108 protein-coding genes, 2 tRNA genes and 2 pseudogenes are annotated in these 110,886 nt (G+C 72.2%); 85 read left to right on the top strand and 27 right to left on the bottom strand.

The window, feature by feature from the left end; translation table 11 throughout:
• Positions 1 to 238: 238 nt before the first annotated feature.
• Positions 239 to 868 (top strand): TetR/AcrR family transcriptional regulator, encoded by a 630-nt coding sequence (locus tag AB4880_RS19125; RefSeq protein ID WP_367920812.1) that lies wholly within the window; start codon positions 239 to 241, stop codon positions 866 to 868.
• On the opposite strand, the gene AB4880_RS19120 is transcribed toward AB4880_RS19125, so the two are convergent.
• Positions 855 to 2,387 (bottom strand): purine-cytosine permease family protein, encoded by a 1,533-nt coding sequence (locus AB4880_RS19120; protein ID WP_367920811.1) that lies wholly within the window; start codon positions 2,385 to 2,387, stop codon positions 855 to 857. The genes AB4880_RS19125 and AB4880_RS19120 overlap by 14 nt on opposite strands.
• A complete protein-coding gene (locus AB4880_RS19115; protein WP_367920810.1) occupies positions 2,384 to 2,839 on the bottom strand; it encodes a YybH family protein in 456 nt (151 codons plus the stop codon). Before AB4880_RS19115 ends, AB4880_RS19120 begins: the two co-directional genes overlap by 4 nt.
• A 195-nt stretch (positions 2,840 to 3,034) precedes the next feature.
• Between AB4880_RS19115 and AB4880_RS19110 the strand changes: the two genes are divergently transcribed.
• Positions 3,035 to 3,940: an Lrp/AsnC family transcriptional regulator gene (locus AB4880_RS19110; RefSeq protein WP_367920809.1), complete on the top strand. Its 906-nt coding sequence runs from the start codon at positions 3,035 to 3,037 to the stop codon at positions 3,938 to 3,940.
• A gap of 34 nt (positions 3,941 to 3,974) precedes the next feature.
• Here the strand turns inward: AB4880_RS19110 and AB4880_RS19105 are convergent, their stop codons facing one another.
• Positions 3,975 to 5,033: an HNH endonuclease signature motif containing protein gene (locus AB4880_RS19105; RefSeq protein WP_367920974.1), complete on the bottom strand. Its 1,059-nt coding sequence runs from the start codon at positions 5,031 to 5,033 to the stop codon at positions 3,975 to 3,977.
• Between AB4880_RS19105 and AB4880_RS19100 the strand changes: the two genes are divergently transcribed.
• Complete coding sequence (locus AB4880_RS19100) at positions 4,920 to 5,426, top strand: hypothetical protein (RefSeq protein WP_367920980.1); 507 nt, start codon at positions 4,920 to 4,922, stop codon at positions 5,424 to 5,426. The two genes, AB4880_RS19105 and AB4880_RS19100, sit on opposite strands and share 114 nt — an antisense overlap.
• A 6-nt stretch (positions 5,427 to 5,432) precedes the next feature.
• Here the strand turns inward: AB4880_RS19100 and AB4880_RS19095 are convergent, their stop codons facing one another.
• Positions 5,433 to 6,323: a 3-methyladenine DNA glycosylase gene (locus AB4880_RS19095; RefSeq protein WP_367920808.1), complete on the bottom strand. Its 891-nt coding sequence runs from the start codon at positions 6,321 to 6,323 to the stop codon at positions 5,433 to 5,435.
• A 67-nt stretch (positions 6,324 to 6,390) separates the two neighbouring features.
• On the opposite strand from AB4880_RS19095, the gene AB4880_RS19090 reads away from it, so the two are divergent.
• The 6 genes from AB4880_RS19090 to AB4880_RS19065 all read left to right on the top strand — a co-directional run bounded on the left by AB4880_RS19090 (position 6,391) and on the right by AB4880_RS19065 (position 12,316).
• The gene (locus AB4880_RS19090; RefSeq protein WP_367920807.1) at positions 6,391 to 8,742 is read left to right on the top strand and encodes a CARDB domain-containing protein; all 2,352 of its coding nucleotides are present in this window, start codon (positions 6,391 to 6,393) and stop codon (positions 8,740 to 8,742) included.
• Between the two features lie 31 nt (positions 8,743 to 8,773).
• Entirely contained in the window at positions 8,774 to 9,601 is an 828-nt protein-coding gene (locus tag AB4880_RS19085) for a fumarylacetoacetate hydrolase family protein (protein WP_367920806.1), read from the top strand.
• Positions 9,598 to 11,067: a glutamate--tRNA ligase gene (gltX, locus tag AB4880_RS19080; RefSeq protein WP_367920805.1), complete on the top strand. Its 1,470-nt coding sequence runs from the start codon at positions 9,598 to 9,600 to the stop codon at positions 11,065 to 11,067. The genes AB4880_RS19085 and gltX overlap by 4 nt, the downstream gene beginning before the upstream one ends.
• The gene (locus tag AB4880_RS19075; RefSeq protein ID WP_367920804.1) at positions 11,054 to 12,025 is read left to right on the top strand and encodes a CPBP family intramembrane glutamic endopeptidase; all 972 of its coding nucleotides are present in this window, start codon (positions 11,054 to 11,056) and stop codon (positions 12,023 to 12,025) included. Before gltX ends, AB4880_RS19075 begins: the two co-directional genes overlap by 14 nt.
• A 44-nt stretch (positions 12,026 to 12,069) precedes the next feature.
• Positions 12,070 to 12,141: transfer RNA gene (locus AB4880_RS19070), tRNA-Gln, on the top strand.
• 102 nt (positions 12,142 to 12,243) lie between these two features.
• Positions 12,244 to 12,316: transfer RNA gene (locus AB4880_RS19065), tRNA-Glu, on the top strand.
• A gap of 49 nt (positions 12,317 to 12,365) precedes the next feature.
• Here AB4880_RS19065 and AB4880_RS19060 read toward each other — a convergent pair.
• From AB4880_RS19060 to AB4880_RS19050, 3 genes are all read right to left on the bottom strand, one after another.
• Positions 12,366 to 12,653: a hypothetical protein gene (locus AB4880_RS19060; RefSeq protein WP_367920803.1), complete on the bottom strand. Its 288-nt coding sequence runs from the start codon at positions 12,651 to 12,653 to the stop codon at positions 12,366 to 12,368.
• A gap of 62 nt (positions 12,654 to 12,715) precedes the next feature.
• Complete coding sequence (locus AB4880_RS19055) at positions 12,716 to 13,234, bottom strand: XRE family transcriptional regulator (RefSeq protein WP_367920802.1); 519 nt, start codon at positions 13,232 to 13,234, stop codon at positions 12,716 to 12,718.
• A 66-nt stretch (positions 13,235 to 13,300) separates the two neighbouring features.
• Positions 13,301 to 13,717 (bottom strand): hypothetical protein, encoded by a 417-nt coding sequence (locus AB4880_RS19050; RefSeq protein ID WP_367920801.1) that lies wholly within the window; start codon positions 13,715 to 13,717, stop codon positions 13,301 to 13,303.
• Between the two features lie 117 nt (positions 13,718 to 13,834).
• On the opposite strand from AB4880_RS19050, the gene AB4880_RS19045 reads away from it, so the two are divergent.
• The gene (locus AB4880_RS19045) at positions 13,835 to 15,316 is read left to right on the top strand and encodes an AlkA N-terminal domain-containing protein (protein ID WP_367920800.1); all 1,482 of its coding nucleotides are present in this window, start codon (positions 13,835 to 13,837) and stop codon (positions 15,314 to 15,316) included.
• Positions 15,313 to 15,813, top strand: a complete 501-nt coding sequence (locus AB4880_RS19040; RefSeq protein WP_367920799.1) for a methylated-DNA--[protein]-cysteine S-methyltransferase — start codon at positions 15,313 to 15,315, stop codon at positions 15,811 to 15,813. Before AB4880_RS19045 ends, AB4880_RS19040 begins: the two co-directional genes overlap by 4 nt.
• Before the next feature lie 23 nt (positions 15,814 to 15,836).
• On the opposite strand, the gene AB4880_RS19035 is transcribed toward AB4880_RS19040, so the two are convergent.
• Positions 15,837 to 16,559 carry an IclR family transcriptional regulator gene (locus tag AB4880_RS19035; RefSeq protein WP_038680330.1) on the bottom strand — a complete coding sequence of 241 codons (723 nt, stop codon included), beginning with the start codon at positions 16,557 to 16,559 and terminating at the stop codon, positions 15,837 to 15,839.
• 100 nt (positions 16,560 to 16,659) lie between these two features.
• On the opposite strand from AB4880_RS19035, the gene leuC reads away from it, so the two are divergent.
• The 3 genes from leuC to AB4880_RS19020 all read left to right on the top strand — a co-directional run bounded on the left by leuC (position 16,660) and on the right by AB4880_RS19020 (position 19,599).
• The gene (leuC, locus tag AB4880_RS19030) at positions 16,660 to 18,072 is read left to right on the top strand and encodes a 3-isopropylmalate dehydratase large subunit (protein WP_367920798.1); all 1,413 of its coding nucleotides are present in this window, start codon (positions 16,660 to 16,662) and stop codon (positions 18,070 to 18,072) included.
• 14 nt (positions 18,073 to 18,086) lie between these two features.
• Entirely contained in the window at positions 18,087 to 18,680 is a 594-nt protein-coding gene (gene leuD, locus AB4880_RS19025) for a 3-isopropylmalate dehydratase small subunit (protein WP_367920797.1), read from the top strand.
• A 298-nt stretch (positions 18,681 to 18,978) separates the two neighbouring features.
• The gene (locus AB4880_RS19020) at positions 18,979 to 19,599 is read left to right on the top strand and encodes an HU family DNA-binding protein (RefSeq protein WP_367920796.1); all 621 of its coding nucleotides are present in this window, start codon (positions 18,979 to 18,981) and stop codon (positions 19,597 to 19,599) included.
• A 13-nt stretch (positions 19,600 to 19,612) separates the two neighbouring features.
• Here the strand turns inward: AB4880_RS19020 and cofC are convergent, their stop codons facing one another.
• On the bottom strand, positions 19,613 to 20,281 hold the full coding sequence (gene cofC / locus AB4880_RS19015; protein ID WP_367920795.1) for a 2-phospho-L-lactate guanylyltransferase: 669 nt from the start codon (positions 20,279 to 20,281) through the stop codon (positions 19,613 to 19,615).
• Positions 20,282 to 20,354: 73 nt separating this feature from the next.
• Here cofC and AB4880_RS19010 point away from each other — a divergent pair, with 73 nt between their 5' ends.
• Both AB4880_RS19010 and AB4880_RS19005 read left to right on the top strand, forming a co-directional pair.
• The gene (locus AB4880_RS19010; RefSeq protein ID WP_367920794.1) at positions 20,355 to 21,101 is read left to right on the top strand and encodes a lysophospholipid acyltransferase family protein; all 747 of its coding nucleotides are present in this window, start codon (positions 20,355 to 20,357) and stop codon (positions 21,099 to 21,101) included.
• On the top strand, positions 21,102 to 22,106 hold the full coding sequence (locus tag AB4880_RS19005) for an NAD(P)H-dependent glycerol-3-phosphate dehydrogenase (protein WP_367920793.1): 1,005 nt from the start codon (positions 21,102 to 21,104) through the stop codon (positions 22,104 to 22,106).
• A 16-nt stretch (positions 22,107 to 22,122) separates the two neighbouring features.
• Here the strand turns inward: AB4880_RS19005 and AB4880_RS19000 are convergent, their stop codons facing one another.
• On the bottom strand, positions 22,123 to 23,217 hold the full coding sequence (locus tag AB4880_RS19000) for a trans-sulfuration enzyme family protein (RefSeq protein ID WP_367920792.1): 1,095 nt from the start codon (positions 23,215 to 23,217) through the stop codon (positions 22,123 to 22,125).
• A 24-nt stretch (positions 23,218 to 23,241) separates the two neighbouring features.
• Here AB4880_RS19000 and AB4880_RS18995 point away from each other — a divergent pair, with 24 nt between their 5' ends.
• The gene (locus tag AB4880_RS18995; protein WP_367920791.1) at positions 23,242 to 24,366 is read left to right on the top strand and encodes a D-alanine--D-alanine ligase family protein; all 1,125 of its coding nucleotides are present in this window, start codon (positions 23,242 to 23,244) and stop codon (positions 24,364 to 24,366) included.
• 26 nt (positions 24,367 to 24,392) lie between these two features.
• Here AB4880_RS18995 and AB4880_RS18990 read toward each other — a convergent pair whose 3' ends face one another.
• Both AB4880_RS18990 and AB4880_RS18985 read right to left on the bottom strand, forming a co-directional pair.
• Complete coding sequence (locus AB4880_RS18990; RefSeq protein ID WP_367920790.1) at positions 24,393 to 24,887, bottom strand: DUF3515 domain-containing protein; 495 nt, start codon at positions 24,885 to 24,887, stop codon at positions 24,393 to 24,395.
• Positions 24,888 to 24,889: 2 nt separating this feature from the next.
• The gene (locus AB4880_RS18985) at positions 24,890 to 25,126 is read right to left on the bottom strand and encodes an Lrp/AsnC family transcriptional regulator (RefSeq protein WP_437440509.1); all 237 of its coding nucleotides are present in this window, start codon (positions 25,124 to 25,126) and stop codon (positions 24,890 to 24,892) included.
• Positions 25,127 to 25,250: 124 nt separating this feature from the next.
• Here AB4880_RS18985 and AB4880_RS18980 point away from each other — a divergent pair, with 124 nt between their 5' ends.
• Positions 25,251 to 26,222 (top strand): thiamine-phosphate kinase, encoded by a 972-nt coding sequence (locus tag AB4880_RS18980; protein ID WP_367920789.1) that lies wholly within the window; start codon positions 25,251 to 25,253, stop codon positions 26,220 to 26,222.
• Between the two features lie 66 nt (positions 26,223 to 26,288).
• On the opposite strand, the gene rpmB is transcribed toward AB4880_RS18980, so the two are convergent.
• Positions 26,289 to 26,474: a 50S ribosomal protein L28 gene (rpmB, locus tag AB4880_RS18975; protein ID WP_038680308.1), complete on the bottom strand. Its 186-nt coding sequence runs from the start codon at positions 26,472 to 26,474 to the stop codon at positions 26,289 to 26,291.
• Between the two features lie 139 nt (positions 26,475 to 26,613).
• On the opposite strand from rpmB, the gene AB4880_RS18970 reads away from it, so the two are divergent.
• The 13 genes from AB4880_RS18970 to AB4880_RS18910 all read left to right on the top strand — a co-directional run bounded on the left by AB4880_RS18970 (position 26,614) and on the right by AB4880_RS18910 (position 40,612).
• Positions 26,614 to 28,299: a DAK2 domain-containing protein gene (locus AB4880_RS18970; protein ID WP_367920788.1), complete on the top strand. Its 1,686-nt coding sequence runs from the start codon at positions 26,614 to 26,616 to the stop codon at positions 28,297 to 28,299.
• 7 nt (positions 28,300 to 28,306) lie between these two features.
• Positions 28,307 to 30,556, top strand: coding sequence for an ATP-dependent DNA helicase RecG (locus tag AB4880_RS18965; protein WP_367920787.1), 2,250 nt, complete (start codon positions 28,307 to 28,309; stop codon positions 30,554 to 30,556).
• Positions 30,553 to 31,146 (top strand): 16S rRNA (guanine(966)-N(2))-methyltransferase RsmD, encoded by a 594-nt coding sequence (gene rsmD / locus AB4880_RS18960; RefSeq protein WP_367920786.1) that lies wholly within the window; start codon positions 30,553 to 30,555, stop codon positions 31,144 to 31,146. The genes AB4880_RS18965 and rsmD overlap by 4 nt, the downstream gene beginning before the upstream one ends.
• Positions 31,143 to 31,625, top strand: coding sequence for a pantetheine-phosphate adenylyltransferase (gene coaD, locus AB4880_RS18955; RefSeq protein ID WP_367920785.1), 483 nt, complete (start codon positions 31,143 to 31,145; stop codon positions 31,623 to 31,625). The genes rsmD and coaD overlap by 4 nt, the downstream gene beginning before the upstream one ends.
• A gap of 120 nt (positions 31,626 to 31,745) precedes the next feature.
• Positions 31,746 to 32,270 carry a YceD family protein gene (locus AB4880_RS18950; protein ID WP_367920784.1) on the top strand — a complete coding sequence of 175 codons (525 nt, stop codon included), beginning with the start codon at positions 31,746 to 31,748 and terminating at the stop codon, positions 32,268 to 32,270.
• Between the two features lie 40 nt (positions 32,271 to 32,310).
• On the top strand, positions 32,311 to 32,496 hold the full coding sequence (gene rpmF, locus AB4880_RS18945; protein WP_141006753.1) for a 50S ribosomal protein L32: 186 nt from the start codon (positions 32,311 to 32,313) through the stop codon (positions 32,494 to 32,496).
• Positions 32,417 to 33,256 carry a ribonuclease III gene (gene rnc, locus AB4880_RS18940; protein WP_379228329.1) on the top strand — a complete coding sequence of 280 codons (840 nt, stop codon included), beginning with the start codon at positions 32,417 to 32,419 and terminating at the stop codon, positions 33,254 to 33,256. The genes rpmF and rnc overlap by 80 nt, the downstream gene beginning before the upstream one ends.
• Positions 33,256 to 34,125 (top strand): bifunctional DNA-formamidopyrimidine glycosylase/DNA-(apurinic or apyrimidinic site) lyase, encoded by an 870-nt coding sequence (mutM, locus tag AB4880_RS18935; protein WP_367920783.1) that lies wholly within the window; start codon positions 33,256 to 33,258, stop codon positions 34,123 to 34,125. The genes rnc and mutM overlap by 1 nt, the downstream gene beginning before the upstream one ends.
• 78 nt (positions 34,126 to 34,203) lie before the next feature.
• Positions 34,204 to 34,401, top strand: coding sequence for a hypothetical protein (locus tag AB4880_RS18930; RefSeq protein ID WP_367920782.1), 198 nt, complete (start codon positions 34,204 to 34,206; stop codon positions 34,399 to 34,401).
• A gap of 285 nt (positions 34,402 to 34,686) precedes the next feature.
• Positions 34,687 to 35,196, top strand: coding sequence for a Uma2 family endonuclease (locus AB4880_RS18925; RefSeq protein ID WP_367920781.1), 510 nt, complete (start codon positions 34,687 to 34,689; stop codon positions 35,194 to 35,196).
• A 50-nt stretch (positions 35,197 to 35,246) separates the two neighbouring features.
• Positions 35,247 to 36,509 (top strand): MFS transporter, encoded by a 1,263-nt coding sequence (locus tag AB4880_RS18920; protein WP_367920780.1) that lies wholly within the window; start codon positions 35,247 to 35,249, stop codon positions 36,507 to 36,509.
• Positions 36,510 to 36,572: 63 nt separating this feature from the next.
• On the top strand, positions 36,573 to 40,154 hold the full coding sequence (smc, locus tag AB4880_RS18915) for a chromosome segregation protein SMC (RefSeq protein WP_367920779.1): 3,582 nt from the start codon (positions 36,573 to 36,575) through the stop codon (positions 40,152 to 40,154).
• Complete coding sequence (locus AB4880_RS18910) at positions 40,151 to 40,612, top strand: acyl-CoA thioesterase (RefSeq protein ID WP_367920778.1); 462 nt, start codon at positions 40,151 to 40,153, stop codon at positions 40,610 to 40,612. Before smc ends, AB4880_RS18910 begins: the two co-directional genes overlap by 4 nt.
• Positions 40,613 to 40,628: 16 nt before the next feature.
• Here AB4880_RS18910 and AB4880_RS18905 read toward each other — a convergent pair whose 3' ends face one another.
• Positions 40,629 to 42,254 (bottom strand): glycosyltransferase family 39 protein, encoded by a 1,626-nt coding sequence (locus AB4880_RS18905; protein ID WP_367920777.1) that lies wholly within the window; start codon positions 42,252 to 42,254, stop codon positions 40,629 to 40,631.
• Positions 42,255 to 42,358: 104 nt separating this feature from the next.
• Here AB4880_RS18905 and AB4880_RS18900 point away from each other — a divergent pair, with 104 nt between their 5' ends.
• Positions 42,359 to 44,338 carry a DUF6077 domain-containing protein gene (locus AB4880_RS18900; protein WP_367920776.1) on the top strand — a complete coding sequence of 660 codons (1,980 nt, stop codon included), beginning with the start codon at positions 42,359 to 42,361 and terminating at the stop codon, positions 44,336 to 44,338.
• Here the strand turns inward: AB4880_RS18900 and AB4880_RS18895 are convergent.
• The 3 genes from AB4880_RS18895 to AB4880_RS18885 are packed head-to-tail and all read right to left on the bottom strand — an operon-like array spanning position 44,301 to position 49,920.
• On the bottom strand, positions 44,301 to 46,898 hold the full coding sequence (locus AB4880_RS18895; protein ID WP_367920775.1) for a CDP-glycerol glycerophosphotransferase family protein: 2,598 nt from the start codon (positions 46,896 to 46,898) through the stop codon (positions 44,301 to 44,303). The two genes, AB4880_RS18900 and AB4880_RS18895, sit on opposite strands and share 38 nt — an antisense overlap.
• Positions 46,895 to 49,420, bottom strand: a complete 2,526-nt coding sequence (locus AB4880_RS18890; RefSeq protein ID WP_367920774.1) for a CDP-glycerol glycerophosphotransferase family protein — start codon at positions 49,418 to 49,420, stop codon at positions 46,895 to 46,897. Before AB4880_RS18890 ends, AB4880_RS18895 begins: the two co-directional genes overlap by 4 nt.
• Complete coding sequence (locus tag AB4880_RS18885; protein WP_367920773.1) at positions 49,417 to 49,920, bottom strand: hypothetical protein; 504 nt, start codon at positions 49,918 to 49,920, stop codon at positions 49,417 to 49,419. Before AB4880_RS18885 ends, AB4880_RS18890 begins: the two co-directional genes overlap by 4 nt.
• 157 nt (positions 49,921 to 50,077) lie before the next feature.
• On the opposite strand from AB4880_RS18885, the gene AB4880_RS18880 reads away from it, so the two are divergent.
• The 7 genes from AB4880_RS18880 (at position 50,078) to AB4880_RS18850 (ending at position 57,297) form a co-directional block, all read left to right on the top strand.
• Positions 50,078 to 50,290: a hypothetical protein gene (locus AB4880_RS18880; RefSeq protein WP_367920772.1), complete on the top strand. Its 213-nt coding sequence runs from the start codon at positions 50,078 to 50,080 to the stop codon at positions 50,288 to 50,290.
• A 51-nt stretch (positions 50,291 to 50,341) separates the two neighbouring features.
• Positions 50,342 to 51,484, top strand: a complete 1,143-nt coding sequence (gene ftsY, locus AB4880_RS18875; RefSeq protein ID WP_367920771.1) for a signal recognition particle-docking protein FtsY — start codon at positions 50,342 to 50,344, stop codon at positions 51,482 to 51,484.
• 105 nt (positions 51,485 to 51,589) lie between these two features.
• The gene (locus tag AB4880_RS18870; protein WP_367920770.1) at positions 51,590 to 52,948 is read left to right on the top strand and encodes an ammonium transporter; all 1,359 of its coding nucleotides are present in this window, start codon (positions 51,590 to 51,592) and stop codon (positions 52,946 to 52,948) included.
• Positions 52,945 to 53,283, top strand: a complete 339-nt coding sequence (locus AB4880_RS18865; RefSeq protein WP_367920769.1) for a P-II family nitrogen regulator — start codon at positions 52,945 to 52,947, stop codon at positions 53,281 to 53,283. Before AB4880_RS18870 ends, AB4880_RS18865 begins: the two co-directional genes overlap by 4 nt.
• Before the next feature lie 114 nt (positions 53,284 to 53,397).
• Positions 53,398 to 54,714 (top strand): ammonium transporter, encoded by a 1,317-nt coding sequence (locus AB4880_RS18860; protein WP_367920768.1) that lies wholly within the window; start codon positions 53,398 to 53,400, stop codon positions 54,712 to 54,714.
• Complete coding sequence (locus AB4880_RS18855) at positions 54,711 to 55,049, top strand: P-II family nitrogen regulator (protein ID WP_367920767.1); 339 nt, start codon at positions 54,711 to 54,713, stop codon at positions 55,047 to 55,049. Before AB4880_RS18860 ends, AB4880_RS18855 begins: the two co-directional genes overlap by 4 nt.
• A 19-nt stretch (positions 55,050 to 55,068) precedes the next feature.
• Complete coding sequence (locus tag AB4880_RS18850; RefSeq protein WP_367920766.1) at positions 55,069 to 57,297, top strand: [protein-PII] uridylyltransferase; 2,229 nt, start codon at positions 55,069 to 55,071, stop codon at positions 57,295 to 57,297.
• A 13-nt stretch (positions 57,298 to 57,310) separates the two neighbouring features.
• Here the strand turns inward: AB4880_RS18850 and AB4880_RS18845 are convergent, their stop codons facing one another.
• Positions 57,311 to 57,496 carry a YbdD/YjiX family protein gene (locus AB4880_RS18845; protein ID WP_367920765.1) on the bottom strand — a complete coding sequence of 62 codons (186 nt, stop codon included), beginning with the start codon at positions 57,494 to 57,496 and terminating at the stop codon, positions 57,311 to 57,313.
• Positions 57,493 to 59,682 carry a carbon starvation CstA family protein gene (locus AB4880_RS18840; protein ID WP_367920764.1) on the bottom strand — a complete coding sequence of 730 codons (2,190 nt, stop codon included), beginning with the start codon at positions 59,680 to 59,682 and terminating at the stop codon, positions 57,493 to 57,495. Before AB4880_RS18840 ends, AB4880_RS18845 begins: the two co-directional genes overlap by 4 nt.
• A 184-nt stretch (positions 59,683 to 59,866) precedes the next feature.
• On the opposite strand from AB4880_RS18840, the gene ffh reads away from it, so the two are divergent.
• The 23 genes and pseudogenes from ffh (at position 59,867) to AB4880_RS18725 (ending at position 80,370) form a co-directional block, all read left to right on the top strand.
• A complete protein-coding gene (gene ffh, locus AB4880_RS18835) occupies positions 59,867 to 61,441 on the top strand; it encodes a signal recognition particle protein (protein ID WP_367920763.1) in 1,575 nt (524 codons plus the stop codon).
• Positions 61,442 to 61,505: 64 nt separating this feature from the next.
• Positions 61,506 to 61,907 (top strand): PIN domain-containing protein, encoded by a 402-nt coding sequence (locus AB4880_RS18830; RefSeq protein ID WP_367920762.1) that lies wholly within the window; start codon positions 61,506 to 61,508, stop codon positions 61,905 to 61,907.
• A gap of 10 nt (positions 61,908 to 61,917) precedes the next feature.
• Positions 61,918 to 62,991 carry an amidohydrolase family protein gene (locus AB4880_RS18825; protein WP_367920761.1) on the top strand — a complete coding sequence of 358 codons (1,074 nt, stop codon included), beginning with the start codon at positions 61,918 to 61,920 and terminating at the stop codon, positions 62,989 to 62,991.
• A gap of 95 nt (positions 62,992 to 63,086) precedes the next feature.
• Positions 63,087 to 64,988, top strand: coding sequence for a S8 family serine peptidase (locus tag AB4880_RS18820; protein ID WP_367920760.1), 1,902 nt, complete (start codon positions 63,087 to 63,089; stop codon positions 64,986 to 64,988).
• Entirely contained in the window at positions 64,985 to 65,662 is a 678-nt protein-coding gene (locus AB4880_RS18815) for a hypothetical protein (RefSeq protein ID WP_367920759.1), read from the top strand. Before AB4880_RS18820 ends, AB4880_RS18815 begins: the two co-directional genes overlap by 4 nt.
• The gene (locus AB4880_RS18810) at positions 65,659 to 66,528 is read left to right on the top strand and encodes an ATP-grasp domain-containing protein (RefSeq protein ID WP_367920758.1); all 870 of its coding nucleotides are present in this window, start codon (positions 65,659 to 65,661) and stop codon (positions 66,526 to 66,528) included. The genes AB4880_RS18815 and AB4880_RS18810 overlap by 4 nt, the downstream gene beginning before the upstream one ends.
• Positions 66,529 to 66,723: 195 nt before the next feature.
• Entirely contained in the window at positions 66,724 to 67,230 is a 507-nt protein-coding gene (rpsP, locus tag AB4880_RS18805) for a 30S ribosomal protein S16 (RefSeq protein WP_367920757.1), read from the top strand.
• A 4-nt stretch (positions 67,231 to 67,234) separates the two neighbouring features.
• Entirely contained in the window at positions 67,235 to 67,474 is a 240-nt protein-coding gene (locus tag AB4880_RS18800) for an RNA-binding protein (protein ID WP_038680265.1), read from the top strand.
• Between the two features lie 87 nt (positions 67,475 to 67,561).
• Positions 67,562 to 68,128, top strand: coding sequence for a ribosome maturation factor RimM (rimM, locus tag AB4880_RS18795; protein WP_367920756.1), 567 nt, complete (start codon positions 67,562 to 67,564; stop codon positions 68,126 to 68,128).
• Positions 68,125 to 69,285, top strand: coding sequence for a tRNA (guanosine(37)-N1)-methyltransferase TrmD (trmD, locus tag AB4880_RS18790; protein ID WP_367920755.1), 1,161 nt, complete (start codon positions 68,125 to 68,127; stop codon positions 69,283 to 69,285). The genes rimM and trmD overlap by 4 nt, the downstream gene beginning before the upstream one ends.
• A 144-nt stretch (positions 69,286 to 69,429) precedes the next feature.
• Complete coding sequence (rplS, locus tag AB4880_RS18785) at positions 69,430 to 69,792, top strand: 50S ribosomal protein L19 (protein WP_367920754.1); 363 nt, start codon at positions 69,430 to 69,432, stop codon at positions 69,790 to 69,792.
• Between the two features lie 102 nt (positions 69,793 to 69,894).
• The gene (gene lepB / locus AB4880_RS18780) at positions 69,895 to 70,746 is read left to right on the top strand and encodes a signal peptidase I (protein WP_367920753.1); all 852 of its coding nucleotides are present in this window, start codon (positions 69,895 to 69,897) and stop codon (positions 70,744 to 70,746) included.
• A gap of 10 nt (positions 70,747 to 70,756) precedes the next feature.
• Positions 70,757 to 71,434 carry a ribonuclease HII gene (locus AB4880_RS18775; RefSeq protein WP_367920752.1) on the top strand — a complete coding sequence of 226 codons (678 nt, stop codon included), beginning with the start codon at positions 70,757 to 70,759 and terminating at the stop codon, positions 71,432 to 71,434.
• A 10-nt stretch (positions 71,435 to 71,444) separates the two neighbouring features.
• On the top strand, positions 71,445 to 71,753 hold the full coding sequence (locus AB4880_RS18770; RefSeq protein WP_367920751.1) for a DUF2469 domain-containing protein: 309 nt from the start codon (positions 71,445 to 71,447) through the stop codon (positions 71,751 to 71,753).
• A gap of 134 nt (positions 71,754 to 71,887) precedes the next feature.
• Positions 71,888 to 73,648, top strand: coding sequence for a Tad domain-containing protein (locus tag AB4880_RS18765; RefSeq protein WP_367920750.1), 1,761 nt, complete (start codon positions 71,888 to 71,890; stop codon positions 73,646 to 73,648).
• A 150-nt stretch (positions 73,649 to 73,798) separates the two neighbouring features.
• Entirely contained in the window at positions 73,799 to 74,224 is a 426-nt protein-coding gene (locus AB4880_RS18760; protein ID WP_367920749.1) for a TadE/TadG family type IV pilus assembly protein, read from the top strand.
• A 1-nt stretch (position 74,225) separates the two neighbouring features.
• Positions 74,226 to 76,001: a Tad domain-containing protein gene (locus tag AB4880_RS18755; protein ID WP_367920748.1), complete on the top strand. Its 1,776-nt coding sequence runs from the start codon at positions 74,226 to 74,228 to the stop codon at positions 75,999 to 76,001.
• 130 nt (positions 76,002 to 76,131) lie between these two features.
• Positions 76,132 to 76,497: a YraN family protein gene (locus AB4880_RS18750; RefSeq protein ID WP_367920747.1), complete on the top strand. Its 366-nt coding sequence runs from the start codon at positions 76,132 to 76,134 to the stop codon at positions 76,495 to 76,497.
• Positions 76,497 to 77,471 (top strand): annotated as a pseudogene (locus tag AB4880_RS18745) (ATP-binding protein); the annotation flags it as partial. The gene AB4880_RS18750 and the pseudogene AB4880_RS18745, both read left to right, overlap by 1 nt.
• Positions 77,472 to 77,553: 82 nt before the next feature.
• Positions 77,554 to 77,655: pseudogene (locus AB4880_RS18740) on the top strand (ATP-binding protein); the annotation flags it as partial.
• Between the two features lie 6 nt (positions 77,656 to 77,661).
• Positions 77,662 to 78,123 carry a magnesium chelatase subunit ChlI family protein gene (locus AB4880_RS18735; protein WP_367920971.1) on the top strand — a complete coding sequence of 154 codons (462 nt, stop codon included), beginning with the start codon at positions 77,662 to 77,664 and terminating at the stop codon, positions 78,121 to 78,123.
• The gene (gene dprA, locus AB4880_RS18730; protein WP_367920746.1) at positions 78,120 to 79,334 is read left to right on the top strand and encodes a DNA-processing protein DprA; all 1,215 of its coding nucleotides are present in this window, start codon (positions 78,120 to 78,122) and stop codon (positions 79,332 to 79,334) included. Before AB4880_RS18735 ends, dprA begins: the two co-directional genes overlap by 4 nt.
• Before the next feature lie 52 nt (positions 79,335 to 79,386).
• Positions 79,387 to 80,370 (top strand): tyrosine recombinase XerC, encoded by a 984-nt coding sequence (locus tag AB4880_RS18725; RefSeq protein WP_379228317.1) that lies wholly within the window; start codon positions 79,387 to 79,389, stop codon positions 80,368 to 80,370.
• Here the strand turns inward: AB4880_RS18725 and AB4880_RS18720 are convergent.
• A complete protein-coding gene (locus AB4880_RS18720) occupies positions 80,318 to 80,989 on the bottom strand; it encodes a peptidoglycan DD-metalloendopeptidase family protein (protein ID WP_367920745.1) in 672 nt (223 codons plus the stop codon). The genes AB4880_RS18725 and AB4880_RS18720 overlap by 53 nt on opposite strands.
• A gap of 342 nt (positions 80,990 to 81,331) precedes the next feature.
• Here AB4880_RS18720 and rpsB point away from each other — a divergent pair, with 342 nt between their 5' ends.
• From rpsB to AB4880_RS18685, 7 genes are all read left to right on the top strand, one after another.
• Positions 81,332 to 82,240, top strand: coding sequence for a 30S ribosomal protein S2 (gene rpsB / locus AB4880_RS18715; protein WP_367920744.1), 909 nt, complete (start codon positions 81,332 to 81,334; stop codon positions 82,238 to 82,240).
• A gap of 44 nt (positions 82,241 to 82,284) precedes the next feature.
• Positions 82,285 to 83,094: a translation elongation factor Ts gene (gene tsf, locus AB4880_RS18710; protein WP_367920743.1), complete on the top strand. Its 810-nt coding sequence runs from the start codon at positions 82,285 to 82,287 to the stop codon at positions 83,092 to 83,094.
• Positions 83,095 to 83,294: 200 nt separating this feature from the next.
• The gene (locus tag AB4880_RS18705) at positions 83,295 to 84,464 is read left to right on the top strand and encodes an SPFH domain-containing protein (RefSeq protein ID WP_367920742.1); all 1,170 of its coding nucleotides are present in this window, start codon (positions 83,295 to 83,297) and stop codon (positions 84,462 to 84,464) included.
• Between the two features lies 1 nt (position 84,465).
• Positions 84,466 to 85,689, top strand: a complete 1,224-nt coding sequence (locus AB4880_RS18700; protein ID WP_367920741.1) for a hypothetical protein — start codon at positions 84,466 to 84,468, stop codon at positions 85,687 to 85,689.
• Positions 85,690 to 85,791: 102 nt separating this feature from the next.
• Complete coding sequence (pyrH, locus tag AB4880_RS18695; RefSeq protein ID WP_367920740.1) at positions 85,792 to 86,505, top strand: UMP kinase; 714 nt, start codon at positions 85,792 to 85,794, stop codon at positions 86,503 to 86,505.
• Between the two features lie 62 nt (positions 86,506 to 86,567).
• Positions 86,568 to 87,122 (top strand): ribosome recycling factor, encoded by a 555-nt coding sequence (gene frr / locus AB4880_RS18690; protein WP_367920969.1) that lies wholly within the window; start codon positions 86,568 to 86,570, stop codon positions 87,120 to 87,122.
• A gap of 23 nt (positions 87,123 to 87,145) precedes the next feature.
• Positions 87,146 to 88,021 (top strand): phosphatidate cytidylyltransferase, encoded by an 876-nt coding sequence (locus tag AB4880_RS18685; protein ID WP_367920739.1) that lies wholly within the window; start codon positions 87,146 to 87,148, stop codon positions 88,019 to 88,021.
• A gap of 9 nt (positions 88,022 to 88,030) precedes the next feature.
• On the opposite strand, the gene AB4880_RS18680 is transcribed toward AB4880_RS18685, so the two are convergent.
• Positions 88,031 to 88,840, bottom strand: a complete 810-nt coding sequence (locus AB4880_RS18680) for a tryptophan 2,3-dioxygenase (RefSeq protein ID WP_367920738.1) — start codon at positions 88,838 to 88,840, stop codon at positions 88,031 to 88,033.
• 96 nt (positions 88,841 to 88,936) lie between these two features.
• Between AB4880_RS18680 and AB4880_RS18675 the strand changes: the two genes are divergently transcribed.
• Both AB4880_RS18675 and rlmN read left to right on the top strand, forming a co-directional pair.
• Positions 88,937 to 89,308: a hypothetical protein gene (locus AB4880_RS18675; protein WP_367920737.1), complete on the top strand. Its 372-nt coding sequence runs from the start codon at positions 88,937 to 88,939 to the stop codon at positions 89,306 to 89,308.
• A 76-nt stretch (positions 89,309 to 89,384) separates the two neighbouring features.
• Positions 89,385 to 90,536: a dual-specificity RNA methyltransferase RlmN gene (gene rlmN, locus AB4880_RS18670; protein WP_367920736.1), complete on the top strand. Its 1,152-nt coding sequence runs from the start codon at positions 89,385 to 89,387 to the stop codon at positions 90,534 to 90,536.
• Between the two features lie 95 nt (positions 90,537 to 90,631).
• Here the strand turns inward: rlmN and AB4880_RS18665 are convergent, their stop codons facing one another.
• Entirely contained in the window at positions 90,632 to 92,368 is a 1,737-nt protein-coding gene (locus AB4880_RS18665; protein WP_367920735.1) for a TIGR03767 family metallophosphoesterase, read from the bottom strand.
• 131 nt (positions 92,369 to 92,499) lie between these two features.
• Here AB4880_RS18665 and AB4880_RS18660 point away from each other — a divergent pair, with 131 nt between their 5' ends.
• Positions 92,500 to 93,630 carry a glycosyltransferase family 4 protein gene (locus tag AB4880_RS18660; RefSeq protein WP_367920734.1) on the top strand — a complete coding sequence of 377 codons (1,131 nt, stop codon included), beginning with the start codon at positions 92,500 to 92,502 and terminating at the stop codon, positions 93,628 to 93,630.
• A gap of 1 nt (position 93,631) precedes the next feature.
• Here AB4880_RS18660 and AB4880_RS18655 read toward each other — a convergent pair whose 3' ends face one another.
• Positions 93,632 to 94,714 carry an LOG family protein gene (locus tag AB4880_RS18655; RefSeq protein ID WP_367920733.1) on the bottom strand — a complete coding sequence of 361 codons (1,083 nt, stop codon included), beginning with the start codon at positions 94,712 to 94,714 and terminating at the stop codon, positions 93,632 to 93,634.
• A 116-nt stretch (positions 94,715 to 94,830) separates the two neighbouring features.
• Between AB4880_RS18655 and AB4880_RS18650 the strand changes: the two genes are divergently transcribed.
• The 7 genes from AB4880_RS18650 to AB4880_RS18620 all read left to right on the top strand — a co-directional run bounded on the left by AB4880_RS18650 (position 94,831) and on the right by AB4880_RS18620 (position 102,907).
• Complete coding sequence (locus tag AB4880_RS18650) at positions 94,831 to 96,117, top strand: O-acetylhomoserine aminocarboxypropyltransferase/cysteine synthase family protein (RefSeq protein WP_367920732.1); 1,287 nt, start codon at positions 94,831 to 94,833, stop codon at positions 96,115 to 96,117.
• Positions 96,118 to 96,127: 10 nt separating this feature from the next.
• On the top strand, positions 96,128 to 97,231 hold the full coding sequence (gene metX / locus AB4880_RS18645) for a homoserine O-acetyltransferase MetX (RefSeq protein ID WP_367920731.1): 1,104 nt from the start codon (positions 96,128 to 96,130) through the stop codon (positions 97,229 to 97,231).
• A gap of 44 nt (positions 97,232 to 97,275) precedes the next feature.
• Positions 97,276 to 98,280, top strand: a complete 1,005-nt coding sequence (locus AB4880_RS18640; protein WP_367920730.1) for a helix-turn-helix transcriptional regulator — start codon at positions 97,276 to 97,278, stop codon at positions 98,278 to 98,280.
• A gap of 85 nt (positions 98,281 to 98,365) precedes the next feature.
• Entirely contained in the window at positions 98,366 to 99,928 is a 1,563-nt protein-coding gene (gene mhpA, locus AB4880_RS18635) for a bifunctional 3-(3-hydroxy-phenyl)propionate/3-hydroxycinnamic acid hydroxylase MhpA (protein WP_367920729.1), read from the top strand.
• Positions 99,925 to 100,992, top strand: coding sequence for an alpha/beta hydrolase family protein (locus AB4880_RS18630; protein WP_367920728.1), 1,068 nt, complete (start codon positions 99,925 to 99,927; stop codon positions 100,990 to 100,992). Before mhpA ends, AB4880_RS18630 begins: the two co-directional genes overlap by 4 nt.
• Before the next feature lie 2 nt (positions 100,993 to 100,994).
• Positions 100,995 to 101,858 (top strand): dioxygenase family protein, encoded by an 864-nt coding sequence (locus tag AB4880_RS18625; RefSeq protein ID WP_367920727.1) that lies wholly within the window; start codon positions 100,995 to 100,997, stop codon positions 101,856 to 101,858.
• Complete coding sequence (locus AB4880_RS18620; RefSeq protein ID WP_367920726.1) at positions 101,855 to 102,907, top strand: maleylacetate reductase; 1,053 nt, start codon at positions 101,855 to 101,857, stop codon at positions 102,905 to 102,907. Before AB4880_RS18625 ends, AB4880_RS18620 begins: the two co-directional genes overlap by 4 nt.
• Here the strand turns inward: AB4880_RS18620 and AB4880_RS18615 are convergent.
• On the bottom strand, positions 102,904 to 103,761 hold the full coding sequence (locus tag AB4880_RS18615; protein ID WP_367920725.1) for a serine protein kinase RIO: 858 nt from the start codon (positions 103,759 to 103,761) through the stop codon (positions 102,904 to 102,906). The genes AB4880_RS18620 and AB4880_RS18615 overlap by 4 nt on opposite strands.
• Before the next feature lie 174 nt (positions 103,762 to 103,935).
• Here AB4880_RS18615 and AB4880_RS18610 point away from each other — a divergent pair, with 174 nt between their 5' ends.
• The 5 genes from AB4880_RS18610 (at position 103,936) to AB4880_RS18590 (ending at position 107,938) form a co-directional block, all read left to right on the top strand.
• Positions 103,936 to 105,375, top strand: coding sequence for a M1 family metallopeptidase (locus AB4880_RS18610; RefSeq protein WP_367920724.1), 1,440 nt, complete (start codon positions 103,936 to 103,938; stop codon positions 105,373 to 105,375).
• Positions 105,376 to 105,489: 114 nt separating this feature from the next.
• Positions 105,490 to 105,660: a hypothetical protein gene (locus AB4880_RS18605; protein WP_367920723.1), complete on the top strand. Its 171-nt coding sequence runs from the start codon at positions 105,490 to 105,492 to the stop codon at positions 105,658 to 105,660.
• Between the two features lie 10 nt (positions 105,661 to 105,670).
• Entirely contained in the window at positions 105,671 to 106,207 is a 537-nt protein-coding gene (locus tag AB4880_RS18600) for a PH domain-containing protein (protein ID WP_367920722.1), read from the top strand.
• Positions 106,208 to 106,232: 25 nt separating this feature from the next.
• Complete coding sequence (locus tag AB4880_RS18595) at positions 106,233 to 107,192, top strand: co-chaperone YbbN (protein ID WP_367920721.1); 960 nt, start codon at positions 106,233 to 106,235, stop codon at positions 107,190 to 107,192.
• 11 nt (positions 107,193 to 107,203) lie between these two features.
• Complete coding sequence (locus AB4880_RS18590) at positions 107,204 to 107,938, top strand: EI24 domain-containing protein (RefSeq protein ID WP_367920720.1); 735 nt, start codon at positions 107,204 to 107,206, stop codon at positions 107,936 to 107,938.
• Here the strand turns inward: AB4880_RS18590 and AB4880_RS18585 are convergent.
• Genes AB4880_RS18585 through AB4880_RS18575 form a run of 3 tightly spaced genes read right to left on the bottom strand, consistent with a single transcriptional unit; the run spans position 107,922 to position 109,851 of the window.
• Complete coding sequence (locus AB4880_RS18585; protein ID WP_367920719.1) at positions 107,922 to 108,506, bottom strand: TetR/AcrR family transcriptional regulator; 585 nt, start codon at positions 108,504 to 108,506, stop codon at positions 107,922 to 107,924. The genes AB4880_RS18590 and AB4880_RS18585 overlap by 17 nt on opposite strands.
• Complete coding sequence (locus tag AB4880_RS18580; protein WP_367920718.1) at positions 108,503 to 108,997, bottom strand: nuclear transport factor 2 family protein; 495 nt, start codon at positions 108,995 to 108,997, stop codon at positions 108,503 to 108,505. Before AB4880_RS18580 ends, AB4880_RS18585 begins: the two co-directional genes overlap by 4 nt.
• On the bottom strand, positions 108,994 to 109,851 hold the full coding sequence (locus AB4880_RS18575; protein WP_367920717.1) for an LLM class F420-dependent oxidoreductase: 858 nt from the start codon (positions 109,849 to 109,851) through the stop codon (positions 108,994 to 108,996). The genes AB4880_RS18580 and AB4880_RS18575 overlap by 4 nt, the downstream gene beginning before the upstream one ends.
• Positions 109,852 to 110,029: 178 nt before the next feature.
• Here AB4880_RS18575 and AB4880_RS18570 point away from each other — a divergent pair.
• On the top strand, positions 110,030 to 110,886 hold an 857-nt coding region (locus AB4880_RS18570), incomplete at its 3' end, for an IclR family transcriptional regulator (RefSeq protein WP_367920716.1).

Raw genomic sequence — 110,886 nt, 5'->3', positions numbered from 1 at the left:
GGCGGGCGAGCAGCTCGGCGCCGGCCGACGTACCGACGAGCACGTCGGCGTTGCCGGGGCTCCAGCCCTGTCGGTCGAGCTCGGTGAGGACGGCGGCGGTCCAGGCGAAGCCCAGCGTGCCGCCGCATCCGATGACGAGTGCGCGCCCCATGCGGCCCTCCTGCTTCCGAAAGCGGAATGAGATGTCAGAAACGGAACGTATCGTCAGATCCGGGGATCTGCAATAGGCTTCGATGTCATGACAGCGGTGACCGACGGGCTCTCCCGGGTCGAGCGGCGCAAGGCCGAGACCCGGCGCGAGATCATCGACGCGGCGTTCACGTGCTTCGCGGAGCAGGGCTACCACGCGACCGGCATCGCCGACATCGCCGCGCGGCTGGGCATCGGCCACGGCACGTTCTACCGCTACTTCGCGAACAAGCGCGACATCGTCGAGCACGTCATCACCGACCTGATCGACCGGATCGTCGCGGCGCTCGGCGCCGAGAACGCCCCCGACGCGGTCAGCACGCTCGAGGCCTACCGGGCGCAGACCGAGCGGATCGGCAACGCGCTGGCGCAGATCTTCACCGAGGACCCACGGATGCCTCAGCTGCTGATCTCGGCGGCCGGCATCGACGACGCGATGCGCGAGCGGATGCTCGAGCTGTTCGAGATGACCACGCCACTGACGGCGGCGTACCTCGAGCACGGGGTGCGCGAGGGCTATCTGCGTGCCGACCTCGACATCGAGCCGACCGCGCAGTCGATCAACGGGATGATCCTGGGATCGCTGCTCGTCGGGATGCGGGATCCGTCACCGCAGCGGCAGGCGCGGCTCAGCGCGGCGATCCGCGCCGTGATGTACGACGGGATCAGTCGCCGATGATCGGGTGGTTGGCGGCGGGGCCGGTCGGCACCAGCGCGGGACCCTCGGGGCCGTAGGCGTCCTCAGGCTCGGGGAAGACGAAGAGCGCGCCCAGGTAGAGGATCGCGGCCAGGCCGAGGCTGATCGGGATGCTCAGGTCGATGCCGTTGGCGTGGTTGCCGAGCCAGCCGACGAACTGGCCGGGCAGGTTGACGAACATCAGGCCGACGCCGGCCGAGATCAGCCAGGCACCCATCGCACGCCAGTTCCAGCCGTGCGCGAACCAGTACCGGCCGCCGTGCTGGCGGCGGTTGAAGACCTGGAGCGACTCGGAGTCGTACCAGCCGCGGCGGGTGTACCAGCCGATCATCATGACGACCATCCACGGCGCCGTGCAGACCACGATGAGGACGGCGAAGGTGCTGATGCTGGTGACCACGTCGATCGCGAACCGGCCGACGAAGATGAACGCGATCGCCCAGAAGCCGATGAACGCGGTGGCCTGGACCCGGCTGAACCGGGGGAAGACGCTGGAGAAGTCGAGGCCGGTGCCGTAGAGCGACGTCGTACCGGTCGACAGGCCGCCGATCACCGCGATCGCGCAGACGGGAAGCATGAACCAGCCGGGCGAGATGGCGAGCAGGCCGCCCGCGTAGTTGCCGGCCGCGAACAGCTCGGGCTGCCGGGTGGCGACGATGGTCGCGGTGGTGAGGCCGAAGAGGAACGGGATCAGGGTCGCGAGCTGGGCGCCGAAGGCGGCGAGCATCAGGTGGCTGCGCGGGGTCTCACGCGGGATGTAGCGCGACCAGTCGCCGAGGAAGGCGCCGAAGGAGACCGGGTTGGACATCACGATGAGGACGGCGCCGACGAAGGCCGGCCAGAACAGCGCGCCGGTGGCGGTGCCGGCGTAGCCCGAGTCGAAGTCGCCCGCGAAGGCCGCGATGCCGAGCACGAAGAGCACCGTCGTGGCGACGACCGCGACCTTGTTGACGAGCAGCATGAAGCGGAAGCCGTAGATGCACACGACGAGCACCAGGACGGCGAACAGGCCGTAGCCGAACGCCAGGCTGATGTCATTCTCGGGGATCTCGATCGCGCGGTGCGCGGCGCCGATGAGCATGTCGCCCGACGACCACACCGAGATCGAGAAGAACGCGAGCGCGGTCAGCAGCGACAGGAAGGAGCCGACGACCCGGCCGTGCACGCCGAGGTGGGCCGACGACGACACGGCGTTGTTGGTGCCGTTGCGGGCGCCGAAGAGCGCCATCGGGGCGAGCAGCGCGGCGCCGACGAGCAGGCCGATCACGATCGACGCGGCGCCCTGCCAGAACGACAGGCCGAACACGATCGGGAAGGTGCCGAGCACGACGGTCGCGAAGGTGTTGGCGCCGCCGAAGATCAGCCGGAACAGGTCGAGCGGGGACGCCGAGCGCTCGTCGTCCGGGATCGGCGCGATGCCGTTGACCTCGATCGTGGTCGCGGACGGCGGCGCCGCGTGCTGGCTCGCCGTGGCCGCGGTCATCGGGATCTCGGTGGTCATCGGGCGCTCTCCTGGGGGATCGGGGAGAGGTGCTCGTGGACGGCGCGGAGGCCGTCGGCGCCGGCGGCGGCGAAGACGATCGTCTCGCGCTCGGAGTAGGTCTCCTCGGGGGCGTCGGTCTCGGGGCGGACCGTCGTCCGGACGGTGTGGGTGAAGATCGCCGTGTCGCCGAGGAGCTGGACCTTGCGGTCGGTGCTCGCGCACGCGACGACCCGCCAGCCGTCGGCGAGCCAGGACTTCCACAGCGCCTCGTAGGCCGCGCGGTCGTCGAGGCGGGCCGCCTCGGTGTGGAAGCAGAAGGTCGCGTCGGGCGCGAAGGCGGCGAAGTAGGCCTCGGTGTCGGTCGCCGCGAAGGCTGCGACCAGGTCGTCGGCCGCCGCCAGGACGGCGCGCTCGGTCAGCTCGGTCACGTCGATTCCCCCTGCTGGTGTGCCGAGGATCGGCGTGATCATCGGTCGATCGACGGTAAGCCCGGCGGCGGAGCATGACAAGCACAACCATCGCTGCCTGACCGCCGTCGAGTCGTGTTCTGCCGGTGCGGTGGGCAGATGTGGCGGAATCTGCGAGTCTGAGACCCTGAATCGTGCCGATCCGCCGGTGGCGGGTGGATAAAAGATGATCCTGCGAATTCGTGCAAGGAGGGGACCGTGGACGACGTCGACGCGCAGATCGTCGTGCTCCTCGCCGCCGACGGCCGGCTGACCCACCGCGAGATCGCTGCTCGGACGGGGCTCTCCCGCTCCGCCGCGGGCGCCCGGCTGAGCCGGCTGCTCGGCGACGAGACCGTCGTCGTCCGCGGCGCCGTCAACCCCGAGCTGATCGGCCAGCGTGAGCTCGGCTTCCTCGCCCTCGGCATCGACGGCCCCGTCCTCCCCGTCGCTCGCGCCGCCGCCGAGCGCACCGACGCCACCCTCGTCTCCGTCACCACCGGCGACCGGCCCGTCGTCGTCGAGGTCCGCGAGCCGGACGCCGCCGGCTTCGCCGACGCCGTCGCCGAGGTCCGCGCCATCCCCGGCGTCATCGCCGTCGACACGCTCGTCTACGCCGCCGTCCACCGCGACGTCCTCGGTCCCGTCGGTCCCGTCACCTGCGACGTCGACGAGCTCGACCTCGACCTGCTGCGCCTGCTGCAGACGGACGGGCGCGCCTCGTACGTCGCGCTCGCGGAGGCGGTCGGCCTCACCCCGGCCGCCGTACGACGCCGGGTGCAGCGACTGATCGCCTCCTCCGCCGTACGGGTCGGCGGGCTGGCCCGCCGGACCCGCGCGGCAGGGCAGCACGTCACCGGCGTCGCCGTACGCGTGGCGGGCGCGGTCGACCCCGTCGTCGCCGCCGTCCTCGACCTCCCCGAGGTCCTCTTCCTCGCCGCCACCTACGGCCGCGCCGACCTGCTGATCACCCTCGCTGACGGCCACGCCCGCCCGGCACTGGACGTCGTAGAGACCATCCGCGCGCTGCCCGACGTACGGGATGTGGTGACGTGGCAGCACCTGGCGGTGGTGAAGGAGTCGTACGACGCGGTCACGATCTCGCCGCGGAGGAGCGGGCGATGAGGCGATCGGACCGGGAGCGGGCGGTCGACCGGAGTCACGCCGCGATGTGATCGCGCAGCGTCCGGGAGAACCCGAGCTCTGAGGGCGTGACTGCCTGCTCACCGGCGTTGCCGGTGATGCGACGGGTTCCGGTCGGGTCGACCAGGTAGAAGGCCCCGTAGGGATCGCGCCAGATGACGATCCCGGGGAACGGTTGTCGGACCTCCCAGCCTGCGTGGGTCTTGATCCGGTGGTGGGTGCGCGTCAACGGGCCGAGGTTGCCGATGGCGGTCGGCCCGCCCTCGCTGTAGGGCACGGCGTGATCGAGGTCGACGTTGCGTGAGACGTTCGCCGCGAACGGGAACACGTCCCCGGGATGGATCAGGTGCACGGCCTCGCGCAGCCGGGCCGGAATCTCATAGGCATCCACCGGCGCCTGGCCGTTGAGGTCGATCACCGGCGTCACCCGGATCCTGCTCGCCGTGTCGGCTCCGACCATCTGGCTCAGGATCGAGGTGACCCACGACCGCGTGACCGGGCCGTGGCCTTCCATCCGGGCGATCGAGGAGTCGGCGTACAGGTGCAGGTAGATCTGCACCTTCGGCGTCACCTGGGTCGCGGAACTGGCTTGGTGAGCCAGCAGTGCGAACGCGGCGACCCGGCGGTCGTTGCGCCCCGCGTCGGGCATCTGCTCGGTCAGTCGGTCGGCAAGTGCGGTGACGGCGGCGTCGATGCCGGCGACGGTCAGCGCGTCGGCGTGGACGACGAAGGTGGCCATGCCGTGCTTGTTGACCCGCGACATCCGCGCGCAGCGCTCCCTCGCCGCCGCCTCCTCCTTGGCGCGGGCGAGCTCGGGTGCCGCGGCGGCGACCTTGCCCTCGACCAGGGCCTCGAATCGGGCCCAGGCGAGTCGCCCATCTGCCGACCCGGCGACCTCGGAGTCGACCCAGGCCGCCTCGTCCGCGCTCAGCTCGCGGGTCGCGGCGGCGACGTGCCGCGCGTGCGAGACCCGCACGGTGCCGGCCTCGATTCCGGCCTGGAGCCGCGGCAGCCGCTGAGCCAGATCGACCGCATCGGCGATCATTCGGCGCGCGCCGAACGGGCTGGTCTGGATCCGGGCGCCGAACGCCGCCGCCGCATGTTCGGTGATGAGCGGCGTGTCAGCCGCTCCCGCCGGACGCGCTCGCTCGCGGCCCCGCCGATCGGCGGGGGGCAGCGAGTCAGGATGGTGGTGCAGCGCCCACTGGCGGGCGGCTCGCAGGATGTTGCGCTCAGCCGCGAGCCGTGCGGCGTGCTGCTGCTCGACGAAGGCCAGGACGTCGCTCGCGGACATATCTGCGAGCTCGACCTGATCGACTTCGATCCCCCTGACCATGTGATCAGCACATCACAGGGGTCCGACACAAACCCGGTGTTCTTCATCCCGACCGCCGGCGATGACCGGGGCCGCCCGCACCCGGCATTCCGGTCCGGTTTTCGCCGATTCTGCGACCGATTTGCCGGGTGAGACCGCTCAGCCGCGCAGCCGCTCGCACTCCGCGATGAGGCGCTCGCGGATCGGCGCCGCCCGCTCCGCGAACCGCCGCTGCGCCTCGACGTACGTCGCCTTGCCCTCGGCCGTCTCGATCCGCACCGGCTCGAACCCCAGGTCCGCGAGGTCGTACGGCGCCGCGCGCATGTCGAGGACGCGGATGTCCCACGCGAGCTCGAAGGCGTCGGCGACCAGGTCGGAGGAGACGAGCGGCGAGAGCCGGAAGGCGTGCTTGTAGAGGTCCATGCCGGCGTGGAGGCAGGCCGGCTGCTCGAAGGCGGCGCGGTCGTCGCGCCCGGGGGAGAGGGTGTTGAGGCCGCGGGCAGGCGGGGTGAAGAAGCGGAACGCGTCGAAGTGGGAGCAGGCGATCCGGTGGCCCTCGACGACCGCGTCGGTGCCGGCGGGGCCGAGGCGGAGCGGCCAGTTCGCGTGGCGGGTCTCGTCGTCGGCGAGGCGATAGACCATCGCCCACTCGTGCAGGCCGAAGCACCCGAAGTGAGGGGTGCGGCGGGCGGTCGCGGTCAGCAGCGCGTGCAGGGACGACACCAGCGGGAGCCGCGACGAAAGAAACTCCGACGACAGTGCAACCAACCCGTCCTGCCGGGCGTATGCACGGTGGCCGACGAGCTCGGTGAGCTCGTCGTCCCCGGACGGCGCGCCCGCCAGCGCGGTGCCCAGCCCCGGGTGCCAGCGCCGCAGCTGGGCCGGCCGGAAGGAGTAGTAGGTGAACAGGAAGTCGAAGACCGGGTGCTTCACGTGCGCCTCGCGGCGTGCGAGGTGCGGCGCCAGGTACGCGTCGACCCGCTCGGCGTGGGCGGCGGAGCGCTCGACCCACTCCTCGCGGGTGAGGACGACGGTCGGCGGCTGGTGCACGCAGCCAGGGTGCCGCGCCGCCTGACTCCTGCCCAAACTCCGGCGAGACCCCCAACGAAGGAGAAGCATGCAGTCCCGCATCCGCGCGTGCGTCGTGACGAGTCTGTCGGCCCTGGTGGCCGGCGGGATCCTCGTCGCGCCGGACGCCGACGCAGCCGCCGCCCGCCGCCCCGACCTCAAGGTCGTCACGGCGTCGGTGAGCACGACCCGCGTCGTCGAGAACGCGACGCTCACGATCAAGCACACCGTCAAGAACGTCGGCAAGGCGAAGGCCAAGGCGTCGACCACCCAGGCGTACCTGACGCGCGACCCGGCGGCGAGCCTGGCCGAGCGCAAGGCGAGCCGCACCAACCCGCGCAGCGGCCTCGCGGACATCCCGCTCCAGGGCGCGGCGGGCGTCAAGACGATGGCGCCCCGGGGCAAGGTCGCTGTGGGGGCGACCTCGTTCCGGGTGCCGGTCGGCACGCCCGCCGGCTCGTACGCCGTCCTGGTGTGCGCCGACGACCGCGGTGTCGTGACCGAGTCCAACGAGGCGAACAACTGCGCCGCCGCCGGCGGGCGGGTGGCCGTGTCCGCCGCACCCGGCACGGAGAAGCTGACGCTGCAGTCCTTCGCCGACGCCTACACCTGGCCGGACGACGAGAGCGGGACCGTCGACGACATCCGGCTGTTCTGCAAGAGCCTCTACCCGGCCCGCGCGCTCAGCCTGACCGCCGCGATCGCCGGCGCCGAGCAGTCCCTGAAGAGCCAGGCCGGCGCGGGCGTCCTCGACCAGCTGGCCCGCTCGGGCAAGGCCAACACGGTCGAGGCCGCACAGGAGCTCGCCGCCACGGCGACCCTCGCCGGTCGTCCCGGCCTGGCGCTCGCATCCCTGCTCCGCGCCTACCGGCTCGAGCCCGCCAACGGCACCCACCTCGTCAACGCCGCCGCGGTCGCGACCGCGATCGGGCTACCCAACGAGGCGCTCGCCTTCCTCGACGCCGCCGCGACCCGCGGCCACCGCCGCACGCCGCTCGCCATCCCGCAGCAGGCCAGCGCGCTCGTCGTCCGTGGCCAGGCGCTGCTCATGACCGGTCGTACGGCGGCCGCCGAGTCGGCGTACCGGACGGCGAAGGCGCTCGCGCCGATCCTCTCCGAGGCCGACGCGGGTCTGGCCACGGTCAAGGCCTGCGCCGGTGACCGAGCGACGGCCGGCCGGTTCGCGCGGCGCGCGCGCCAGCGCTCGGACAAGCAGGTCCCCGTGACCCCGCCGCCGGGCGAGCAGGTACGGCCGGCGCCGTCCGTCGACCTCGGCCAGGGCCGGGCGACGCCGCTGCGCCAGCTGATCCTGCCCGAGACCCCGGCCCAGGGCGTGCGGCTCAACGGCGTCTACCAGGGCATCCAGGACGGCTTCGGCGCCGAGATCGACGAGCGCAACGCCGAGGAGGACGACCTCCGTGCCCGCCTCCGTGACGGCGACGCCGACCGCACCCGCGCCGAGATCGACCGCCGCGACGGGATCTTCGACCTCGCCTACGGCGTCGGCGACAGCGGTCCGATCAAGGCCGCCGCCGACGCGTACGACGACGCGCAGGACGAGCTGGTCGCGATGAGGGAGGCGTTCTTCGGTGGCGGCACGGGGGAGGTGCCGTACACCTACGGCGAGCTCTCCGACGCCGCCTTCAGCGCGTGCGCCGGCTCGCCCGACCGGGACTGCGTGCTCAAGGAGATGAACCGGACCTGCCGGCCGGCGCTCACCCACGCGCACACCGCCTACCGCACGAAGCTGGCCGAGGCCCAGACCCTCGCGAACACCTACTTCCAGCTGTACTCGACGAAGGTCAGCGCCTACGCGGCCAACCTGTCCGACCCCGACGCCTACCGATTCCTGCTGCTGCAGATCCCGGGCGTCGAGCTCGGCACCTACGAGGGACTCGTCAACGAGGCGCAGGCGTGGACGCACTTCGAGAACCTCTACCGCACCGAGTGCGTCGAGCCGCTTCCCGACGTGGTCACCACGCCCGTCCCGGACCCGTCGGCCCCGGCCGGCGCGGGCGGCTGCCCCGACCTGGTGAAGCGGATCTCGTTCAAGTTCGCGCTCGGCCCGTCGTCGGTCAAGGTCAACTGCGAGAGCGTCCAGCAGTCGTACTCGACCGAGGTGCTGCCGCTGCTCAACGCCTTCGTGGAGGTGAAGTACAGCTTCCGCAGCGGTGGGCTCACCGTCGTCGCCGGCGTCAAGGGCGGCGGCAAGATCGGCAATGTCGTCGACGCCGGCTTCAAGTCCGGCATCTACGTCACGTCCAACGGCCGCGGTGAGATCAGCGACGCCGGGTGGCGCGTGGGACCGAGCGTCAGCGCGATCCACCAGGAGCTCGAGGTCAGCGCCTACAAGGACGAGATCGACATCTCGTTCCTGCCGGTGCTCTCGACCGCACTGTGACCGGATGCGCACCCGCCGATAGGCTCGGCGGGTGCGCATCGTCCGATTCACCACGAGCCAAGAAGTCGGGCAGGGGGAGCCGTCGTACGGCGTCCTGACCGGCGACCTCGACGACTACGGCCAGCCCGCGGACGACGCCGTCGTCGTCGGCCTCGCCGGCGACCCGATGTACGTCGGCATCAAGCTGCTCGAGCAGGAGTACAAGCTCGACGACATCCGCCTCCTCGCGCCGGTCCTGCCGCGCAGCAAGGTCATCGGCATCGGCAAGAACTACGCCGCCCACGCCGCCGAGATGGGCGGCGAGGTGCCGACCGAGCCGCTGTTCTTCCTCAAGCCGAACACCAGTGTGGTCGGCCCCGGCGACGCGATCCTCTACCCGCGCCAGTCCCAGAACGTCCACTACGAGGGCGAGCTCGCCGTCGTCATCGGCCGGATCTGCCGCGACGTCCCGGCCGAGCAGGCCACCGACGTCATCCACGGCTACACGATCGCCAACGACGTGACCGCGCGCGACCTGCAGAGCTCCGACGTCCAGTTCACCCGGGCCAAGGGGTTCGACTCCTTCTGCCCGCTCGGGCCGTGGATCGAGACCGACCTCGACCCGCACGACTTCACGCAGGGCCGGCGGGTGCAGACCTTCCTCAACGGAGAGGTCGTCCAGGACGGCTCGACGGCCGACATGGTCTTCGACATCCCCGCCCTGGTCGCCCACGTCTCCAGCGTGATGACGCTGCTGCCCGGCGACGTCATCCTCACCGGCACCCCCGAGGGTGTCGGCCCGATGCAGGTCGGCGACGAGGTGGAGATCTCCATCGACGGCCTCGGAACCCTCACGAACAAGGTGGAAGCACGCCCATGAGCACCAAGAACGTCCGCGTCCGGATGGCGCCGTCCCCGACCGGCAGCCCGCACGTCGGCATGATCCGCACCGCCCTCTTCAACTGGGCGTTCGCCAAGCACCACGGCGGCACCTTCGTCTTCCGCATCGAGGACACCGACAAGGAGCGCAGCACCGACGAGTCGCTGCGCTCGATCATCGACCTGATGCGCTGGCTCGGCCTCGACTGGGACGAGGGCCCCGAGGTCGGCGGCCCCTACGCGCCGTACCAGCAGAGCGAGCGCAGCGAGCTGTACGTCGACGCGCTGGCCCGGCTCAAGGACAGCAGCCACACCTACGACTGCTACTGCACCAACGAGGAGGCCGCCGCGCGTCGCAAGGCCGCCGGCTCCAAGGTCCAGGGCTACGACGGCTTCTGCCGCGAGCTCACCCAGGACCAGGTCGACGCCTTCGTCGCCGACGGCCGGAAGCCCGTCGTCCGGTTCCGGATGCCCGAGGGCTCGATCACCTGGAACGACCTGGTTCGCGGCGAGGTGAGCTTCGAGACCGAGTTCGTGCCCGACTTCGCGCTGGCCCGCGCCAACGGCGACCCGCTGTACACGCTCGTCAACCCGGTCGACGACGCGCTGATGGAGATCACCCACGTCCTGCGCGGCGAGGACCTGCTCTCGTCGACCCCCCGCCAGATCGCCCTGTACGAGGCGCTCAAGGAGGTCGGGATCGCCAAGGCGACGCCCGCGTTCGGGCACCTGCCGTACGTCATGGGCGAGGGCAACAAGAAGCTCTCCAAGCGCGACCCCGAGGCGCACGCGCTGGCCTACCGCGACCAGGGCTACCTCCCGGAAGGCCTGCTCAACTACCTGGCGCTGCTGGGCTGGGCGATCGCGGCCGACCGCGACGTGTTCAGCCTGGAGGAGATGGTCGAGGCGTTCGACGTCGTCGACGTCGTCCCCAACCCGGCGCGCTTCGACCTGAAGAAGTGCGACGCGATCAACGCCGCCCACATGCGGCTGCTGTCGGTCGAGGAGATCACCCACCGGGTGCTGCCCTTCCTCAAGCGCGACGGCGTCGTCAGCGACCCGGTCACCGACGCCGACGCCCAGCTGCTCGAGCTCGCCATGCCGCTCGTCGCGGAGCGGATCAACAAGCTGACGGAGGCGAGCGCGCTGCTCGGCTTCCTGTTCGTCGACGAGGACGCCTTCGAGGTCGACCCCGAGGACGCCGCCAAGCAGCTCGGCGACGACGGCCGGCCCGTCGTCCAGGCCGCCCACGACGCGCTCGCGGCGCTGTCGACCTGGTCGACCGACGCGATCCAGACCGCGCTGCAGGACGCGCTCGTCGAGGGCCTCGGGCTCAAGCCGCGCAACGCCTTCGGGCCGGTCCGCGTGGCCGTGACCGGGCGGAGGATCTCGCCGCCGCTGTTCGAGTCGCTCGAGCTGCTCGGGCGCGACCGCAGCCTCGGGCGGCTGCAGCGTGCCCTCGGCTGAGCTCCGGTACGACGAGCTGCACCGACTCGGGCGCCCCGGCGCCTGGCGGGTGTTCGCCGGGATCCCCGCCCTGGTGGTGCTCTTCTTCGCCGGGCAGGTGCTCCTCGGCGTCGTCGTCACGGTCGCGCTGGCCGCGACCGGGGCGTCGTCCCACGAGATCACCGAGCGGCTGAGCGGTGACCCCGCGACGCCGTCCTTCCTGGCGCTGGTCAACCTCGGCTGGGCCGCCGCGATCCCGTTCGTGCTCGCGGTGGCCCTGCTCGTGCACGGGCTCGCCCCCGGGTACGTCGCGTCGGTCGTCGGCCGGCTGCGCTGGCGCTGGCTGCTCGTGTGCCTCGGCCTCGCCGTCGTCGCCCTGGCGATCACCGTCGCCGTCTCGAGCGTGCTCCCGGACCAGGGCGCCGGCACCGTCGAGCTCGGCGGACACCTCAACCCCTGGACGTCCGCGACCCGCGACTTCCTGCTCGTCGTCCTGCTCCTCACGCCGCTGCAGGCGGCGGGGGAGGAGTTCGTCTTCCGCGGCTACCTGGCGCAGGCCTTCGGCGGACTCGCCGCCCGGTACGGCGCCCGCGCGGGCGCCGCGGTGGCGGTCGTCGTCCCGGCGCTGCTGTTCGCGCTCGCCCACGGCCTCGGCCAGGACCTGCCGATCTTCTTCGACCGGTTCGCCTTCGGCCTCGTCGCGGGGCTGCTCGTGATCCTCACCGGGGGACTCGAGGCGGGCATCGCGATGCACGTGCTCAACAACTTCCTCGCGTTCGGCATGGCGCTCGCCTATGGCGACATGACGTCGGCCCTGACCCCCACCGGCGGCACCTGGTGGGCCATCCCGGTGACCCTCACCCAGTCGGTCGCCTATCTGCTCCTGGCGGTCTGTGCGGCCCGCCGGCTGGGCGTCGCGAACCGCTCCGGAGAAGCCGGAGGCGGGGCCATTTTGGAGCCGCGGCGCGGCCGCGTGTAATGTTCCTGGTCGGCCCGGCTTCCCCGGAAGCAGGGCCGTAGCAGTGGTCTATGGTGTAATTGGCAGCACGACTGATTCTGGTTCAGTTAGTCTAGGTTCGAGTCCTAGTAGACCAGCGAGTTCTCGCGAGAAAGCCGGAACAGACGCCGATTTGGAGTCTGGGAGGCCGATCGCTAGAGTTCCGCAGGTCGCAGTGAGACGAAGTCTCCGAGCGACATGCCCCCGTTGTGTAGCGGCCTAGCACGCCTGCCTCTCACGTAGGTAGCGCCGGTTCGAATCCGGTCGGGGGTACAGATTCAGGCCCGGTCCTCTGGACCGGGCCTGAATGCGTTTTTCCGGCCTAGGTCGCGCCGAGCCAGCCGAGCGCGCGGGCAGCCTGCACCGGGTGTGACGCTTGCAATATGCGCAGGCGCGCGGCGATGAGGTCGAACGGCGAGAACTCCCCGGCGACGCCCTCGATGAGATCTGCCAGGCGATCGGTCTCCTCATCGGAGTCGGCGATCGGCAGGATGTCGACCTCGATCGACCTCGATCGACCTCGATCGACCTCGATCGACATCGTCGCCGCGGCCGGAAGCTCGGACTCGTCGTAGGTGCCGAGGATGGACTGCGACCCGACGACGATCACCTCGGTCCGCTGGATGATCTGACATGCCGCGCGGATCGCGTGCTCGAGCTGGTCGCGCCGCATCAGCTCGCCTGTCGCAGTGCCTCGCGCCGCTGCTCGTCGGAGAGCAGCCCGGACAGTGGCGAGACCTCGCGCATCTCGATCGCGTCGAGGTCGAGTCCGGTGAGCACGCGGTGCAGGCCGGGCAGGTTGCCGTCGTCGATGAGCGCCTGCCACCGCGCCAGGTTCCGCTCATGCGGCTGGCCGGTCGTCCGTCGGCCGAGGTGCTCGAGGTTGCGCCGGATCGTCGGCGTCCACGCGGTGAGGCTCTCGCGGTCGAGGAGTGTCGACAGCCGGCGGTGCAGTTGCCACGAGCGGCGCTCGGACCGGGTCAGGCGGGGTGCTACGGCGCGTCGTACGATCTCGAGCCGGAAGCCCATGCAGGACAGGAGGCGGTCGAGCTGGTCGTCGCTCAGGTCGACCCTGCCGGAGAGGAAGCCGCTGATGCTCGGTTGGTGGACGCCGCTGAGTCGAGCCAGGTCGGACTGCGTGGTGCCCGTCCCGGTCATCACGTCGCGCAACACGTCGGAGCGCCTCGTCATGTTGCCAGCATAGCAAATTCTGCTATGGTGACGGCGGCGTCACGAGCCGTACCGCGCCGCCGCCGACTACTTCGCCGCCCGCGTCTTCGGCGCCGTCGGCTCCGTCCCCACGATCGCGAACACCGGCGCGGTCACCTTCTCCAGCGCCGCGACCGCGTCCGCGTGCCGCTCGGCGAGCTTGGCGACGACGCCGGCGAGCTCGGCCTGCGCCTCGGCGAGGGCGTGGACGGTGTCGGCGAGCTCGCGCTGGCGGACGATGAAGTCCTGGAGCGGCTGGGCGGTGGCGCCGGCGAGGCCGGTGACGGCGCCGGCCATGCCCGCGACGGCGCCGGCGAGCTCGCCGACCTGTTTCGCGAGCTCGTCGGGCTGGGTGACGCCGGTGACCGCGGTGTCGCGGACGGTCCGGAGCACGTCGGTGGTGAGCCTGAGCGCGGCCTGCTGCGACTTGATGAGCAGGTCGAAGGGGTTGGGAGCGTCCGCCATGGCGACAGCGTGGCAGAGCGGCGCGTCCGGCGGCAGACCCCGACGCGGGGAAGGCGCTTCACCGTCATGTCCGATTTCCGCGAGAGACTGTCGGTGGCGGCAGGCAGGATGGTGGGCATGGAGCAGACCGCGACCGCACCCGAGGTGCTCGACTTCGAGCGCTGCTACACCGCCGTCCAGTCGCGCGACCGCCGGTTCGACGGGGTGTTCTACACCGCGGTGCGCAGCACGGGCATCTACTGCCGCCCGTCCTGCCCCGCCCGCACGCCGGCCTCCCGCAACGTCTCGTTCCACCGGACGGCGGCTGCCGCGCAGGCCGCCGGCTACCGCGCCTGCAAGCGCTGCCTCCCCGACGCGACGCCCGGCAGCCCGGACTGGAACCTCGCCGCCACCGTCGCCGGCCGCGCGATGCGGCTGATCTCCGACGGCGTCGTCGACCGCGAGGGCGTCGAGGGGCTGGCGACGCGCCTCGGCTACACCTCACGCCACCTGTCGCGGCTGCTCACCACCGAGCTCGGCGCCGGGCCGCTCGCACTGGCCCGCACCCAACGGGCCCAGACCGCGCGGGCGCTCGTCGAGAGCACCACGCTCAGCCTCGCCGACGTCGCCTTCGCGGCAGGCTTCTCCAGCGTCCGGCAGTTCAACGACACGATGCTCGAGGTCTACGCCGCGACACCGAGCGAGCTGCGCGGCCGCCGCAACGGCGGGAAGGCCGAGGCCACCGGCGCGATCGAGCTCCGGATCGCCGTCCGCACGCCGTTCCGGGGGAGTGCGCTGCTCGACTTCCTCGCCGCGCGCGCGATCCCGGGCATCGAGGTGGCGGAGGTCCGCGCCGACGGCAGCGGCTGGTACGCACGCACACTCGACCTCCCGCACGGGCCGGGCGTCGCGCGCGTCGAGCTGGCCGACGTCGGCGGCGTCGGGTCGTCGTACGTGCCGCTACGGCTGACGCTCGACGACCTGCGCGACACGACGGCGGCGCTCGCCCGGATGCGCGCGCTGCTCGACGCCGACGCCGACCCGGTCGCCGTCGACAGCCACCTGGCGGCCGATCCGGTGCTGCGCCCCCTCGTCGAGCGACGCCCGGGGCTGCGCGTCCCCGGTCATGTCGACGGCGCCGAGATCGCCGTCCGGGCGGTGCTCGGGCAGCAGGTCACCGTCGTCGCGGCCCGTACGGCGGCCGCCCGGCTCGTCGCGTCCCACGGGCGGCCGATCGCCACCGCCACCGACGGACTGACCCACCTGTTCCCCGATGCCGCGACCATCGCGGCGATGAGCCCCGAGGACTTCAAGATGCCGCGTGCCCGCGGGCGGGCGCTGATCGGCATGTCCGCCGCGCTGGCCTCGGGCGAGCTCGTCCTCGACCGCGGGCCCGACCGTGCCGACCTGCGCCGCGCCCTGATCGCGCTGCCCGGCATCGGGCCGTGGACGGCCGACTACATCGCGCTCCGCGCGCTCGGGCACCCCGACATCTGGCTGCCGACCGACGTCGGCGTACGCAACGCCCTGGCCCGTCACGACGTGGCCGTCACCCCGGAGACGTGGGCGCCCTGGCGCTCCTACGCCCTCCTGCACCTGTGGACCTCGCTGGAAGGATGAGCACTGCCATGTGGATCGTCATCGAATCGCCCATCGGGCCGCTGCGTCTCGTCGAGGACGGCGGCGCGATCACCGCGATCGAGTTCTCGCCGTTCCGCGACGGCGTCCGGCCGCTCGGCGCCGAGGGCGTCGACCATCCGGTGCTCGCCGCCGCGGCGACGCAGCTCGCCGAGTACTTCGCCGGCGACCGCACCGAGTTCGACCTGCCGCTCCTCCCCGCGGGCAGCGCCTGGCAGCGCCAGGTGTGGGCGCAGCTGCTCGGCATCGGCTACGGCGAGACCGCGTCGTACGGCGAGATCGCGGCGCGGCTGGGCAAGACCAACGCCGCCTCGCGTGCCGTCGGCACGGCCAACGGCGCCAACCCGATCCCGATCGTGATCCCGTGTCACCGGGTGATCGGGGCCAACGGCACCCTCACCGGCTATGCCGGCGGCCTCGAGCGCAAGCAGCTGCTGCTCGACCTCGAGCGGGTGCCGGCGCAGGACGCCCTGTTCTAGGCAGTCTTCTCGGGAGGATCCGCCTACTCGGCGGCCGCACGGCGCAGCGACTCGGACAGCCGCTCGGCCGCCGCGAGCACCGCGGGCGCGTGCATCCGGCCGGGCTGGCGCGAGAGCCGCTCGAGCGGACCCGACACCGACACCGCGGCGATCACCTTGCCGCCAGGGGAGCGGACCGGGGCGGACACCGACGCCACGCCCTGCTCGCGCTCGCCGACCGACTGCGCCCAGCCGCGGCGGCGGATGGCGGAGAGCTCGGCGGCGGAGAAGGCGGAGTTCTGCAGGCCGCGGTGGATGCGCTCGGGGTCGTCCCAGGCGAGCAGCACCTGAGCCGCGGAGCCCGCGCGCATGGTGAGCTGGGAGCCGACCGGGATGGTGTCGCGCAGACCGGACGGGCGCTCGGCGGCGGCCACGCAGACGCGGTGGTCGCCCTGGCGGCGCCAGAGCTGGGCGGACTCGCCGGTGATGTCGCGCAGTCGCGCGAGCACCGGGCCGGCGGTGGCGAGGAGCCGGTCCTCGCCGGCCGCGGCGGAGAGCTCGGCCAGCCGCGGGCCGAGCACGAAGCGGCCCTGCATGTCGCGTGCCACCAGGCGGTGGTGCTCGAGCGCGACCGCCAGCCGGTGCGCGGTCGGTCGGGCCAGGCCGGTGCCTGCCACGAGTCCCGCCAAGGTGGCCGGGCCGGACTCCAGTGCCGTGAGCACCAGGGCCGCCTTGTCGAGAACGCCGACGCCGCTCGAGTTGTCCATATGGCAATACTGCCGTCTCGGATCCTGGGATGCAAGAGTAGGCTGCCAGTTGGTCGATGGCAGTGGTGCCGTCGACGACCCGAACGAGGAGGAGCGAGTCATGGGCAAGACCCTGGCGGAGAAGGTGTGGGACGAGCACGTCGTCCGTTCGACCCCGGGGGAGCCGGACCTCCTCTACATCGACCTTCACCTCATCCACGAGGTCACCAGCCCGCAGGCCTTCGACGGTCTGCGCCTGGCCGGACGCAAGGTACGCCGTCCCGACCTCACCCTCGCGACCGAGGACCACAACGTCCCCACGCTCGACTGGGACAAGCCGATCGCCGACCCGGTGAGCAAGACCCAGGTCGACACGCTGCGCAAGAACGCCGAGGAGTTCGGCGTCCGGCTGCACCCGCTCGGCGACGTCGAGCAGGGCATCGTCCACGTCGTCGGCCCGCAGCTGGGTCTCACCCAGCCCGGCATGACGATCGTCTGCGGTGACTCGCACACCAGCACCCACGGCGCCTTCGGCTCGATCGCCTTCGGCATCGGCACGTCCGAGGTCGAGCACGTGCTCGCCACGCAGACCCTGCCGCAGGCCAAGCCGAAGACGATGGCGGTCACCGTCAACGGCACGCTGCCCGACGGCGTGACGTCCAAGGACCTGATCCTCTACCTGATCGCGCAGACCGGCACCGGCGGCGGCCAGGGCTATATCGTCGAGTACCGCGGCCAGGCCATCGAGGAGCTCTCGATGGAGGGCCGGATGACGGTCTGCAACATGTCCATCGAGTGGGGCGCCAAGGCCGGCCTGATCGCTCCGGACCAGACCACCTTCGACTACATCGAGGGCAAGCCCGAGGCGCCGAAGGGCGCCGAGTGGGACGCCGCCGTCGCCCACTGGAAGACCCTCGTCACCGACGCCGACGCGACCTTCGACAAGGAGATCGTGATCGAGGCCGCCGACGTGACGCCGTTCGTCACCTGGGGCACCAACCCCGGCCAGGGCGTGCCGCTGGGCGCCAACGTCCCGAGCCCCGACGACTTCACCGACCCGACCGACAAGCTGGCGACCGAGAAGGCCCTGGAGTACATGGGTCTGACGGCCGGCACGCCGATGCGCGAGGTCAAGGTCGACACCGTCTTCGTCGGGTCCTGCACCAACGGCCGGATCGAGGACCTGCGCCTCGCCGCCGAGATCATCAAGGGCCACAAGGTCGCCGAGGGCACCCGCCTGCTCGTCGTCCCCGGCTCGGTGCGTGTGCGCCTGCAGGCGATCGAGGAGGGCCTCGACAAGGTCTTCATCGAGGCCGGCGCCGAGTGGCGCGGCGCGGGCTGCTCGATGTGCCTGGGCATGAACCCCGACACCCTCGCCCCGCAGGAGCGCAGCGCGTCGACGTCCAACCGCAACTTCGAGGGCCGGCAGGGCAAGGGTGGCCGCACCCACCTGGTGTCCGTGCCTGTCGCCGCCGCGACCGCCGTCCGCGGAACGCTGTCCTCGCCCGCCGACCTCGTGTCCGCCTCGGTCTGAAAGGGATCCCGATCATGGAGAAGTTCACCACCCACACCGGCGTCGGCGTCCCGCTGCGACGCAGCAACGTCGACACCGACCAGATCATCCCGGCGGTCTACCTCAAGCGGGTGACCCGCACCGGCTTCGAGGACGGCCTGTTCGCCGCGTGGCGCAACGACCCGGAGTTCGTGCTCAACCAGGAGCCCTACGCCGCGGGCTCCGTGCTCGTCGCCGGCCCCGACTTCGGCACCGGCTCCTCGCGCGAGCACGCCGTCTGGGCCCTGCAGAACTACGGATTCAAGGTCGTCCTCTCGGCCCGCTTCGCCGACATCTTCCGCGGAAACTCGGGCAAGGCCGGCCTGGTCGCGGGTCAGCTCGACGAGGACGTCGTCGAGAAGCTGCAGTCCTACCTGGAGGCCAACCCGGGTGCCGAGATCTCCGTCGACCTCGAGGCCCGCACGGTCAAGGCCGGCGACATCGAGGCCACCTTCCAGATCGACGACTACACGCGGTGGCGTCTGCTCGAGGGCCTCGACGACATCGGCATCACGCTCGGTCACGAGGCCGACATCGCGGCCTACGAGAATGGCCGGCCGAGCTGGAAGCCGGTCACCCAGCACGCCTGATTCCCTGCCCCGTAGGGGCAATGAGGGCACGCGAAAGGCGGCGCGGACATGCGAATGTCCGCGCCGCTTCGCTGTTGTCGCAGATCACGTCGAGCGCCCCGGAAAGGCCCGCAGGGTCGAGAAATGGCTCGAAATGGCCGAAATAGCGCTGATTTCGCGAAAAAAGACGCACGAACTCCGGCGTGGTGATTGTGAGTGTGTCCACTAGTGCCTAGCGTTCCCATGAAAGGACGGCTGGGCGAGGGCTCAGTCGCAAAGCCCCAGGGACGCCCAGCGGTGCGTTTCGAAAGGACAGGTAGTGAACAAGTCTCAGTTGATCGACACGCTGGCTGACCGGTTCGAGGGTAGCCGTAAGGACGCGGCCCATGCTCTCGATGCGGTTCTCGACACCATCACCCGCCAGGTCGCCAAGGGCGAGAAGGTCGCCATCACGGGCTTCGGCTCGTTCGAGAAGGCGGTCCGCAACGCGCGCTGGGTCCGCAACCCGCAGACCGGCGAGCGCGTGAAGACCAAGAAGAAGGCCGTTCCGAAGTTCAGCGCCGGCGCCGACCTGAAGAACGTCGTCTCCGGTGCCAAGAAGCTGGCCCCGCTCCCGAAGCCGGCCAAGAAGGCCGCCGCTCCGGCGAAGAAGGCCGCTGCTGCTGCGGCCGCTCCCGCCAAGAAGGCCGCTACCGCCGCCAAGAAGGCCGCCGCTCCCGCCAAGAAGGCCGCCACCGCTGCCAAGAAGGCTGCTCCGGCCAAGAAGGCTCCGGCCGCCAAGAAGGCCGCTCCGGCCAAGAAGGCTGCTCCCGCCAAGAAGGCTCCGGCCGCCAAGAAGGCCGCTCCGGCCAAGAAGGCTGCTCCCGCCAAGAAGGCTCCGGCCGCCAAGAAGGCTCCCGCCAAGAAGGCGCCGGCCAAGAAGGCCGCCAAGAAGGCCTGACGCCTTCTCGACCTCAGGATCGGGCCGTACTCCGCGAGGAGTGCGGCCCGTTCCGCATTTCGTCGACGACCCGCTGCGACGCGGCACCCAGCCCGAGCGCGATCGCCGCCGCCAGGCCGTCGGCGTCGTCGACGTCGCGGCGCAGGGTGGCGAGCTCGCCGGGCGCCGGCCGCGCACCCGCGGCGGCATGGGCGTTCGCGGAGTCGACGCCGAAGCGTGGGTCGAACTCGTCGAACGGGGCGGTGTAGAGCGAGGTTCCGGTGCCGTCGGCATCGCGCACGAAACAGGCCGTGGCGTCCGTTGCGGCGTACGACAGGGCCTCGGCCAGGTCATCGGGCCGCAGGGCCGGGAGATCGGCGCACAGGGCCACGGGGCGCAGCTCCGGCCGCAGACGTCGTACAACGTCGGCGCCGTGGCGCAGCGCCGCGTTGAGACCGCCGCCCGGATCGGCCGACGTCTCGGCGCCGTGCGCGGCCAGTGTCGCCGCGAACCCGGCGTCGTCGCTGATCACCAGAACGCCCGCCACGCCGGGCGTCCGCAGGCACGCGTCGACCGCGTCGACGGCGAAGGCGGCAGCAAGAGCGGCGCGCTCGGCATCGGTCAGCGTGGTCAGTCGCGACTTGCCGGTGCCGGGTGACTTCACCGGCAGCAGCACGGCGAAGCCGCCCTCTCGCGTGAACACCCCTGAATCCTCCCAGGCAAACAATGTCGTGCCCCGAGGTGGTCGGGATCACCGACGGGTAGCCTGCATCCTCGTGACGGTTCGGAAGTTGCACGAGAAGCGGGGCTGGGCCTTCAACATCGCGGTGCCCATCATCAAGCCCACGCTGCTCGCGACGACGCGGCGCGCGTGGATCGGCGGCGAGAACATCCCCGAGTCCGGTGGATTCATCATCGCCCTCAACCACATCTCGCACGTCGACCCACTGATGGCCGCCCACCTCGTCTACGACCACGGCTACAAGCCGCGCTATCTCGCGAAGTCGGGACTCTTCGACAACTTGGCGCTCGGTTTCTTCCTTCGCGCCGCCGGCCAGATTCCCGTCAAGCGCGAGACCAAGGACGCCGTGGGCGCCTACGCGGCCGCGGTCGACGCCGTACGGTCGGGGCAGTGCGTGGTGATCTATCCCGAGGCGACGATCACGCGAGATCCCGACATGTGGCCGATGAAGGGCAAGTCCGGCGCCGCCCGGATCGCGCTCGAGACCGGCTGCCCGGTCATCCCGGTCGGCCAGTGGGGCGCACACGAGATCCTGGCGCCGTACACGAAGAACCCGCACCTGGTGCCGCGCCACCGGGTGACGATGCGCGTCGGCCCGCCGGTGCCGCTCGACGACCTGCGCGCCAAGGAGCGGACGATCGCGGTCGTCAACGAGGCGACCGAGCGGATCATGACCGCCATCACCCACGAGCTCGAGCTGGTGCGGGGCGAGAAGGCGCCGTCGGAGCGGTATGACATGGCGGTGCACGGGGATCGGTTCAAGAAGAAGAAGGCGGGCTGAATGGGCAACAAGGTCGCGGTGCTCGGCGCCGGCTCCTGGGGGACGGCGTTCTCGATCGTGCTGGCCGACGCCGGCAACGACGTCAGCGTCTGGGCGCGCCGCGAGGAGATCGCCGCCTCGATCAACGAGCGGCACGAGAACGTCGACTACCTGCCGGGCATCGAGCTGCCGCGCACGATCACCGCCACCCACGACCCCGAGCGCGCGCTCGCGGGCGCCGACGTCGTCGTCCTGGCCGTGCCGTCCCAGTCGCTGCGCGAGAACCTCCCGACCTTCCTGCCGTTCGTCGACAAGGACGCCGTCTTCGTCTCGCTGATGAAGGGTGTCGAGCTCGGCACCCTCAAGCGGATGTCGGAGGTCGTCGCCGAGGTCGGCGACATCGGCGCCCACCGGATCGCCGTCGTCAGCGGCCCCAACCTGGCCCGCGAGATCGCGCGGCGCGAGCCGGCCGCCTCCGTCGTCGCGTGCGCCGACGAGAACGTCGCCAACATGCTGCAGGAGCGCGTCCACTCGCCGGCCTTCCGGCCCTACACCAGCGTCGACGTCCTCGGCTGCGAGTTCGGGGGCGCCTACAAGAACGTCGTCGCGCTGTGCGTCGGCATGGCCGTCGGGCTCGGCTTCGGCGACAACACGACGGCGTCGCTGATCACCCGCGGACTCGCCGAGACCGCGCGACTCGCGATGAACCAGGGCGCCAACCCGCTCACGCTGATGGGCCTCGCCGGCCTCGGCGACCTCGTCGCCACCTGCTCCTCGCCGCTCTCGCGCAACCGCACCTTCGGCGAGAAGCTCGGCCAGGGCCTGACCGTCGAGCAGATCTACGCCTCGACCCGCCAGGTCGCGGAGGGCGCCAAGTCGTGCTCGTCGCTGCGCGCCCTGGCCGCGCGGACCGGCGTCGAGGCGCCGATCGTCGACGCCGTCGACGAGGTCGTGCAGGGCGCACTGACGACCGAGCAGCTGATGGAGGCGTTCATCAGCCGCGACACGAAGGCCGAGCTCAGCTAGCCCGAGTTTCCGTAGGTCACGCGTTCACGCGGTCGAGCGCCTGCGCGAGGTCGTCCCAGAGGTCGTCGACGTCCTCGATGCCGACCGAGAGCCGCACCAGCCCGTCGGGGATGGTCGCGGCCTCGAGCTTCCAGCGACGGCGGCGCTCGAGGGTCGACTCCACGCCGCCCAGCGAGGTGGCGTGGACCCACAGCGACGTCGCCCGTACGACGAAGTCGCCGGCGTCCGCGCCGCCCGCCAGCACCGCCGAGACGATCGCGCCGAAGCCCGGGTAGCGCACCTCCTCGACCGCCGGGTGGTCGGCGAGGCGTCGGGCGAGCTCGGTGGCGTTGGCGGCCGCGCGCTCCAGCCGCACGTGCAGGGTCCGCAGGCCGCGCAGCGCCAGCCACGTCTCGAACGGCCCCGGTACGGCGCCCGCCAGGTCGCGGCGTCCCTTGAGCGCGTCGTAGACCTCATCGTCGCCGACCACGATCGCGCCCATCAGCACGTCGCTGTGACCGGCGATGTACTTGGTCGCGGAGTGGATGACGATGTCGGCGCCCTGCGCCAGCGGCTGCTGGAGGAGGGGAGTGGCGAAGGTGTTGTCGACGACGACGCGGATGCCGAGCCCGTGCGCGGCGGCCGTCAAGGTCGGGATGTCGGCGATCTCGAGGGCGGGGTTGGTGGGCGACTCGATCCAGAGCAGCGCGCAGTCCTCGTCGGCCTCCATCGCGGCGATCACCGCGGCGGAGTCGGCGATGTCGACGAGCGTGGCGTGCAGCCGGCCGCGGGACTCGCCGTCGGCCAGCGCGGCCACGGTGCCGCTGTAGGAATGGCGCGGCGCGACGATGCCGCCGCCGTTGCCGACCAGGTCGAGGATCGTGGTGATCGCGGCCATCCCGGACGCGAACGCCAGCGCCCGGCCGCCCTCGAGCGCGCCGAGTGCGTCCTCGAAAGCCGTCCATGTCGGGTTGCCGTAGCGGCCGTACTCCAGCTCGCCCGTCGCGACGTACGTCGAGGTGAGCGTCACCGGCACGTTGAGTGGCTCGTCGGGCTCGTGGGCGGGGCGCCCCGCCGTCACGGCGACGGTGGCGGGACGGAGCGGTCGGGGTGCGGACTCGGGACCGGTCATGTCCCAAAGGTAGGGTCATCCGCGATGAACGCTCCTACCGGCCGCCGTGTCCGTGTCGCTGTCGTCTTCGGCGGCCGCTCCAGTGAGCACGCCATCTCGTGCGTGACCGCGGGGAGCGTCCTGCAGGCCATCGACCGCGACAAGTACGACGTCGTCCCGATCGGCATCGCGACCGACGGACGCTGGGTGCTCGAGGCCGACGACCCGCAGCGGCACCGGATCACCGGCCCGGGGCAGCTCCCGTCGGTCGACGGCGACCGCGCCCCGGTGAGCCTGGCGCACACCGGCGCCGGCACCGACCTGGTCGTCAGCGACCCGTCGGAGACGCCGCGCGCGTTGGGCGAGGTGGACGTGGTCTTCCCGCTGCTGCACGGCCCCTGGGGCGAGGACGGCACCATCCAGGGCCTGTTCGAGATGTCCGACGTCCGCTATGTCGGCTCCGGCGTGCTCGCCTCGGCCGTCAGCATGGACAAGGCGTTCATGAAGGTCGTGCTCAAGGACGCCGGCCTGCCGGTCATGCCGAGCGAGACCGTCACCGCGCGCCAGTGGGCCGCCGACCCGCAGGCGGTGCGCGAGCGCGTCGCCGTCCTCGGGTATCCGCTGTTCGTGAAGCCTGCCCGCGGCGGCTCGAGCATCGGCATCGCCAAGGCCCACACGCCCGACGAGATCGACGCAGCCATCGAGGGCGCGCTCGCGCACGACCCGAAGGTCCTCGTCGAGGTGTCGGCCGAGGGCGCGCGCGAGGTCGAGTGCGGCGTCCTGGAGGCGCTCGACGGCGGCGTCGACACCAGCCTGCCCGCGGAGATCCGGATCACCGGCGAGCACGAGTTCTACGACTTCGAGGCGAAGTACCTCCCCGAGGAGCACACCGAGCTCGACGTCCCGGCGATCCTGCCCGACGGCGTCCAGGAGCGGATGCGGGCGATGGCGGCGGAGGCGTTCACCGCCGTCGGCTGCGAGGGTCTGGCGCGGGTCGACTTCTTCCTGATGCCCGACGGCTCGCTCGTCGTCAACGAGCTCAACACGATGCCGGGCTTCACCCCGCTGTCGATGTTCCCGCAGATGTGGGCCGCGACCGGCCTCGAGTACGGCGCGCTGGTCGACCGGCTGCTCACGCTCGCGCTGCAGCGCGGCACCGGCCTGCGCTGACCTGCGCTGATCTGCGCTGATATGGGCTAGTCGCAGGCCTCGACCAGGGTGAGGTGCTTCTTGATGAGGGGCGCCAGCACCGACATCGCGGCGGCGACCGCGTTGGGGCGGTACTTCGCGGGGATCGACACCTCCACGCGCGGGCGGTAGCCGGCGGCGTAGAGCGTGACGTCGGAGCTCTGGTCGGTGTACTGCGCATCGGGGATGTAGTAGCCGACACCGTTGGCCTGCTCGCACGAGGAGGCCAGCCCGAAGCCCTTCGGCTTGGGCACGCCGCAGCGGACGATGATCGCCGGGTCGCCGTACGCCGCCGCGGGGGCCGACTTCGGCTCGATCTCGACCTGCTTCTGCTCGGCGAGGGTCGCGGGCAGCTCGGCGGCGAAGTCGTCGCAGGTGGCCTGATCGGTCGCCGAGAGCTTCGGCAGGTCGATCTCGACCGCGCCGCCGCAGGCGGACAGCAGGAACGGCAGCGCGATCGCGGCCGCCACCGGCGCGAGCCGCCGGCGGCGGGGAACGGGCATGCTCAGATGTGGACGACGGGGCAGGTCAGCGTGCGGGTGATGCCCTCGAGGTTCTGCACCTTCGAGACGACCAGCTTGCCCAGCTCGTCGACGTTGCGAGCCTCGGCGCGCACGATCACGTCGTAGGGGCCGGTGACGTCCTCGGCGAGCGTGACGCCCGCGATCTGGCCGACCTCGTGGGCCACCTCAGCGGCCTTGCCGACGTCGGTCTGGATGAGGATGTAGGCCTGAACCACCATGGGTTTGCTCCCCTCGAAGTGACTGCCGATTGCCTCAACCTACCGCGCAGAGGCACGGGAACAGAACTCCTTGGACGTCCTACCTACTCGCGGGTACACCGGTCAGGTCTGATGGGATGGGGCCATGGCTGATGCGATCGACCAGAGCACGACGGTGGCGGACCTCGGGGAGTTCGGGCTGATCGACCGGATCGCCGGGGTCGTCGGCGCGACCGCCCCGGGCGAGGACGTCCTCGTCGGGCCCGGCGACGACGCCGCCGTCCTGCGGGTGCGCAAGGGCCACGTCGTGGTCTCCACGGACGTCATGGTCGAGGGCCGCCACTTCCGTCGCGACTGGGCGGAGGCCGCCGACGTGGGCCACCGGGCCGCCGCGCAGAACCTCTCCGACATCAACGCGATGGGCGGTCGCGCCCAGTGGCTGACCGTCGGCCTCGCCGCCCCGGCCGACCTGCCCGCCCAGTGGGCGCTCGACTTCACCCGGGGCTTCGCCGAGGAGTGCGCCGCCGTCGGCGCCGGCCTCGTCGGCGGCGACATCAGCCGCGCCGACCAGGTCGTCATCTCGGTCACCGTCATCGGCGCCTGCTCGGTCTCGCCGGTGCTGCGCTCCGGCGCCGCGCCCGGCGACGTGGTCGCGCTGTGCGGCCGGCAGGGGTGGGCGGCCGGCGGGCTCGCCGTCCTGGGCCGGGGGTTCCGGTCGCCGCGCGTGCTGGTCGAGGCCTACCGCCGCCCCGAGCCGCCGTACGGCGCCGGGCCGGTCGCCGCGGAGGCCGGCGCCACCGCCATGATCGACGTCTCCGACGGCCTGCTCGCCGAGGCCCGCCACCTCGCCGAGGCCTCCGGCGTCAGCCTCGACATCGAGGCGGGCGCCTTCGCGGTGCCGGAGCCGTTGATCGCGGTGGGCCAGGCGCTCGGCGCCGACCCGCTGCAGTTCATCCTCGGCGGGGGAGACGACCATGCCCTGCTCGCGACCTTCCCGGCCGGCGTCGCGCTGCCCGAGGGCTGGTCGCGGATCGGCACCGTCGGCGCCCGCGGCGAGCTGCCGGTCACCGTCGACGGCGCGGCCTACGAGGGCCCGACGGGCTGGACGCACTTCTAGCCCCTGGAACGACGAAGGCCGCCACCCGGGCGGGTGGCGGCCTTCGGCAGAGGACTCAGTGAGTCGTCAGCGCGTGACCTTGCCGGCCTTGATGCAGCCGGTGCACACGTTGAGGCGCTTGGGGGTGCCGTTGACGACGGCGCGCACGCGCTGGATGTTGGGGTCGAAGCGGCGCTTGGTGATCTTGCGCGACCACGGCCGGTTGTTGCCGAAGGTCGGCTTCTTGTCGCAGATGTCGCACACGGCGGCCATGGCGTTTCACTCCTGGGAGATTGCGGATGGTTCCAAGTTCACATACCCGCGCGCAGAAGGCGCTTCGGGCAACCGGACGAGAATAGCCGACCGGGCCGTATCGGCCGAAATCGACGCTGTTCCTCTAGGGTGACACTCGATGGACGAGGGTACGGCGCGCGAGGAGGCCCAGGCGGCCGGACCGGGGCGGAGCGGCATCGCGCTCGAGTCCGTCGTGCGCTTCGTCGACATCGCCGTCGACGCGCTCGCGGAGGCCCGCGAGGAGGTCGACGCCCTCAACGTCTACCCGGTCCCCGACGGCGACACGGGCACCAACATGTACCTCACCGTGGTCGCCGCCCGCGACGCGATGCGTGCCGCTCTCGGCGACGCCGAGGGGCCGGTGACCACGGCGCCGCTGTCGGCGATGGCCCGCGGGGCGCTGCTCGGGGCCCGCGGCAACTCGGGCGTCATCCTCAGCGAGATGCTCGGCGCCGCCGCCCGCCGGATCGCGGCCGCGACGCCCGGCGAGCGCAATGCCGTGGTGATGGCGGAGGCGCTGCGCCACGCGTCCGAGGCGAGCTATGCCGCGGTGGGGGAGCCCGTCGAGGGGACCATGCTCACCGTGATGCGGGCCGCGGCCGACGCCGGCATGAGCGCCGCGAAGGCCGACGACGGGCGCAGCAGCGACGTCCTCACCGCCGCCGCGGCCGCCGCGCGCGAGGCGCTCGGCCACACGCCCGAGCAGCTCGCCGTCCTGGCCCAGGCCGGCGTCGTCGACGCCGGCGGGCGCGGGGTGTCGGTGATCCTCGACGCCGCCGAGACGGTGCTGACCGGACGCCGGCCGATCCCGGTCACCGCGCCGCTCGGCAGCCACGTCATCCCCGTCCCGCACCTCGCGCCCGACGGCGACGAGCTCAGCGCCGACGGCCCGGCGTACGAGGTGATGTACCTCCTCGACACCGACGACGAGGCGGCGCCGACCCTGCGCGAGCGGCTCGGCGAGCTCGGCGACTCGGTCGTCGTGGTCGGCCGCGAGGGCCTGTGGAACGTCCACGTCCACACCGACGACGTCGGGGCCGCGATCGAGGCCGGTCTCGAGATCGGGCGCCCGCACCGGATCCGCGTCACCCACTTCGCCGAGCAGATCGCGGCGGCCGAGGTCGTCGCGCTGGCCGGACGACGGGTGGTCGCGGTCGCCGCCGGAGCCGGTCTCGCCGCGCTCTTCGAGGAGGCCGGCGCGGTCGTCGTCCGCGGCGGCCCGGGACGCCGTCCGTCCACCGGTGAGCTGATCGAGGCGATCACGGCCTGCGGCGCCAAGGAGGTCGTCGTCCTGCCCAACGACGAGCCGACCGTCCGCGCCGCGCTCGCCGCCGCCAGCACCGCCGAGGCCGACCACGGCGCCCGCGGGCTGCGCGTGGCGGTGATCCCCACCTACACGCAGGTCCAGGGCCTGGCCGCGGTCGCGGTCCACGAGCCGGGCCGCGCCTTCGACCAGGACGTCACCGAGATGACGGCGACCGCCCGCCACGTCCGGCACGGCGCGGTCACCATCGCGGCCCGCCAGGCGATGACCATGGCCGGGCCGTGCGAGCCCGGCGACGCGCTCGGCGTCATCGCCGGCGACTTCGCGGTGGTAGGCGAGGAGCTGGGCGCCGTGGCGCTCGTCGTCCTCGACCGGCTGCTCGCCGCCGGCGGCGAGCTGGTGACGCTCGTCAGCGGCGCCGAGGGCGGCGATCTGGCCGACCGCGCCACCGCCTGGGTCGAGGAGTTCCATCCCCATGTCGACGTCGTGGTGTACGACGGTGGCCAGGAGCGGTACCCGCTCCTGATGTCCGTCGAATGAGGCTCGGGTGGCAATCAACTTCCAATCGTCCGTGACCACGGTGCTCGGTCGCACGACCCCGGCGAAGCGCAAGCGCCTCGCCGAGGGGCTCGGCATCGAGACCGTCGGCGACCTGCTGCGGCACTTCCCGCGCCGCTATCTCGAGACCGGCTCGCTGACCCGGATCGACAACCTGCGCATCGGCCAGCTGCTGTGCGTCGTCGGCGAGATCGCCGAGTGCGAGATCAAGACCTACAAGGACCGCCGCACCAACCGGCCGGCCTACCGCGTCGAGGCGGTGCTGCGCACCGGTGGCCCCCCGCTGAAGATGACCTTCTTCGCGAAGAACCAGAACACCGCCCACTGGCACGCCCGCCGCGTCGCGCAGGGCAACCGCGGCGTGTTCCTCGGGAAGGCCGACCGGTTCCGCGACCAGTGGCAGCTGGTCAACCCGGCGATGACGATCTTCGGCATGAGCGACGACGAGGACGACGCCGGCGTCGGGGACGTCCTCGACTTCGGTCCGCTCTTCCCGATCTACCCGCTCACCAAGGGCGTCGAGACCTGGGACATCGCCCGCGCGGTCACCTTCGCCCGCCAGGTGATGGAGCCGGTCGCCGAGCTGCTGCCCGACCCGCTGCGCGAGGAGTACGACGTCCTCGGCATCCAGCAGGCCTACGACTGGGTCCACCAGCCCGACGACCGCGACCAGGTGGCGCAGGCGCACCACCGGTTCCGGTTCGAGGAGGCGCTGATCACCCAGCTCGTGCTCGGCCGGCGTCGCCGCGCGCGGCAGGCCGAGGGGGCGACCGCGCGGACCGGGGGAGCGGGCGCCGTCCTGGCGGCCTTCGACGAGCGGCTGCCCTTCGAGCTGACCGCCGGCCAGGTCGAGGTCGGCAAGCAGATCGAGGCCGACCTGGCCCAGCCGCACCCGATGAACCGGCTGCTCCAGGGCGAGGTCGGCTCCGGCAAGACGCTGGTCGCGCTGCGGGCGATGCTGCGCGTCGTCGACTCCGGCGGCCAGGCGGCGCTGCTCGCGCCGACGGAGGTCCTCGCGCAGCAGCACTACCGCTCGATCGCGACCATGCTCGGCGACCTCGGCGAGGGCGGCACCATCTTCGGATCGGGCGAGGGCACGCGCGTCGAGCTGCTCACCGGCTCGATGAACAAGGCGCAGCGCACCGGCCCGCTCTCGCGGATCGCCAGCGGCGAGGCGGGCATCGTCATCGGCACCCACGCCCTGCTGCAGGACAACGTCTTCTTCGCCGACCTCGGCCTGGTCGTCGTCGACGAGCAGCACCGCTTCGGCGTCGAGCAGCGGGCCGCGCTCACCGACAAGGCCGCGGCGCCGCCGCACCTGCTCGTGATGACCGCGACCCCGATCCCGCGCACCGTCGCGATGACCGTCTTCGGCGACCTCGAGACCTCGACCCTGAGCGAGCTGCCCGCGGGCCGGGCGCCGATCCAGACCAATGTCGTCCCGCTCGCCGAGCACCCCGGGTGGGTGGCGCGGATCTGGGAGCGGATCCGCGAGGAGGTCGGCAAGGGCCACCAGGTCTACGTCGTCTGTCCGCGGATCACCGGCGACGAGCTCGAGGCCGGGGAGAGGGACGCCGTCGACCTGCCACGCGACGACGACGATCCCGACGCGCCCGCGCCCAAGCCGCCCGCCGCCGCGGTCGAGGACATGATCGCCCGGCTCGCCGAGGGCCCCCTCGACGGCCTGCGCCTCGGCCGGCTGCACGGCCGCCTGCCGGCCGACGAGAAGGACGCCACCATGCGCGCCTTCGCCGCCGGCGACCTCGACGTCCTCATCTCCACCACCGTGATCGAGGTCGGCGTCGACGTCGCCAATGCGACCACGATGGTCATCCTCGACGCCGACCGGTTCGGCATCTCCCAGCTCCACCAGCTGCGCGGCCGGGTCGGCCGCGGCGGCCTCCCCGGCCTGTGCCTGCTGGTCAGCCACGCCGAGGCCGAGTCGCCGTCGCGGGAGCGGCTCGACGCGGTCGCGTCGACCACCGACGGCTTCGTGCTGAGCCGGGTCGACCTCGAGATGCGCCGCGAGGGCGACGTGCTCGGCGCCTCGCAGGCCGGTGGCCGCTCCAGCCTCGAGAACCTGCGGGTGCTGCGCGACGAGGACACCATCGTCGCCGCCCGGCACGCCGCCGAGGGCCTGCTCGACGTCGACGCCGAGCTCGGGCAGGCGCCCGGCCTGGCCGACGCCGTACGCGCGCTCGAGCAGTCGCAGCTCGCCGAGTTCGTGGACAAGTCGTGACCCGCATCATCGCCGGACGGGCCGGCGGACGACGCCTGCAGACGCCCAAGGGCGACCAGACCCGGCCGACCAGCGACCGGGTCCGCGAGGCTCTGTTCTCGGCGATCGAGGCGTGGGCCGGCTCGCTGCACGGGCTGCGCTTCCTCGACCTGTACGCCGGCTCCGGCGCGATCGGACTCGAGGCCTGGTCGCGCGGGGCCGACGCGGTCACGCTCGTCGAGGCCGACCGCCGCACGGCCGAGCTGATCCGGGGCAACGCCCGCGCGATCGGCTGCGACGTCGCCGACGTGGTGGCGCGGTCGGTCACGTCGGCTCTCTCGGCCGGCGCCCCGGCGCCGTTCGACGTGGTGTTCTCGGACCCGCCCTACCCACTCGACGACGACACGATCGCTGACGATCTGGCGCTCCTCTCGGCGCAGGGATGGCTGGCCGAGGGGGCTCTCGTCATCGTGGAGCGCTCCCGCCGCAGCGCCGAGCCGATGTGGCCCCGCGGCCTCGAGCCGCTGGCCGGCAAGCGCCGCCTGAAGAAGTACGGGGAGACCCACCTCTGGCTCGCCGAGGCGAGCAGCCCCGATAGCCTCGCCCCATGACCCGCGCGGTGTGCCCCGGCTCCTTCGACCCGGTCACGAACGGCCACGTCGACATCTTCCGCCGGGCCGCCGGCCTCTTCGACGAGCTGATCGTGGCGACCGGCACCAACATCTCCAAGTCGCGTCTCTTCGACCCCGAGGAGCGCCTGGAGATGCTGCGCGAGGCGTGCGCCGACCTGCCGAACGTCACCGTGATGGGCTTCACCGGCCTGATCGTCGACTTCTGCAAGCAGGTCGGGGCGCACGCGGTCGTGAAGGGCCTGCGCGGCGGCAACGACTACGAGTACGAGCTGCCGATGGCGCAGATGAACGCCCACCTGGCCGGCGTCGAGACGATCTTCATCCCGACCACCGCGAGCCTGGGGTATGTATCGTCGAGCCTGGTCAAGGAGGTCGCCTCGCTCGGCGGCGACGTCTCCGCGCTGGTGCCCCCGGCGGTGCTCTCCCGGCTCACGACGCGCCTGGGCGAGCGGGCCTGACACGCTGTGGGCGGCCCCGGAGTTGGCCGTCCACCACCCGCCCCTCTAACATTGGACCGATCTGTTGTGCCCGGACCTGGAAGTGAACCCCTGAACAACCTGGACCCGAGAGCGCCGCTCGTGCTCGACACTCGCGAGCTCGGACGCCGCCCGGGGTCCCAGCGTCAGGTGTCGCGGACAGTTCCGGCACCAGCAGATCTGGGCATCGAAGTCCTCTCCGTCCCCGAGGGCGCGCCGGTCGAGCTCGACCTGCGCCTGGAGGCGGTCATGGAAGGCGTGCTCGTCACGGGCTCGGCCTCGGCCGTGCTGCAGGGCGAGTGCGTGCGGTGCCTGGAGCCGATCAGTGACGACCTCACCGTGACGTTCCAGGAGCTGTTCGTCTACGACGACATCCGTGACACCGAGGGAGCCGAGGAGGACGACGAGGTCAGCATGCTCCAGGACGACCTGCTCGACCTGGAGACCGTGCTGCGGGACGCGGTGGTGCTCGCACTGCCGTTCCAGCCGCTGTGCCAGGACGACTGTCCCGGGTTGTGCCCCGAGTGCGGGGTGCGGCTCGCCGACGAGCCGGACCACACGCACGAGGCTGCGATCGACCCGCGCTGGGCGGCGCTGACCGAGCTCCAGCAGGACCCCAAGGACTGAGCGCGACGAGGCGTCGCGCACAACGATCAAGGAGAAGACAGTGGCTGTTCCGAAGCGGAAGATGTCGCGCAGCAACACGCGGCACCGTCGCTCGCAGTGGAAGGCTGTCGCCCCGGTGCTGGTCACCTGCGCGAACCCCGCGTGCGGTGCCAAGCACCTCCCGCACCGCGCCTGCGGCACCTGCGGCCAGTACGGCGCGCGCGCCGACCGCCGCCAGGTTCTCTGAGCCCTTCCACCTCCGACGTCAGGTCAGCGGCATCAGCGCCTACGACGAGCTGCGCCGAGCGCTCGGGGATCCGATCCTGGACCCCGAGCTGCTCGAGCGCGCGCTGACGCATCGCTCCTACGCCTACGAGAACGGTGGTCTTCCGACCAACGAGAGGCTGGAGTTCCTCGGTGACTCGGTGCTCGGCGTCGTGGTCACCGAGACGCTGTACCTGACCCACCCCGACCTCTCCGAGGGTCGGCTGGCCAAGCTCCGCGCGGCCGTCGTCAACGCCCGCGCGCTGGCCGGCGTCGCCCGCGACATCGGCCTCGGCACCCACATCAAGCTGGGGCGCGGTGAAGAGGCCACCGGCGGTCGCGACAAGGCGTCGATCCTGTCCGACACGGTCGAGGCCGTGATCGGTGCGGTCCACCTCAGCGGCGGCGGCATCGTGACCTCCGCCGAGGTCGTGCACCGCCTGTTCGACCCGCTCATCGAGGCCGCCTCGGCGCTCGGCGCGGGCCTGGACTGGAAGACCTCGCTCCAGGAGCTCGCGGCCGACCAGAGCCTCGGCGTCCCGGAGTACGTGATCGAGGACGACGGTCCCGACCACATGAAGACCTTCACCGCGCAGGTGCGGGTCGGCGACAAGCTCTACGGCAACGGCACCGGCCGCTCCAAGAAGGAGGCCGAGCAGGGCGCCGCCGAGACCGCCTTCGGCGAGATCGCCGCCGCCCTGGGCCTCGACGCCCACGGCCGGTCGGTCACCTCGGGCAGCTAGTGCCCGAGCTTCCCGAGGTCGAGGTCGTCCGCGCCGGCCTCGAGCGCCACGTCGTCGGCGCGACCATCAGTGCCGTCGACGTCCTGCACGAACGTCCGGTACGACGCCACCCCAGCGGCGCGCTCGGCTTCGCCGCCGCGCTGACCGGCCGCCGGATCGAGGGCGCCCGTCGCCGCGGCAAGTACCTGTGGCTGCCCCTCGACAACGGGGATGCCGTGCTCGGCCACCTCGGCATGAGCGGCCAGCTGCTGGTGCAGCCGCCCGCCGCGCCGCTCGAGCGCCATCTGCGCGTCCGCTTCGTCCTCGACGGCGCGGCCGAGGGGCGCGAGCTGCGCTTCGTCGACCAGCGGATGTTCGGCGGCCTGTCCGTCTCCGTCGGCGGCGCCGAGCTGCCGCACGAGATCGCGCACATCGCGCGCGACCCGCTCGACCCGGAGTTCGACGACGACGCCTTCGTGGCGCGGCTGCGCCGCCGTACCTCGGGGGTCAAGCGGCTGCTCCTCGACCAGGGCCTGATCTCCGGCGTCGGCAACATCTACGCCGACGAGTCGCTGTGGCGCGCCCGGCTGCACGGCGAGCGTCGCGGCGACCGACTGACCCGCGCCCAGGCCGTCGAGCTGCTCGGCCACGCCCGCGCCGTGATGGGCGAGGCGCTCGCGCAGGGCGGGACGTCGTTCGACGCGCTGTACGTCAACGTCAACGGCGAGTCGGGCTACTTCGACCGTTCGCTGCACGCCTACGGGCGCGAGGACGAGCCCTGCGACCGGTGCGGTACGACGATCCGCCGGGTCGCCTTCATGAACCGCTCGTCGTACTACTGCCCGACGTGCCAGCCGGCGCCGCGACGGAGGGTGGCCTCGCGCGTTTGACCCTGGCCGTGGTAAGTGGGACTCTTGGAGACGGCCCCCCATCGGGCCGACACCCGTCGAACCGGAAGGCTCAACTTCATGGCCAAGGCGCTGATCGGCCACCTGAACAGCGACCTCCGCGACCCCCGTCTCGCCCTCGAGAACGCTCGACTGCGCAACCGGGTCGCTGAGCTGGAGTCCCTCGTCCTCCGCCTCTCGGAGGAGAACGACAAGCTGATGTCGGCCCGCGCGGCCGAGATCCTGACCGGCGACGCGCAGGAGATGCAGCCGGCCTGACGGACTCCGACGACGAGCTCCCGTCGTCGCCCCAGGTGCACCCACCCCCAGTAACGGACCACCCCCGCCCGTGTGGCGTCGGGTGGTCCGAGTGCGTTCGGGGCCTGTGGATGAGCTCGGCACGGATCCGCGAACTCGTGCAGGGTTGCCGTCACCTGCTGTCGCATCGGGCGACGGCGTGTGAAAGTGGGGGCGTTGGATGTGGCGAAGCTGTCGAGGAGCGGAGAGGTCCGGATGTCCGTCCTGCCAGAGCTACCGTGGCCGAGTCGCACGGAGTATGTGCCGATGTCGCTCGACGACTTCCTGGCGCTCCGGGACCGGCCGAAGGCCGAATACGTCGACGGGCAGGCGATCGTGAGCCCCCCGGCGTCCAGCTTCCACAACGACATCCAGCGCCGCCTGGCCAACCGGATCGAGGCCGACCTCGTGCCGGAGGTGCATGTCCGCGTCGATGCCGGCTGGCGCCACGCCGACCGCCTCCGGGTGCCCGACATCGCGGTGTTCGAGGCCAAGGAGGATCTCGTCTACGACGACCACCTCCCGATCCTCGTCGTCGAGGTCGTCTCGCCGAGCACCGCGAGCGAGGACACGGTCCGCAAGGCGGGGGAGTACCAGAGCGCCGGCATTGCGCAGTACTGGATCGTCGACCGCGACCACCGCACGCTGACGATCTTCGGCAACGACGGCCGGGGCTGGCAGCAGCTGCTCGCGCTCGACGACGACCACCCCTTCGGCGGCATCGACGTGGGTGAGTGGGGCGAGGTGTCGATCGACCTGAGCGAGCTCTTCGGCTGACTCGCCATCGAGTGGCGCCCGTCGCGCCCGGTGACTAACGTCTCGACCTTGTGAGCCGGGTCATCGAAGCAGTCGCGCCGGCGCGGCTCGGACCCGGGTTCCGGCGGCTGATGGTGTCGGCCTGGTTCAGCAACCTGGGCGACGGGATCGCGCTCGCGGCGGGGCCGCTGCTGGTGGCCTCGCAGACCCGTTCGCCGGGGCTGGTGTCGATGGCGATGTTGCTCGTGGGGCTGCCGTGGCTGCTGTTCGGGCTGCTCGCCGGGGCGGTGGCCGACCGGGTCGACCGGCTGCGGATGGTGGTGGTCGCCAACCTGCTGCGCTGCGCGGTGCTGGCGGTGCTGTGCGCGACGATCCTGACCGGGGCGGTCGACATCGCGCTGGTGCTCGGCGCGATGTTCGTGCTCGGCACGGCCGAGGTGTTCGCCGACACCGCCTACCGGACCTTCCTCCCGATGCTCGTCGACAAGGCCGACCTCGGCATCGCCAACGCGCGGCTGCAGGCGGGGTTCATCACGCTCAACCAGTTCGCGGGCGCCCCGATCGGCGCGGCGCTGTTCGCGGTCGGGATGGCGGTGCCCTTCGGCGCCGAGATCGTCTGCGGGCTGCTGGGCGTCATCCTGGCGACCCGGATCGCGCTGCCGCCCGGACCGGTCCGGGAGGACGTCGACACCCACGTCCTGCGCGACATCGGCGACGGCGTCCGCTGGCTGATGGGCCACGCCGCGATCCGCACGCTGGCGCTGGTGATCGTCACGTTCAACATCACCTGGGCGGCGTCCTGGTCGATGCTGGTGCTCTACTCGCTCGACGTCCTGCACATGGGCCCGGTCGGCTACGGCCTCCTCACCACCGCGTCGGCCGCCGGCGGGCTGGTCGGCACCTTCCTCTACGGCTGGCTGGAGCGGCACGTCCCGCTGGCGACGCTGATGCGCGCCTGCCTGGTGCTCGAGGTCCTCATGCACCTGGCTTTCGCGCTCACCCGGGTGCCGTGGATCGCGGTGCTCATCATGTTCGGCTTCGGGGTCTACGCCTTCGCGTGGGGGACGCTCTCGCAGGCGGTCCGGCAGCGGGCGGTGCCGACGGCGTACCAGGGGCGGGTCGGGTCGGTCTACAGCGTGGCGATCTTCGGCGGCACGGTCATCGGCAGCGGGCTGGGCGGCCTGATCGCCGAGCACGGGGGCGTGCTGGCGCCGTTCTGGTTCGCGTTCGGCGGATCGGCGCTCACGCTGGCGCTGGTCTGGCGCCAGCTCGGGCACATCGCCCATGCCGACGTCGACACTCGGGTGCACGGTTCCGTCGCCCCCGCGGGGTAGCCTGAGGCCTGCCGAGCTTCCCCCGCGTCGGAACCACCTCACCCGACCCCGAAGGGAGACCGCGTGTATCTGAAGAGCCTGACCCTCAAGGGGTTCAAGTCCTTCGCGTCCGCGACCACCCTGCAGCTCGAGCCCGGCATCACCTGCATCGTCGGTCCCAACGGCTCCGGCAAGTCCAATGTCGTCGACGCCCTCGCCTGGGTGATGGGCGAGGCCAGTGCCAAGAGCCTGCGCGGCGGCAAGATGGACGACGTCATCTTCGCCGGCACGTCCGGCCGCCCGCCGCTCGGGCGCGCCGAGGTGGTGCTGACCATCGACAACTCCGACGGCGCGCTGCCGATCGAATACTCCGAGGTCACGATCAGCCGGACGATGTTCCGCACCGGCGGCTCGGAGTACGCCATCAACGGCACCACCTGTCGGCTGCTCGACGTCCAGGAGCTGCTCAGCGACTCCGGCATCGGCCGCGAGATGCACGTCATCGTCGGCCAGGGCCAGCTCGACCAGATCCTGCACGCGACGCCGGAAGACCGGCGCGGCTTCGTCGAGGAGGCCGCCGGCGTCCTCAAGCACCGCAAGCGCAAGGAGAAGGCGCTGCGCAAGCTCGACTCCACCGAGGGCAACCTCAACCGGCTCAACGACCTGCTCAGCGAGATCCGGCGCCAGCTCAAGCCGCTGGGCCGGCAGGCCGAGGTGGCGCGGCGCGCGGCGACGGTCCAGGCCGACGTCCGCGACGCCCGGGCGCGGCTGCTCGCCGACGACCTGGTGACCGCGCGGACCTCGCTCGAGCAGGAGCTCGCCGACGAGAGCGTGCTGCTCGCCCGCCGCGAGGAGGTCGAGCGGGCCGTCGTGACCGCGCGCGAGCAGGAGGCCACGCTCGAGGCGGCGCTGCGCGAAGACCTGCCCGCGCTGTCGGCCGCCCAGGAGACCCTGTCGTCGCTCAACGCGCTGCGCGAGCGCTACCGCGGCCTGCAGAGCCTCGCCGCCGAGCGGGTCCGCAATGCCGCGGGCGTCGCCGAGGCCGAGGTCGGCCAGGGCCGCGACCCCGACGAGCTGGAGGCCGAGGCCGAGCGGCTGGCCGCCCAGGAGGCCGAGATCGCCGCGCTCGTCGCGCAGCAGCAGACGGCGCTCGAGGACGCCGTCCAGGCCCGTCGGGACGCCGAGGACGCCGCGGCGGCCGAGGAGCGCCGGGTCGCCGGGCTGCTCCGCGCCGCAGCCGACCGCCGCGAGGGCCTGGCCCGGCTGCACGGCCAGGTCAACACGCTGCGCTCGCGCGCGACGTCCGCCGAGGAGGAGATCGGCCGGCTGGAGGCCGCGCGTGCCGACGCGCTCACCCGGGCCGAGCGCTCCCAGCGTGACTTCACCGCCCTCGAGACCCGGGTCGCCGGCCTCGACGCCGGCGAGGAGGGGCTCGACGCCGAGCACGAGGGCGCCGTCGCGGCGCTCGACGACCTCGACGAGCGGCTCGCCAAGGTCCGCGCGGAGGCCGCGCAGGCCGACCGCGACAAGGCCGGCCTGAGCGCCCGCAAGGAGGCGCTCGAGCTCGGCCTGGCCCGCAAGGACGGCGCCGGCGCGCTGCTCGCCGCCAGCGACGAGATCTCCGGCCTGCTCGGCTCGGTCGCCGCGCTGGTCGCGGTCCGCGCCGGCTACGAGGGCGCGGTCGCCGCCGCGCTCGGCGCCGCGGCCGACGCGGTCGCCGTCACCGACGCCGACACCGCCGTGGCCGCCATCGACCACCTCAAGAACGACGACCTCGGCCGCGCCGGGCTGCTGCTCGGCGGGGGAGAGGCCGAGACCACGTCGGCGTGGCCGGCGCTGCCGCCCGGCTCGACCTACGCCGCCGACGCGGTCGACTGCCCGGCCTCGATCCGTCCCGCGCTCAACCGGCTGCTGCGCAAGGTGGCCGTCGTCGCCGACCTCGCGGCCGCCCGCGCCCTCGTCGCCGACCTGCCCGACGTGGTCGCGGTGACCCGCGACGGCGACCTGTTCGGCTCCCACTTCGCCTCCGGCGGCTCGCACGCCACGCAGAGCCTCATCGAGATCCAGGCCGCGGTCGACGAGGCCACGGCGTCCCTGGCCGAGGCGGTCGCCGCGGCCGAGCGGCTCGGCTTCGACCTGGCCCGGCTCGAGAACGAGCGCGCCGCGGCCCAGCAGCGCGTCGACGTCGCGCTGGCCAAGCTGCACGAGTCCGACGCCACCCTCGCCGCGGTCGCCGAGGAGCTCGGCCAGCACGGCTCGCTGGCCCGCGCCGCCCGCGCCGAGGCCGAGCGGATGACCGAGGCGATCGCGCAGGCCGAGACCTCCCGCGAGCAGGCCCTGGTCGGGCTCGCCGAGCTCGAGCAGCGGCTCGCCAGCGCCGAGCAGGACACCGAGGAGGAGCCCGACACCACCGAGCAGGAGCGGCTGGTCGAGACCACCCGCGCCGCCCGGCAGTCGGAGATGGAGGCCCGGCTCGCGCTGCGGACGTCGGAGGAGCGCGCCCGCGCCCTGCACGGCCGGGTCGACGGCATGCGCAAGGCCGCCGAGACCGAGCGCGCCGCCCGGGCCCGTGCCGCCGAGCGCCGTACCCGCCTGCTCGCCGAGGGCCGCGCCGGCCAGGCGGTCGCGACCGCCGTCGGCTACGTGCTCACCCGCCTCGAGCGGTCGGTCGACGAGGCCGGCCGCCGGCGCCAGGCCATCGAGGACTCCCGCCGCGGCCGCGAGCAGGAGCTGATGGGGGTGCGTCAGTCGCTGCGCGACCTCGACCGCGAGCTGCAGGAGCTGGTCAGCTCGGTCCATCGCGACGAGATGGCGCGCGCCCAGCAGCGGATGCGGATCGAGCAGATCGAGATCAAGGCCCTCGAGGAGCTCGGCCTCGAGCCGGCCGGCCTGATCGCCGACTACGGCCCCGACCAGCCGGTGCCCGTGCTCGAGCCGTCGGAGGCCGTCGCCGCGAGCGAGGGCGCCGACGACGAGGGCGACGACGTCCCGCGCACCGTGCCCTACGTCCGCGAGGAGCAGGTCAAGCGGCTCAAGCAGGCCGAGAAGGCGCTGACCATGCTGGGCAAGGTCAACCCGCTCGCGCTGGAGGAGTTCACCGCGATGGAGGAGCGCCACCAGTTCCTCTCCGAGCAGCTCGAAGACCTGCGAGCCACCCGCAAGGACCTCCTCGACATCGTCAAGGACGTCGACGCCCGCGTCGAGCAGGTCTTCACCGAGGCCTACGCCGACGTCACCAAGGCGTTCGACCAGACCTTCGCCCGGCTCTTCCCCGGCGGCGAGGGCCGGCTGGTCCTGACCGACCCGGCCAACATGCTCACCACCGGCATCGAGGTCGAGGCCCGCCCGCCGGGCAAGAAGGTCAAGCGCCTCTCGCTGCTCTCCGGCGGCGAGCGCTCGTTGGTCGCCGTCGCCTTCCTGGTCGCGCTCTTCAAGGCGCGCCCGTCGCCCTTCTACATCCTCGACGAGGTCGAGGCGGCGCTCGACGACACCAACCTCGGCCGTCTGCTCGAGATCTACGAAGAGCTGCGTGCCCACTCCCAGCTGCTCGTCATCACCCACCAGAAGCGGACCATGGAGGTCGGCGACGCGCTCTACGGCGTGACGATGCGCGGCGACGGCGTCTCGGCGGTCATCAGCCAGCGGCTGCGGGACGAGTCCGCGTGAGCGCACCCGACCGCACCCGGCCCGACCGGTCGTCCTACCGCGCCTGGCGCACGGCGACCACCCGCTGGTCCGACGACGACGTCTACGGCCACCTCAACAACGCGCGCTACTTCGATCTCATCGACACCGCCGTCAACGCCCACCTCCACGAGGCCACCGGCGTCGACATCCGGACGCTGCCCGCCATCGGCGTCGTGGCCGAGGTGTCGTGCCGCTACTTCGCCGAGATGGGCTACCCGCGCCCGATCGAGATGGGGCTGGCCGTCGAGCGGCTCGGCACGTCGTCGGTCATCTACCGGGTCGGGCTCTTCCAGGGCGACCCCGAGGGCGAGGGCGCGCTGGCATCGGCCGAGGGCCGGTTCGTGCACGTCTACGTCGACAACGACGACCCGGCGCGGCCTCCGACGCCGATCCCCGACCTGATCCGTACGGCGGTCGCGCCGCTCGTGGTGTCCTGAGTCGTGGTGTCCTGAGTCAGGCCGGGCCGTCCGGCACGCGGTAGATCTTGAAGATCGAGTCGCGGCTGCGCCAGACCAGGTCCCACTGCGCGGTGATGTGCGGCCGCTTCTGGCGGATCTGCGCCTCCCAGTCGGCGCAGAACAGGCACACGGACTGGTTCTCGCTGAAGAAGACGACATAGCTGCCGGGCTTCGGGGCGAAGGGCAGCTCCATCCGGCGGAACGTCACGTTCGCGACGGGGGAGCCCCAGAAGGTGCGGGCGTACGTCGGCAGCTGGCGCTGCGTCGCGAGGTCGGCGTACATCACCTTGACCTCGGAGCGGTGCGCGCCGAGCCAGTCGCGGAAGTCGTTCATGATGCCGCCGTTGGTGACCACGAACTGCGGGTCCTTGCGCACCATCTGCGCGGTCGGCAGCACCGGCGCGAGGACCAGGCCGGCCGCGACGACGACCAGGACGACGCGGCGCCGGGTGCCGGTCAGCCAGGGCGTGTCGCCGAGCTGGGAGGCGATCGCGCGGGCGGCCAGGACCAGGGCTCCGGTCGCGGCGAGGATCATCGGCACCAGGAACGGCAGCCAGTAGCGGACCAGGTCGAGCCGCAGCGACGGCGAGGCCGGGTTGAGCGTGCCGCCGGCGAGGATCAGCAGCACCAGGGTGCTGAGGAACCAGAACGTGAAGAACCCGATCCGGCGACCGACGAGCAGGGCGCCGGCGACGGCGAGGGCGCCGCAGATGACCATCCACGGGCCGTCGGGCAGCGTCAGCATGACGCGGGGGATGACGGCGAAGTAGGAGAGCCGGCCCTGGTTGAGATAGGGCAGGTCGAGCGGGTTCGTCGTCGCCGACATGTCCGAGCCGGTGAGCGCGTTGAGCCGCGCCATCGGGTCGTCGAAGACGAGCGCGCTGATCAGCATCTCGAGCAGGAACATGGCGAGCGCGGCGCCACCGGCGCAGAGCGCGACCAGGCGGCGCGGCGGACCGCCCTTCCAGAGCAGCGCGACGGCGACCGCGGGCCACGCGAAGACCGACGTCTCGCGCATCCACCAGGTCAGGCCGACCGCGAGACCGGTCAGGACGAGCAGGACGACGCCGACCAGCCGGGCGTCCGGACGACGCCGCCAGTGGTCACGGGTCGCCACCGCCACCGCGACGGCCAGCGTGGTGGTGCTCGCGGAGAAGATGTCCGGGTAGAGCCGGGTGGCGTTGAGCAGGATCGGGCTGCAGCCGAGCAGCAGGACGACGGCGACCAGTCCGGCCGCGCGCCCGAAGGTCCGGGAGGCGAGCCAGTGCGCGCTGGCGAGCAGGACGGCGCTCGCGACCACCGGCATCAGGTAGAAGGTCGCCTCGGAGTCGTGGAACAGCCGGGTGATCGGCACCAGGGGCAGCACGATGCCGTAGCGCGTCGTACCGACCATGTTCCAGGTCGGGTGCGGGAACTCCATGCCCGTGTGCACATAGCTGAACGGGTCGGAGACGATCGGCAGCGTCCGCAGCCAGAAGACCACGATGCCGCCGACGAGACCGGCGACGAGCGACTGCGGCCAGCCGACGCGGGTCAGCCAGCCCAGGCGGGCGGCCCAGCGAGCGGTGTCGAAGGACGGGGCCTCGGCTGATGTGGTGGCCTCCATGGTCTCCGCTGACACCGCTGGGACGATACCCGACGGGTCGGTCCCGGCCGTGGTCCGCGCCGGTGTGTGCTCGGACATGTCGCCAGGTACGTCGGGGCAGGCGGGCTATCTTTGCGGTCGTGACGCAGCCCGCGCTCCCGCCGCCGCAGCCGCGCCGGTCTCGTTGGCCGGATCTGGTCGACGGCGTCATCGACGGGGGCGTCGTCGCGTTCGCCGTGTGGACCCTCGTCTACGAGGTCGTCCTCGCGCGCGGCGGCTCGCTGTGGTGGGCCGGCTGGCCGTGGCTCGTGCTGGCGGCGGCGCTCGCCGCGGGCGGCGCGGTGACCGCCCACCGCCTGCGCACGCCCGACGACGACGAGGAGCCGCCCGAGCCCGGGAGGCACCGCCTGCCGCTGACGATCGGGCTGGTGGTGGCGCTGGCGGTCGTCATCCTGCTGCGCGCCGCGGTCGGCTACACCGTGCTCGCGCTGGTCTCGGCCGTCGTGATCGTCGTGCACCTGGCACCGTGGCTGCGCCGTCGCGCCCATGCCGCCGGGCGCCCGCTCGACGTACCGGGCTGGCAGCACGGCATCGCGGCCCTGGTCAGCCTCGGCCTCGGCGCGCTCGCCTCGTTCATCAACCACCCCAACGCCGACGACGTCTTCTACGTCAACCGAGCGACGTGGATCGCCCAGCACGGCACGGTCCTGCAGCGCGACACCATGTTCGGCCCCGGCCGGCTCGCGTCGGCCGACCGCGGCGGCCTCGAGACGCCGTCCATCGAGGCGCTCCAGGGCGTGCTGGCCCACACCTTCGGCGTGACCGCCCCGACCGTCGCCTATCTGGTCTGCGTGCCCGTCCTGTCGGCGCTCGTCGGCTGGATCGGCTGGCGGCTGCTGCGGGAGTGGGCGCCGCGCCGTGCCCTGCTCGCGTTCGTGACCGGTGTGGTGTTCCTCCTCGCCAGCGCCCAGTCGATGGTCGGCAGGTTCTCGATCGACCGGATCTGGCAGGGCAAGGTGATCGCCGTCGCCGTGCTGCTCCCGCTGATCTGGCTCTGTCTCAGCAAGCTCGCGAACCGGCCGCGGCTGCGCGAGCTGGCCCTCCTGCTGGCGGCCGGCATCGCGCTCGTCGGGCTGACGACGACCTCGGCGCTGGTCGGTCCGGTCGTGGTCGGTGCGGCGCTCGTGGCGGCCGCCGTGCTCCGCTCGAAGGGGCTGCTGCTCGGTGCCGTCTGCCTCGCCGTCGGACCGGCCGGCAATGCGCTGGCCCAGAAGATGACGTCGGCCGCCATCGGCGATCCGTCGGTCGTGCCGGCGACGCCGGCGGAGACCTTCGTGATCGCGTTCGGCGTCGTCGGCGTCATGGCCCTCATCGGGTACGGCGCCGCCGTGCTCGGCGTGACGCTCGTCCGCGGCCCCGCAGCCGTCGTCATCGGCTGCGGCGCGCTGGCGACGGCCGCGACCCTGCTGCCCGGGATCCTCGACGCGGCGGACGCCGTGACCGGAGCCGGTCCGGTGGTGTGGCGACTCGCGATCACGCTGCCGGTCTGGGTGCTGGTGGGCCTGCTGGTGACGGTGCCGCTGCCCGGTCGGGTCGTCGGGCTCGTCGTACCGGTGGCGACGGCGGTGGCGCTCGTCGTCGCGGTGACACTGGGCGGTCGCTGGCTCTGGTCGTCCGCGGCCGGCGTCGACCTGACCGCACGACCGGTGTGGAAGGTCGACCAGCAGGCCCTGACCGACGTGCGGGCGGCCGAGCGGCTGTCGGTCCCGCCGGGGCTCTGGCTGCTCCCGCCCCAGCAGATGGAGATCCTGGCGATCTCGAAGGTGGGCCCGTTCGCCGTCGTGCCGAGGGACTTCTATCTGCCCAATGTCACCGACCCGGCCGTGCATGTCGACGAGCGACACATCCTCTACCGGCTGGTCCACGGCGAGGTCGTGTCCGTGCCCCGGGTCCGCGACGCGCTCGGCCTGCTCGACGTCTCACTCGCGTGCGTCCCGGCGGACGACGCCGAGGCGGTGCGGGTGCTCATCGCCGCCGTGGGCGACAGCAGCCTCCGGCAGGTCGGCAGCATGCGCTGCCACGTCAGTCGAGCGGGACGTCGCCCAGGTAGAGCGACTTGACCCGTCGTACGACGCGCGCCGAGGCGCGGTCGTCGAGGTGGTCGAAGAACAGCCGGCGGCGCCACTCGTACTCCTCCTGCTGCTCCGCCGTCGGCTCGTCGAAGACCCGGTCGAGGGCGTCCACGAGGTCGTCGAAGGTGCGGCAGACCGGGCCGGGCAGGACCTCGTCGAGGTCGTAGAAGAGTCCGCGCTCGCTGTGGGCGTAGCGGTCGAGGTCGTAGGCGAAGCTGATGACCGGACGCCCGGTCAGCTGGAAGTCGACCAGGCAGCTGGAGTAGTCGCTGATCAGCGCGTCGGCCACGCGGTAGAGCACCTCGAGGTCGGGGTAGCGGCGTGAGGAGACGTTGATCGGGTGCAGCGGCTCGAGCAGGCGCGAGTAGGTGCGGGCGTTGTCGGCCATGTGCTCGCGGACGCCGATGACCGCGTTGTTGGCCTCGGCCCACCGGCCCAGCCGGGCGATCTCGGCGTCGGAGAAGTGGTAGTAGGAGTCGGCCTGGCCGTCCTTGAAGGTCGGCAGGAAGAGCACGAGCCGGCGGCCGGCGACCTCCTCGCGCAGCCGGTCGGCCGCGGCGCGGAGGTCGGCAGGCAGCCGCTCGTCGGGGCGGACGACGAAGTCGTTGCGCGGCAGGCCGGTGGGCCACAGGTCGGTGTAGCCGACCGGGAAGAAGGCCGACGTCATGGCCAGGCTGTCGACGGCGCTGGACGTGATGACCGCGCGCGAGCCGGCGTTGTTGAACATGTTGCTCTCGGCGACCTCGGGGCTGAGGCCGAGGCTCGCCGTGCCGAACCGCTTGAGCGGGATGCCGTGCCAGAGGTTGATGACGTTGTGCGCGGTGGTCGAGATCGGCCAGTGGGCGTTGACGAAGGGGCCGTGCTTGACGAAGATCTGCCGGGCCCGCGCGAGGTAGTGCTGGCCCTCCTTGCTGCGCAGCGGCACCTCGACCACGTTCTCGCCGGTCACACCGATCCGGCGCGAGCGGGTGAGGATGATCTTCTTGATCGCCGGGTCGTCGCGGACCTCCTCGAAGACCGCGCGCTCGTTGCCGGCGAAGGTGTGGTCGAAGGCGCACACCGGGAACGCCCACCAGTGGTCGAACTTCGGCGCGGTGCGGTCGAGCGCGCGGAAGGCGCGCTTGCCGACGGGGCGGCTGTCCTCGACGGTGCCGTCGGGGAGGGTGCGGATGCTGTGGGCCCGGTAGAGGCGGTCGGCAGGCGTGACGCGGAGCAGGTTGCGCTCCATCATCTCGACCGGTGCGTCGGGGAAGACCGCGCGCACCCGGTCCTTCCACAGGTACAGGTCGGGCGTCTTGACGTTCTCGCCGAGGTAGAGCCGCTTGACGAGCGGGAACGACTCCTTCTCCAGCAGCGTGAAGTAGTCGGGCGTGTAGAGCGGGTGGAACGGATAGAGGCTGTCGACGTAGGCCGCGAAGTCGTAGCCCGCGTTGTTGAGGTGGTCGCTGAGCCCGATCTCGTACTTGAGGATGACCAGGCCCTTGTGCTCCTGGCGGCTGACCTGCTCGATGCGCCGGCGGAAACCGGGGTCGGCGACGACCCGACGGCGGAAGGCGACGAAGTAGGAGCTCAGGTGCATCCGGAGGTAGGGGTCCCAGTCCTCCTCGGCGGGGTGCATCGCCTTCGCGTCGGCGAGCGGGATCGGCTCGTCGTCGCCGTTGTCGCGCGAGAAGTCGGCGCGCGTGGCCTGCAGGCCCCACCAGTCGGTGGCCTGGGCGTCCATCCGGGCGAAGACGTCGTCGAGCGGGTGCAGCAGGTAGCAGCTGTCGTTGGCGAAGACGACCTCGTCGTAGGCGTCGAGCGCGTCCCAGCCGACCAGCTCGGTGGCGAGCCGGGCGTAGGAGCCGAAGTCGTAGCGGCCGTGCGGCGCCGCCCACGCGCCGCGGACGATGCCGTCGAGCTTGGCGAGCTCGCCGTCGGCCATCAGGCAGTCGGCGAGGTAGTAGACGTCGGCGTGCCGGGCCAGCTCGGTGAGGTAGGCGATGACGTAGTCGTCGACGACCCCGTCGACGTCGTAGGCCGCGAAGAGGCAGGCGCGGCGCGAGGACGGGTCGAGCCGCGGGGCGTCGGCGCGGACCGGCGCAGGCTCAGGCCGCGTGGCCAGGCCCGCGGCCCGGCCGTGCAGGACGTGGTGGACGAGCGGGTTGACCTCGACGCGGGTGGGGTCGAGGTGCTCGTTCCAGTACCACCAGACGTCGAAGTCGCGGCGCGGGCTGCGCAGCCAGCGCCAGCCCTTCTGGCAGAAGTGGCTCAGGGCGTCGAGGCCGGTGGCCTGCAGCTCGTCGCGGTTGGCCGCGGTGTAGCCGGCCGTGTCGAAGGCGTCGCCCGCCGCCGTCAGGACGGCGGCCTCGGCCGCCGCGACCGTGTCGTCGTCGGGGGCGAGGCCGATGGAGAGGCCGGTGGAGAGGCCGGTGGAGGTGTCGGCGGTCAGTCCGTCGGTCACGACCGTGCGGACCAGCGCCTCGGCCGCGACCGGGTCGTTCGCGCGAACGTCGTCCCAGCGGCGGACGAACGCGTGCCAGCGCTCGACGAACTCGGCGGGCGTCATCGCGGTGCTCCGTTCCGGTTCTTCAGCATCTCGACCACGCGGGCACTGCTGCCGTCGTCGAGGTGGTCGACGAGCAGCGACCTCACCCGCGCGCGATGCCGGGCCAGGGCGGGGGACTCGCCGTCGAGCAGCCCCTCCAGGCCGGCGACGAGCTCGTCGAAGTCGTGGGCCACCGGGCCGGGGAAGAAGTGGTCGAGGTCGAGGACGACGCGCTGCGCCGCCGCGACCGGGTCGTGCACGAAGGCCATCAGCGGCCGGCCCAGCACGGCGAAGTCGAGCGCGGCGCTCGCGTGGTCGGTGAGGACGGCGTCGGCCGCGCGCAGCACCGCATGAAGCGACGGGAAGCGCCGGTGGGAGAGGTCGAGCGCGTGCTCGCCGAGGAGGCGGGTGTAGGGCCGGTCCTCGTCGCCGATCCGCTCGCGGATGCCGAGCACGACCCCGGATCGGTCGGCCCAGGCGCGGATCCGGTCGATCTCGGCCGGGCTGAACGGGTACGCCGGCGCGGCGCCCGCGTCGCGGATCGTCGGCAGGAGCAGCAGCAGTCGGCGGCCGTCGAGCAGTCTGCGGACGGCGGTCTCCTGCTCGCGCAGGTCGGCGGGCAGCTCGTCGTGGGCGCGGTGCAGGAAGTCGTGGGCCGGCAGGCCGGTGCGCCAGACCTGGTCGTAGCCCGCCGGCCGGTACGTCGCCACGGCGGCCAGCTGGTCGAGGCGCGAGGCGGCGAGCAGGCCGGTCAGGTTCGGCTCCGGGGTCGGGTGGAGCAGCTCCTCGGCGACGATGTCGGGACTGTTGACCCGCGCCGGCGGGACCGGCGGCGGCAGCTGGGGCGCGCGGAGCGTCGCCACGTCGCGCTCGAGGATCAGCCCGTCGCGGACCACCACCACCTCGTGCTGGTCGAGGTCGAGCGCGCCGCGCACGCTGCGGCGCGGCTGCTTGGCGACGAACACCCGGCCGGCACCGAGCAGCGCCTCGCGGCCCGCGCGGCTGAGCAGGGGAGCGGTGGTCAGGTCGATGCCCGGCACCGCTACCCGCCGTGAGCGGGTGAGCACGGTCAGGTTGATCGCCTCGTTGCGCACCGCCTCCATCAGCGCCCGGCTGTTGTCGGGCAGCATGTGCAGGTCGGGATCGACGACGAACACCCAGCGGTCGTCGTGCTTGGGGACCTTGCGGTCGCGCCGGAGCAGACCCTTGCCTGTCGCGGCCCTGGGCACGATGACGGTGCCGTCGGGGTCCTGGGTGATCGCGAGGCTGTGCTGGACCCGGTCGTCGGGGGCGGTGCGGGCCAGGGTGCGCGCGAACAGGTCGACGGGCGCGTCGGGGGCGAGCGCACGGATCCGCTCCGCCCAGCCGGCCAGGCCCGGCATGTCGTAGTGGTTCTGGCCGATCAGGTAGCGCTTGAGGAGCGGGAAGCCCTCGGCGATCAGCGTGAAGTGGGTCTCGGAGAACATCGGGTGGAAGGGGTGCAGCGCCGGCACGAAGGTGTCGAACGCGAAGCCGCGGCCGATGAGCAGGTGGGTCAGCCCCACCTCGTACTTGAGGACGACGAGCAGCTTGCCGCGCTGCGGCGCGACCGAGTCGATCAGCCGCCGGAACAGCGGGTCATCGAGCACCGGTCGGCGGAAGGCGAGGAAGTAGGACCCGACGTGGAAGTCGTAGACCGGGTCGTCCTCGTAGCCGTCGAGCATCCGCTCCCGGACCTCGTCGAGCGGGATCACCCGGGAGAAGCGGTTGGACGGCTCGTGGGCCGTGCTCGCCAGGCCCTTGGTCGCCTGCAGTCCCCACCAGTCGCAGGGCCGGTCGGCCATCTCGGCGAAGACCTGGTCGAGCGGGCGCAGCAGGAAGCAGCTGTCGTTGACGAAGAGCACCTCGTCGTAGGCCTCGAGGGCCTCCCAGCCGACCAGCTCACGGGCGAGCATCGCGTAGGAGCCGAAGTCGTAGGAGCCGTGGCGGATCGCCCACGCGCCGGCGGTGATGCCGTCGAGCTTGGCCAGCTCGTCGGGCGGGAGGTAGCCGTCGGCCAGGTAGTAGACGTCGCAGAAGCGGGCCAGCTCGCGGATCAGCAGCAGGACGGACTCGTCGATGACCTGGTCGGCGTCGTAGCCGGCGAACAGGCAGGCCCGGCGTACCTGGCCGCCCTCGCCGCCGGCACCGGTCTCGAGCCGGTGGCCGGGGCGCGCCTTCGTCGACTCCGGCCGGGTGGACAGGCCGCGCTCACGCCCGGACAGCGCGTAGTGGACGAGCGGGTTGACCGCGTCGCTGGACGGGTCGAGATGGTTGAACCAGTACCACCAGACGTCGAAGTCGGCGCGCGGCTTGCGCAGCGCCTTCCAGCCGACCCGGCAGAAGTGCTCGACCGGGTCCTCGCCGGACGCGAGGTCGTCGGCGTTGTGGTGGGCGTAGTAGGCCGGGTCGACCAGGTCGCGGACGATCGTCGCCTCGATCCGGGTGCGGTGCTCCGGGGCGACCGCCGCGAGCCGGTCCAGCCGGGGCCCGAGTCCGGCGTCGGACGGCTGCTCGGCGGTCATCTGCCGCCGGCCCGCAGATGATGCAGCAGGGGATTGGCGTCGGCGGGCAGGTCGCCGTGGCGCGCGCGGTAGGACACCGCGTCGAACGCGGGCCCGGGGTTCTTGCCCTCCTGGGCGCCGCGGCGCAGGTAGTGCAGCGCGGGGGCCATGCCGGTGCCGGCGACGCCGGGGTACTCGCGGAGGTACCAGGGGCCGTCCATCAGCGGCGAGGACTCGAGCAGGTCGAGGTCGGCCATCTCGCTCTGGTCGGGCAGGTAAGGGGCGAACCGTCGTACGACGCGGCGCACGCGCATGCCGCGGCGCGCGGCTTGGCGCAGGTGCTCGTCGAGGCGGGTGCTGAGGGTCACCAGGCGGTCGGCGGTGCGCCGGGCGCGGGCGAGCTCCTCGCGGTCGATCTCCTGCTCCTCGCGGAGCTGGGCGAGCTCGATCCGGGACAGGCGGAGCTCGTCGCGGAGGCGGGAGACCTCGACGTCCGCGTCGGTGTGCTGCTCCGAGTCCAAACCTGTGCTCTCTCGACATCGGCGGCCACCTGGTCGGGCCGCTCGCGGTCGCCCGGAACGCTAACACGCATCGGGGCGCCGACCGGGCATCAGCGGCGAGGGCCGGTGCGCGGGTTTCGGTATCACCGCGGTGGTCGGCGATGATGGAGGTCCTGGTGTGTCCTACTCGGAGGAGTCCAAGGTGCTGTTCGTCGTGCTCGCCATCTTGCTGAGCCTGGCCGTCTCGCTGGTCGTCGCGCTGTATGTCGCCTACCCCGGCCGCGGCGAGAAGATGCCGATCGCGCCCTGGATCGGCGACGCGATGGGGAAGGCCGTCGACGCCGCCCCGACCCTCGAGGACGACGAGCGCGACCTGCTCCGCCTGGGCTGAGCCCGGGCACGCGATTCCGGCCACGGGAGCGCGGCGTGGTGGGATAGCGCCATGGGTGAATGGCTCTACCTCATCATCGGCATCGCCGTCGTCGGCGTCCTCGCGATCGCCGGCTTCATCGGCACGCGGGTACGACGTACCGGGCGCGAGCTGCCCGAGGGGACGTCGACCGACGTCATCACCACCCCGGTCGAGACCGCGGCGCCTCCGGTCGAGGCGCCCGAGGCCGAGGTCGAGGAGGCGCCGGCCGAGCCCGCCGCGCCCGTCCTCGAGAAGCCCGAGAAGCCGGCGTCCCGCCTGGTCCGGCTGCGCCAGCGGCTGGCCGGCTCCAACGCGCTGGGCCGCGGCCTGCTCGGCCTGCTCAGCCGCGACAAGCTCGACGAGGACACCTGGGAGGCGATCGAGGACCTGCTCCTCACCGCCGACATCGGCGTCGCGCCGACCCAGGAGCTGGTCGAGCGGCTGCGCACCCGGCTGCGCGTCGAGGGCGGTCAGATCCCCGACGCCCGCGCCGTGCTGCGCGAGGAGCTGATCAACCTGGTCGACCCGACCATGGACCGCGCGCTGCGGGTCAGCGGCGAGGGCGACACGCCCGGCGTCGTCCTCGTGGTCGGGGTCAACGGCACCGGCAAGACCACCACCGTCGGCAAGCTCGCCCGGATCCTCGTCGCCGACGACCGTACGGCGCTCCTCGCCGCGGCGGACACCTTCCGCGCCGCCGCCACCGAGCAGCTCGCCACCTGGGGTGAGCGGGTCGGCGTCGAGGTCGTGCGCGGCCCCGAGGGCGGCGACCCCGCGAGCGTCGCCTTCGACGCGGTCAAGCAGGGCGTCGACCGCCAGGTCGACACCGTCGTCGTCGACACCGCCGGCCGGCTGCAGAACAAGCAGGGCCTGATGGACGAGCTCGGCAAGGTCAAGCGGGTCATCGAGAAGCAGGCGCCGGTCTCCGAGGTGCTGCTGGTCCTCGACGCCACCACCGGCCAGAACGGCCTGATCCAGGCCAAGGTCTTCTCCGAGGTCGTCGACGTCACCGGCATCGTGCTCACCAAGCTCGACGGCTCCGCCAAGGGCGGCATCGTCGTCGCCGTGCAGCGCCAGCTCGGCGTCCCGGTCAAGCTGGTCGGCCTCGGCGAGGGCCCCGACGACCTGGCGCCCTTCGACGCGGCCGCCTTCGTCGACGCGTTGCTGGGCTGACGCGGTCGAGCCCGTTCATGGGCTCGTAACGACCTCCCCGAAGTCGTTACCCGCGCGAAACATCGCGCCGCGCGACCCGAAACCTGCCCCCCGGAAGGTCGGGGCATGGAAAACGGCTACTACACCTGGATGCTGGTGTCGGCCTCGCTCGTCCTGTTGATGACCGCCCCTGGCCTGGCGCTCTTCTACGGCGGCATGAGCCGGACCAAGTCGGTCCTCAACATGATGATGATGTCGTTCAGCGCCCTCGGCGTCGTCGGCATCGTCTACGCCCTCTGGGGCTGGTCCATGTCGTACAGCACGACGTACGCCACGACGAGCGGCGCGACGGGCAAGGAGATCGCCAAGCTCTTCTCCAACCCGTTCACGCAGTTCGGGCTGGAGAAGACCGACCCCGCCAACTACGTCTTCGTCGCCTTCCAGCTGACCTTCGCGGTGATCACCGCCGCGCTGATCAGCGGTGCGGTGGCCGACCGGATGAAGTTCTCGGCCTGGCTGCTGTTCCTGCCGATCTGGGTCACGCTGTCGTACTTCCCCCTTGCCCACATGGTCTGGGGCGGCGGCTTCCTCAGCGGCGTCAAGAACGGTCTCGCCGACCTGCTCTTCTCCGGTCAGGACGGCGCCGCGGTCGCGCCGATCGACTACGCCGGCGGCACGGTCGTCCACATCAACGCCGGTGTCGCGGGCCTGGTGCTCGCGCTGCTGCTCGGCAAGCGGATCGGCTTCGGCAAGGAGCCGATGAAGCCGCACAACCTGACGCTCACCATGATCGGCGCCGGTCTGCTGTGGTTCGGCTGGTTCGGCTTCAACGTCGGCTCGATCGTCAACCTCAAGGCCTACACCACCGAGACCGGCCTGGTCTGGCTCAACACCACGCTCGCCACCTGCGCCGCGATGCTCGGCTGGCTGCTCGTGGAGAAGCTGCGTGACGGCCACGCCACCTCCCTCGGTGCCGCGTCCGGCGTCGTCGCCGGCCTGGTCGCGATCACCCCGGCCTGCGGCAACCTGGTGCCCTGGAGCGCGATGGTCCTCGGCCTGGTCGCCGGCGGTCTGTGCGCCCTGGCGGTCGGCCTCAAGTACAAGCTCGGCTACGACGACTCGCTCGACGTCGTCGGCGTCCACCTGGTCGGCGGCCTGGTCGGCACGATCGGCATCGGCTTCCTCGCCTCCAACGGCGGCGGCCTGCTGACCGGCGGCGGCCCGCGCCAGCTCGTCATCCAGACCGCGGTCGCGCTCTTCGCGATGCTCTGGTCCGGCGCGGTGACGCTCGTGGTCGGCCTGCTCGTCAAGGCCGTGATCGGGCTGCGGCTCGACGGCGAGGACGAGGTCGACGGCATCGACTTCGCCGAGCACGGCGAGGCGGCGTACGACCTCGGCACGGGTGGCGGCGCCCGCCGTACCTCCTCCATCCTGGGCACGTCGGTGCCCGTCTCCTCGTCCAGTGCAGCGGAGGTCCACGCATGAAGCTCGTCACCGCGGTCATCAAGCCGCACAAGTGGGAGGACGTCCGGGAGGCGCTGGAGGCCTTCGGCGTCACCGGGATGACCGTCAGCGAGGTCAGCGGCTACGGCCGGCAGAAGGGCCACACCGAGGTCTACCGCGGCGCGGAGTACGACATCGCGCTGGTGCCGAAGATCCGGATCGAGATCGTCGTCGACGACTCCGACACCGCCGACATCGTCGGGATCGTCACCAAGACCGCCCACACCGGGCGGATCGGTGACGGCAAGGTCTGGGTCAGCCCGGTCGAGACCGTGGTCCGGGTGCGGACCGGCGACACGGACGTCGCCGCGCTCTGAGCGCTGCAGGAATCCCCGGTACGCCGGGGATTCCTGCACCTGCTTTCACGGGGGCGTAACGCCCTCGGGGAGACCTGTTACACCTGCGAAACATAGGGACCGCACAGTGGGCGAATGCCCGATCTGCTCCTCACCGCCGCCGGTACGCCGGCCCCGGCCACGGCCGCCGGCGACACCGCCTGGCTCCTCGCCGCCGCGGCGCTCGTGCTGCTCATGGTCCCGGGACTGGCGTTCTTCTACGGCGGCATGGTGCGCTCGAAGAGCGTGCTCAACATGATGATGATGGTCTTCGGGGCGCTCGCCGTGGTGATGGTGGTGTGGGTGCTCGTGGGCTACTCGCTCGCCTTCGGCGACGACCTCGGGGGCGGGCTGCTCGGCGACCCGGGGCAGTACCTGGGCTTCCGCGGGATGCTCGACGCCGAGCCCGGCGCGTCGTACCCGATCACCATCTTCGCCGCCTTCCAGGGCCTGTTCGCGGTCATCACCGTCGGGCTCATCGCCGGCGCGATCGCCGACCGCACCCGGTTCGGCACCTGGCTGCTGTTCGCGGGCCTGTGGACGGTGCTCGTCTACGCGCCGGTGGCGCACTGGATCTTCGGCGGCGGCTGGATGTCGAGCCACCTGCACGCGCTCGACTTCGCCGGCGGCACGGCGGTCGAGATCAACTCCGGCGCGGCCGGCCTGGCCGCGGCGCTGGTGCTCGGCCGGCGGGTCGGCTTCGGCCGCGACCCGATGAAGCCGCACAACCTGACGCTCGTCATGGTCGGCGCGGGACTGCTGTGGTTCGGCTGGTTCGGGTTCAACGCGGGCTCCGCGCTGGCCGCCGACCGCACCGCCGCGATCGTCTTCGTCAACACGCTGCTCGCCGGCTGCACCGGGTTGCTGGCCTGGCTCGGCGTCGAGCGCTTCCGCGACGGGCACGCGACCTCCTTCGGCGCCGCGTCGGGCGTGGTCGCCGGGCTGGTCGCGATCACGCCGTCCTGCGGCGCGGTCACGCCGATCGGTGCGATGCTCGTCGGCGTCGCGGCCGGCGCGATCTGCGCGCTCGCGGTGGGCCTCAAGTACACCTTCAAGTACGACGACTCGCTCGACGTCGTCGGCGTCCACCTGGTCGGCGGCCTGGTCGGCACGGTCGTGATCGGCCTGCTCGCGTCGTCGAAGGTGACCGCCGTCGACGGGCTGTTCTACGGCGGGGGAGCGGGGCAGCTCGGCCGCCAGCTGGTGGCGGCGGGCGTGACCCTCGTGTTCTCGTTCGCGATGACCGCGCTGCTGGTGTGGGTCCTCGAGCGGACGGTCGGCTTCCGGATCGACCCCGAGCACGAGGTCGCGGGCGTCGACCTGGTGATCCACGCCGAGACGGCGTACGACCTCCACATCACCGGCGGTGCCCGCCCCCATTTCGGTCCCGGGACTGGCACGCTGCACTCATGAAGCTGATCAGCGCGGTGGTCAAGCCGCACAAGTGGGAGGACGTCCGCCAGGCGCTGGAGGCCGTCGGCGTCAACGGGATGACCGTCAGCGAGGTCAGCGGCTACGGCCGGCAGAAGGGCCACACGGAGGTCTACCGCGGCGCCGAGTACGACATCGCGATGGTGCCGAAGGTGCGCATCGAGATCGTCGCCGACGACGCCGACGTCGACCAGATCGTCGAGACGATCAGCAGCGCCGCGCAGACCGGACGCGTCGGCGACGGCAAGATCTGGGTGACGCCCGTCGAGACCGTGGTGCGGGTGCGCACCGGCGACACCGGACCGGCCGCGGTCTAGCGCCGGCGATGGGTCCTGGATGACGGCGGTCGAGCGTGCCGCCCGCACCGAGGCGGCCGACGCCCTGAGCGCGGGTGCGTACGACGCGGCGGCCGGACCCGACACCGGCGTGGCCCTCGTCGCCGTCGGCGGCTACGGCCGCGGCGAGCTGGCGCCGTACTCCGACCTCGACCTGGTCCTCGTCGCCGGCACGGGCGTCGACGAGGAGAAGTGGCACGAGCTGGCCGGCCAGGTCTGGTACCCGCTGTGGGACTCCGGGCACCGGCTCGACCACTCCGTCCGCACGCTGCCGGAGATGCTGGCCGCCGCGGAGGCCGACGTCCGGGTGGCGTCGGGACTGCTCGACGTCCGCCACGTCGCGGGCGACCACAGCCTCGCGCTGGAGCTGCGGACGACGGTCCTGGCGCACTGGCGTCGCCAGGCCCGCGAGCGGCTGCCCGAGCTGCACGAGCTGGTCCGCAGCCGGCACCGGCTGGTCGGCGAGCTCGCCCACCTGTCGCTGCCGGACCTCAAGGAGGCCGAGGGCGGTCTGCGCGACGCGACCGTGCTCAAGAGCCTGACCGCGAGCTGGCTGGTCGACGTCCCCGCGGCCGACCTGGAGCGCTGCCGCCAGCAGCTGCTCGACGCCCGCGACGTGCTGCACGCGGCGGCCGGGCGGGCGACCGACCGGATCGCCCCCGAGCACTGGGGGCCGATCGCCGAGGGGCTCGGCCTGCCCGACGAGGCGGCCGCGCAGCGCCATGTGCGCGAGCTCGGACGACGGGTCACCCACCTCTCCCGGCTCGCCTGGCGACGCGCCGACGACGCGCTGCGCCGCACACCGGCCGCCCGGCCGCGGCGGCCCGACCTCGAGCGGATCGCGCCCGGTGTCGCGCTCGCGCAGGGCGAGGTGGTGCTCGACCGCGCCGCACGCCCGGCGCACGACCCGGTGCTGCTCCTGCGGGCGGCGGCCGAGGCCGCTGTACGGGATGTGGTGCTGGCGCCACCGACGGCCGCGCGGCTGGTCCGTGAGTGCCCGCCGCTGCCCGAGCCGTGGCCCGACGAGGCGCGCCAGCAGCTCGTCCGCCTGCTCGCTGCCGGCCCCGGCCTGCTCGGCGTCTGGGAGACGCTCGAGGAGACCGGCGCGCTCGAGCGGATCCTCCCCGAGTGGGAGCGGGTCCGGCTGCTGCCGCACGCCTCGGCGATCCACCGGTTCACCGTCGACCGGCACGTCGTCGAGACCTGCGTGGAGGCGGCGGCGCTGATCCGCGACGTCTCGCGCCCTGACGTGCTCGTCGTCGCCGCGCTGCTGCACGACATCGGCAAGGGCGGGCTGACCGAGCACAGCCTGGCCGGCGAGCCGATCGCGCGGGCGATCGCGTCCCGGATGGGCTTCGGGCCGGCCGAGGTCGACCTGGTCGGCACGCTCGTACGACGTCACCTGCTGCTCGCCGAGATCGCCACCACCCGCGACCCCGACGATCCGGCGACCGTCGACGCGCTGCTCGAGCACATCGACAGCCCGGAGGCGCTCGCGCTCCTCACCGCGCTCACGGAGGCGGATGCGAAGGCCACCTCGCCCAAGGCGTGGTCGTCGTGGCGGGCCGGGCTGGTGCTCGACCTCGCCCGCCGCGCCCGGACCGCGCTGGAGCGGGGCACCACGCCGCCCGCCTTCACGGTCGAGGAGGTCGCGATCCCCGCGGGCGTGAGCAGCGACGAGGTGGCCATCGAGGTCGAGCCGGTCGCCGACGGCTCCCGGGTCACCGTCGTCGCCCTCGACCGGGTCGGCCTCCTCGCCGACGTCGCCGCGCTCTTCGCGCTGCGGCGGATCGGCGTGCGGGCCGCGCGGCTGTGGGCCCAGGGGGAGTACGCCGTCTCGGTCTGGGACGTCGCCGACGACCACCTCGACCCCGGCGCGCTGCGCGACCAGTTCGACGCGATCGTCGCCCGCCGCGTCGACCCCGCCGCGCGGCTCGCCCCGCGGCACGCGCCCGGCGACCTCGACCCGGCGGTCGTCGTCCGGCCCGAGGCGAGCGACCACGCCACCGTCATCGAGGTGCGCGCCGCCGACCGGCTCGGCGTCGTGTACGTCGTCAGCGCCGCGCTCGCCGCGCTCGACATGACGGTCCGCTCGGCGCACATCTCCACGCTCGGACCTCAGGCGGTCGACGTCTTCTACGTCCAGGAGGCCTCGGCCGGGGCGCTCTCGGACACCCGCGCGGCGGACGCCGCGCACGCCGTACGACGGGCGATCAGGGGGTCCGTCTGATCCGCGCGACGCCTCAGCAGCAGCGGGACTGCGGATCGTGCTCGCGCAGGTCGGCCCGGTGCCGCTCGAACGCCCGCCGCGACATCGGTACGACGCCCTCCCGGGCGCAGCGGTCGACGTACTCGTCCCACCGCGCCTCGCCGGTGAGCTCGCGGACGTACCACCGCAGGCCGCGCCAGGCGCGGGCCAGGGGAATCATCGCGACCGCCCGGTGCCACTCAGCCGGGACTCCTCCCAGGCGCGGACGGCCTCCTTCTCGTCGGCGGTCGCGAAGAAGTCGGCGGGAGCCACGATCTGCGACGGCGTGGCCGGCACCTCGGTCGTCGGCAGGGTGCCGGCACGGATCGCGCGGACCCACACGACGGCCGCATTGGCGACGACGACGAGCACGAGCACGGCGAAGGTCAGCTGGAGCACGCCGTTGGTGGTCGAGTTGGTGACCACCTGGTCCATCTGTCCGGCGCTCTTGGCCGGGGCCAGCAGCTGGCCGGCGTCGCGGGCCGTCCGGTAGCGGTCGGCCTGCGCGAAGTAGCCGATGGCCGGGTTGTCGGAGAACACCTTCTGCCAGCTCGCGGTCATCGTGGTGACGAGATCCCAGGCGAGCGGGACGAGCGGCACCCACACCCAGCGCAGCTTGCCGTGCTTGAGCATCAGCGTGACGCACACGCACAGCGCGATCGCGGCGAGCAGCTGGTTCGAGATGCCGAACAGGGGGAACAGCTGGTTGATGCCGCCGAGCGGGTCGGTGACGCCGATGTAGAGCATGTAGCCCCAGGCCGCCACGACCAGCGCGCTGGCCGACCAGGCGGCCGGGCGCCACGAGGTGTCGGCGTACCGGTGCCAGACGTTGCCGATGGTGTCCTGCAGCATGAACCGGCCCACCCGGGTGCCGGCGTCGACGGCGGTGAGGATGAACAGCGCCTCGAACATGATCGCGAAGTGGTACCAGAACGCGGCCAGCCCGCCGCCGAACGCGTCGCTGAAGACCTGCGAGATGCCGACCGCGAGCGTCGGGGCGCCGCCGGTCCGCGAGATCAGCGTGGGCTCCTGGACGGCGGCCGCCGCGTGGCTCAGCGTGTCGGGCGAGATGGTGAAGCCGAGCGTCCGGACGAAGTCGGCGGCGCTCGAGGCGGTGCCGCCGGTCACGCCCGCCGGGCTGTTCATCGCGAAGTAGAGACCCTGGTCGATCACGCACGCCGCGATGAGCGCGCTGATCGCGACGAAGGACTCCATCAGCATGCCGCCGTAGCCGATCATCCGGACGTGGCTCTCCTTGGCGATCATCTTCGGCGTGGTGCCCGAGGAGATCAGGGCATGGAAGCCGGAGAGCGCGCCGCACGCGATGGTGATGAAGACGAACGGGAACAGCTTGCCCGCGAACACCGGGCCGTCGCCGTGCAGCGCGAAGCCCGTGACGTCGTCGGCCTGGAGCGCCGGGCGGGCGAGCAGCAGCCCGACGGCGAGCAGCACGATGACGCCGACCTTCATGAACGTGGAGAGATAGTCGCGCGGCGTCAGCAGCATCCACACCGGCAGCACCGACGCGACGAAGCCGTAGACGACCAGGCAGATCGTCAGCGTCTCGTGCGAGAGCGTCAGGGCGTCGCCCAGGGCCGTGTGGTCGATCCAGCCGCCCACGACGATGGCCAGCAGCATCAGGCCCACGCCGATCGCGGTGGCCTCGCTGACGCGGCCCGGGCGCAGGTAGCGCAGGTAGAAGCCCATGAACAGCGCGATCGGGATGGTCAGCCCGATCGAGAAGACGCCCCAGGGCGACGCGGCCAGTGCGTTGACGACGACCAGCGCGAGGACCGCGAGGATGATGATCATGATCGCGAAGACGGCGATCAGCGCGGCCGCGCCGCCGACCGGCCCGATCTCCTCGCGCACCATCTGCCCGAGGCTCTTGCCGTCGCGGCGCATCGAGTAGAAGAGGACCATCATGTCCTGGACCGCCCCGGCCAGGATCACGCCGACGATGATCCAGATGGTGCCGGGCAGGTAGCCCATCTGCGCGGCCAGCACCGGGCCGACGAGCGGACCGGCGCCGGCGATCGCTGCGAAGTGGTGCCCGAAGAGCACCCGCCGGTCGGTGACGTCGAAGTCCTGGCCGTTCTCCAGCCGTTCGGCCGGGGTGGCGCGGGCGTCGTCGACCTCGAGCACGCGATCGGCGATGAACCGCGCATAGAACCGGTAGGCGATCGCGTACGACGCGAGCGCCGCGAACAGGATCCACAGGGCCGACACCTCCTCGCCCCGGGAGAGGGCGAGCACCGTCCAGCAGACCGCGCCCACGACGGCGATGCCGCCCCAGATCGCGATGCCGAGGGGTGTGATCCGGCGGCGTGGGCCGCCCGGTCGCCGTACGGATGTCGTTGCGCTCATCGTTGACCTCCTCCGCCAGGCGGGGTGCCCCCGATGGCACGCCCGACCACCGCGCCGGTGCTGTGCTTCAGGCGCAGTACCCTCGAACGTCCACCGCAGACGTCGGGCCTCACGGCACCGCCGGTTACGATCGGTGTTCGAAGACCCCACTTCTACCGACGACTCCGACGAGGACGCAACGCTCTTGTTCGCCACACTTTCCGACCGCCTCACCGCGACCTTCAAGAACCTGCGCGGCAAGGGTCGGCTCTCCGAGGCCGACATCGACGCGACCGCCCGCGAGATCCGGATCGCGCTGCTCGAGGCCGACGTGGCGCTGCCCGTCGTCAAGGAGTTCGTCTCCGCGATCAAGGAGCGCGCCCGCGGCGAGGAGGTCAGCGGTGCGCTGAACCCCGCCCAGCAGGTCGTCAAGATCGTCAACGACGAGCTGATCGAGATCCTCGGCGGCGAGACCCGCCGGCTGCGCTACGCGAAGACCGGCCCGACGGTCATCATGCTCGCGGGTCTGCAGGGTGCCGGTAAGACCACCCTCGCGGCCAAGCTCGCGCTGTGGCTCAAGGAGCAGGGCAAGACCCCGATGCTCGTGGCCTGCGACCTGCAGCGCCCCAACGCCGTCCAGCAGCTGCAGGTCAACGGCGAGAAGGTCGGCGTGCCGGTCTACGCGCCCGAGCCCGGCAACGGCGTCGGCGACCCGGTCTCGGTGGCGAAGGCCTCGATCGAGGAGGCCAAGCGCAAGCTGCACGACGTCGTCATCGTCGACACCGCGGGCCGGCTCGGCGTCGACGCGGAGATGATGGCGCAGGCCGCCGGCATCCGCGACGCCGTCCAGCCCGACGAGGTGCTCTTCGTCGTCGACGCGATGATCGGTCAGGACGCGCTGGTCACCGCGCAGGCCTTCCTCGACGGCGTCGGCTACGACGGCGTCGTCCTCACCAAGCTCGACGGCGACGCCCGCGGCGGCGCCGCGCTGTCGATCCGCCACGTCACCGGCAAGCCGGTCATGTTCGCCTCCTCCGGCGAGAAGATGACCGACTTCGACGTCTTCCACCCCGACCGGATGGCCTCGCGCATCCTGGACATGGGCGACGTCCTCACCCTGATCGAGCAGGCCGAGAAGGCCTTCGACCAGGAGGAGGCACTCAAGGCGGCGCAGAAGCTGTCGGACGGCGACTTCACGCTCGACGACTTCCTCGGCCAGATGCAGCAGCTGAAGAAGCTCGGCTCGATGCAGAAGATCCTCGGGATGCTGCCCGGCATGGGCCAGATCCGCGAGCAGCTCGAGAACTTCGACGACCGCGAGATCGACCGGATCGAGGCGATCATCCGCTCGATGACCCCGGCCGAGCGCGCCAACCCCAAGGTCATCGACGGCTCCCGCCGCGCCCGCATCGCCAAGGGCTCCGGCCGCACCGTCTCCGACGTCAACAACCTCGTCGACCGCTTCTTCGAGGCGCGCAAGATGATGATGCAGATGGCGCGCGGCGGCGGGATGCCCGGCATGCCGGGGATGCCCGGGATGCCCGGGATGGGCTCCGGTGGCGGCAAGCGGGTCAGCGCCAAGCAGAAGGCCAAGCAGGCCAAGGGCAAGGGCGCGCGCCGCTCCGGCAACCCGGCCAAGGCCGCCCAGGACGCCGCTGCCGCGAAGGCGAAGGCCGACGAGGCGAAGCCGAACCCGTTCGGCATCGGGCAGGACATCGACTACGAGGCCGCCGCCGAGAACCTGCAGCTGCCGAAGGACTTCTCCAAGTTCCTGAAGTGACCGCGAGCGAAGCGAGCCTGGTCACTTCGCATCACAAGGCGTCCGAGCGAAGCGAGGTCCAACGGTGAGCGCAGCGAGCCGGTCGCCGAAGGCGACGTTGATCGTCGACGCCGCCAATGTCGTCGGTGCGCGCGCCGACGGCTGGTGGAAGGACCGTGCCGGGGCGGCGGCGCGGCTGCACGAGCAGCTGCTCGTCGCCGACGTCGGCTACGACGTCGTCGTCCTGGTGCTCGAGGGCCAGGCCAAGGGCGGCGTCCGGGCTGGCCGTGACGCGCATGTGCGCACGGTCCACGCGCCCAAGGACGGCGACGCCGCGATCGTCGCCGAGGCCAAGCGGGCCGTCGAGAAGTCGCCCGGCACCCGCGTCGTCGTGGTGACCGCCGACCGCGCCCTCGACGCGCGCGTCCACGGCGTCGGCGCGACCACCGTGTCACCGACCTGGCTGCTGGCGGAGCTCGGGCGATAGCGTCGGGCGCGTGAGTGCGCTGCGGTTCTCCGGTCCGGTCCTGCCCGACGGCGAGTCCCGGGAGGTGTACGTCGTCGACGGGCGGATCACCTACGAGCGCCCGGCCGGCGCTGAGCTCGCCGGCGAGGGCTGGATCGTGCCCGGCCTGGTCGACGCCCACAACCACCTCGGCCTCGAGGACGGCGGCGCGGTCGACGACGCCGAGATCGAGCGGACCGCGATCCTCGACCGCGACAACGGCGTCCTGCTCACCCGTGACTGCGGCTCGCCCGCCGACACCCGCTGGGTGCACGAGCGCGACGACCTCCCGCGCCTGATCCGCTGCGGCCGCCACGTCGCCCGGACCCAGCGCTACCTGCGCAACTACGGCCAGGAGGTCGAGCCGGACGCGCTGCCCGACACCCTCGGCGAGCAGGCCCAGGCCGGCGACGGCTGGGTCAAGCTGGTCGGTGACTGGATCTCGCGCGAGGAGGGCGACCTGACGCCGTCCTTCCCGGCCGACGCGGTCGCCGCGGCCATCGAGGTCGCCCACGCCAACGGCGCCAAGGTGACCGCCCACTGCTTCGGCGCCGACTCGCTCGGCCCGCTGCTCGACGCCGGCATCGACTGCATCGAGCACGGCACCGGCCTCACCGCCGCCCACCTCGAGCAGATGGTGGCGCACGGGGTGGCGCTGGTGCCGACGGTGCTGCAGACCAGCAAGTTCCCCGAGTTCGTGTCGGCGGCGCGCGACAAGTTCCCGGCGTACAGCGCGACCATGGAGTCCCTCTACGCGACCCGGCGCGAGGTGCTGATGAACGCCTACGACGCCGGCGTCGCGATGTTCGTCGGCAGCGACGGCGGTGGCTCGGCGCGCCACGGCGTGCTGCACGAGGAGATCCTCGCGATGGCCGCGATGGGCCTGCCCAACGACTACGTCCTCGGCGCCGCGTCGTGGCGCGGCCGTGCCTGGCTGGGCTGGAACCCGGGCCTCGACGAGGGTGACCCGGCCGACTTCGTGATCTACCCGCGCAACCCGGTCGAGGACCTGTCGGTGCTCGCCGAGCCGTCGCGGGTGGTGCTGCGCGGCAAGGTCGTGGCCTGAGCCCGTTTTCCACACCGGACGTATCAGGGACCCCGCCCGCCCGCTCCTTGTGGTGAGCGACCGCCTCGGTCGCGCCCCTCCCGAAGGAGCCCACCATGTACCGCTACCCCGAGCACCTCACGCACCCCTCCGGCGTGGAGCTCACCCCCCAGCCCGACCGCGTCCTCCTGTCGCCGCGGTCGGGCGGCCCCGCCGCGGCGGCGGGCGACGTCCTGAGCTCGCTCGGCCTGGTCCGGGCGGGGGACGACGGCCCGGCCGCCGCCGCGGGCGAGCAAGGCAGCGTCCGCAAGCAGCCCGTCAACGAGGGCCCGGACTTCGTCTTCGCCAAGACGGCCGACGGGTCCGAGGTCGATGCCGACGCCATCACCGCGGCCACCACCGGCGGCAGCGTCGCGTGGGCGGCGCCCGTCTACACCGCCGACTTCGGCGCCGGCGTCGAGGACCTCGCGCCGGCCGCCGACGCGGTCGTCCTCCTGCACGCCGACGTCGCCGACCCGGCCGAGCTGGCCCGGGTGAGCGCGCTGGGCCTGCAGCGCGACGAGGTCCGCTCGTCGCTGCTGGGCGACCACGACTACTTCACCGTGACCGACCCGGCGACGACGCCGGCGTACGACCTGCCGGACCGGATCGCCGAGGCGCTCGGGCGGCCGGTCGAGGTCCGGCTCGAGTGGGTGCCGATGCGGGTGCCGGTGGCGCACGACGCCAACGACCCGATGTACGTCGACCAGTGGAACCTGCGTCAGATCCACGCCGGCGGCCCCGGTACGACGGGCTGGGACCTCACCGTCGGCTCGTCCGCCGTGACCGTGGCGATCCTCGACGAGGGCGTCGAGCTGGGCCACCCCGACCTGGTCGGCGGCTTCCTGCACAACGGCATCAACCTCGGCACCATGTCCGGCACCGGCGCGCCCACCGGCAACCACGGCACCGCCTGCGCGGGCATCGTGGGGGCCCGGATCGACAACGGCCTCGGCGTCGCGGGTCTCGCGGGCGGCTGCCGGCTGCTGCCGATCGCGTTCTCGCGGTGGACCGACACCGAGGTCGCCGCGGGCCTGCGCTACGCCCGGATGCAGGGCGCCCAGGTGGTCTCGATGAGCTTCGGCTGGAACGCCTGGAGCCACGCGGTGATCGACCCGGCGATCCAGGAGGCGTTCAACGCCAACATGATCCTGTGCGTCGCCACGCACAACCAGAACACCGCCAACGGCATCACCTACCCGGCGACCAACCCGCTCGTCATGGCGATCGGCGCCAGCGACCAGGTCGACAACCGCAAGTCGCCGGCCAGCCCGGACGGCGAGCCGTGGGGCGCCAACTACGGACCGCAGATGTCGGTCGTCGCGCCCGGCGTCCGGATCCCGACGACCGACCGGCTCGGCGCCGCCGGCTACACCGCGACCGACTACACGGGGACGTTCAACGGCACCTCCGCCGCCACCCCGCACGTGGCCGCGCTCGCCGCGCTGATCCGGTCCCGCAACTCCACGCTCACCAACGTCCAGGTCCGCCGGATCATCGAGACCACGGCGGCCAAGACCGGCCCGCTGCCGTACGCCAACGTCTCGGGCCACCCGAACGGCACCTGGAACGAGCAGCTCGGCTACGGCCGGATCGACGTGTACGCCGCGCTGCGGGCGGCCTCGCGGGTCGTGAAGCGGTTCCGGTTCGAGGACGACCTCAAGCTCCGCTACAAGGAGCTGGTCCGCGACATCGACATCTACAAGGACCGGGTCAAGGAGGTCTCCCTCGAGATCCCCGACCTGACCAAGCTCGCCGGTCGCGAGCAGGACGACGTCTTCGACCACGACCACGTCGTGCTGCCCGAGAAGGCGAAGGAGATCCAGGGTCTCGACGAGGTGATCAAGCGCCTCGACCGGATCGAGCGGGTCGTCGGCAGCAAGGGTGCGCCCTTCGTCAAGGCCGAGGACCGGCCCGACGTCACCGGCGAGGTCGTCGAGGCCGCCGTCAACGGCGCCCGCGCCGAAGGGGCGTCGTGATCCTGGTCCTCGCCTCCGAGCGGGACCCCGGGGCCGCGGCCCTGGTCGCGGGGTGGGCGGGCGCACGCCTGCTCACCCCGGCCGACCTGTCGCTGGCCGGCTGGTCGCTGGGCCAGGAGCCCGGCCGGGGGATCGCCGACGGCGAGCCGTTCGCCGACGACCGGGTGCGCTGCCTGGTCTCGCTCCTCGCCGGCGTCGAGGCGGGCGACCTGACCTGGATCGCCGAGGAGCACCGCGCCTATGTCGCGACCGAGATGACCTCCTTCCTCGGCCACTGGCTGGAGACCCTCGACGGCCGCTGCCTGGTCGCGCCCTCCCATGCCGGCCTCGCCGGGCCCTGCCCGCCGACTGCCGCCTGGGCGGCCGCCGCCGACCTGCCGATGACCGGCGGGGAGGAGCCGATCGCGCCCGCCGTCGTCACTGTCGTCGGCGACGAGGTGTTCCGGGTCGCGGGGGAGGGGCCCGAGCCCAGCCTCGAGGTACGGCGCCGCCTGGCCCGGATGGCCATCGCCCACGCGGCGCCGCTCCTGTCGGCGATCGTCGACCTCGGCGGCGGTACGGCGCTCCCGCGGCTGCACGCCGTCCTCCCGGCGCCGCTGGTGCGGACCGAGCCGGTCCGGCACGCGATCCGGGCGCTCGTCGGCCGGCTGGTGGGCGAGGAGGCGGCGTCGTGATCGTGCTGCACGGGCTGCGCACCGACACCCCGCTGGACGACGTCCGGCAGGTGCTGGCGGACCGCGGCACGCCGTACCTCTTTGTCGACCAGACGGCCTGCGCCGACGCCGTCGTCGAGCGGACCGCCGACCGGCTGGTGCTCGTCGTCGGCGGACGCGCGGTGCCGGTCGAGGACGTCCGCGGGATCTACCTGCGCCCCTACGACCTCGGCGACGCCGTCGACGCGGCCGAGCGCCGGCGGCTGACCCGGCTGACGCTCGACCTGCGGGAGTGGGCCGAGGCGGCGCCGTCGTCCGTCCGGGTCGTCAACCGGCCCTCGGCGGGGTTGAGCAACCACTCCAAGCCGCGGCAGTCGCGGGTCATCGCCGCGGTCGGGTTCGCGGTCCCGGAGACGCTGCTCACCACCGACCCGGAGGCGGCCGCGGCCTTCGTCGCCGCGCACGGCGGGGCGATCGTGAAGTCGATCAGCGGCACCCGCAGCATCGTCCGGACGCTCGCGCCCGGCGACGACCTCGCCGCGGTGCGGTGGTGCCCGACCCAGCTGCAGCGGTTCGTCGCGGGCGTCGAGTACCGCGTGCACGCGGTGGGGGAGCGGCTCTTCGCCCACCGGATCTGCTCCGACGCCGTCGACTACCGCTACGGCGGCTTCACGCTCGAGCCGACCGACCTCCCCGACGACGTCGCCGACCGGTGCCGCGCGCTCACCGCCACCCTCGGGCTCGAGCTCGCGGGCATCGACCTGCGCTTCGGGCAGGACGGCCGCTGGTACTGCTGGGAGGTCAACACCTCCCCGGCTTACACCTGCTTCGACACCGGCGACCGGGCCATCGCGACCGCCCTCGCCGAGCACCTGGCCCAGGCATGAGAGCAGGCGTGGGATCAGGGTGCGGGACCGATTCGTGAAGGACGCCGGACGTCTGGCAGACTTGTCCACTGAGTTCTGCGCCTTCCGGTCCCTCTCAACCGGTGGGTGCAGCGCCCATCGAGTCCGGGCCCCGGTGTTCCCCACCTGGTCGCTCGAGCCTCACCCACCACGAATTCTCAAGGAGACACCACAAACGTGGCCGTCAAGATCCGTCTGAAGCGCCTGGGCAAGGTCCGGGTCCCGCAGTACCGCATCGTCATCACCGACTCGCGCAAGAAGCGCGACGGCGCGGTGATCGAGGAGATCGGCAAGTACCACCCCAAGGAGGACCCGTCGTACATCGACGTCGTCTCCGAGCGGGCGCAGTACTGGCTCGGCGTCGGCGCGCAGCCGACCGAGGCCGTCGAGGCGATCCTCAAGATCACCGGTGACTGGCAGAAGTTCAAGGGCACCGAGGGCGCCGAGGGCACCCTGAAGGTCAAGGAGCCCAAGCGCGACAAGCTCGAGATCTTCAACGAGGCCCTCAAGGAGGCCGCCAACGAGCCCAAGGGCGCCGCGGTGACCGCCAAGAAGACCGAGAAGAAGGCCGAGAAGGCCGAGAAGGCCGAGAAGGCCGAGAAGGTCGAGGCCCCCGCCGCCGAGGAGACCCCGGCCGAGGAGCCCGCCGCCGAGGCTCCGGCCGCCGACAGCACCGAGGCCTGAGTCCGTGTTGGCTGACGCGCTGGAGCACCTCGTCCGCGGAGTGGTCGACCACCCCGACGACGTCGTCGTGCGCGACAAGCAGCTGCGTCGTGGTTCCGTGCTCGAGGTCCGGGTCCACCCCGACGACCTCGGCAAGGTGATCGGTCGCGGCGGCCGTACGGCCACCGCCTTCCGCACCGTGGTCTCCGCGATCGCCGGCAACGGCGGCACCCGGATCGACTTCGTCGACACCGACCGCCGCTAGGCGACAAGCAACGGCACGAACGGGCGTCTCCCCACCGGGGAGGCGCCCGTTCGGCGTTCCCGGCCGCGGACCTCTAATCTCAGGGGCGTGGAGAGCATCGAGGTCGTCGTCGGCCGGATCGGCAAGCCGCACGGCATCCGCGGCGAGGTGACCGTCGACGTACGCACCGACGAGCCCGAGCGCCGCTACGTCGTGGGCGCCGTCCTGCAGGCCGAGGCCCCGCGCGGGTCCGCCTTCGCCGCACGCACCCTCACCGTCAGCCGGACCCGCTGGCACCAGGGCGTGCTGCTGGCCGCCTTCGAGGAGCTCCCCGACCGCAACGCCGCCGAGTCCGCGCGCGGCGTGGTGCTGCGCGCCGCCGTCCCCGCCGACGAGACGCCGGACGACCCCGACGAGTTCTACGACCACCAGCTGGTCGGACTCGCCGCCTACGACCTCGAGGGCGCCCACCTCGGCGAGGTGGTCGGCCTGGTCCACGGCGCCCAGGACCTGCTCCGCATCACGACCCTCGACCGCCGCGAGGCGCTGGTGCCCTTCGTGAGCGCGCTGGTGCCCGAGGTCGACATCGCGGGCGGCCGGGTCGTCGTCGCCGACCGGCCCGGGCTGGTCACCCCGTTCCCCGACGACGAGGTCACCGACGGAGACGGCGCGTGAGGCTCGACTACCTCACCATCTTCCCCGACTTCTTCGCGCCCCTCGAGCTCTCGCTGCCGGGCAAGGCCGCCGCGAGCGGGCTGCTCGAGTTCGGCGTCCACGACCTGCGGCAGTGGACCCACGACCGGCACCGCACCGTCGACGACACCCCCTACGGCGGCGGCGCCGGCATGGTCATGAAGCCCGAGCCGTGGGGCGAGGCGCTCGCCCAGGTCGTCGCGCCGGGCAGCACGGTCGTCTTCACCACGCCGTCCGGCGAGCGCTTCGACCAGCGCCTGGCCGAGGAGCTCGCCACCCGCGAGCACGTGGTGTTCGCGTGCGGCCGCTACGAGGGCATCGACCAGCGGGTCATCGACCACGCGCGCGAGGTCGCGGAGGTCCGCGAGATCAGCCTCGGCGACTACGTCCTCAACGGCGGCGAGGTCGCCGCGCTGGCGGTCACCGAGGCCGTGGTCCGGCTGCTGCCCGGGTTCATGGGCAACGCCGCGTCGCTGGTCGAGGAGTCGCACGCCGAGGGCGGGCTGCTCGAGTACCCCGTCTACACCAAGCCGCGCACCTGGGACGGCCGCGAGGTGCCCGCCGTCCTGCTCAGCGGCGACCACGGCGCCATCGCCCGCTGGCGGCGCGAGCAGGCGGTCCGCCGTACCGCCGAGCGTCGTCCCGACCTGCTCCACCCGTCCACGCTCGACGACGGCAGCCCGATCGTCCGCGCCACGCTCGGCGATGCGGGCGAGCTGCTCACGCTGCAGCGCGCCTGCTGGGTGCAGGAGGCGATCGACAACGACATGCTCGCCATCCCGGCGCTGCACGAGTCGCTCGACGACGTCCGGGGATGGCTGGGGGAGTGGGACACCTATGTCGTACGACGCGCCGGCCGCCTGGTCGCCGCCGTGCGCGGCCGACTCGAGCCCGCCGACCCGACGACGTGGGACATCGGCCGGATCATGGTCGCCCCCGACCTGCAGGGCGCCGGGCTGGGCCGGACCCTGCTGGAGCACATCCAGGCGGTCGCACCGGAGCAGGCGACGTCGTACCAGCTGTTCACGGGGGCCGCGAGCGCGCGCAACCAGCGGCTGTACAAGAACGCCGGCTTCCGGCTGCGCAGCGACCTCCCCGCGCCCGCGGGAACGGTCGTGCTGAGCAAGCGCCGCCGCTGATTACCGCAGGTCAGGCCGCCTGTGGGAAGATCGCTGGTCGGTGACGCGGACGCTTCTGCCACAGGGGAACCGCCGATCGCGTCGCCGGAACCATCCATCACCACCACGACCGCGGCTGACCTGTGTGCATTCGCGAGGAGAATCATGAGCAACCCCAGCCCCGCCCTGGTCACCGAGCTCGGCAACGCCGCGAAGCGCGACGACGTTCCCGCCTTCCGTGCCGGTGACACCGTCAAGGTCCACGTCAAGGTCATCGAGGGCAGCCGCTCCCGTGTCCAGGTCTTCCAGGGCGTCGTGATCCGCGTCCACGGCTCCGGCGTCGGCCGCACCTTCACGGTCCGCAAGGTCTCCTTCGGCGTCGGTGTCGAGCGCACCTTCCCGCTCCACTCGCCGATCTTCGAGTCCATCGAGGTCGTCACCCGCGGTGACGTCCGCCGGGCCAAGCTCTACTACCTGCGCAACCTGCGCGGCAAGGCCGCCAAGATCAAGGAGCGCCGCGAGGCCTGAGCCTCGTGAGAGGCGTGAGCCTCCGCTTCGCGAAGCCCCGACCTGGGTCCAGGTCGGGGCTTCGTGCTTTCCGGCTGGGTCTGCCTCCTAGACTCGTCCCTCGTGACGACCGACGACACCGCTGCGCCCCCGCCCGACGAGGAGAGCGCCCCGTCGGCGTCCGCCGAGCAGCCCGCGGGCAAGCACGGCAAGAAGGCCCGCAAGCACCTGCCGGTGTGGCAGGAGAGCGTGCTCCTGCTCGTCGTCGCCCTCGGCCTGGCGATCGTGATCAAGGCGCTCTTCGTGCAGGCGTTCTACATCCCGTCGGAGTCGATGGAGCCGGGCCTGGTCAAGAACGACCGGATCCTGGTCCAGAAGGTCTCCTACTGGTTCGGCCGTACGCCCAAGCGCGGTGACGTCATCGTCTTCGCCGACCCCGGCCAGTGGCTCACCGCGACCGACGACAAGGGCCCGACCGGGATGGCGAAGGCGCTCTCGAAGGTCGGCCTCTACCCGACCGGCGGCCACCTGGTGAAGCGCGTCATCGGCACCGAGGGCGACGTCGTCCAGTGCTGCGACACGAAGGGCCGGATCCTCGTCAACGGCAAGCCGATCGACGAGACGTCGTACCTGAGCCCCGAGCGCGGCCAGTGCTCCGCCGAGCTCAACGAGTTCGACCAGCCCTGCACGTGGATCATCGGCCCGATCCCGAAGGGCAAGCTGCTCGTCCTCGGCGACAACCGGCTCCACTCCGCCGACTCCCGCGCCCACATCTGCGCCCCCGACGAGGATCCGTGCACCCAGAGCCCCTGGGTCGACACCGACCTCGTGGTCGGCAAGGTGTTCGCGCTGATCTGGCCGCGCGACCGGTGGCGGTGGATCAGCCGCCCCGAGGCGTTCGCCGACGTCCCCGACCACCCCTCGGCCTCTCTCGTCGCGAAGGCGAAGGAAGCCCACCTGGTCCCCGGGAGCTGAGTCAGGCCCGATGTCCACGCTGCCCAGGGGAGCGACCGTCCGGCGCGACGCCGGCATCTACGGCTACGAGCGGGCGCTGCGGCGCCACGGCTTCGAGCCGATCGCCGGCGTCGACGAGGCCGGACGCGGCGCCTGCGCCGGCCCGCTGGTGGCCGGCGCCGCGATCCTGCCTGCAGGCAAGGCCGGGATCGTGCCCGGTCTCGCCGACTCCAAGCTGCTCACCGCGGCCGCCCGCGAGCGCTGCTACGACCAGATCGTGAGGCGGGCGCTGGCGTGGTCGGTCGTCGTGATCCCGCACGACGAGTGCGACCGACTGGGCATGCACGTGGCCAACGTCGAGGCGCTGCGCCGGGCGGTCGCCAAGCTGACCCTGCCGGCGTCGTACGTGCTGACCGACGGCTTCCCCGTCGACGGCCTCGGCGTCCCGGGGCTCGCCGTCTGGAAGGGCGACCGGGTCGCGGCCTGCGTCGCGGCGGCATCGGTGCTCGCCAAGGTCACCCGTGACCGGATCATGGTCGAGCTCGACGAGCAGTGGCCGGCCTACGACTTCAAGACCCACAAGGGCTACATCACGGCCACCCACACGGCCGCGCTGGAGGAGTACGGACCCTCGCCGATCCACCGGATGCGCTTCGTCAACGTCCGCCGCGCCGCGGGGCTCGAGCCGCTTGCTGGGGGAGAGGGCTAGAGTCGGCCACGTGAGTGCCGAGGAGCTCGAGAAGTACGAGACCGAGCAGGAGCTGAACCTCTACCGGGAGTACCGCGACGTCGTCGGCATCTTCAAGTACGTCGTCGAGACCGACCGCCGGTTCTACCTCTGCAACTCGGTCGACGTGAAGGCCCGCTCCGAGAGTGGCGACGTCTTCTTCGAGGTGACCATCGCCGACGCCTGGGTGTGGGACATGTACCGCCCGGCGCGCTTCGCCAAGAACGTCAAGGTGCTGACCTTCAAGGACGTCAACGTCGAGGAGCTGGCCACCTCCGACCTCGAGCTCCCCAAGCCCTGACGGGCGATCGGTCGGACTCGCCGGGACCTAGGTCCCGTTTCCCCGGATAGCCCTCGGCAGCCGCCGTTTGCGCCCCTACCTTCGATGGTGGTGCTCAGGGGGTGAGCATCACCGTTCAGGGCCGGGGAGGCGCCATGCGACGTCGTCGCCATGGGAACGAGCGTGGCTCGGTCACGCTCATCATGATCCCGCTGCTCGCGGTGTTCATGGTCAGCTCCGCGTTCGCGGTCGACCTGGGCTACCAGCGGGCCGCGCGGTCCGACGTCCAGGCGCTCGCCGACGTCGTCGCGCTCGACCTCGCGCGCAGCATCGACGGGCGCACCGTCGCGCAGCTGCAGCCGGTGCTCGACGCCCAGGTGCCGATCAGCGTCGCCCGCAACAAGGACGTCCTCGGCAGCAAGACACCCGCGGTGAGCTATCAGCTGGGCGTGATCGGCACGGGCGGCTTCCAGGCCATGACGTCGGGCGTCCCGAGCGCGGTCCGGGTCGAGGCCAAGACCAAGGTCGGCTTCGCCTTCGCGAGCTTCACCGGCGCCGACCACGGCGACGCCGACCGTACGGCGGCCGCGCAGAGCTCGTCGACGGCCTGCTTCCGGCTCGGCACCTTCGTCGCCGCGATCCGCTCCGGCGACAGCACCGTCCTCGCGCCGCTCAACGACCTGCTCGGCGTCAAGCTCGACCTGGTCAGCTATCGCGGGCTCGCCGATGCCGACCTGCGCCTGTCGCAGCTCACCGCGGTCTCCAGCATCGGGACGCCGGAGCACCTGCTGTCGCAGCAGATCCGCTACACCGACCTGCTCAACGCGATGATCGTCGCGCTGACCAAGGAGGGGCTCGGCTCCAACCAGGTCGCGATCGACGCCCTCGGCAAGATCGCCCAGTCGAGCACCGCCGTCAACGTCGGGATGATCAGCCTGGCGAAGGTGCTGCACGTGTCGCCGAACGACCGGGCGGCCCTCGGGGTCGACCTCAGCGTGCTCGACATCATCGGCTCGGCGCGACTCGCCAACGGCCAGTACGCCGTCGGCGTCCCGAACATCCAGGCCCAGGTGCCCGGCCTCGGTTTCCAGTTCTCCGGCTCGATCTACCTGATCTCCGCCGCACAGCTCGCCTGCGGCGCGCCGAACTCGGTCGACGCCAAGGCCGACACCGCGCAGCTCAACGGCACCGTCGGCATCGACTTCACCAACCTGCCCAGCCTCAACCTGCAGGGCATCGGCACCCTGCAGACGCCCAAGGGGACCGGCTCGATCGCCATCGTGGCGGGCAACGGCACCGGGCGGCTCGTCTCGCCGCCGGCCGTCCGCTGCGGCACCGGGACGCTGGCCGACCCGTCGAGCTTCGGCGTCGACGTGGCGACCGGGCTGGCGTCGTACAAGCTGAACGTGGACCTGACCGTCGGCGGCGACTCGAAGCTCACCGACCTGCTGCAGCTCAACGGCCTGACCAGCGTCATCACCAACCTGCTCGGCAGCATCCTCACGCTGCCCAGCAAGCTGACCGTCGAGGTCGGTGTCAGCCTGAGCATCGGCACCTCGATCTCCGGATCCGACACGACGGTCGGGGTGTCGATCCCGCCCAACGACAAGACCCCGGTCTCGACCGGCGGGACCGTCTACCTCGACCCGGCGTCCGTCGTCGCGACGGTCACCAGCGTGAAGATCGGCGGCAAGGCCGTGACCGCGCTGAACACGGTGACCGGGCTGACGAACCCGATCGTCAACGACCTCACCCAGGCTCCCGGCGGCTTCCTGAAGAAGTCGTTGACGCCGCTGATCGACAACATCAACAGCTCGTTCATCGGGCCGGTGGCGCGGATGGTCGGGCTCCGGCTCGCCGGCGCCGACGTCTACGGCGTGGGCGTCACCTGCGGCATGCCGCGGCTGGTCGGCTGAGGTGCGGGCCTCTAGTTCGAAGGGACTAGGTGGTCCCGCTCGTCCGGGCAGAATGACCCAGGATCCGTTCCCTCGTTGAGAAAAGCGCTACTACTGTGTGCCCAACGCCGCTCGGGGGCGTCATGGGAGCGAGGGCGGGGAGGCCGGCGGATGGGGCGTTGTGTGCTGAGGAGGCGTCGAGCGACGCGTCCCGACACCCGAGGTGCTGCGGCGGTCGAGTTCGCGCTCATCCTGCCGGTGCTGATGGTCATCGTCGTCGGCATCATCAACTACGGCGACATGCTCAGCGTGCGCCAGTCGGTCAGCCAGGCCGCCTCCGAGGGCGCGCGCGCCGCGGCCGTCACGACCGACACCGACAAGGCCGCCGCCGGCAAGAAGGCCGTCGACGACGCGCTCGCCGCCCAGGGGCAGAAGTGCACCGCCGACTGCTCGGTCACGATCGCCGCCTGCAGCAACGAGGCGACCAAGCAGTGCGCCACGGTCAAGGTCGTCATCGCCTACAAGGGACTGATCCCCGGATTCGGGCTGATCCTGCCCAAGACCCTCAGCTACACGGCCGTCGCCCGGGTGAGCTGACGTGCGCCGCACGAGCCCCGACGAGCGGGGCGCTGCCGCCGTACTCATCGCGGTTCTGCTGGCCGTCGTGCTGCTGGTGTCGGCGGCGTTCGCGGTCGACCTGGGCCAGCAGCGCGTCGTACGACGCGACGTGCAGGCGGTCGCCGACATGGTCGCGCTCGACATGGTCCGGCTGCTCGACGGCAGCAAGGCGAGCGCCTACGACCGCGCCACCTTCGAGGCCGCGAAGAACAAGAGCCTCGCGCGCAACGACGCGGCGCTGGGCGGCGAGCTGACCTCGGACGACGTCACGTGGTCGTTCGCTCGTCGTACCGAGGCGGGGGCGTGGGTCGCCGTCGCCAACGACTCCGACGAGATCCCGACCGCGGTCAAGGTGTCGGCCAAGTCGGACGTCGGCTTCGCGTTCGGCGGGGTCACCGGCGTCGACCGGGGCGGCGCCGTACGGACGGCGATGGCGCGCAACGAGGAGTCGGCCTGCGTGCTGGTCGGCTCGTTCATCGCCTCGCTCAACAGCGGCGAGGGCACGCTGCTCAACCCGATCCTCAACGGACTGCTCGGCAGCAGCCTCAACCTCGACCTGGTCAGCTACAAGGGCCTCGCCGGCGCGAACGTGTCGCTGCTCGACCTGGTCAAGGTCGGTGGGCTCGGCGTCGGCACCGTCGACGAGCTGCTCGCGCTGAAGAACGTCGAGGCGGCCAAGATCTTCGTCGCCGCGGCGAACGTCCTGCAGCAGCAGGGCAAGCTCGCCCAGGCCAACATCCTGCGTGCGATCACGGTCGCCGCGTCGACGCCCACCGTCGCGATCGGCGACCTGATCTCGGCGATGCCGGGCAGCGACGCCGCGCTGAACGCGGGCCTCAACGTCCTCGACCTGATCACCGCGACGGCGTTCGTCGCCAACAAGAACCACGCGATCGACATCCCCAACCTCGGCATCAACCTGTCGCCGCTGGCGTCGGTCACCACGTCGCTGACCGTCATCGAGTCGCCGCGGAAGAAGTGCGGTGGCGTCGGGACGACGGCCGAGACCGCGCAGATCCGGCTCAAGATCACCGCGAAGATCCCGGCGAAGAAGATCGGCGTCGACATCCTCGGCGTGCTCGGGGCGCAGGTGTCGCTCGACGAGACGGCCGTGACGGTCGACGTGGACCTGGGCAAGGCGCTGGCCACGCTCAACGAGGTGCACTGCAACCCGGCCGGACCCGACTACCTCAAGGTGGCGCTCAGCTCGTCGGTGCTCGGCTCGGCGAAGGTGTCGGCGTCCCTGGGCGCGCACGCGCTGATCACCGTGCCGCTGCTCGGCAGCGGCGGGCTGCTGGGCCAGATCCTGAGCGTGCTCGGGCTCGGGTCGCTGCTCAACCCGCCGGAGATCAAGCTCGACACCGGCCTCGCGCTGACGGCGCAGTCGCCGGGCGCCACCAACGACAGCAAGACGCTGACCCTGCCGATCCCGGGCGCCTACACGGTGCCGGTCGGCAGCGGCTCGGGCGTGATCCTGGGGCCGGTCGCTGCGTCGACCTCGGGGACGACGCAGCTGAGCATCAACTACGGCCTGCTGGGCAACCAGAACAAGGTCGTGCTCAATGCCGACCCGCTCTACAACACGGTGCTCAACCCGATCCTCAGCGCGGTGGCGGCGTCGCTCAACCCGATCGTCACGACACTGCAGAACGCGCTGATCACGCCGTTGTCGCAGCTGCTCGGTCTCCAGCTCGGCGGCGCGGACGTCTTCACCACGCCCACGCCGACCTGCAAGGGGCCCCGGCTGGTCGGCTGAGCGTCCCACCTGTCACTTCCGCCTCCTCACCAGCCACCTTCCGTCCACAGCCCCTCCTCGCCGGCGCCGTCGTCCACAGCGCCCGCCGCCCGGCTCCGGGATCGTCCCGACCCCGCGCAGGGTGGACGTCATGACGACAGCACAAGCCCGCCACGCGATCGGCGCCTACGGCGAACAGGTGGCCGCCCGCCACCTCGACTCCCTCGGCATCGCGGTGCTCGAACGCAACTGGCGATGTGACGAGGGCGAGATCGACATCGTCGCGCGCGAGGGCAGCGTGCTCGTGGTGTGCGAGGTCAAGACCCGCACCAGCCTGCTCGCCGGCACGCCCCACGAGGCGGTGACGCCCGCCAAGCTCGACCGGCTGCGGCGACTGGGGGAGCGGTGGGCGCGTGAGCGCGACATCCGGCCCGCCGGCATCCGCGTCGACCTCGTCGCGGTGCTGCGACCACCCCGTGGCCCCGCCGAGATCGATCACGTGCGGGGGCTGTGCTGATGCCCTTCGCGACCGCGCGCTGCGTCGCGCTCAACGGCGCCTTCGGCCACCTCATCGACGTCCAGGTCGACGTCTCGCCCGGCACCGCCACCGTCGCCGTCGTCGGCCGCGCCAACACCGCCCTGCGCGAGGGCGTCGACCGGGTGCGGATGGCGATCACCAACAGCGGCCTCACCTGGCCCGCCGCCAAGCGGACCACGATCCTGCTCTCGCCCGCCGACCTCCCCAAGTCCGGCACCCAGTTCGACCTCGCCATGGCGTTGGGCGTGCTTGCCGCCGACGCCCAGGTCGAGCCACGCCATCTCGTCGACACCCTGTTCGTCGGCGAGCTCACCCTCGCCGGCGGGCTGCGGGCCGCGGTCGGCGTGCTCCCGATGACCCTCGCCGCGGCCGAGCGCGGGATCCGCCGTGTCTTCGTCCCCGAGCCGCAGGTCGCCGAGGCCCGGATGGTGCCCGACGTCGACGTCATCGGGGTCCGCTCGCTCGCCCAGGTGGTCGCGGTGCTGACCGACCAGACGGTCCCCGAGGCGCCCGAGGTCGCGCCCGTCTCCGGCGCCCAGCTGATCTCGTGGCGGGGCGACGAGCGGCTCGAGGAGCTCGACCTCGCCGACCTGCGCGGGATGCTCGACGAGAAGTACGCCGTCGAGGTCGCCGCGGCCGGCGGGCACGCCGTCCTGCTCTCGGGGCCGAAGGGCTGCGGAAAGACCAGCCTCGCCGAACGGCTGCCCACGATCCTGCCCGACCTCGACCCGGAGGAGTCCCTCGAGCTCACCGCCCTCCACTCGCTCGCGGGAGTCCTCGACCCCGGGCGGGGGATGGTGGTCCGCCCGCCCTTCGCCGCGCCCCATCACGATGCGAGCAAGGCGAGCATCATCGGCGGCGGCCTCGGCCGGGTCCACCCCGGGGCGCTGTCGCGGTCGCACTGCGGCGTGCTCTTCCTCGACGAGTTCCCGCTCTTCCGCAAGGACGTCATCGAGGCGCTGCGCCAGCCGCTCGAGAGCGGCGGACATCACCATCGCCCGCAGCGACGAGTCGATCACCCTCCCCGCGGGCGGGATGCTCGTCCTCGCCAGCAACCCGTGCCCCTGCGGCAACTGGCGCGCGAGCGCCCGCACCAACCGCTGCACCTGCTCCGACCGGGTCCGCCGCACCTACCAGTCCCGCATGTCCGGCCCCATCGCCGACCGGATCGACGTGCTCCGCCACGTCCAGCCCGCCTCGCCGGCCAGCCACGACCCCTTCCGCCCCGCCGAGTCCTCCGCCCAGGTCCGCCTCCGCGTGGCCGCCGTCCGCCAACGCCAGCTCCGCCGCTTCGCCGGCTGCCCCTGGCGGCTCAACGCCCACATCCCCGGGCCCCGCCTCAAGGACACCTGGCCCGTCGACCCCGCCGCCCAGCGCCTCATCGACGCCGAGATCTTCTCCGGACGCCTCAGCGCCCGCGGCGGGGTGCGCGTCCAGCGCCTCGCCTGGACCATCGCCGACCTCACCTCCGTCCGCACCGGCGGTGACGTCGAGCCGGGCGTCGAGGAGGTCGAGATCGCCCTCCGGCTGCGGATGGGGCGGCCGCTCGATGTCCGGACCCTCGCGCCGTGGCCGGACGACCACCTGAGCGAGGTCGGCGGATGAGCGCGGCCACGTCCCCTCCGGGGCCTGACCCGATGGAGTCGCCGGCGCCGGCGACGCGGACCATCCCGGGCGCGGTCGAGCGCCCGACCGACGCCGAGCGCCTGGCCCGCGCAACGATCAGCCTGGTCGTCGAGCCCGGCGACGTCCGATGCCTGGGCCTGACCCGCGAGCTGGGCGGGGAGGCCTTCCTCGAGGTGCTCGGAGAGCACCCCGAGCTCCGCGCCGAGTTCCGCGCGGCCGCCGGCCGACTGGCGACGGTGGACGCCGAGCGGGTGCTCGAGCAGTCGGCGCGTCGAGGGATCCGTTTCGTCGTACCGGGGGATGCGGAGTGGCCCGTCTCCCTCGGCGACCTCGCCGGCGCCGGGGTCCTGCAGGACCGTGGCGAGGTGCCGGTCGGGCTCTGGGTCCGCGGTCCGCTCCGCCTCGACACCCTCGCGCCGAGCGTGGCCGTCGTCGGTTCGCGCGCCTCGACGACGTACGGCGACCAGGTGGCCTCCGACCTCGCGGCCCTGGTCGGCGCGGCCGGTCGGCCGGTGGTCTCGGGCGCGGCCTACGGCATCGACTACGCCGCCCACCGCGGCGCGCTCAGCGCCGACGCGCCGACGGTCGCCGTGCTCGCGTGCGGCGCCGACCGGGTCTATCCCCAGGAGCACCGTGACCTGCTGCGCCATCTCAGTGACAACTACGCCGTCATCTCCGAGGCGCCGCCCGGCTCCTCGCCGTTCCAGATCCGCTTCCTCGCCCGCAACCGGATCATCGCCGCACTCTCCCGCGGCACGGTCGTGGTCGAGGCCGCCGTCCGCAGCGGAGCCCTGCACACGGCCGCCTGGGCAGACCGGCTCCACCGCGTCGTGATGGCGACGCCGGGCCCGCTGACCAGCCCCGCGTCCGAGGGCGTCAACCTCCTCCTGCGCAACGGCGGCGCCGCGCTCGTCATGGGCGCCGAGGACGTCCTCGAGCTGCTCGGCGCATCCGGTCACGACCTGAGCCCGGTTCGGCGCGGACGCGAGCGACCGCGCGACCGGTTGACCGTGCGCGCCCGCCAGGTCCTCGACGCCGTACCGGCGGCCGTTCCTGCGCCGACCCGCTCGATCGCGCTCGTCGCCGGCCTGAGTGAGCCCGAGGTCGAGCGGCTGCTGGTGGGGATGTCGCAGGACGGCTTCGTCGAGCGGGTCCCCAGTGGCTGGCGACTGGGGGAGGCGGGCCGATGAGGCCCGCGCGTGTCCCCGGCGGTGGCGGGCGCTCGAGACCTACGATCGGTCGGTGGCCGCAGACCGTACGACGAGCGGTGCCCCCGCGCCGCAGGGGGAGGAGTCCGCCGAGCATGAGCACGCCCTGCCCGAGACGTTCGCGCGGGTGCTCGGCGACTACGAGCGCCACCTGGTCTCCGAGCGCGACCTCGCGCCTCACAGCGTCACGGCCTACCTCGGCGACATCGCCGGGCTCCTCGACCACGCCACCCGGCTCGGTCTCACCGACGTCGCCGAGCTCGACCTCCGCAGCCTGCGCAGCTGGCTGGCCAAGCAGCAGACGCTCGGTCTCTCGCGGACCACCCTCGCCCGCCGCGCCACCGCCGCCCGCGTCTTCACCGGCTGGCTGGCGCGGACGGGGCGCACCGCGACCGACGCCGGTTCGGCGCTCGGCTCGCCGCGCCCGCACAAGACCCTGCCCGAGGTCCTGCGGGTCGACGAGGCGCGGGAGCTGATCGCGGCCGCGACCGGCCTCGCCGACGACGGCAGCCCGGTGGGGCTGCGCGACGTGGCGATGCTGGAGCTGCTCTACGCGACCGGGATGCGCGTCGGCGAGCTCTGCAGCCTCGACGTCGACGACCTCGATCGCGACCGCAACGTCGTCCGCGTGTTCGGCAAGGGTCGCAAGGAGCGGACCATCCCGTTCGGCCATCCGGCGGCGGCCGCCCTCGACCGGTGGCTGACGGCCGGGCGTCCCGGGCTGGCGCGGTCCGGCTCGGGGCCGGCGCTCTTCCTCGGCGCGCGCGGTGGGCGGATCGACCAGCGTGCGGTCCGCACCCTGGTGCACCGGCGCCTCGCCGACGTACCGGGTGCGCCCGACCTCGGCCCGCACGGCCTCCGGCACACCGCCGCGACCCACCTGCTGGAGGGCGGCGCCGACCTGCGGTCGGTCCAGGAGCTGCTCGGCCACGCATCCCTGGCGACGACCCAGCGCTACACCCACGTCACGACGGACCGCCTCCGGAGGGCCTACCAGCAGGCGCACCCGCGCGCCTGAGCGCCTCTGCGCCGATGCGCGCCGCTGACCCGAGCCGCAGCTCGGGCGCGGGCCATCCACCCGTGGCGGCGCCGTCCGGGAGCCCGTCGAGGGGCAGCAACCGGACACTCACTCCGCCTACCAGTCGCAGGGGATCGAGGTAGGTCGCGCCCGCGATCCACCCCCAGTGCAGGCAGGCCCGGGGGAGGCAGTGCGAGCCGGCCAGCTCGAGCCGCCCGAGCACGGCGCCGGCGGGCAGGTCGGCGCCGGGGGAGACGGTGGCGGTGACGGGCTCGTAGGTGGTCCGGGTGGAGCCGTGGCTGACCACCACGACGCCCCGTCCGGCGATCCGTCCTGCGTAGGCGACGCGGCCCGGCAGGGCGGTGCGGACCGACTGCCCGGGGCTGCCGGCCAGGTCGACGCCCCGGTGTCCGGCGCCGTAGACGACGTCGGGCGGGTCGAACCGGCGCACGACCTCCGGGCGAGGCTGCAGCGGCCAGACGCCGACCGGATCGGGGCCGACCGGCCCGGGGCCGACCGAACCGGGGCCGACCGAACCGGGGCCGACCGCATCGAGCAGAGCGAGAAGGACCGAGAGCAAGGAGAGGAGCAGGGCGGGTGGGCGAGGTGTGCGGGTCATGGAGCGAGCATCGGTCGACGGGCCGGCAGGGCGGTCGAGGGACGATGCGGCGTGTGGACAGGGGGCGCGTCCAGCACGGCCTGTGGAGAGCAGGCGGCCGCTGCTGGGACCGGTGATACCGGCGGCGGCGGGTCGCGATTGGCTCGTGACCGACCCGACGCCGTAGTCTGGGATGTACCGGTCCGCCCTGGGCCGGAATTCGCTCGTCCGCAGACCACGACGGGCCGCTCACTGCGGTGAGCAGCCCGATCGCCCGTGGGCGTCGATCCTCAGTCCGTTCGAGAGAGCGGTCGGATCGCGCGCAGACGACAGGAACCAACTGAAAACAACAGGAGATTCATCATGGCTGTCGTGACCATGCGCCAGCTCCTCGAGAGCGGCGTCCACTTCGGACACCAGACCCGTCGTTGGAACCCGAAGATGAAGCGATTCATCCTCACCGACCGCAACGGCATCTACATCATCGACCTGCAGCAGTCGCTGGCCTACATCGACCGCAGCTACGCCTTCGTCAAGGAGACCGTGGCCAAGGGCGGCACGATCATGTTCGTGGGCACCAAGAAGCAGGCCCAGGAGGCGATCGCCGAGCAGGCGACCCGCGTCGGCATGCCCTACGTCAACCAGCGCTGGCTGGGCGGCATGCTCACCAACTTCTCGACCGTGCACCAGCGGATCAACCGCCTCAAGGAGCTCGACGAGGTCGACTTCGAGGACGTCGCCGGTTCCGGCCGCACCAAGAAGGAGCTCCTGCAGATGAAGCGGGAGCGCGACAAGCTCGACAAGACCCTGGGCGGCATCCGTGAGATGTCCCGGGTCCCGTCGGCGGTCTGGATCGTCGACACCAACAAGGAGCACCTGGCGGTCGAGGAGGCGCGCAAGCTGCGCATCCCGATCATCGCGATCCTCGACTCCAACTGCGACCCCGACGACGTCGACTTCCCGATCCCGGGCAACGACGACGCGATCCGCGCGGTCGGCCTGCTGACCCGTGTCATCGCCGACGCCGCCGCCGACGGGCTCATGGCCCGCTCGGGCGCCGGCTCCGCCAACACCGCCGCCGAGGAGCCCCTGGCTGCCTGGGAGCGCGAGCTCCTCGAGGGCGAGGCCGCTCCGGCCGCCGACGCCGCTCCGGCTGCTGAGGCCACCGAGGCTCCGGCCGAGGCCGCTGAGGCCACCGAGGCTCCGGCCGAGACCGCTGAGGCCACCGAGGCTCCGGCCGAGGCTGCTGCCGACGCTCCGGCCGAGGCCTGAGCACACCCCGAACCTCCTGACCCTCAGACCCGAAGAAGGGATCCATGGCATTCACTGCTGCTGACGTCAAGAAGCTCCGCGAGCTGACCGGCGCCGGGATGATGGACTGCAAGAAGGCGCTCGACGAGACCGACGGCGACTTCGACAAGGCAGTCGAGCTGCTCCGCGTCAAGGGCGCCGCCAAGGCTGCCGCCCGTGGCGCCGAGCGCGAGACCTCGGCCGGCCTGGTCGCCAACCACGGCGGCGCGCTGGTCGAGCTGAAGTCCGAGACCGACTTCGTCGCCAAGAACGACGACTTCATCAAGGCCGCCCAGCAGATCGTCGAGGCGATCGCCGCGGGCAAGGCCACCGACACCGAGTCCGCCAAGGCGCTGCCGCTGGGCGACAGCACCGTCGGCCAGGTCGTCGAGGGTCTCGCCATCACCATCGGCGAGAAGATCGAGCTCGGCAACGTCGCGTACTTCGACGGCCCCGTCGCGGTCTACCTGCACAAGCGTGCGGCCGACCTCCCGCCGGCCGTCGGCGTCATCGTCGAGTACGAAGGCGACGAGGCCGCCGCGCGTGGCGCCGCCATGCAGGTCGCGGCCCTCAAGGCCCAGTACCTGACGCGCGACGAGGTCCCCGCCGACATCGTCGCCGCGGAGAAGGACGTCCTCACCAAGAAGACGATCGAGGAGGGCAAGCCCGAGGCTGCCGTCGCCAAGATCGTCGAGGGTCGCCTCGGCGGCTTCTTCAAGGAGATCGTCCTGCTCGAGCAGGAGTCGGTGTCGGAGAGCAAGAAGAGCGTCAAGGACGTTCTCGACGCCGCCAACACCACGGTCAAGCGGTTCGCCCGCTTCGAGGTCGGCGCCTGATCAGACTCGTAGCGCATCGGACGGCCGGTGGTCCCGCAAGGGATCGCCGGCCGTTCGGCATTTCGCCCAAGCGGGACAGGCGTCCCGGTTCCGGGGCCCGGAGTCCTCGATTCCCCGAATCGGGTTGAGGTCCTGGATCAGCGGGGTAGGTTCGTCTCGCTCACCCCCAGGCGAAAGGGCAGACGGCCAACATGGGCTTCATGGACAAGGTCCGCGGACAGTTCATCGACATCATCGAGTTCCTCGATGACAGCCGAGACACGATCGTGTGGCGGTTCCCCCGCCAGGGCAACGAGATCAAGATGGGCGCCAAGCTCGTCGTACGCGAGGGCCAGACGGCGGTGTTCGTCAACGAGGGCCAGATCGCCGACGCGTTCACCCCGGGCACCTACACCCTCGAGACCCAGAACCTGCCGATCCTCTCGACCCTCAAGGGCTGGAAGTACGGCTTCAACTCGCCGTTCAAGGCCGAGGTCTACTTCGTCGGCACCCGCCTCTACACCGACATGAAGTGGGGCACCCAGAACCCGATCACGCTGCGTGACAGCGAGTTCGGCATGGTCCGGCTGCGGGCGTTCGGCACCTACGCCATGCAGGTCACCGACGCCTCCGCGCTGCTGCGCCAGCTGGTCGGCACCGACCCGCAGTTCCGCACCGAGGAGGTTGCGGAGTTCCTGCGGCAGAACATCGTCAGCCAGGTTGCCACCGCGCTCGGCAATGCCAACATCCCGATGCTCGACCTGGCCGCCAACCAGGACACCATCGCGGCCAACCTCGCCGAGACGCTGACCGGCAACCTGCGCGACATGGGCATCGCCATCCCGCGCTTCGTCATCGAGAACATCTCCCTCCCGCCGGAGGTCGAGAAGGCGCTCGACAAGCGGACGTCGATGGGCGTGCTCGGCAACCTCGACCAGTACACCAAGTTCCAGGCCGCCGAGGCGATCGAGGACGCCGCCCAGAACCCGGGTGGCGGCGCGGGCGCCGGCATCGGGCTCGGCATGGGCATGGCGATGGGCCAGTCGATGGCCAACGCGCTCAACCCCCAGGGCCAGCAGGCCCAGCAGCAGGCCCAGCAGCAGGCCCAGCAGCAGGCGCAGCCGCAGCCGCAGCAGGCCGCGCCGGCGCCGGCGGGGGGTGCGGCCCCGCCGCCGCTGCCGGGTGCCGCGCGGCCGTGGTTCATCGCCGTGGGCGGCCAGCAGGTCGGTCCGCTGGCGGTCGACGAGCTCCCCGCGAAGGTCTCCACCGGCGACCTGACCAAGGAGACGCTCGTCTGGCAGGACGGCATGGGCGCCTGGACGGCGGCCGGCGAGGTCGCCGCGCTCAGCCAGCTGTTCCCGGCGACGCCGCCGCCGCTGCCGGGAGCCTGACGTGTCCGAGACGCCACCGCCGCTGCCGGGTCCGCCGGCCGGCGGGCCCCCGCCGCTGCCCCCGCAACAGGCCGACGACCTGGCCGACGACCTGGCCGACGACCTGGCCGACGACCTGGCCGACGACCTGGCCGGCCGTACGCCGACGTCCGCCGTCTGCCCCAACTGCGGCGGGCAGCTGGCCTACGAGCCCGGCACCGACAAGCTGCGCTGCGAGTCCTGCGGCTCCCAGCAGACGATCGTGCTCAAGGACGCCCAGATCCAGGAGCACTCCTTCAATGACTGGGAGGCGCGCAACACCAACACCCTGGTCTCGCTCGTCGCCGACCACGAGCTGCGCTGCTCCAACTGTGGTGCGGTGTCGGTGACCTCAGAGCTGTCGTCGAAGTGCCAGTTCTGCGGCGGCGCGCTGGTCGCGACCGACGTGCCGGAGGGGCTCGTCGAGCCCGAGGGCATCATCCCGTTCCACATCGACCGCAAGCAGGCGCGGGCGGCGTTCGGCAACTGGATCTCGAGCCGCCGGTTCGCGCCCAACGCGCTCAAGCAGGTCGGCTCGACCGAGGGCCTGACCGGCACCTACCTCCCGCACTGGACCTTCGACGCCGCCACCGAGAGCGACTACGAGGGCCAGCGCGGCGACTACTACTACACGACCGAGACCCGCACCGTCTCCGACGGCCAGGGCGGCACACGTACGGAGACCTACCAGCAGCGGCACACCGCGTGGCGCCACGCCAGCGGCCACGTCAGCCGGTTCTTCGACGACGTCGTGGTGCTCGGCTCCCACGCTCTCGACCCCAAGAAGGTCCAGAAGATGGGGCCGTGGCAGCTGGGGGAGGCCAAGCCCTTCCAGGAGGAGTTCATCACCGGCTACTCCACGGTCCGCTACGACGTCGACCCGGTCGTCGGCGCCGAGCAGGCCCGCCAGCAGATGGTCGAGGTCATCAAGGACGACGTTCGCCACGACATCGGCGGCGACGAGCAGCGGATCAGCGGCCTCAACGTCACCTACAACAACCCGACCTTCAAGCTGCTGCTGATGCCGCTGTGGATCGCGACCTACCTCTACCAGGGCCAGACCTGGCAGGTGATGGTCAACGCCAACACCGGCGAGGTGGTGGGCGATCGGCCCTACAGCGCGGTGAAGATCGCGTTCGCCGTCCTGGCCGCGCTGATCGTGATCGGCGCGATCGTCGGTGTCGTCCTGGCCACAAGGAACAGGTAGTCGCCGCGCCCCGCACTCACGGCGAGGCGCCCGGACACGGTAACCTCGACCGTCGCGGGCGCTTCGTGCGCGCGCATTCCTCGAACTCATGGAAGGACCCCGGTGCCCGGCTACAAGCGAGTCCTCCTGAAGCTCTCCGGTGAGGTGTTCGGCGGCGGCAAGCTCGGCGTCGACCCCGACGTGGTGCAGTCCATCGCACGCGAGATCAAGGCCGTCGTCGACGCGGGCGTGCAGATCGCCGTCGTCACCGGCGGCGGCAACTTCTTCCGCGGCGCCGAGCTGCAGCAGCGCGGCATGGACCGCGTCCGTGCCGACTACATGGGCATGCTCGGCATCGTCATGAACTGCCTGGCGCTCCAGGACTTCCTGGAGAAGATGGAGGTCGAGACCCGCGTCCAGACCGCCATCACGATGGGGCAGGTCGCCGAGCCCTACATCCCGCGGCGCGCGATCCGCCACATGGAGAAGGGCCGCGTCGTGATCTTCGGCGCCGGCATGGGCATGCCCTACTTCTCGACCGACACGGTCGCCGTCCAGCGCGCGCTGGAGAGCAAGTGCGACGTCGTCCTGGTCGCCAAGAAGGGTGTCGACGGCGTCTACAGCGCCGACCCCAAGATCGACCCCACGGCCACCAAGTACGACGAGCTGACCTACAGCCAGGCGATCACCGAGGGCTTGCGGATCATGGACCAGACCGCGTTCGCCCTGTGCGGCGAGAACAAGCTCCCGATGATCGTGTTCGGCATGGAGCCCGAGGGCAACATCCTGCGGGTCGTGCAGGGTGAGAAGATCGGTACGCGCGTCAGCGCAGGCTGAGCCCTCGAGGCAGCAGCGGCGGTAGCGCAGTAGGCGTAGAAGGCAACGAAGGAGAACCGGTGATCAACGACACGCTCAACGAGGCCGACCAGAAGATGGGCAAGTCGGTCGACGCGACCCGTGAGGAGTTCGCGGCGATCCGTGCCGGCCGGGCGCACCCCAGCATGTTCAGCAAGATCCTGGTCGACTACTACGGCTCGCCCACGCCGCTGCAGCAGCTCGCGTCGTTCACGGCTCCCGAGGCGCGCATCATCGTCGTCTCCCCGTACGACGTGGGCGCGATCAACGCGGTCGAGAAGGCCATCCGCGACTCCGACCTGGGCGTCAACCCCTCCAGCGACGGCAAGACCCTGCGCTGCGTCTTCCCCGAGCTGACCGAGGAGCGCCGCAAGGAGTTCATCAAGCTCGCCAAGGAGAAGGCCGAGGGCGGCAAGGTCGCCGTCCGCCAGGTCCGCCAGAAGGCCAAGCAGGGCCTCGAGAAGCTCGAGAAGGACGGCGAGGTCGGCAAGGACGACGTCACCGGCGCCGAGAAGCGGCTCGACGCGCTCACCAAGAAGCACACCGACGCGATCGACGAGCTGCTGAAGAGCAAGGAGGCGGAGCTGCTCGAGGTCTGACCTCGACTCTCCGACTCCACTCCATGACGACGTCTCCGGCGAACGACGCTGCCCCGAAGAAGGACCACGGCCGCGCCGGCCGTGACCTGAAGGCGGCGGTCGGCTCGGCCGTCGTCCTGCTGGCCGCGATCGCGGCCAGCCTGCTGTTCTGGAAGCCGGCGTTCATGCTGATCGTCGCGGCTGCCGTGGTGGTCGCGGTCTGGGAGCTCCGCAAGGGGCTCTTGGCGCGCGACATCGACCTGCCCGAGCAGCCGCTGATGATCGGCGGCGTCGTGATGGTCGTCGTCGCCTACCTGTGGGGGGCCGACGCGCTCGTCACGGCGACCGCGGTGAGCGCGCTGGCGATCATGCTGTGGCTGCTGCGCCGCGGCGTCGACGGCTACGTCAAGAACGCCACCGCCTCGGTCTTCGCGCTCGTCTACGTGCCCTTCCTCGGCTCCTTCGTCGCGCTCATGCTGGGCGAGGGCGGCCGCGACGGCGGTGGCCTCGACGACCAGGGCGTCCAGGGCATCGTCACGTTCATCCTGGTGACGATCGCCTCCGACATCGGCGGCTACATCGCCGGCGTCCTCTTCGGCAAGCACCCGATGGCGCCGGTCATCTCCCCGAAGAAGTCCTGGGAGGGCTTCGCCGGCTCGACCATCGCGACCATCGGCGCCGGCATCGCGCTGGTGGTGTGGCTGCTCGACGGCGACTGGTGGATCGGCGTCGCGCTCGGCCTGATCGCGGTCGTGATGGCGACGCTGGGCGACCTGTGCGAGTCGGTCATCAAGCGTGACCTCGGGATCAAGGACATGAGCCAGGTGATCCCGGGCCACGGCGGCCTGATGGACCGGCTCGACTCGCTGCTCGCGACGATCGCGCCGATCTGGCTGCTGCTCCACTACGCGATCTTCTGAGCCGGCGCCTCACATCTCGCTGCGGACCGCCCACAGGTCCGGGAACAGTTGGCGGCTGACCGTGCTCCACAGGTACTCCGCACCCGAGGAGCCGCCCGTGCCGGGCTTGTGGCCGATGGTCCGCTCGACCATCTTCACGTGCCGGTAGCGCCACTCCTGCAGCCCCTCGTCGAGGTCGACCAGGCGCTCGGCGACCTGCGCGGCGCCGCTGTCGTCGGCGTACGCCGTGAGGATGCTGCGCTGGACGTCGGCGGACGGCTCCCAGGCCGCGGTGAGGTCGCGCTCGAGCGCGGCCGCAGGGACGTCGTAGCCCTGCGTGACGAGGTAGCGCAGGAACGAGTCGAAGAGCGAGGGGCGCGACATCGCGGCGGCGATCCGGTCGCGGCCGGCGCTGCCCTCGGGGTAGTGCTCGAAGACGCGGCGGTCGCGGCGGCCCAGGGTCGCCTCGAGCTCGCGGAACTGCTCGGACTGGAAGCCGCTGGAGGCGTCGAGGCGGCCGCGGAAGCTGGTGAACTGGCGCGGCGTCATGGTCTCCAGGACGTCGATCTGGGCGACCGCGACCTTGAGGATCGCGCGGACCCGGCCGAGCGTGTGCAGCGCGTGCGGGGTGTCGCCGGACTCGAGGCGGCGCTGCAGGCCGCCCAGCTCGTGCAGCATCTGCTTGAACCACAGCTCGTAGACCTGGTGGATCACGATGAACAGCAGCTCGTCGTGCTCGTCGGAGCGCGGGTGCTGGGCGGAGAGGACGTCGTCCAGCGCGAGGTAGCTGCTGTAGGTGAGCGCGGGGTGCTGGGCGTTCGGGTCGGTGAGATCGGTCACCGGCCTACTCTCACAGGTCGGTGAGGCTCGCTGCCAGTACGACACGGTCGCCGGGAAGCGTGCCTCCCAGGGTGTGCCCGCTACGATCGCCCGGACATGAGCGACGCAGACGAGGCCGAGGTGGCCGCACCGCGTGAGACGGACGACCAGCGGTCGCGCCGTCCCGACTGGTTCCACCGCGGGCACCCGGTCTTCTTCCCCCTCGCGGGGTTCTTCACCGGCATGGTGTCGATCATCGTCGTCCCCGGGCTCTACGCGGCGATCATCAAGTGGATCGCCGGCTACAAGCGCGTCGAGGAGCTCTTCCCGTTCGTGCTGCTCCTGCTCGTCGTCCCGATCGGGCTGCTGGTGCCGCACCACACGCGCCGGTTCGGGCGCTACATGCTGCTCGGCATGGTCGCCACGGCCGTCGTCGTCGGGGGAGTGGCGGTCGCGGTCGGCTGGTTCCTCTACCAGAAGGACGCCTGAGCGCTCCCGCCGGGGCGCTCCCCGCGCGGTGCGCGATTGGGTGAGCGCTCGTCGAGGTGGGAGAATCGTCGGCGCTATGTCCGACCAGCCTGCCGCCGCGCCGAAGCCGCTTCCCCTCGTCCTCGCCGAGCCGCGCGGGCGCAAGAAGCCTCCGCGGCACCTGGCCGACCTGACCCCCGCCGAGCGCAAGGACCTGCTCGTCGAGATGGGGCTGCCCGGCTTCCGCGCCAAGCAGGTCGCGACCCACTACTTCTCGCGGCTCGTCGACGACCCCGAGCAGATGACCGACCTCCCGGCCGCCCAGCGCGCCGAGCTGGTCGACGCCCTGCTGCCCGACCTGATGACGCCGCTGCGCACCCTCGAGGCCGACAAGGGCACCACGCGCAAGACGCTGTGGAAGCTGTTCGACGGCGCGCTCGTCGAGTCGGTCCTGATGCGCTACCCCGGCCGCACCACCATGTGCGTGTCGAGCCAGGCCGGCTGCGGCATGGCGTGCCCCTTCTGCGCGACCGGCCAGGGCGGTCTGCAGCGCAACATGTCGACCGCCGAGATCGTCGAGCAGGTCCTCGCCGGTGCCCGCGCGCTCGACCGCGACGAGGTTCCCGGCGGGCGCGGCCGCGTCAACAACGTCGTGTTCATGGGCATGGGCGAGCCGTTGGCCAACTACAAGGCCGTCGTCGGCGCCGTACGACGCCTGACCGAGCCGGCCCCCGACGGCTACGGCATGTCCGCGCGCGGCATCACCGTCTCGACCGTCGGCCTCGTGCCCCGGATCAACCAGCTCGGCGACGAGGGCATCCCGGTCACGCTCGCGCTGTCGCTGCACGCGCCCGACGACGAGCTGCGCAACGAGCTGGTCCCGATCAACACGCGCTTCTCGGTCGCCGAGACCGTCGACGCGGCCTACGGCTACTTCGCGAAGACCGGTCGGCGGGTGTCGATCGAGTACGCGATGATGCGCGGCATCAACGACCAGGCGTGGCGCGCCGACCTGCTGGCCGACGTCCTCAACGAGCGCGGGCACGGCTGGGTCCACGTCAACCTCATCCCGCTCAACCCGACCAAGGGCGGCCCCGTCTTCCAGGGGAAGATCTTCACGCGGTCCGAGGACGGCGACATGGCTGAGTTCGTCCGCCGCCTCGAGGCCAAGGGCGTGGCGACGACGGTCCGCGACACCCGGGGCAACGAGATCGACGCGGCGTGCGGGCAGCTGGCCGCGCAGGAGTGAGCTGAGCGGTCAGCCCAGGCGCTCGCTCGTCGTACCGGACGAAATGGTCGCGAAACGGGCCGATTGACGACCGAATCGTCCGGTACGACGGCCGCTCAGGCCAGCGGGTTGTCCACGAGCAGCTCCACGTTCCGGTCGTCGAGTGTGCCGAGTCCCTTGCTCCCGTCATGCCAGTCGTTGGCCGCCAGCTCGCGGGCCAGCCCCGCCAGCTGTACGGCGTCCGCCGTGCCCGCGCCGACCGAGGCCGGGCCGGCGTGGTCGACCATGGTGGTGAAGATCGACAGCGTCCCGTCGCCGTTGTCGGCGACCTCGATGATCCGGGCCTGCTGCGGCCAGTCGATGTGGGAGGCGGTGGTGATCTCCCAGAGGCCGCCGCCACCGGGGCGGGGGCGCGGGGTGATCTTGTTGACGTGCGTGTGGCCGTTGACCCAGGCGATGACCTGGGGTGCGGCGAGGAGGGCGTCGAGGACGGTGGCGCCGGTGACGCGTGGCTCGAGGGAGCCGCCGGTCGCGACGAGCGGGTTGCCCATCGAGTCGGAGGTGTGGTGGCTGAAGACCATCACGACCTTGTCGGTGGAGCGGGCGAGCAGGTCGGTCAGCCAGGTGAACTGGGTCTTGTCGAGCGAGCCGTCGTAGTAGCCGTTCGGGTTGACCGTGTCGAGGACGACGAACCGGAAGGCGCCCTGGTCGAAGGTGTAGTAGGCGGTGCCTTGCTGGCGGTTCACGTCGGTGAAGCCGTGGCCGAAGGGGGCGCCGCCGAGCGCGAAGTGCTGCTCGACGATCTGCTTGCGCGACAACAGCCGGCGGTCGCGGTCGGCGGTGACCAGGCGGACGCCGGAGTTGAGCGCGCCGCCGAGCAGGTTCGTGAGCAGCGCGGCGGGGTCGGCGAAGAGGTCCTGGAGCAGCTGCTGCGGGTCGGCACCGGCGGGCGGCGAGATGACCTTGAGGGCGCCGGTGGCGATCAGGTTCAGCTGCAGCGTCTTGGCGGGGAAGTTGCCCTGGACGAGGCCGTCGTGGTTGCCGAAGACGGAGTACCACGGGATGTCGAGGCCCTCGGCGGTGAAGGGGCGGCGGGCGGCGTCGAGCAGGCCGGGCACGACCGGGAAGCCGTACTCCGAGCGCGGCCGGTCGACCAGCTTGCCCTTCGGCGCGCCGTCCGGGTGCCAGTACGCCGCGTCGTACGTCAGCGGGTTGCTGTCGGCGACGCCCTCCCACGTGCGCAGGTTGCCCGAGTCGACGCGGACCTCGCCGCCGTTGAGGAGACTGATGTTCCAGCGGACCTCGTTGTACTGCGAGTTGTCCGAGTTGTCGCCGGTCTGGATCGCCAGCGCCAGCGGCTTGCCGGTGACCGGGCCGTTCGCGACCTGGTTGATCGCGCGGACCATCGAGTCGGCGACCTGGCCGGTCAGCATCTCCTGCGCCCGGTACGACGACGTGAAGATCCCCGTCGCGGGCAGCGGGCCCGGGTCGTCGAGTCGGTCCGCCCACTCCAGGCGCAGCGGCGACTGGGCGTCGACGACGTGGACGTCGCTGAGCTGGACGAACGCCAGCATCGCCTGGCGCCGGGTCTCGCGACCGGCGGCGGCCTCGACGCCGAGGCCGGCGCGGACGTGGTGCGGCTCGCCGGCGACCGCGATCACCTTGCGGTAGCCGCCCGCGCCGGCGGCGCCGCGGGTGTAGGTGCGCTCCAGGGTCGCCGTACTGGTGCCGGGGACGGTGGGGGCGGCGGAAGCCGGGGACGGCCGGACGACGCCCGGCAGCGCGGTGGCCGCGGCGGTCAGCCCGCCGGCCGTGACGGCATTGCGGATCAGGTTTCGGCGAGAGATCTCCACGAAGGTGGCAACGAGCCTCGGTGAGCCGGGTCACGTCGTACCGGACCCGTCCCCAGCCGTTCACGCACCGGTCGCCGGACCCTCCATCAACCGTGGGGGCACGTTGCCGGAGCGTTCCTAGCGTCGCTGCCATGGACAAGCTCCGCGTGCTGGTGGTGGCCGAGTCGTTCCTTCCGCAGATCAACGGCGTCACGAACTCCGTGCGCCGGGTCCTCGAGCATCTCGCCGCCGAGGGACACGAGGCCGAGCTGGTCGCGCCGACCGGCCCGGACATGTACGCCGGCTTCCGCGTCCGCCGCTCCCGGGGCGCGAACCTGCCCTTCTACCCGGACTTCCGGCTCGGCCTCGAGACGCGCCGCCGGCTCCGGCACGTGATGGCGCAGTACCGGCCCGACGTCGTCCACATCGCCTCGCCGGCGACCCTCGGCTACCAGGCCTCGCGCGCCGCGGCCGAGCTCGGCATCCCGACCGTCGCGATCTACCAGACCGACCTGGTCGGGTTCGCCGAGCGGTACGACGTCCCCGGGGGCGCCCGTGCGGCCGCCGGTCTGACCCGCCGGATCCACCACCACGTCGACCGGACGCTCGCCCCGTCGACCGCGAGCATCGAGCAGCTGCAGGCGCTCGGCGTCCCCGCGGTCCACCGGTGGGGCCGCGGCGTCGACCTGGTCGCCTTCCACCCGCGGCACCGCGACGAGACGCTGCGGCAGGGGCTCGCGACCGACGGCCGCCTCCTCGTCGGGTACGTCGGCCGGCTGGCCGCCGAGAAGGAGCTCGACCTGCTCACGCACCTCGCCGACGATCCGCGCTACGCCCTGGTGATCGTCGGCGGCGGCCCGGAGGAGCAGCGGCTGCGCGGCCTGCTCGGCGACCGGGCGCGCTTCCTCGGGCTGCTGCACGGCGACGACCTGAGCCGGGCCTACGCCTCGCTCGACATCTTCGTGCACACGGGCCGCTACGAGACCTACTGCCAGTCGGCGCAGGAGGCGCTCGCCTCCGGCGTCCCGGTCGTCGCGCCGGCCGCCGGCGGGCCGGTCGACGTCGTCACGCACGGCGCGTCCGGTCTGCTCTACCGGCCGGGCGACGGCGCGGACCTGGCGGCGTCGGTCGACGTCCTGGCGCGCAACGAGGCGCTGCGGACGGCGATGGGCGCCACCGCGGTGCAGTCGGTGCAGCGGCGCTCGTGGTGGGCGATCAACGAGCAGCTGGTGGCGCACTATCGCGCGGTGATCGGCGCGCGGGTCGGCGTGCGCGCGGCCTGAGCTACTCCGCGAACAGCGCCGCCGCCTCCTCGACCGTGTCGACCAGGTGCACGTGCTTCTCCATGACCCGCCCGCGCGCGAGCGCCTGCAGCAGCGGCCAGGCGGGCAGCTCCTCGGTCCAGTAGGCGCGGCCGACGAGGACCATCGGGGCGACGGCGGTGTCGGCGGCGTAGTAGTTCTCGCACGCGTCCTGGAAGACCTCCTGCACCGTGCCGCCGGCGCCGGGCAGGAAGACGATGCCGGCGTCGCAGAGCTGGAGCAGGATCGCCTCGCGCTGGGCGTTGCGGAAGTACTTCGCGATCGCGGTGGCGAAGAGGTTCGGCGGCTCGTGGCCGTAGTGCCAGGTGGGGACGCCGAGGGAGGCGCTGGGCCGCGGGTCGAGCGCGAGGACGTCGCGCGCGGCGGCGGCCCAGGCGTCGATCGACGGCCGGAAGGACGGGACGGCGGCGAGCCGGTCGAGCGCCGCGTCCAGGGCGCCGGGGGGTGCCGCGGCGAAGCGGCCGCCGAGGTTGGCGGCCTCCATCGCGCCCGGCCCGCCGCCGGTCGCGACGACATGGCGGCGCCCGAGGAGGGCGCCCAGGTGGGCCGCGTCGGCGTACGCGGGCATGCCGCGGTCGGCGGCGTGGCCGCCCATCACGCCGACCAGCGAGCGGTCGCGGATCCAGGCGGCGAGGGCGCGGTCGATCGACTCGTCGTGCAGCGCCTGCGCGAGCGTGTCGGCGTGGCCGTTGGTGCGCTGCGACCAGGCGTAGGCGCGGGCGTCGAGGCTGTCGGCGTAGGGGACGGCGTCGTAGAGCTCGTCGGCGGCGTACAGGCCGGCGCGCTGCGGGTTGACCGGGGGAGTGCCGATCGCGGGCAGCACGAGGGCGCCGCGCGCGACCAGGCGGTCGCGGTCGCCCGGGGCGAAGGCGCAGCCGACGAAGGTGGTGCGGCTGACGTCGCTCGCGGCCAGCGCCTCGGACCGCTCGGTGAGGTCGAGGCCCACCAGGCGCCAGCCCTGGAGGCGCCGCGCGCCGTCGGCCACCCGCCGGTCGAAGTCGGCGAGCGTGCTCACGACGACGATCCGGCCGCGTCTGCTTCTCACGGGCAGCACGCTAGCGAGGAAGACCAGATGGCGGACTCATTTAAACTGTAGTGGTTTACTTGACTTTAGGCTGGGCGTTCCCCCCCAGCGAAGCATCCCGACAGGAGCACCGCACGATGACCCATCGTCCCGAGACCCTCGCCGTCCACGCCGGTCAGGAGCAGGCCGACCCCGCCACCAACGCGCGGGCGGTGCCGATCTACCAGACCACGTCGTACGTCTTCAACGACACCGAGCACGCGGCGAACCTCTTCGCGCTGTCCGAGCCCGGCAACATCTACACGCGGATCATGAACCCGACCCAGTCGGTGTTCGAGGACCGGATGACCCAGCTCGAGGGCGGCGTCGGCGCGCTCGCGACCGCGTCCGGCTCGGCCGCGATCACCTACTCGGTGCTCAACCTGACCTACGCCGGCGACAACATCGTCGCCGTCTCCACGCTGTACGGCGGCACCTACGCGCTCTTCGCGCACACCCTGCCGCAGTACGGCATCGAGGTCCGCTTCGTCGACCCCGACCGCCCCGAGGACCTGGCCGCGCTGGTCGACGACAAGACCAAGCTGGTCTTCGCCGAGACCATCGGCAACCCGAAGGTCAATGTCGTCGACGTCCGTGCCTGGGCCGACGCCGCCCACGCGCAGGGCCTGCCGCTCATCGTCGACAGCACGGCCACGACGCCGTACCTGGCGCGGGTGTTCGAGCACGGCGCGGACGTCGCGGTGCACGCCGCCACCAAGTACATCGGCGGCCACGGCACCTCCATCGGCGGCATCATCGTCGACTCGGGCAACTTCGACTGGGCCGCCCACGCCGAGCGCTTCCCGGGCCTCACCCAGCCCGACTCCGCCTACCACGGCGTGGTCTGGACCGAGGCCGTCGGCAACCTGGCCTACATCATCCGCGCCCGCACGGTGCTGCTGCGCAACACCGGCGCCGCGATCGCGCCGCTCAACTCGTGGCTGTTCCTGCAGGGCCTCGAGACCCTGCACCTGCGGATGGAGCGCCACAGCGCCAACGCGCTCGCCATCGCCCAGTACCTCCAGGGCCACGACTCCGTCGCCTGGGTGTCCTACCCGGGCCTCGACGACAACCCCTACAAGGCGGTGGCCGACGGCTACTTCACCGGCAAGGGCTACGGCGGCCTGGTGTCCTTCGGCCTCAAGTCCGGACGCGACGACGGCAAGCGGTTCATCGAGGCGCTCGAGCTGTTCAGCCACCTGGTCAACATCGGCGACGCCAAGTCGCTCGCGGTGCACAACGCCACGACGACCCACTCGCAGCTCACGCCCGACGAGCTCGAGGCGGCCGGCGTCCCGGAGGAGCTGGTCCGGCTGTCGATCGGCATCGAGCACGTCGACGACCTGATCGCCGACCTCGACCAGGCGCTGACCGCCGCCAAGTGACGTCAGCGACGTGATCGCCGCCGACGGCGGTCTCGGCATCGTCGCGACCCAGCGGGCCGTTCTCACCGAGAACGGCCCGCTGGTGCTCGCCTCCGGGGCACAGCTGCCCCATGTCGAGGTCGCCTACGAGACCTACGGCGCGTTGAGCCCGAGCCGGGACAACGCCGTCTTCGTCTGCCATGCCCTCACCGGCGACGCCCATGCCGCCGGCTGGCACGAGGGCGCCCGTCGCCCGGGCTGGTGGGACAACCTGATCGGCCCCGGTCGGGCCGTGGATACCGACCGATACTTCGTGATCGCCGCCAACCTGCTCGGCGGATGCTCCGGTACGACGGGACCGCTGTCGATCGACCCCGCGACCGGGCGGCCCTACGGGGCCGACTTCCCGGCGCTCGACATGGCCGACTTCGTCAGCGCCCACCGCGGGCTGCTCGACCACCTCGGCGTCGACCGGCTGCACGCGGCCGTCGGCGGATCCCTCGGTGGCATGCAGGTCCTGGAGTGGGCGCTGCAGGAGCCGGACCGGATCGACCGCGCCGTCCTCGTCGCCGCCAGCTCGCGGCTGACCACCGAGAACATCGCGTTCTCCGCGGTCGCGCGCGCCGCCATCCTCGAGGACCCCGACTTCCGAGACGGCCGGTACTTCGAGCACGGCGTCACGCCCCGGCACGGGCTCAAGGTGGCCCGGATGATGGCTCACATCACCTACGTCTCGGAGCTCTCCCTGGCCGAGAAGTTCGGGCACCGGCGCGACACCGCCGGTCACGACAAGCGGCTGGCCGCGGACTTCGAGGTGGAGCACTATCTGCAGCACCAGGGCGAGTCCTTCCTCGACCGCTTCGACGCGCTGTCCTACCTCCACCTCACCCGGCCGATGGACTACTTCGACCCGTTCGGCGCCCACCAGGGCGTCGTCCCGTCGACTCGCTTCGAGCTGATCTCGTTCGACACCGACTGGCGGTTCCCGACCGCCCACTCGGTGCGGATCCGCGACCAGCTGGCCGCACGCGGAGCGGCCGTCGAGCACGCCGAGCTGACCTCGCCGTGGGGGCACGACTCCTTCCTGCTGGAGCCCGACGGCTACCACGACCGGGTGCGCGCCTTCCTCTCCTGATCGGAGCGCTCCTGCGCGGGCGACCGGCTGGCTACCATGAACGAATGGCCAAGCCGGTGCTCGAGAGGTTCTCGGTGGTCGACGCCACCGACCTCGACGAGTTTCGGGTGTCGGTCTCCCGCGCGCTCACCCCGCACCGGCTGGTCCCCACCGGCCACGCGGGGCACCTGGAGCGGGTCGCGGTGGCGGTCGCGCCGCTCGGCCCGCTCTCGCTGGTCTACGGCGAGCACCGCGGTGCCGAGCTCAGCGCGACGCTGACCGAGCAGGTCGACTACTACGATGTCAACCTGTCCTGGGGCGGGCGCAACCGGATCACCTGCGGCGACGACGAGGTGCTCGTCGACCCCCACACGGCGGGGATCATCTCGCCGCGGATGCAGGCCCGGATGGCGCTCAGCGACGACTATCGCCAGCTGCACGTGCGCTTCGAGCGGTTCGCGCTGGAGCGGCACCTGGAGCTGCTGCTCGGCCGGACCGTGGTGGCGCCGATCCGGTTCCGGATGGCGATGGACCTGCGCACCCGCGCCGCGGCCTCCTGGGCGCAGGCGGTGCGGCTGCTCGTCGACGACATCGACGGACCCGCCGACCAGGTCGGCCTCGCCGAGAGCCTCGACGGCACCGATCCGTGGTCGTCCTTCCTGATGACGGGCCTGCTGCTCGCGCAGCCGCACAACTACAGCGAGCAGCTCGCCGAGCGGCGCCGAGGCGCCCACCGGCCGACGCCGGTCAAGCGCGTGATCGACCTGATCGAGGGCCACCCCGAGGAGGAGCTCTCCGTCGAGCGACTCGCCGAGGAGGCCGGCGTCAGCGCCCGCTCGCTGCAGCGGCACTTCCGCGAGAGCGTCGGCGTCTCGCCCCGTCAGTACCTCCAGCAGGTGCGGCTCGCGCGGGTGCACGCCGACCTGCGCGCGGCCCGGCCGGGCAGCGGCGTGACGGTCGCGGACGTCGCGCTGCGCTGGGGATTCACCCACGTGCCGCGCTTCGCGGGCGCCTACCTCGAGCGGTACGGCGAGCAGCCCTCCGCGACCCTGCGCGCCGCCCCGGAGTGACCTCCCGCACACTGCAGTCGCTCACCGGATCACCCTGACGGGAAGCGGATCGTCGCCGAGGCGCGGCGAACCTAGCGTCCGTGCCATGAGCAATGAGTACGACGTCGCGATCGTCGGATACGGCCCCAGCGGCCTGGTTCTCGCCTCGGCCCTCGGCCGCGCCGGCCACAAGGTGGTCGTCTTCGAACGGTGGCCCGGCCTCTACGGCCTGCCCCGCCTCACCCACATCGACGGCGAGACCGCCCGGGTGATCGCGTCGGTCGGCGACCTCGACCACGCGCTGCGCGACGCGCTGCCGGTCGACCACTTCCGCTTCTTCAACGCCGCGGGCGAGCTGCTCGTCGAGCTCGACTGGCGCGGCACGTCGGCCGGCCACCCGGCACACATCTCGATGTACCAGCCCGACATCGAGGAGGCCGTCGACGCCGGCGCCCGCGGCAGCGGCAACGTCGAGGTCAACCAGGGCTGGTCCGTCGTCGGCCTGCGGCCCCACGAGGACGGCGTCGAGCTGACCGCCCGCCCGTGGAGCCAGTCCCGCACGGGCCAGTGGTCGCACGCCGACGAGGAGCGGACGATCACCGCGTCCTATGTCGTCGGCGCCGACGGGGCCAACAGCTTCGTCCGCGCCACGCTCGGCATCGAGCGCAGCGACAACGGCGTCGACGACCGGTGGCTCAACATCGACACCCAGCAGCTGCGGCCCCTGCCGGAGCGGTTCTCCCGGACCACGCAGTTCTGCGATCCCGCACGCGGCCACATGTTCATGCCGATCGGTCGCAGCCGGCAGCGCTTCGAGATGGCGGTGCTGCCCGGCGAGGACGCCGCGGCCTACGAGGATCCGGCGTTCGCGTGGGAGTGGCTCGAGAAGACCCACGGGCTGGGGCCGGAGGACCTCAAGATCCTGCGCCAGGTCGTCTACACCTTCCAGGGCCGGATCGCGGAGTCGTGGCGGCAGGGACGCGTCCTCCTTGCGGGCGACGCGGCGCACACCACGCCGCCGTACATGGGGCAGGGGGCGTGCTCGGGCATGCGCGACGGCATCACCCTGGGCTGGAAGCTCGACCTGGTGCTGCGCGGGCTCGCCGGTGACGAGCTGCTCGACACCTACGAGGCCGAGCGCCGGCCGCACGCGACCGCGATCACCGAGATCTCGACCGCGCTCGGCAAGGTCGCCAACACCCACGATCCGGCGGAGGCGGCCGCGCGCGACGAGGCCTTCCGGACCGGCAACGTCCCACCCCCGCCGCCGTTCCCGACGATCGTCGCGGGCGTCGTCCACCACGATGCCGACGGTGCGGTCAGCCCGCTCGCGGGCACACTGACGCCGCAGGGCGTCGTGCGCTCGGGCGACCTCGAGGGCCTCTTCGACGATGTCGTCGGCCGCGGCTTCAGCCTGGTCGCCACGTCCGGCCTGCGCGACGCGCTGGGCGCCGACGACCTCGCCTTCCTCGACAAGCTGGGTGGGGTGACGGCGTCCCTCGACGAGGTCGTCGACGTCGACGGGACCTATGCGGCCTACTTCGCCGAGCACGGCGTCGAGGCTCTCCTCGGCCGCCCCGACTACCACCTGTTCTGGGCGGGCTCGCTCGCCGACCTGCCGGCCGCGCTCGGCCAGCTCCGCGACCGGCTCGCATGGACCGTCGCGTGACGGCCCCGGCCGGCGTGCTCTGGCGGTCGATGTCGCCCGAGCGGATGCTCGACGGTGGCCTCGCCCCCGCCGACGTACGGCGACTCCGGGCCGCCACCGACGCCGGCGCCGCCTGGGACGACGCGCTCGTCGCGATCGCCGACGACCGCGCGGCCGAGGCCGAGAAGGCCCTCGCCGACGGGCACCTGGTGACCGCGCGCGAGGCCTTCCGGTGGTCGGCGGCGGCGCTGCTGTTCGCGCAGATGGCGTTCAACGACGACAGCGCGCACCGGGCCGGCCTCTACGCCCGCTTCACCGCGACGGTCGGCCGCGCGGGCGCGATCGCCGAGCCGTCGTGGTCGCAGGTGACCCTGCCGTACGGCGCCGGGCGGATGTTCGGCTGGCTGCTCCGACCGGCCGGCACGGCGCACGGGACGGTGATCGTCCTCGGCGGCCAGAGCGGCTGGGGTGCGACCTACCTCCGTGCCGCCGACGCCCTGCTCGCGCGCGGCCTGGCGGCCTTCCTGGTCGAGGGTCCGGGCCAGGGCGAGACGCGGATGCGCGGGGGAGTGCTGCTCGACGTCGACGTGCGCGCGGCCTACTCGGCCTTCGTCGACCACGTGCTCGCCGACCCCTCGCTCGGCGGCCGGGTGGGCACCTGGGGCAACAGCATGGGCGGCCTCTTCGCCGGTACGGCGGCCGCGAGCGACCCGCGGATCGCCGCGGTGTGCGTCAACGGAGCGCCTGCTCGGCCGCGGCTGCTGGGCTTCCGGACGTTCGACGAGCAGGCCGGGGCGATGCTCGGCACGAGCGACGCGGCCGCGGTGCAGGCCAACTTCGACCGGATCGCCCTGCGCCCCGAGGACCGGATCTCCGGCGCGGTGCTCGTCCTCCACGGTGGGGAGGACCCGATCGTCACCCTCGCCGAGCAGCAGCCCTTCCTGGAGGCTGCCGTAGGGGAGGCGAGCCTGCGAGAGTGGGCCGACGGCGACCACACGATCTACAACCACGCCGAGGAGCGCACCGCGTTCGTCGCGGACTGGTTCGCCGACCATCTGGGCGACCATCCCGCAGGAGGACAGTGAGCATGGACTTCAACGAGGAGACGGCGCTCGACGCCGTGCTCGCCAGCTTCGCCGACACCCCGGACCCGCGCCGGCGCGAGGTCTTCGAGGGCGTCGTGCGACACCTGCACGCACTGGTGCGCGATATCCGGCCGACGCTCGCGGAGTGGGAGCAGGCGATCGGCTTCCTCACCGAGGTGGGACAGAAGTGCGACGACACGCGGCAGGAGTTCGTGCTGCTGTCGGACGTCCTCGGCGTCTCGATGCTCGTCGAGTCGATCAACGACGACGAGCACGGCACCGAGGGGACGGTCCTCGGGCCCTTCCACATGACCGAGTCGCCGCGGCGTGAGCTCGGCGACTCGATCAGCGAGGTCGGGCTCGAGCGGCCGTGCGTCGTCACGGGCGTGGTCGTCGACCTCGACGGGCGGCCGATCCCCGGCGCCACCGTGGACATCTGGCAGTGCGACGAGGAGGGCTATTACGACGTCCAGCGGCCCGACGTACAGCCTCCGGGGAACGGGCGCGGCCTGTTCACCGCCGACGCGGACGGCGCCTTCTGGTTCCGGTCGGTCGTGCCGTCGCACTACCCGATCCCCACCGACGGGCCGGTCGGGCGGCTGCTCGAGGCGAGCCGCCGGCATCCCTACCGGCCCGCGCACGTCCACATGATCGCCGAGGCCGACGGCTTCACGACGGTCACCACGCACCTGTTCGTGGCCGACAGCCCCTATCTGGACAGCGATGCGGTGTTCGCGGTGAAGACCAGCCTGGTGCACGACTTCGCGGTCGTGGACGACCCCGCGCTCGCCGAGCAGTACGGCGTGAGCGCGCCCTTCCGGCAGGCCCGGGTGGAGATCCGACTGGTGCCGGAGGAGGCCGCATGAGCGGGTTCGTGCACGAGGCACTGCCGATGCGGGTGGTGTTCGGGACCGGCAGCCTGGGCCGCGTGGTCGAGGAGGTCGAGCACCTCGCGATGGCGCGGGTGCTCGTGCTTGTGACGCCCGAGCAACGCGGACTGGCCGAGCAGGTCGCCGGGCTGCTGGGCGACAGAGCGGCCGGGATCTTCGACCAGGCCCGGATGCACGTGCCGGTCGCGACGGTCGACAAGGCGGCCGAGGTCGTCGACGCGGTCGGCGCCGACGGATGCGTCGCGGTCGGCGGCGGCTCGACGATCGGGCTCGGGAAGGCGCTCGCGCTGCGGCACGGGCTGCCCGTGCTCGCCGTTCCGACGACCTACGCCGGCTCGGAGATGACGCCGATCTGGGGACTGACCGAGGACGGCCGCAAGCAGACCGGCCGCGACCGCCGGGTGCTGCCGCGGTCGGTCGTCTACGACCCCGAGCTCACGCTGACCCTGCCGCCGGTCGTGTCCGGGACGAGCGGGCTCAACGCGATCGCACACGCCGTGGAGGCGCTCTACGCGCCCGACGGGACGCCGATCATCGCCGCGATGGCCGAGCAGGGCGTGCGCGACCTGGCCGCGGCGCTGCCAGTCGTCGTCGCCGACCCGACCGACGCCGACGCCCGCGCGCGGGCGCTCCAGGGCGCCTGGCTGTGCGGGGCGTGCCTCGGCGCGACCACGATGGGCCTGCACCACAAGCTGTGCCACGTGCTCGGCGGGATGCTCGACCTGCCACACGCGGAGACGCACGCGATCGTGCTGCCGCACGTGGCGGCCTACAACCTGACGGCGGCGCCCGAGGCCGACGCGGTGCTGCGTCGCGCGCTCGACACGAGCGACGTGCCGGGCGCGCTGAGCGAGCTCGGCGCGCGGGTCGGGGCGCCCGACGCGCTGGTCGCGCTCGGCGTCGACCACGCCGATCTGGCCCGGGTGGCTGACGAGGTGCTCGCGGCGCCGTACAGCAATCCGCGTCCGCCGACCCGGGCCGAGCTCGGGGCCATCCTCGAGGCGGCCTGGCGCGGGCCCCGCTAGAAGGCGTGGGTCATCAGCTCGCCGAAGAGCTCCTGCGGATCGACCTCCAAGCCCCGACGGGCGAACCAGCCGCAGATGTTGGTGCAGTCGCGCAGCAGGAAGTCGAATGCCTGGGCGTTGCCGACCAGGTCGACGAGCTGGGGGAGGTCGATGACGACGAGCCGCTCGCCCGCCGCCAGGATGTTGTACGGCGACAGGTCGCCGTGCACGAGCCCGGACTGCACGAGCGTCGACATCGCCGCCCGCAGCTGGTCGAAGTACGACGCCAGGAGCGCCGGCTCCGGCCGGGTCTGGGCGAGCCGGGGCGCGGTCTCGCCGTCGTCACCGGTGATCCACTCCATGAGGATCTCGGTGCCGTCGACCTGCACCGGGTAGGGCACCGGCAGGCCGAGCTCCCAGCAGCGGTTGAGCGCCGTCCACTCGGAGACCGCCCACTCGCCGGCGGCGACCTCGCGGCCGAACGTGCTCTTGCGCTTGAGTGCGCGCTCGTCGCGGGAGCGGCGCATGCTGCGCCCCTCGGTGTAGCTGGCGGAGCGGTGGAAGCTGCGGTGCTCCGGCGACCGGTAGCGCTTGGCCGCCATCACCACCGACTGGGCGGGATCGTGCGGGTCGGTGCGGTCGAGCAGGAAGACGTCGGCCTCCTTGCCGGTCTTCAGGATGCCGAGCTCGGTGTCGATCGCGCCTTGCGAGGTGACGACCCAGTCGGGGCGCGGCTCGGGGCCACGGGACAGCGGCTCGACGTCGAGCCAGGTCGACCAGCGCTGTCCGTCGCCGAGGTCGTCATAGCTGACGTAGTCGAAGACGAAGCGGGAGTCGAGGCCGGTGAGGTCAGGGGAGAGGTTCTCCTGGAACAAGGTGGGTCCTTGGGGTCGAGAGGATGAGGGTGCGGACTGAGGGCAGGCCGACGACAGCGATCGACATGTCACGCTCCTCTCGACAGGTCCGCGGGACGCGCGGACGGACGCACCCAGGGTGGCGGCTGCGCGGTTCGGATGACAACCGATTTATCGGCCCGTAGGTTGGCTCGGGTGCGACGCCTCCCTCGGATCCTGCTCGTGGCCCTCCTCGCCCTCGGTCTCGCCGGCACCGCCGGCGCCCAGGCCGAATCGCCGACCGCCGGGCCGCCGGTCGCCGGCTCCGACCGCGGCCCCGACCCGTACTGGCCCCTCGACGGCAACGGCGGCACCGACGCCCGCCACTACGACATCCGGGTCCGCTACGACTTCGGCACGGGCCGGCTGACCGGGCGGACCGCGATCACCATGGTCGCCACCGACGACCTCCGCAGCCTCTCGCTCGACCTGCTGCTGCCCGTCACCGGTGTCACGGTCGACGGCCGGGCGGCGAGCTTCCGCAAGCCGAGCAAGCACGAGCTGCGCGTCGTCCCCGCGCACGCGATCGCCCAGGGGCAGCAGTTCAAGGTCGTCGTCCGGTACGGCGGCCGGCCGGCGGCCTACGGCTACGCGGGCGAGCGCAACTGGCTGGCCGACCGGGCCGAGGTGGTCGCGATGAACCAGCCGCACATGGCGCCCTGGTGGTTCCCGTCGAACGACCACCCGTCCGACAAGGCGACCTACGACGTGCGGGTCAACGTCCCGCGCGGCAAGCAGGTCGTCGGCAACGGCGTGCGCGTCGGCCGCAAGATCTCCGGCGCCCGCGCGACCACGCACTGGCGCGAGACCGCGCCGATGGCGACCTACCTCGCGTTCTTCGCGGCCGGCGACTTCGCGATCCAGAAGGGCCGCTCCGCGTCCGGCATCCCCTACTACAACGCGGTGTCCAAGCGCCTCCCGCGCGACCAGCAGCCGCGGATCACCCGGGTCCTGCGGCGCACCGCCGCGGTCACCGACTGGCTGCAGAGCCGGCTCGGGGCCTACCCGTTCGCGACCACCGGCGGGCTGGTGACCAGCCTCGAGGTCGGCTTCGCGCTGGAGAACCAGACCCGGCCGACGTACGGCAGCTGGATCTACCCGAGCGTCGTCGTCCACGAGCTCGCGCACCAGTGGTTCGGCGACAGCGTCGCGGTCCGGCGCTGGCGCGACATCTGGCTCAACGAGGGCTTCGCGTCGTTCATGGAGGTCCAGTACGCCGCCGCGCACGGCGGGCCGAGCGTCGAGCAGTACCTCGACAGCGGCTGGGACGCCGCGTGCGGCACGCCCACGTCGTCGTACTGGCGCCTGAACATCGCCGACCCGGGGCCCGCGCACGTCTTCGACGACCCGGTCTACGACCGTGGCGCGCTGACCCTCGCCGCGCTGCAGCACCGGATCGGCGCGGGCGCGATGACGACCCTGCTGCGGCGCTGGGTGAGCGACCACCGCGGCGGCAACGGCACGATCGAGCAGTTCGAGGCGCTCGCCTCGAGCGTCGCCGGGGTCGACCTGAGCGGCTTCTTCGACGCCTGGCTGCGCTCGGGCGCCGCGCCGGCCGCCACGGCGGACCATGGTCTGGACCACGCCTGCCCGTGAGCCTCGGTGGGGATGCGCAGGGCGCGCCTCCACGGTGACGGGTGGGACCTTTGGTACCAATGTGTCGACCCGTGCTCCCGAGCACGCCCGCACCAGGATGGAGAAGCCCCGCTCATGAACACCAAGAAGCTGTTCGGCCTCGTGGTGATCGTCTTCATCGGCTTCTGGATGTTCACCGACCCGTCCGGGCTGGCCACCACGTCGAAGTCGCTCGCGGGCCAGGGGTGGGATCTCGCCACCCAGGCGTTCCGCGGCGTGATCGACTTCGTCGGCGCCATGAAGTAGCGAGCGCGCGATGGCGTACGGCGCCGGCCTGGTGCGCTGGCTCGGAGACCCGAAGATCGGCAAGCATCTGCTGCGCGACGAGGGCGAGGTCGTCGTCGACGAGGTGACCCACCATTGGTTCGCCTACCTCCGCCCCGGCTTCGAGGCGGCGATCGCGATGGTGCTGCTCGTGTGGAGCTGGTTCGTCTCGGTGCAGGTGGCGTGGTTCCTCATCGTCGTCGCGTCGGCGCTGCTCGTCCACGCGGCCTGGGGTGCGCTCGCGGTGCTGCGCGACCACTTCGTGATCACCAACATGCGTGTCTTCCGCGTCCACGGCGTCCTCTCCCAGAGCCTCGCCACCATGCCGCTCAGCCGGATCCTCGACATCTCGGTCAAGAAGCCGCTGCACGGGCGGCTCCTCGGCTTCGGGCACTTCTGCTTCGAGTCGGCCGCGCAGGAGCAGGGGCTGCGTGACATCCGGTACGTCGGGCGGCCCGACGAGCGCGACCTCGCCATCCAGCGGGTGGTGCAGCGCGCCGGCCTGCGGGGGCCGCGCGTCCCGAACTGAGTCCGGGGTTCGTAGGATTGGCGCCATGACGCAGCAGCCGTTCTCCCGCCCCGGAGCGATCGACCTGTCCGCGCTGAAGCAGCAGCGGCCCGCCGCGCCCAGCGGTGGCGCCCCGGCCGGCGCGCCCGGCAGCAACGGCGGCTCGACGTCGGCGTACTCGGTGGCGGTCGACGAGGCCAACTTCCAGACCGTGCTCGAGGCCTCGATGACGGCGCCGGTCGTGCTCGTCTTCCACTCGCCGTCGCAGTCGCCGGAGAGCACGCAGCTGGCGAGCGACGTGGTCACCGTCGCCGACGAGTACGACGGCCGCTTCCTCGCCGCGACGATCGACGTCGACGCCGTCCCGCAGATCGCGCAGGCGATGCAGATCCCGCAGGTCCCGCTGATGCTCGTCATCCTCGACGGCCGCCCGGCCACGCAGCCGATCCCCGGTGCGGCGCCGATCGACGACATCCGGGCGCTGTTCAACCAGCTCGCCCAGCAGCTCACCGCGCAGGGCATCGCCGGGCGCCACCAGCCCAACGCCTTCGGCGCCCCGGCCGGCGAGGTCAGCGAGGACGGGGAGCCCGAGCTCGACCCGCGCTACGCCCCCGCCCAGGAGGCGCTCGCGGACGGCGACATCGACCGGGCGGTCGCGGAGTACCAGAAGCTCGCCGACGCCAATCCCGCCGACCACGAGGCCGTCGCCGGCCTGGCCATGGCCAAGGTCCTGCAGCGCACCCAGGGCGTCGACCTCAACGCGGCGCGCGCCGCCGCCGCGGCCAACCCCGACGACGTCGACGCGCAGACCATGGTCGCCGACCTCGACATGCTCGGCGGCCACGTCGAGGACGCCTTCGCGCGGCTCATCGAGCTGGTCCGTCGTACGGCGGGCAAGGACCGCGACCGGGTCCGCGAGCACCTGCTCGGGCTGTTCGGCGCGGTCGGCAACGACGACCCGCGGGTGCTCAAGGGGCGCCAGGCGCTGGCATCGGCCCTGTTCTGAGCTTGAGCCCGATGGGCTTCGCGCGCGGAGCCGGCTTCCTGCTCCGCGGGCTGCGCCTGTGGCGGGAGCGGCCGCGACTGATGCTGCTCGGCATCCTGCCGGCGGCCATCGTCGCGGTCGTCGTCCTGGCGCTGCTCGCGACGCTCGCGTTCACCGCCGACGACCTGATCGACTGGGCGACGCCGTTCGCCGACGACTGGGACGCGGCGGTGCGCGGGCTGGTCCGCGGCGCGCTCTACCTGCTGGTGCTGGTCGGCGCGGTGATGCTCGCGATCGTCACCTTCACCGGCCTCACGTTGGCCGTCGGCGACCCCTTCTACGAGAAGATCTGGAAGGAGGTCGAGCTCTCGATCGGCGGCGACGTCCCCGAGCACGGCGTCGGCTGGATCCGGGGTGCGCTCGACGGGCTGGTGCTCGTCGCGTTCGGCATCCTCACCGCGATCGGCGTCTTCGTCGTCGGTCTGCTGCCCGTCATCGGCTCGATCGTCGGCGCCGTCGCGGGCCTCGTCGTCGCCGGCCGGCTGCTCGCCGGAGAGCTCGTCTCCCGCCCGCTCGAGGCGCGTGGCATGGACCGCGCCGCCCGGGCCGCACTCATGCGCCGGCACCGTGGCGCGATGCTCGGCTTCGGGATCTGCGTCCAGGCGTGCTTCCTCGTGCCGTTCGGCGGGATCCTCGTGATGCCCGCCGCGGTGGCGGGGGCGACCTACCTCGCGCGGGAGGCGCTGGAGCTCAGCCCTCGGGGGTGAGCAGGCGCTGCACCGCGTCGCCGTACCGGGCGATGACGGTCTCGGGGTCCGCGTCGACGACGGCCGGAGTCCGCTGCAGGAACAGCAGGTTGAGCAGCCCGGCCACCTGGCCGAGCGCGAGGGACGCGCGCAGCTCGGCGTCCGGGCCGGTCAGCCGCGCGGCCAGGGGAGCGACGCACTCGTCGGCGCTGCGTCGTACCAGCTCCTCGCGGACGCCGTCGCGGTGCGCGGCCTGCGCGAGCGCGACGTACCGTCGACGCAGGGCCGGCTGGCCGGGACCGAACAGATAGCCGACCAGACGGCGCCCGGCGGACTCGACCGGGCCTTCGAGGACCGTGCTGATGCCGAGGGTGGTGTCCTCGGTGCTCAGATAGAGGCCCTCCTTGGAGCCAAAGTGCCGGATCACCAGCGCCGGGTCGATGCCCGCCTCGGCCGCGATCGCCCGGACCGACGCCCCGTCGAAGCCGCGTTCGGCGAACAGTCGGCGCGCGGCGTCCGCGATGGACTCGCGCGTCGCGCGGCCGGCCGGCGTCAGCGCCGCGACGGACGTCGTTGCGCCGGACGTCATTGTGTCGGCGGCAGCTGCCCCAGCGCGCCGGTGCGCAGCAGGCCGTGCGCCAGCTCGTGGCCGTCGAGGATCCGGCCGGTGCGCACGGTGGCCCGCCAGCCCTCGTCGGTACGGCGCAGCTGCCAGTGGTTGGCGGTCGCGCGGTTGACCCGGAAGCCGCCGTCCTCGTGCAGGACCATGAGCGAGTGGGTGACCGCGACCGCCGTGTCGCCGTCCACCTGCACCGCGACCGGGCCGTTGAAGTGGGCGCAGCCGCCGGCGATGAAGCCCTGGTGGGACTCCGACCGCACCATCGCGCGGATCTCGTCGCGGCCGGTCATCATGATGACGTCGTTGTCGTAGACGCCGTCCTCGGTCCAGATCGCCGCCACCTCGTCGGCGCAGCCGGAGTCGACCAGCGGTCCGTACGTCGTGAGCAGCTGCACGATCTCGCGCTCGTCCTCCAGGCGCTGGAGCCGGCGCTCGAGTGCGGCCAGGCGGTCGTCGGTCATGAGATCTCCTTCGCGAGAGCGGCCAGCGTCTCGAGCTGGTCGCAGTAGTGGTCGGCGGACGTGGCCTCGACGGCCGTGGTGACGAGGGTGGCACCGGCCTCCCGGACGCGGGCCAGGCGGGTCGTCGTACCGCCGGGGTCGCCGATCGGGTCGACCATCCGGCCGGGGGAGAGGATCACCTCGAAACCGGCAGGCAGCTCGCGGCTCGTCAGCATGGCGTGCAGCTCGTCGAGGCCGAGCCCGAACGGGACCCAGCCGTCGCCGAGCTCGACCGCGCGGCGCAGGCTGCGCGCCGTACGTCCGCCGATGAGGAGGGGGACCCGCTCCTGCACGGCGTGCGGCTCGACGACGAGGCCGTCGAAGTCGTAGTGGGTGCCGTGGTACGACGGCTCGCGCCGCCCCAGGCTGGCGCGGAGCGCGCGCAGCCCGTCGTCGGCCCGCTCGCCGCGGCGGGCGAAGGGGGCGCCGAGGAGCGCGAACTCCTCCTCCAGCGAGCCGACGCCGATGCCGAGCATCAGCCGGCCACCGCTGACCAGGTCGAGGGTGCCGTAGCGCTTCGCGATGGCGAGCGGATGGTGGTAGCCGATGACGAGGACCTGGGTCATCAGCCGCAGTCGCTCGGTCACCGCGGCGAGGTGGCCGAAGGTCGCCAGGGGGTCCCAGTAGGTGCCGCCGCGCTGGGTGGCCGCCTCGGTGGGGACGGCGACGTGCTCGCTGCAGGTCAGGTGGTGGAATCCGAGCCGGTCCGCGGCCTGAGCGACCTGCACCAGCTCGGCGATGCCCGCCTTCTCCTCCCACGGCGCGTGGGCGCCGGGGTTGGCGGTCACGATCGGGCTGACGATGCCGAGCTGCACGGTGCTTCCTTCCGGTGGGGACGGCGGGCAGTCAAGCACCCGCGGCGCCGGCGGTGGCGCGGCGTTCCCGGTGAGTGGCGGGCTCGCCCGGAGCGGGGTCTTGTGGTGCTCGTCTCGTCTTGCTACCTTCGGATCCGAAAACAAGAATTCATTTCAGTTTTGCCGAGGGGGAGCAGTCATGAGCGCTCAGATCGTCGAGCCGGTCGCCCAGGGTTCCGCCACCACCGGTGGCCGCGACCTGCCGCCGTCCATGGTGGAGCGGATGTCGCTGATCCTGGATGCCTTCGAGTCGCCCGCCGCGCGGCTGACCCTCGAGCAGGTCTCGCGGGCCACGCACCTCCCGCGGTCCACCGCCCACCGGATCCTCGACCAGCTGGTCCGGCTGGAGTGGCTCGCCCACACCTCGTTCGGCTTCTCGCTCGGGCCGCGCTCGCTCGGCCTGGGTGGGGGCGGCCGCGCCGACACCGAGCTGCGCGAGGCGGCGGCGCCGTACCTCCACGAGCTGCAGGTCCGTACCGGGCTGGTCGCCCACCTCGCCGTACTCGATGGTGCGCACGTGCGCTACCTCGACAAGATCGGCGGTCGCTTCGCCGCCCGGGTGCCCTCCCGCGTCGGCGGTCACGCCGCGGCCCACGCCACCGCCCTCGGCAAGGCGATCCTCGCCTGGCTGCCGGCCGAGCGCGTCGACGAGATCGTCGAAGCGCGGCCCGCGCGGCTGACGAAGTCGACGATCACCGACGTCACCCTGCTGCACCAGGAGCTGCACCGGATCCGCGGCCGCCACGGCGTCGCCTACGAGCGTGGCGAGGCGCACCCCGACATCGCCTGCGTCGCGGCCGCCATCCGCAGCCCCGAGGGCGCGGTCGGCGCGGTCTCCCTCGTCGGTGACCTGCGCGCGCCCGTCGAGCGGGTCGCGCCGCTCGTGCTGCGTGCCGCCCGGCAGACCGCGGCCGACCTCTTCCCGGAGCCCGAGACCGCGCCCGGGCCGTCCCGTCCGGCGCGCGCCGGCACGCCCGCCACGCCCGCCGCCACGCC

The organism is Nocardioides ginsengisoli (assembly GCF_039537225.1).
In the GTDB taxonomy this organism is placed as follows: domain Bacteria; phylum Actinomycetota; class Actinomycetes; order Propionibacteriales; family Nocardioidaceae; genus Nocardioides; species Nocardioides ginsengisoli.
The sequence above is the reverse complement of the archived record's forward strand: the minus strand, read 5'-3'. Positions and strand labels throughout refer to the sequence as shown.

Bases quoted from the DNA above. Each gene is read 5' to 3' on its own strand.
- rplS (WP_367920754.1), top strand. From the start codon at position 69,430: ATGAGCAACCCCAGCCCCGCCCTGGTCACCGAGCTCGGCAACGCCGCG.
- AB4880_RS18855 (WP_367920767.1), top strand. From the start codon at position 54,711: ATGAAGCTGATCAGCGCGGTGGTCAAGCCGCACAAGTGGGAGGACGTC.
- AB4880_RS18600 (WP_367920722.1), top strand. From the start codon at position 105,671: ATGGCGTACGGCGCCGGCCTGGTGCGCTGGCTCGGAGACCCGAAGATC.
- AB4880_RS18980 (WP_367920789.1), top strand. From the start codon at position 25,251: ATGGCTGATGCGATCGACCAGAGCACGACGGTGGCGGACCTCGGGGAG.
- dprA (WP_367920746.1), top strand. From the start codon at position 78,120: ATGAGCGCGGCCACGTCCCCTCCGGGGCCTGACCCGATGGAGTCGCCG.
- AB4880_RS18775 (WP_367920752.1), top strand. From the start codon at position 70,757: ATGTCCACGCTGCCCAGGGGAGCGACCGTCCGGCGCGACGCCGGCATC.
- AB4880_RS19045 (WP_367920800.1), top strand. From the start codon at position 13,835: ATGGAGCAGACCGCGACCGCACCCGAGGTGCTCGACTTCGAGCGCTGC.
- AB4880_RS18625 (WP_367920727.1), top strand. From the start codon at position 100,995: ATGGACTTCAACGAGGAGACGGCGCTCGACGCCGTGCTCGCCAGCTTC.
- AB4880_RS18870 (WP_367920770.1), top strand. From the start codon at position 51,590: ATGGAAAACGGCTACTACACCTGGATGCTGGTGTCGGCCTCGCTCGTC.
- AB4880_RS18890 (WP_367920774.1), bottom strand. From the start codon at position 49,420: ATGACCGCCGAGCAGCCGTCCGACGCCGGACTCGGGCCCCGGCTGGAC.
- AB4880_RS18850 (WP_367920766.1), top strand. From the start codon at position 55,069: ATGACGGCGGTCGAGCGTGCCGCCCGCACCGAGGCGGCCGACGCCCTG.
- AB4880_RS19035 (WP_038680330.1), bottom strand. From the start codon at position 16,559: ATGGACAACTCGAGCGGCGTCGGCGTTCTCGACAAGGCGGCCCTGGTG.
- AB4880_RS19000 (WP_367920792.1), bottom strand. From the start codon at position 23,217: ATGACCGGTCCCGAGTCCGCACCCCGACCGCTCCGTCCCGCCACCGTC.
- AB4880_RS18930 (WP_367920782.1), top strand. From the start codon at position 34,204: ATGGCCAAGGCGCTGATCGGCCACCTGAACAGCGACCTCCGCGACCCC.
- AB4880_RS18650 (WP_367920732.1), top strand. From the start codon at position 94,831: ATGACCCATCGTCCCGAGACCCTCGCCGTCCACGCCGGTCAGGAGCAG.
- AB4880_RS19050 (WP_367920801.1), bottom strand. From the start codon at position 13,717: ATGGCGGACGCTCCCAACCCCTTCGACCTGCTCATCAAGTCGCAGCAG.
- mhpA (WP_367920729.1), top strand. From the start codon at position 98,366: ATGAGCAATGAGTACGACGTCGCGATCGTCGGATACGGCCCCAGCGGC.
- tsf (WP_367920743.1), top strand. From the start codon at position 82,285: ATGGCATTCACTGCTGCTGACGTCAAGAAGCTCCGCGAGCTGACCGGC.
- AB4880_RS19005 (WP_367920793.1), top strand. From the start codon at position 21,102: ATGGGCAACAAGGTCGCGGTGCTCGGCGCCGGCTCCTGGGGGACGGCG.
- AB4880_RS18860 (WP_367920768.1), top strand. From the start codon at position 53,398: ATGCCCGATCTGCTCCTCACCGCCGCCGGTACGCCGGCCCCGGCCACG.
- AB4880_RS19055 (WP_367920802.1), bottom strand. From the start codon at position 13,234: ATGACGAGGCGCTCCGACGTGTTGCGCGACGTGATGACCGGGACGGGC.
- AB4880_RS19125 (WP_367920812.1), top strand. From the start codon at position 239: ATGACAGCGGTGACCGACGGGCTCTCCCGGGTCGAGCGGCGCAAGGCC.
- rpsB (WP_367920744.1), top strand. From the start codon at position 81,332: ATGGCTGTCGTGACCATGCGCCAGCTCCTCGAGAGCGGCGTCCACTTC.
- AB4880_RS18595 (WP_367920721.1), top strand. From the start codon at position 106,233: ATGACGCAGCAGCCGTTCTCCCGCCCCGGAGCGATCGACCTGTCCGCG.
- AB4880_RS18720 (WP_367920745.1), bottom strand. From the start codon at position 80,989: ATGACCCGCACACCTCGCCCACCCGCCCTGCTCCTCTCCTTGCTCTCG.
- AB4880_RS18895 (WP_367920775.1), bottom strand. From the start codon at position 46,898: ATGACGCCCGCCGAGTTCGTCGAGCGCTGGCACGCGTTCGTCCGCCGC.
- AB4880_RS18580 (WP_367920718.1), bottom strand. From the start codon at position 108,997: ATGACCGACGACCGCCTGGCCGCACTCGAGCGCCGGCTCCAGCGCCTG.
- AB4880_RS19115 (WP_367920810.1), bottom strand. From the start codon at position 2,839: ATGATCACGCCGATCCTCGGCACACCAGCAGGGGGAATCGACGTGACC.
- AB4880_RS18605 (WP_367920723.1), top strand. From the start codon at position 105,490: ATGAACACCAAGAAGCTGTTCGGCCTCGTGGTGATCGTCTTCATCGGC.
- coaD (WP_367920785.1), top strand. From the start codon at position 31,143: ATGACCCGCGCGGTGTGCCCCGGCTCCTTCGACCCGGTCACGAACGGC.
- AB4880_RS18760 (WP_367920749.1), top strand. From the start codon at position 73,799: ATGGGGCGTTGTGTGCTGAGGAGGCGTCGAGCGACGCGTCCCGACACC.
- AB4880_RS19120 (WP_367920811.1), bottom strand. From the start codon at position 2,387: ATGACCACCGAGATCCCGATGACCGCGGCCACGGCGAGCCAGCACGCG.
- AB4880_RS18685 (WP_367920739.1), top strand. From the start codon at position 87,146: ATGACGACGTCTCCGGCGAACGACGCTGCCCCGAAGAAGGACCACGGC.
- AB4880_RS18765 (WP_367920750.1), top strand. From the start codon at position 71,888: ATGCGACGTCGTCGCCATGGGAACGAGCGTGGCTCGGTCACGCTCATC.
- AB4880_RS18970 (WP_367920788.1), top strand. From the start codon at position 26,614: ATGGACGAGGGTACGGCGCGCGAGGAGGCCCAGGCGGCCGGACCGGGG.
- AB4880_RS19090 (WP_367920807.1), top strand. From the start codon at position 6,391: ATGCAGTCCCGCATCCGCGCGTGCGTCGTGACGAGTCTGTCGGCCCTG.
- AB4880_RS18820 (WP_367920760.1), top strand. From the start codon at position 63,087: ATGTACCGCTACCCCGAGCACCTCACGCACCCCTCCGGCGTGGAGCTC.
- AB4880_RS18705 (WP_367920742.1), top strand. From the start codon at position 83,295: ATGGACAAGGTCCGCGGACAGTTCATCGACATCATCGAGTTCCTCGAT.
- leuC (WP_367920798.1), top strand. From the start codon at position 16,660: ATGGGCAAGACCCTGGCGGAGAAGGTGTGGGACGAGCACGTCGTCCGT.
- AB4880_RS18845 (WP_367920765.1), bottom strand. From the start codon at position 57,496: ATGATTCCCCTGGCCCGCGCCTGGCGCGGCCTGCGGTGGTACGTCCGC.
- AB4880_RS18750 (WP_367920747.1), top strand. From the start codon at position 76,132: ATGACGACAGCACAAGCCCGCCACGCGATCGGCGCCTACGGCGAACAG.
- ftsY (WP_367920771.1), top strand. From the start codon at position 50,342: ATGGGTGAATGGCTCTACCTCATCATCGGCATCGCCGTCGTCGGCGTC.
- AB4880_RS18925 (WP_367920781.1), top strand. From the start codon at position 34,687: ATGTCGCTCGACGACTTCCTGGCGCTCCGGGACCGGCCGAAGGCCGAA.
- AB4880_RS18865 (WP_367920769.1), top strand. From the start codon at position 52,945: ATGAAGCTCGTCACCGCGGTCATCAAGCCGCACAAGTGGGAGGACGTC.
- AB4880_RS18990 (WP_367920790.1), bottom strand. From the start codon at position 24,887: ATGCCCGTTCCCCGCCGCCGGCGGCTCGCGCCGGTGGCGGCCGCGATC.
- leuD (WP_367920797.1), top strand. From the start codon at position 18,087: ATGGAGAAGTTCACCACCCACACCGGCGTCGGCGTCCCGCTGCGACGC.
- AB4880_RS18620 (WP_367920726.1), top strand. From the start codon at position 101,855: ATGAGCGGGTTCGTGCACGAGGCACTGCCGATGCGGGTGGTGTTCGGG.
- AB4880_RS18735 (WP_367920971.1), top strand. From the start codon at position 77,662: ATGTCCGGCCCCATCGCCGACCGGATCGACGTGCTCCGCCACGTCCAG.
- rlmN (WP_367920736.1), top strand. From the start codon at position 89,385: ATGTCCGACCAGCCTGCCGCCGCGCCGAAGCCGCTTCCCCTCGTCCTC.
- rpmB (WP_038680308.1), bottom strand. From the start codon at position 26,474: ATGGCCGCCGTGTGCGACATCTGCGACAAGAAGCCGACCTTCGGCAAC.
- AB4880_RS18840 (WP_367920764.1), bottom strand. From the start codon at position 59,682: ATGAGCGCAACGACATCCGTACGGCGACCGGGCGGCCCACGCCGCCGG.
- AB4880_RS18585 (WP_367920719.1), bottom strand. From the start codon at position 108,506: ATGACGTCCGGCGCAACGACGTCCGTCGCGGCGCTGACGCCGGCCGGC.
- AB4880_RS18995 (WP_367920791.1), top strand. From the start codon at position 23,242: ATGAACGCTCCTACCGGCCGCCGTGTCCGTGTCGCTGTCGTCTTCGGC.
- AB4880_RS18640 (WP_367920730.1), top strand. From the start codon at position 97,276: ATGGCCAAGCCGGTGCTCGAGAGGTTCTCGGTGGTCGACGCCACCGAC.
- AB4880_RS18660 (WP_367920734.1), top strand. From the start codon at position 92,500: ATGGACAAGCTCCGCGTGCTGGTGGTGGCCGAGTCGTTCCTTCCGCAG.
- AB4880_RS19040 (WP_367920799.1), top strand. From the start codon at position 15,313: ATGAGCACTGCCATGTGGATCGTCATCGAATCGCCCATCGGGCCGCTG.
- gltX (WP_367920805.1), top strand. From the start codon at position 9,598: ATGAGCACCAAGAACGTCCGCGTCCGGATGGCGCCGTCCCCGACCGGC.
- AB4880_RS18675 (WP_367920737.1), top strand. From the start codon at position 88,937: ATGAGCGACGCAGACGAGGCCGAGGTGGCCGCACCGCGTGAGACGGAC.
- AB4880_RS18590 (WP_367920720.1), top strand. From the start codon at position 107,204: ATGGGCTTCGCGCGCGGAGCCGGCTTCCTGCTCCGCGGGCTGCGCCTG.
- AB4880_RS18985 (WP_437440509.1), bottom strand. From the start codon at position 25,126: ATGGTGGTTCAGGCCTACATCCTCATCCAGACCGACGTCGGCAAGGCC.